Raw genomic sequence first — 114,041 nt, forward strand, 5'->3', positions numbered from 1 at the left:
CCGGTCCGCAGGCCGTGCTGGCGTTCGTGGGAGCCGTCGCAGCAAGTGCTCTCGTGTTCGCTGTCGGATCGGCCAGCCGGCACGGCGTCACGACCGTGACGCTCGTCCTCGCCGGTGCCGCCGTCACGGCGCTCGCCGGCGGGCTGGTCTCCGTCATCGTGCTGAGCAGTGACGCCGCTCTGGACACCTTGCGCTTCTGGCAGCTCGGCTCGATCGCCGTGCGGGGAGGCATGATCCCCGGGGTGCTGCCGTTCCTCGTGGTCGGCCTGCTGCTCGCGGCCCTGAACATCGGTTCGCTCAATGCCCTGGCCCTGGGGGAGGAGACCGCTGCCTCCCTCGGCGTCGATGTCCGGCGCTCCCGGACCGTCGGAGTGGCGGCGATCGCGGTGCTGGCCGCCGTCGCCGTGACTCTGGCGGGGCCCATCGCCTTCGCGGGACTTCTGGTACCGCACCTGGCCCGTCGTCTCGTGGGGCTCGACTACCGCTGGCAGGTCCCCTGCAGCGCCGTGCTCGGCGCCGCGGTGCTGCTTCTCGCCGACACGGCGGGGCGTGTCGTGGCGCGGCCCGGTGAACTCCCCGTGGGCGTCCTCCTCGCCGTGATCGGCGGACCCTTCTTCATTCACCTGGCCCGTCGGCGGAAGGTGGTGTCCCTGTGAGCGCCGCGGTGACCTCGCCCCGCCCTCGCCTGCGTCCCCGGGTGCTCCGGGCAGGCCAGGTCTCCTTCGTCCTCCGGCCGCGTGTGCTTCTGGTGGGGCTGCTCGCCGTGGCCGTGCTGCTCCTCGCGGTGCTCGCCCACCTCATGTTCGCGGGACGGCCGCTGTCGCTGGGCGACGTCCTCCGCGGCCTGACCACCCCGGCCGGGACGCCACCGCGTCTCACTCTGCAGGTGCAGGAGTTCCGTCTGCCGCGGACCGTCGCCGGGGCCCTGGCGGGCGCCTGCCTGGCCGTGTCCGGCGCGCTCACGCAGAATGTCGCGCGCAATCCGCTGGCGACGCCCGAAATCCTCGGCGTGACCTCCGGAGCCTCCCTGGGCGCGGTCTCCGTCCTGGTGCTCGCCGGTGGCGGGGCCGGTGGACTGAGCGGCGTGGCTGCGGCATTGGGTCTGCCGCTCGCGGCCGCCGCCGGGGCCGTGCTCTTCGGGGGGCCGTGTTCCTCCTGGCATTCCGCCGCAGTCAGGACCTTCTGGACAGCAACCGGATGGTGCTGGTCGGTCTGGGCGCCACGGCCGTCGCCACGAGCCTGGTGACCTGGATGCTGACGCTGGGGGACGTGAGCAATGCGGCTCAGGCCCTGACGTGGATGAGTGGCTCGCTCAACGGCCGGGACTGGGACGCGGTGATCCCCGTCCTCGCCGTCGCGCTTCCGTTGCTACTGCTCAGCGCCATGGCGGGCCGCTGGCTCCTGCTGGGGTCCTTCGACGACAACACGGCACGGAGCCTCGGGCTGCCGCTGCGCGTCACCCGCCCCGCTCTCCTGCTGCTGGCCGTGCTGCTGGCGGCCGCGGGCACGGTTCTTGCCGGGCCCGTGGCGTTCGTGGCGCTCGTCTGCCCGCTCGCCGCACGCCACGTGGCCGGCGCCGTGGTGCCCCCGCTGGGAGTGACCGCGCTCCTGGGGGCCGCGTTCGTCGTCGTCGCCGATCTGGTGGCCGGCTTCCTGCTTCCGCATGCCCTCCCGGTGGGCGTGCTCACGACCGTTCTCGGCGCCCCGGTGCTCATCGCCCTGGTGCTCCGCTCACAGAGGAGGACCTCATGACCCACTCCATCCTGGCCGCCGAGCGGCTGAGCCTGGGTTTCGAGGGACGGACCGTGGTGGAGGAGCTGAGCCTGCAGTTCGAGCAGGGGAGCGTCACCACCATCATCGGGCCGAACGGCTGCGGCAAGTCGACGCTGCTCAAAGGCCTTTCCCGGCTGCTGAAGCCCACCGCCGGACGGGTGCTCCTGGAGGGCCGCGACGTCCTGTCGTTCTCGCAGCGGGAGCTCGCCCGGCGCGTGGCGGTCCTGCCGCAGACGCCGCAGGCGCCTTCAGGGCTCACCGTCACCGAGCTCGTCACCCGCGGCCGTCATCCCCGGCAGAAGTGGTACCAGCAGTTCTCGGCGGGGGACGAGGCGGCCGTGGCTGCGGCCCTCGCGGCCACCGACATCACGGATCTGGCGGACATGGCGCTCGACGATCTCTCGGGCGGACAGCGGCAGCGGGCCTGGATCTCCCTGGCGCTGGCCCAGGAGAGCGACATCCTCCTGCTCGACGAACCGACCACCTACCTGGACCTGGCGCATCAGGTGGAGGTGCTGGAACTCGTGCGGCGGCTCAACCGCGAACTGGGCCGGACCGTGGTCATGGTGCTGCACGACATCTCGCTGGCCGCACGGTACTCGGACCGGATCGTCGCCCTCAGGGGCGGCCGCGTCGAGGCGCAGGGCGAGCCGGTGGACGTCGTCACACCGGAACTGCTGTGGTCCGTCTTCGGATTGCGGGCGCAGGTGGTGCCGGAGCCATCCGAAGGCCGGCCGCATGTCATCCCACTCGGCGCCGGCGCGGACGACGCCTCGCGTCTCGGGGCGGCCTGACACTCCCGGTCTGAGACCGCCGGCTCAGGACTCCGTCGTGGAGAGTGCGCTCTGCAGGACCTCGCGGTGGATCTTCGCGGCGTCCTCATGCATGCGGACCCCTGCGTCGGTGAGCCCGACCACGAGCGAGCGCCGGTCCTCGCTGCAAGCCGAGCGGTGGACGTAGCCGGCCTTCTCGAGCCGGTCGACGATCTTGCTCAGGGCGCTCTGCGTCATGGGGGAGACCTGGGTGAGGTCCTTCATGCGGCACTCGGCATCGCCGTATTCGGCGAGGAGGTCCAGGGTCTCGAAGTCGTTGAGCCCGATCCCGAAGTGCGAGGCCAGCTCGCGGTCCAGGGTGTTGGAGGTCTTGAGGTAGCAGCTCTGCACGGAGCGCCATTGCTCCACCAGTGCCGCGGCGTCTGTAGTTGACATGCCGCCATTTTAGTCCATGACGGAATATTTTTCCATGGAAACATTTTCCTTGTCATTCGATGATGCGTCATATAAGTTGTTGCCATGGATTCAGGAAGCACACTGACCGCAGCCCCCGTGACAGGGGCCGGCCCCCGGACCTCCCCGGCGCCCGGCCTGGCCGTCTCCGACCTTCTCTGGAGCCGCCGCACCTGGCTGCTCCTCGTGACCCTTTGCATCGTCCTGGCTCTCGACGGCCTGGATGTCTCCATGGTGGGCGTCGCCCTTCCGTCCATCGGCCAGGAACTCGGCCTCGGCACGGGCGCCCTCCAGTGGATCGTCTCGGCATACGTCCTCGGCTATGGAGCCCTGCTGCTGCTCGGCGGTCGCATGGCCGATCTGCTCGGCCGGCGCCGGGTGTTCCTGGTGGCCCTGAGCGTCTTCGCCCTGGCTTCCTTGCTGGGCGGACTGGTCAGCGATCCCACGCTGCTGATCGCCACCCGGTTCATCAAGGGACTGGCCGCCGCGTTCACCGCCCCGGCCGGGTTCTCCATCATCACCACCAACTTCGTGGAAGGTCCCGCCCGCAACAAGGCGATCTCCATCTACGCCACCTTCGGCGCGAGCGGTTACTCGCTGGGCCTCGTGGTGGGCGGCTTCATGACCGAACTGAGCTGGCGCTGGACTTTCCTGGTCTCTGTCCCGGTCGCAGCGGTGGTTCTGCTCATGGCCCTGCGGTTCATCCCGCGTGACCGTCCTGCGGCCGAAGGCGGACACGACATCTGGGGCGCCCTCACGCTGGCCGTCGGCATGCTCGGCCTCGTGTTCACCGTGGTCCAGGCGCCCGATTCCGGCTGGACCTCGCCGTTCACCATCGGTGGTTTCGTCCTCTCCGCCGTGATCCTGGCGCTGTTCGGACTCATCGAGACCCGCACGCGGCACCCCCTCATCCGCTTCGGCATCCTCAGGGAGGGCTGGGTGGCACGTGCCAACCTCGCCGCCGTCGCGCTCTTCGGCTCCTACCTGAGCTTCCAGTTCATCGTCACGCTGTTCCTGCAGTCAGTTCTCGGCTGGGCACCGCTGTCGATGGCACTGGCCTTGCTGCCCGCCGGGCTGCTGGTGGTCAGCAGCGCGCCGTTCGCGGACAAGCTGATCGACCGCTTCGGAGCCACGCGGCTGATCGTGGTGGGTTTGACGGCGCTGACAGCCGGGTACGCCTGGTTCCTGCGCATCGGCCCGGACATCAACTACGTGGTGGACGTCCTGCCCTCGGTCCTGCTGCTGGGCATCGGTTTCGCGCTCGGCTTCCCGGCCATCAACGTGCAGGCGACGTCGGGCATCCACGACGACGAGCAGGGCCTCGCCGCCGGTCTCATCCAGTCGAGCACCCAGGTGGGTGCGGCACTCGTGCTCGCCGTGACGACGGCGATCGTCACCTCGGGCTCGCACGGCGGGTCTCCCACCCACGACGCCGCAGCCATGCTCGCCCAGTTCCGCCCGGGACTCGTGCTCAGCATGGTGATCGCGGTGGTGGGTCTCGCCATCGCCTTGGCCCCGCAGCGCCGGCGGTCACGCGTCTGATCCACCCGCGAGCCACGCGAAGTCACAGTTGGTGCCCCCAAATCCGAGGTTTGGGGGCACCAACTGTGACTTCGCGTCGGGGGTGGCCCGGGGAGGTGCCGCTCAGAGGGGGCCGTAGCTCGCGTTGCCCACTGGGTCACGCCACGTGATCAGGTCCTGTTCCAGCAGGGAGCGGAGTTCCGGGTTGGCGGTGGCCCGCTTCCGGAAGGATTCCCGTGCACGGCCCATGACCGTCGAGGGGACCACGATGCCGGCGACGAGGAGCAGCACGAACAGGACGTAGGCGCCTGCCAGTCCCGCCGCGGTGGTGGCGCCACGTGACGCGATCCCCGGTGCCATCGCGACGAGGATCCCGCCCAGAACAAGGGCCAGGAATCCAGCCATCAGGAGGCCTCCGCGGGCGGATCCCGGGCCCCGGGAGATCAGGGTTCGCGACGTGTCAGGCAGCGTCGAACGGACCCGCCGGCCGAAGGCGAGCCCCAGGCCCAGCAGGACGAAGCCCAGGAGGCCGAGCACCAGCACGGCGGCCGCGGCGCCCGTCATGACCGTGATGAACGCGCCGGCGAGGACGAGGACGGGCCCCATGCCGATCGCACTGCTCCAGGCCGCGGCCAGAGTTCCCTGGGTGTCGGCCAGCTGCCGGAGACGGGACGGGGCGTTCGGCGGGCTGACCCGGGCGAGCTCCGGATCCAGCCAGTGGTCCAGTGGATGGGAGGGCTGCGGAAGCGGGGCGGGGTGAACGGCGGCCATCAGGCGCCGGATCCCGGAACGTTCGCGGCGCAGGTCCGAGCGGACACGGCCAAGGGCTGGTGTCCGGCGACGGGTTCGTCCCCGGAAGCGGGGTGTGGGCGGGTCACTTCGGTCTGCATGGTCATCTTCACCTTGTCCTGAGTGCGTCTCCGTTCAGTCTAGGAATGAGCCGCCCATCCGTGGGGTCGGGTCCACAGCGCCGGGCGCCGTTCGCTCCCGACGCCCGCCTGCGCCCGGGTGTGCGGCGATGGCTTCGAACGTGACATGAATCGTTCGACGCCGACGAGAACAGTGCCGTCCCGACCAGGCACGCTGTTAGTGTGAGGGCATGTCACTCACGGTGTGGATCACGGCTGCCGAACCCCTCTCCGCAACGACTGACCGGACGGGCATCCGGCGGGGCGAGGCACGCCGGTGACGGCGCACAGCCTGCCCCCGGGAGGCGGCTACACCGCCGGGTCCATCACCCAGAACGTGTCCGGCCCCCTGACCCGCTCCGCCATCTTCCTGGTGCTGTCCGTCGCGGACGAGCCCGGAGCGCTCGACACCGTCCGGGATGTCCTCTCGGATCTGGACGGGCTGGTCAAGACCGTGGGATTCCGTGATCTGAACGGACGCCTGTCCTGCACGGTAGGAGTCGGGGACCGTATCTGGGAACCGCTGTCCGGACTGGGCAAGCCCGCGGAGCTCCAGCCGTTCCGGGAGATCGTGGGCAGCACCCACACCGCAGTCTCCACGCCGGGTGATCTGCTCTTCCATATCCGGTCCGACCGCCAGGATCTCTGCTTCGAGCTGGAGCGGCTGCTGCTCGCCGCCCTCGGAACCTCGGTCAGCACGGTGGACGAGGTGTCGGGGTTCCGGTACTTCGACGCCCGTGACCTGCTCGGTTTCATCGACGGCACCGCCAACCCCGTAGGGCCGGACCTTCCCGAGTCCGCGCTCGTGGGGGAGGAGGACCCGGATTTCGCCGGCGGCAGCTATGTGGTGGTCCAGAAGTATCTCCACCCGATCAGCGCCTGGCAGCGACTCACTACGGAACAGCAGGAAGCGATCATCGGCCGGACCAAGGCCGACAACGTCGAACTGGACGACGCCGTGCACGGCCAGAAGTCCCATAAGACCCTCGCCACCATCACCGATGAGAACGGCGAGCATGACATCGTCCGGGACAACATGCCGTTCGGCACCCCCGGCTCCGGCGCGTTCGGCACCTACTTCATCGGGTACTCCCGGCACCTCTGGGTGATCGAGAGGATGCTCGAGCGCATGTTCATCGGCGACCCGCCCGGTCTGCATGACCGGCTGCTGGACTTTTCGACGGCGGAGACCGGCACCACCTTCTTCGTCCCCACCGGTGACATGCTGGCTGCCCTCGATGACACCGCGGCTGCTGCGGCGTCCGCGGCTCCGCCCGCCGAGGAGAACGTCCCCACGGAGGCTGAACCCGCCGTCGTCGGGCACCCGGCGAGTGTGCAGGACGCCGCACCCGTGCAGGCCGCCGGTTCCCTGGGGATCGGATCGCTGAAGAACGTCCCCACACCCTGACCGTCCTGCCCTGAACCTCTTGCCTGAGCACGCCCGTCGAAAGGACCAGCCATGAACCACCTGCTGCGCGAACACGCTCCGATCACCCGCGACACCTGGGCGATGATCGATGACGAGGCGAAGACGCGGCTGTCCGCGGCCCTGGGCGCCCGGCGTCTGGTCGACTTCGCCGGTCCGCTGGGCTGGCAGCACTCCGCGACCTCGACCGGTCGAGTGGGTCCCGTGGTGTCGGCTCCGGCCGAGGGAGTGATCGCCCGTCCGCGGAAGGTCCTGCCGCTGGCCGAGGTCCGCGCCTCGTTCTCGATGTCCCGGGAAGAGCTCGACGCCGCCACCCGCGGAGCAGTCGACGTGGACTTCGCGACCCTGGACGCCGCGGCCCGCAAGATCGCCGAAGTGGAGAACTCCGCTGTCTTCGACGGCTGGGACGAACTCGGCATGACGGGCATCGCGGCGGCTTCGCCGCACACCCCGATCCAGACCGGCGATGACCCCCGCCGCCTGGCGGTCCATGTCGCCGCGGCGGTGGCCGCGCTCAAGAACTCCGGGATCGGAGGCCCCTACGGCCTCGCCCTCGGCTACGACGCCTGGGTGAATGCGACCGGCGGCAACGACATGGGCGGTTCGCCGCTCCTCACCCACCTGCAGCGCATCCTGGAAGGCCCCGTCCAGTGGACCCCGGGCATCAACTCCTCCGTGGTGCTGAGCCTGCGGGGCGGGGACTTCATCCTGGAGAGCGGCGAGGATCTGGCGGTCGGCTATGCGGACCACTCCGCCGGGAGCGTGGAGCTGTACCTCCAGGAGACCTTCAGCTTCCGTGTCGCGACTCCTGAGGCCGCGATCGTCCTCGCCTGAGCGACGCAATCCGTCAGGAACCCGCTTCACGATAGAGTTGAACCCGTGACTTACGAGATTGAGATTGGCCGTGGGAAGCGCGGACGCCGTGCGTATGGACTCGATGACATCGCGATCATCCCCAACCGCCGGACCCGTGACCCGCAGGACGTGAGCGTGTCCTGGCAGATCGACGCCTACAAGTTCGACATGCCGGTGATCGCCGCCCCCATGGACTCGGTCATGTCCCCGACCACGGCCATCCGTCTCGGTGAGCTCGGTGGCCTCGGCGTGCTGGACCTGGAGGGCCTCTGGACCCGCTTCGAGGATCCGCAGGCTCAGTTGGACCGCATCGCCGAGCTGCAACAGGAGTCCCCGAGTGAGCTGGTGACCCGGACTCTTCAGGAGATCTACCAGGCGCCCATCCAGGCCGAACTCATCACCCAGCGTCTTGCGGAGATCCGCGCCGCCGGCGTCACGGTGGCGGGTTCCCTCACGCCGCAGCGCACGCAGGAGTTCTACAAGACGGTCGTGGCCGCCGGCGTCGACATCTTCGTGATCCGCGGCACCACCGTCTCCGCCGAGCACGTCTCCAAGACCACGGAGCCGCTCAACCTCAAGCAGTTCATCTATGAACTCGACGTCCCCGTGATCGTGGGCGGCGCCGCCGGGTACACCCCGGCGCTGCACCTCATGCGCACCGGTGCGGCCGGCGTCCTCGTGGGCTTCGGTGGCGGCGCCACCACCACGACGCGCCGCGCCCTCGGCATCCACTCCCCGCTGGCCTCGGCCATCTCGGACGTCGCCGCCGCGCGCCGCGACTACCTGGACGAGTCCGGCGGGCGCTACGTGCACGTGATCGCCGACGGCGGCATGGGCACCTCGGGGGACATCGTGAAGGCCATCGCCATGGGCGCCGACGCCGTGATGCTGGGTTCCGCTCTGGCACGCGCCGAGGAAGCCCCGGGCAAGGGCTGGCACTGGGGCGCCGAGGCGCACCACCCGGAGATCCCGCGCGGCGACCGCGTCCAGATGGGCACCGTCGGACCGATGGAGGAGGTCCTCTTCGGGCCGGGCCACCACACCGACGGCACGTCCAACCTGATCGGCGCGCTGCGCCGGTCGATGGCGACCACGGGCTACTCGGACCTCAAGGAGTTCCAGCGCGTGGACGTCGTGGTGCGCCCGCGGCACTGAGCCGTCCCGCACCCGCTGACACGCACGACGACGGCGCGGCCTCCCGAGTGGGGGCCGCGCCGTCGTCGTTTCGGCAGCGCCGCTTCAGCCGGCGTGCGCTGAGTCCGCTATCGAGGTGGTGCTCCAGCCGGAGTTCGGAGCGCTCCTCGGGTCCGCTCTGCCCCCAGCTGCGCGCCACCAGTCTGCGGACCGGGATCTCTTCGAGGATTTCGCACGCGGCGCGGATCTCCTTCCCCGCCTGCACGACCATCACATGATGGATCTCGCCGACACCGTCCTGGGGCGGAACCGAATACCCGCTGACGGCGCCGGGGACGAGCGACGGAGCCAAACCGGTTCACCGTCGTTCATGACGGAATCGTGACCGCGAGGATTTCCACATGGTTACTTTGGGGGAGTACTTTCCTCAGATATCGCACGTTCCTTGGGGGATCGAGTCATGACGTTTTTTCACGCACGGAATCACCGGGCATTCCGTAGTTCCGCGGGGTCGACCCGTGTCGCCGCTCTCATCATCGGAGCAGCGGTGTTCCTGACGGGGTGTTCCAGTGTGGTCGTCAAGACGGGCGGAGCATCGCCGACCACGACGGCGCCCACGGTCGCCTGCCCTAGTCCCGAGCCCACGGTCACGGTGACCGAGACCGCGGGCGTCGAGCCGTCGGCGTCGAGCACCGGATCGGCCCCGGCCGTGGCTTGCCCGACGGCGACGGAGACCGTCACGGTCGCGCTGTACCGCTCCGGCGAGGGCTGCAAGAAGGCCGGCGAGAAGTACCTCGCCGTGGAACCCGCGCTGCTGTGTTTCAAGGACAAAGCCGGCAAGGCCCTGTGGATGACCGCGGCCCAGGTCCGTCAAACGCAGGCCGAGATCGCGAAGGCGAAGGCCGTGGCCGAGGTGGCGCGCAAGAAGGCTCAGGAAGCGGCACGTCAGAAGGCTGCCGCCGCAGAGCTGGAGAAGGCCGCTGCGGAGGCGGCCCGGCAGGCCGCAGCGGAAGCACAGAAGGCTCAGGCCCCGGCGGAGCAGACGCCCCGCCGTTTCGTACCGGAGGTCCCGCAGAACAATCCGGCCCCGGCGGACCCGGGCTCCGTCTACTACGCGAACTGCGCGGCGGTCAGGGCTGCGGGAGCGGCCCCGATTCGCATCGGCCAGCCGGGCTACAGCCCGAAGCTGGACCGGGACGGCGACGGCGTCGGCTGCGAATAGCGCACTTTCCCGGCCGACGACGGCGCGGCCTCTCTCCGGAGGGCCGCGCCGTCGTCGTCAGGTCGGTTCCCGGTGCTTCCGTTGAGTTCGCTGCGGAGGGCGTGAGTTCGCTATCGGACGTAGCGAACTCAGCACCCGAACGACGGTTTGCAGCGACGGAATCACGAGCTGAGGAGCGGTGGTGACCACCGTCGTCCACAAACCTGATTCGCCCCTGCCCAAGGAGCCGCCGAAAGACTAGGGTGGAACCAAGTCTTAGCCACGCATATCGGGAGGCTTCCATGAGCCAGAATGCCAGCAGCAAGGTCCTCGGTCCGGAACAGCGCGAGCTGTCCATCGAGGCGCTCAAGAAGACCACGGAGCCGGGTCAGGAACTCGACATCCTGATCGTGGGCGGTGGTGTGGTCGGCGCCGGAGCCGCCCTCGACGCCGTGACGCGAGGGCTCAAGGTGGGCATCGTGGAGCAGCGCGACTGGGCCTCGGGCACCAGCTCCCGCTCCTCCAAGCTCATCCACGGTGGTCTCCGCTACCTCGAAATGCTGGACTTCGCGCTGGTCACCGAGGCGCTGCAGGAGCGTGGTCTGCTCATCCAGCGGATCGCCCCGCACTTGGTCCGTCCCGTGCCGTTCCTGTACCCGCTGTCGAAGAGGTTCGTCGAGCGTCCGTACGTCGGCGCAGGCATCCTCCTGTATGACACGCTCGGCATGACCAGTGGCAACGCCCGTGGTGTCCCCATGCACAAGCACCTCACGCGGCGTGGCACGCTCAAGGCGGCTCCGAGCCTCAAGGACGACGCCATGGTCGGCTCCATCCGCTACTACGACGCTCAGGTCGATGACGCCCGCCTGGTGGTGAACATCGTCCGCACGGCCGCGAGCTACGGTGCCCACGCGGTGAACCGCATGAAGGTGGTGGAGTTCCTCCGCGAAGGCGAACGCGTGGTGGGCGCACGCCTGGAGAACATGGAGGACGGCAGCACGTTCGACGTCGCCGCGCGCCAGGTGGTGAACGCCACCGGCGTCTGGACGGACGAGACGCAGGCCCTGGTCACCGACCGCGGACAGCTCAAGGTGCGGGCCTCCAAGGGCATCCACCTGGTGGTCCCGCGCGATCGCTTCCAGTCGACGGTAGGTCTGATCCTCCGCACCGAGAAGAGCGTCCTGTTCGTCATCCCCTGGGGCCGGCACTGGATCATCGGCACCACGGACACGGACTGGAAACTGGACAAGGCCCACCCGGCGGCGTCCAGCAAGGACATCGATTACGTGCTGGAACACGTCAACAAGGTGCTCAAGCGGCCGCTGACCCGGGAGGACGTGGAGGGGGTCTACGCAGGTCTCCGTCCGCTGCTGGCCGGTGAGAACGACTCGACGGCGAAGCTCTCCCGTGAGCACGTGGTGGCGCATCCGGTCCCCGGCCTCGTGGTGGTGGCCGGCGGCAAGCTGACCACCTATCGCGTCATGGCCAAGGACGCCGTGGACGAGGCCGTGCGTGGTCTCGATGACCGGGTGGCCCCCAGCTGCACGGAAGGCATCCCGCTGCTCGGCGCCGAGGGCTACAAGGCCGCCTGGAACCGCAGGCACCGGAGCGCGGACGAAGCCGGCGTGCACGTGGCACGGGTGGAGCATCTGCTGAACCGCTACGGCTCCGAGACCCAGGAGCTCCTGGATCTGATCCGTGAGCGCCCCGAGTTGGCGGAACCGTTGCCGGGAGCGGATGATTATCTGGGCGCGGAAGTGGTCTTTGCGACTACCCACGAAGGTGCCCGTCATGTGCATGATGTCCTCACCCGCCGGACCCGGATCTCCATCGAATCCTGGGACCGCGGAGTCTCCGCGGTGCCGGTCGTGGCGCGTCTCATGGGCGAGGTGCTCGGCTGGAGCCCCGTCCAGGAGGAGAGCGAGATCAAGCACTATCTGGCCCGGGTGGAGGCCGAACGACTGTCGCAGGAGCAGCCGGACGACGAGTCGGCCGATGCGGCACGGATCGGGGTGGATGACATCATCCCGCTCCGCTGAGGACGGCGCCTGGGGCGTCGTCCAGTGGTGACCCGCAGCGATGCGGGCGCACCACGATTGAACGTTGACTGAAAGGACGCCCTGTGGCCGAGGATCTGAACCGCTATGACGCTGAGCTCACCCTGCCCAGCATGGTCATCCTGGAAATGGAAGCCACGGACCGGGAGGACGCCGCAGCCCAGCTTGCTCAGCGGCTCTTCGCCTCCGGCCGGGTTTCCAATCTGGAAGGGTTCCTGGCCAGCGTCAATGCCCGCGAGCACCAGCTGGCGACCGGCCTGCCGGGCGGCATCGGGCTGCCTCACGCCCGCAGCGAGTACGTCACGCAGCCGTCGATCGCCGTCGGCGTGACCAAGTACGGTCACTCGCTCGATTTCGGTGCGGCCGATGGACCTGCCAATCTCATTCTGCTCATCGCCACCCCGGCCCAATCATTCTCGGAACACCTGGAAGTGCTCGCGACCCTGGCACGCTCGCTCTCCAAGGAGAGCTATCGGGAGTCGCTGCGCCGGGCACATGATCCCGAGGTCATCGCCGAACTGATCAACACCTCGCTCGTGTTCTTCGACCACTGACCGGCTTCTTCAACCACTGACCAGCGCCGGCAGAGCAGTGGCCACTGACCCTTGGGCTGCACCAGCCGAGCTGCTGGCGCCGCAATCTCCCCGGTTAAACGGTCATTCCCCGACGCTCCAGCGTCGGGGAATGACCGTTTAACCGGGGAGATCTGTCATTCGCTGCGCCAGGACCGCCACAGGGCCGCATAGGACCCGTCAAGCGCGAGCAGCTCGTCATGGCTGCCCAGCTCGGTGATCCGTCCGTCCTCCACCACGGCCACGCGGTCCGCGTCGTGGGCCGTGTGCAGGCGGTGGGCGATCGCCACCACGGTCCGGCCACTCAGCACCGCGCCCAGCGAGCGCTCCACGCTGCGGGCGGCCTGGGGATCGATGAGGCTGGTCGCCTCATCGAGCACGAGCGTGTGGGGATCGGCGAGGACCAGACGTGCCAGGGCCAGTTCTTGTGCCTGCGAAGGCGTCAGCGCGTGGCCGCCGGAGCCCAGCTCGGTCTCCAGGCCGTCCTTCAGCGCTGTGAACCAAGAGGCCGCGCCCACGTCGTCCAGAGCGGCCAGCAGTTCCTCATCGCTCGCCTCCTCCTTGCCCAGACGCAGATTGTCCGCGAGGGTTCCCACGAACACGTGATGCTCCTGGGTCACCAATGCCACTTCACGGCGCAGCTCTTCCACGGGCAGATCCACCAACGGCACCCCGCCGACCGTCACGGCGCCGGACGACGGCGGGTTGATCCCCGCGATCAGGCGGCCCAGTGTCGACTTGCCGGCCCCGGAAGGACCCACCATGGCGAGCCGCTCACCCGGCACGAGTTCCAGGTCCACACCGTGCAGGACGTTGCGCCCGGCCCGGTAGGCGAAGGTGGCGCCGCGCACGGAGATCCGGCTGCCGTCAGGCGTCTCACCACTCACCTCACGGTCCGCTGGGACCTCCTTGACACCCACGATCCTCGCCAGGGACGCCGCGCCGAACTGCAATTCGTCCAGCCACATGATCAGGGTGTTCACCGGCTCCACGAGAGCCACGGCGTACAGGGCGACGGCGGCCACGGACCCGGCGGACACGGCGCCCACGGAGACCAGCCAGCCGCCCCAAAGGACCACTAGCACGGCCGGGAGCCACAGCGCGAGCTCAGTCACCGGGAACAGCATCGAGCGGAGCCACAACGTGTACTTCTCCGCCTCGAACGCCTCCCGGATGGCGGTGCGGGTGCGGTGGATGCGCTGTGGGCCGAGGCTGAGGGCGTCCACCGTGAGAGCGCCGTCGGCAGCCTCGGAGATGGTCCCGTCGATGGTTCCGTACGCCGCGTGCTCGCGCTGGTAACCGGGGCCGGAACGCTTGAGGTACCAGCGGGTGACCGGGATGATGAACGGTGCACTGACCAGCAGGCCGAGCCCCAGCAGCGGGGACACCACGAGCGCCGCGGCGAGCGTGAGCGTCACGGTGACCACGGCAACCAGGAGTCGCGGCACACCGAAACGCACCGCATGGGAGAGCGCTTCGACGTCGTTGGTGGTGCGGGAGAGCAGATCACCGGTGCCGGCACGTTCGACCGTGGACAGGGGGAGTGAGGTGACGTCCCCCATGAACTCCTCCCGGAGGTCGGCGAACACCTTCTCACCCAGCACCATCGAACGGTAGGACGCCAGGCGTTGCAGGAGCGCCTGAGCCACCACCGAGCCGAGGAGCGCCAGGCTCAGGGCCGTCACCGTGGACATGGTGGTCCCCGTCGTGACGGTGTCGACCAGCCGGCCGATGATGAACGGCCCCACCAGGCCCATGATGGCGGCCGCCGCGTAGAAGACCATCACGCCGACCAGGCCCCGCTGATTCCGGCGGAGCAGACGCCACGCCTCCGCCCGCACCTGCGCGGAGGCCGCGATGGGCAGGCGGTTGCCGGGGTTGGGGAGGGCGGCGGCGGCCTCGGGCAGGCTCTGGCGCGCTTCGTTCTCCTCCAGCAGAGGTTCCTCGAACGACTCCGCCGTGTTACTCACTGCGAATCACGACCATTCGGTACTCGGGACAGCTCTCCAGCAGTTCGGCATGCGTGCCGGTGAGCGGTTCGCCTGTTTCGGGAAGGAAGATGACGCGGTCCATCGCGTGCAGCAGCAGCGGACTCGCGGTGGTGACCAGGGTGGCGGCGCCGCCGTGCCCGCTCTGCGAACTCCGGGCCTCGGCGAGCCCCTCTGCGACCCGGGCCTCGGTGTGGGCGTCCACCGCGCTGGTGGGCTCGACCAGCAGGAGGAATTCAGGATCGCTCAGCAGTGCCCGGGCGAGGGAGAGACGCTGTCGCTGGCCACCGGAGAAGCTGCGGCCCTTCTCATCCACCTCGTGGTCCAGCCCCTCCTCCAGGGCCTCCAGGATGTCCAGTCCGGCGGCCTGCTCCAGAGCGTCCAGGATGCGCTGGTCACTGTGCCGCCCCTGGGGATCGAGGGAACTGCGCAGGCTGCCGGTGAACAACTGAGCCTCGGCCTGACTGAACACGATCGTCCGGCGGATGTCATCCAGGGGATAGGCCTCCAGAGGGAGGCCTCCCCACAGGACATCGCGCGAGGCGGCGTCCTCGAACCGGCCGAGCCGCTTGGCCACGGCCGCCGAACGGCCCGGATCCGAACAGACCAGCGCCGTGAGCCCCTGCGGCGGGACCGTCACGCCGCTCTCGCCGTCCTGCAACGCTGCCGACGACGGCGGCGCGGCCTTGCCGCCGTCGCTTACGAGAGGCTTCGCTCCGAGAAGCTTGCTGACCTTGCGCGCGCCCACCACGCCGCGGATGCCGACGTTGAGGGCCTCCGAGCCGGTCCGGATCGGGGCGACCAGGAACACCGAGAAGCCGTACAGGGACATGAGCTGTCCCGGGGTGATCGTGCCGTCCAGCGCGAGTGCCGCACCCGTGAACGTGAAGAACACACTGAAGGCGCCACCGATGAGCAGCTGCGAGGCTTCCAGGGTCGCCACCGACTTCGCCACCTCGATGCCCTGCTGGCGCGCGTGCTGGGAGCGCTCGCGGTACCGGTTGACGAAGATGCGCTCTCCGCCGATGCCGCGGAGCACCCGCAGACCGGCCACCGTGTCCGCTCCCACGGAGGTCATCTTGCCGGTCGCCTCGCGCTGGGCCTGCTGCCGCTTCTGGAACGGCTTCACCACGAAGACCAGGAGCGCGCCGAGTGCGGGCACGCCGATGAGCACCGCGATGCCCAGAGGCAGGTGGATGCCCGCCACGAGGGCGGAGACCACCAGATAGGAGATGATCGAGCCGGACAAGCGGGCTGTCACGTCGAAGAGCTGGCCGATGCGCGGCGCGTCATTGGACGCGACCGTCACGATTTCGCCGGTCGGAACGGCGCGCCCCACCGACTCACCGCCCCGGGAGACCTTCACCCCGATGAGTTCCTTGGTGGTCAGGGCGGCCTGGAGCCAATTGCTCACCGCAAGGCGGTGACGGATGGTGGTGGTGGCCGCCTGGATGGCCGCGAGGCCCAGGAAGATCGCGGTCCAGAACAGCAGAGCCCCGAAATCCTGGGCGACCACGCCGAGGTCGAGGGCCTTGCCGATAACAAAGGGCGCGAAGGCCTGTGACAACATCCAGACGATGCCGAAGCAGAATCCGCCGATCAAAGTGGGCAGCTGAAGGCGGCCCAGCCAGAGCAGGAATCGGCTGGGAGAGAGACCGAAAGGCTCGTCAGGACGGGGATAGGGGTACTCTCGCACAGCGCCAGCCTAAATGAGGCCTGAGTCACAGGGAAGTTCATATGAAAGATTTCTTTCGGGAAATTCTGGAATAAGGCGTTCTGGCTGGTGGAAGGCGATTCTGTTACGGGGGCCGGGCGGGTGCAGGGCGCTCAGGAGGCCCTTGGCGGGCCGGGTGGACGGGCGGCCGTTTTTGGGGAATTCCGAGGTTCAGCCAGTACGGTGGAATGGTGCTGAAAACTGCCCTTAAGCCGCGTTGGATCGCCGGATTGCTCTTTGCGCTGCTGGTGTCCACGGTCTTCGTGCTTCTCAGCCAGTGGCAGTTCGGACGCTCGACCGAGCAGGAGAAGGCCCCGGACAGCGCTCTGGAGTCGCCCCGGCCCCTGAGTGAGGTGCTCAAGCCGGGGAGTTTCTTCCCTTCGTCGGTCGCAGACCAGATGGTCACTCTGAACGGGCACTACGATCCCTCGCGACAGGTCCTGGTCAAGGACAGACTCCTGGACGGCCGGAGCGGCTACTGGGTGGTCACGGCTTTCGCCGTCGACGGCGCTCCGCGACTGGCCGGGGCGAAGGCCACCGAGACCACCTGGATCCCGGTGGCCCGGGGCTGGATCTCCTCGGCCGATCAGGCTCCCCGGGCGCCGCAGGGGCAGGTCTCCCTGACCGGCCGCCTCGTCCCTTCCGAGGCCCCCACGGTCACGCAGGACCTCCCGCAGAGCAGCTATGCCAATCTTTCCGTCGCCGAACTCATCAATGTGTGGGACGTCTCCAGCTACCAGGGCTTCGTCGGCGCCGGCCAGGAGAAGAGCGGCGGCCAGGACGTCGGCGCCCGGGACGACTCGGATCTCAAGCCGCTGCGACTCAAGGCGGCGCCGCCCGAGCAGGGCGTGAACTGGCTCAACATCTTCTACGCCGTGGAGTGGGTGGTCTTCGCGGGATTCGCCCTCTTCATCTGGTGGCGCCTGGTCAAGGACGACTACCAGCGGCAGCTCGAAGCGGAGGAGGACGCGGCCCTTTACGCCCGCGGGCAGTCCTTCCCCCAGAACACCCCCGATGATCACAGGAGCAGCGAATGATCGACCCCAAGCCTGCCGGCACTCCCGCACCCCGCCCCCGGCGTTTCGGAGGGACGGAGCAGCAGATCCGTTCCGCCCTGAAGTTCTACAAGGTCCTGGCTTACGCGACGGGTTCGTTCCTGCTGCTGCTCTGCGTCGAGCTCATCCTGCGTTACGGTTTCGGCCAGTTCCTGTTCGCGGGCGGCACGAACGCCGTCACCGGGCAGCCGCATGTCTTCGGCCTGGCGAGCGCGGACCCGTCCGGCGTGGTGGGCGGGGCCAACCTGTCCATCATCGTGCTGATCGTGCACGGCTGGATGTACGTGCTGTACCTGATCTCCAACTTCCGTCTGTGGAGCCTCCTGCGCTGGCCGTTCGGCAAGCTCGTGGTGCTCGCCCTGGGCGGTGTGGTGCCGTTCCTGTCCTTCATCGTCGAGAAGAAGACGCATGCCGAGGTGGAGGCGGAGCTCGCGGCCAATCCTCAGGCGGCCAGCCGCTACTGAACGCTCGCGCCCGGGTCGCCACGGCTGCGTGGCGGCCCCCTCGGTGACTTCGGCCGCGGGGCCTGTGCGGCGTCGTCGCGCGCCGGTTCATGACCCACGACGTCGGGCCGGCCGCCGTCGTTGTGACGGCTGCGGCTGTGAGCCGCGCTACTCGGAGGCCGCCCGGTGTGCGGGGGAGTGCCGCGGGACCGTATCCTTGAGGGGTGACCAATTCCCCCGCAGCTCAGACTTCTCAGCGCCCGGTGCTGGTTGTTGACTACGGTGCACAGTACGCGCAGCTGATCGCCCGCCGCGTGCGTGAGGCGAAGGTGTATTCGGAGATCGTTCCGCACACCCTCAGCACCGAGCAACTCCTGGCCAAGAACCCCGCCGCCATCATCCTGTCCGGAGGCCCGTCCAGCGTTTACGCGGAGGGTGCCCCGAACGTCGGCGCGGACCTTTTCGAGGCCGGCGTCCCCGTCCTCGGCATCTGCTACGGCTTCCAGGCCATGGCCCGCGCCCTCGGCGGCGAGGTCGCCCAGACCGGCCTGCGCGAGTACGGCTCCACCGAGACCACCTTGGTCGGTGAGCCTCATTCGCTCCTGGAGGGCGTGACGGACCACCGTTCGTGGATGAGCCACGGCGACTCGGTGCACCGCGCCCCGGACGGCTTCGAGGTCCTCGCCACCACGGCGGGCGCCCCGGTGGCGGCCTTCGCCAATGAGGAGAAGTGCCTTTACGGCGTGCAGTGGCACCCGGAGGTCAAGCACTCCGAGAGCGGCCAGAAGATCCTGGAGAACTTCCTGTACAAGGGCGCCGGTCTGGAGGCGAACTGGACCACGGGGAACATCGTCGAGGACCAGGTGGAGCGGATCCGCGAGCAGGTGGGCGAGGCCCGTGTGATCTGCGGTCTCTCCGGCGGCGTCGATTCGGCTGTGGCGGCTGCTCTCGTGCAGCGCGCCGTGGGCGACCAGCTGACCTGTGTGTTCGTGAACCACGGTCTGCTGCGTGAGGGCGAGGCTGAGCAGGTGGAGCGCGACTTCGTCGCCGCCACCGGCGCCAAGCTGTATGTGGCCAATGAGCAGGAACGCTTCCTGAACGCCCTGGCCGGGGTCAGTGACCCCGAGACCAAGCGCAAGATCATCGGCCGCGAATTCATCCGCGCCTTCGAAGAGGCCGAGCGTGCGATCATCGCTGAGGCGGCAGCCGACGGCGAAAGCATCAAGTTCCTGGTTCAGGGCACCCTGTACCCGGACGTCGTCGAGTCCGGCGGCGGCGAGGGCACGGCCAACATCAAGAGCCACCACAATGTGGGCGGCCTGCCGGAGGACCTCCAGTTCGAGCTGGTGGAGCCGCTGCGCACGCTGTTCAAGGACGAGGTCCGTGCCGTCGGCGCGCAGCTCGGCCTGCCCGCCGAGATCGTCGGGCGCCAGCCGTTCCCCGGCCCCGGTCTGGGAATCCGCATCGTCGGTGAGATCACTGCCGAGCGCCTGGACCTCCTGCGGAAGGCCGACGCGATCGCTCGCGCCGAGCTGACCGCCGCGGGTCTGGACAACGAGGTGTGGCAGATGCCGGTCGTGCTGCTGGCCGATGTGCGCAGCGTGGGCGTCCAGGGCGACGGCCGCAGCTACGGCCACCCGATCGTGCTCCGTCCGGTGTCCAGCGAGGACGCCATGACGGCCGACTGGTCGCGTCTGCCGTACGATCTGCTCGCCCGGATCTCGAACCGCATCACCAACGAGGTGGACGGCGTCAACCGCGTGGTGCTGGATGTGACCAGCAAGCCGCCGGGAACCATCGAGTGGGAGTGATCCCCCCGAGCCGTTGAACCGTGACCGGTCCGCTTCCGCGGGCCGGTCACGGCTTTTTCCCCGGAATTCCGCTGGACTTTGGCAAGTCGTGGGCGTTGCAAGCCCCGGTGGCGCTCCGGGGCGGATACCCTCGAAGGTATGCCTATCTGGTCCAAAGCCTCACGCGCCAGTGCAGCCAGTGCAGAGAAGAAGGAACCCGTGCCGGAGAACCCACAACACGTCGAACGCTCCGAGGAGCTGAGCCGCTGGCTCGGTGCGTTCGCGCCGGTGTCAGGCCCGGACACGCTGCTGCGCTTCTCCCGCACTCCGGATGGCTTCATCGACCTGGCGCACGCTCACCCGTCCGGCCTCGCTCAACTGATGGCCGGGCGGAAGACCCGTCTGTCCACCCTGATCCGTGAGCCGCAGGATTACACCCGCGCTGCCCGGGCGGCCCGCAGCATCCGCGCCAAGATCTACGAGATGGGCAACGAGCGGGGGATCGACGTCGGGTATCTCTCCGCAGGCACCGCCGTTTGGACTTCCGCAGTCGGTGGCAAGCCGCAGCGCGTGACGGCTCCGGTCCTGCTCGCCTCCATCAGCTTGAGCCTGCGCCCCAGCGGGGACGACTACGAACTCCAGGTCATGGAGCAGGCGCGGATCAACCCCGCCCTTGTCCGTCATCTGAAAACAGTGCACGGCATCATCTTCGACGTCAACGCCCTGGCGCGCCTGGCGTACAGCACCGCCCGTTTCGATCCCCAGCCCGTGTTGGAGCGCATGGAGACGGTCATCGCGCCGATCCACGGCTCCGAGATCCTTTCGGAGCTGCTCGTCTCCAGTTTCGCCGACCTTCCGCAGGATCTGGACGACCCTTGGATCCATGACCGGCATGAGCTGATCTCCGCCCTCGCGGATCCGGACAGTGTGGAACCACGGGTGCCCATCACGGCCGAGGAGTTCGTGCCGCTGGACGAGCGCGATCCGGCGGACGAGTTCCTGCTGCTCGACGCCGACGCCTCGCAGCAGCTGGCCCTGGACGTGATCCGTGCCGGCGACTCCGTGGTCATCTCCGCGCCTCCCGGCACCGGCCAGACCCAGACGGTGGTCAACGCCCTGGGCGAGCTCGTGATGGCGGGGAAGTCGGTCCTGGTGATCGGCGAACGGCGCACCTCCCTGACCGAACTCAACCAGCGGCTCGGGTCCCTGGGTCTGGAGTCCCTGGTGCTGCCCCTGAGCGCGAGTGCCAGTCCCGCCCAGCTCAAGGCCCAGCTGATTCAGGCGATCGTGCGCAATGAGAAGGCCGAGGAGCCCCAGCTGGAGCAGCTGCACAGCACCCTGCGGGCCCGTCGGCACTCCCTGGCCGAGCATGTGGCCTCGCTGCACAATGTGCGGTCGCGCTGGGGCTGCTCTCCCTATCAGGCGATGCAGGCGCTCGCCCGCGCGGTCGCCACAGACACGACGCCTGGCACCACCGTGCGCCTGAAGCGCAGCGTGCTGGACAGCATCAAGGACCGCGAAGCCACGGCGACGCAGCTGGTCCGGGCGGCCGAACTCGGCAGCTTCACCCGGTCCACGGTCACGAGCGAATGGCACGGCGCGCGCCTCCTGACACGCAAGGAGGCCCAGGAGGCTCACGAGACGGCCAGCCGCCTGAACACGTCGGTCCCGGAACTGCGCCGCCGCATGGAGGAGTTCGCCGAGCAGGCGCAGCTCCACCTGGGTGCGAACTTCCATGAGTGGGGTGAGCAGCTGGGGCTGTTCCTCGGGATGCGCGACAGCCTGAGCCGGTTCTCCGTGGAGATCTTCGACCGGGACGTCCATGACTTCATCGCGGCCACGGCGCCCACCGCCTGGCGCCGGGACCGCGGCATCGAGATGACCAGCCTGGGGCGTGCCAAGCTGCGCAAGTACGCCAAGGAGTTCGTCCGTCCGGGCGTGCACATCCTGGATCTCCACGAAAGCCTCAAAGAGGTCCAGGTCCAGCGCGAACAGTGGTCCAAGTACGCGGCCTCGCAGCGGCACCCCGTGGTGCCCTCCGGCCTCGCCGACCTGGACACCCGCTACTCGGAGGTCAAGAAGGACCTGCTGTCCCTGAGCCAGGCGCTCAAGGGCACCCGGGGCGGCACCGATCTGCAGGAGATGCCGCTGGCGGCCCTAGAGGCCCGTCTTGCGTCGTTGAGCGGTGACACCGAAGCGCTGGAAACCCTTCCCGAGCGCACTCTGATCCTGGACAGCCTGCGTGGCCAGGGCCTCGACGAGCTGCTGGATGATCTGGCGGCCCGCGAAGTCCCCGCCGAGGCGGTCGGCGCGGAACTGGACCTCGCCTGGTGGCAGTCCGTCCTCGAAGCCATGATCAGCGGAGACGATTACCTGGCCATGTCCGACGGCGACAGCCTCCGCACCATGGAGGGCGAGTTCCGCCTGGCTGATAGCGCGCACATCGCCAGCGGCGCCGGGCGTCTGCGCTGGTCGCTGGCGCAGCGCTGGCGGGACCTGGTGGAACGGGAGACCCGTCAGGCCGAGCTGCTGCGCAGCCTCCTCAAGGACGGCCGGGTCAGCATGGCCGCGCTCTGGGCTCAGGCGCCTCAGCTGCTGTCCAGCCTGGTCCCGATCTGGACCGTCAGTCCGCACTCCCTGTCCCGGGCCCTGCCCGCCGGGGTCCACTTCGATGCCGTGGTCCTGGTCGACGCCGAGTCGACCGCGTTGCGCAGTGCCCTGCCGGCGCTGGCCCGCGGCACGCAGGTGGTGGCCTTCGGCGACGCGAGCATCGGCGCGCCCCGTGCCTTCTCGGTCGCCGTGGAACGCCCCGACGACCGCGAGCAGGCCGCACAGACGGTCACCAGTGCTCTGGACGCCCTGAGTGAGGTGCTGCCCAGCGTCGAGCTGCGCAACGCCTACCGTTCGGTGGACGAGGACCTGAGCCTTCAGCTGAGCCGTTCCTTCTACGGCGAGCGTCTGAACCGCCTGCCCGACGGCAATGCGGTGACCGGTCTGGACCGTTCGATCGTGGTGGAGTACCTGCCGGACGGCACGGGCCTTCCGGTCCAGGGCAAAGAAGCCGTGGAATCCGTGATGGCCGAGGTCAACCGCGTGGTGGAGTTGGTCTTCGAGCACGCGAGGACCCGGCCGCGGCGTTCCCTCGCGGTGGTCACCAGCACCCTGAACCACGCGGCGCGGATCGGCGAAGCCATCAGGCTCCAGCTGCCGAACCACCCGTTGCTGGCTGACTTCTTCCACGGCACCGGCCCGGAGTCCTTCCGGGTGGTGGATCTGGAACGTGCCCGTGGGCTGGTACGTGACCACATCATCTTCTCCCTCGGCTTCGGCAGGACGCCCCATGGCCGCGCGCTGCACAGCTTCGGTCCGTTGTCGGCTCGTGACGGCAGAGCCAAGTTCGCTCTGGCGATGTCCCGTGCACGTCAGCACCTCCATGTCCTCAGCTGCTTCAAGCCCGAAGATCTGGACCGCAGCCGCCTGAGTCACGGCGCCGCGGACTTCTACGATCTGCTGGACCGTGAACTGGGCGGCAACTACTCCCTGGGAAGCCACGCCTCCCGTGCCGCGTCGAGCGACCCGAGCCTGGGGGAGGACGCCCTGGTGGTGGACCTCGCCGAGCGGCTCCGGGTCCGGGGCGCGCGGGTCTGGCACCAGTACGACGGCGCGATCGATGTGGTGGCCGCGGCCGATCCCCTGCACACCATGGGCAAGGACGACTCCGAGATCCCCACCCCGGTGGCCATCGAGTCCGACGGCACTGCCGCATACCAGAAGCGGTCCATCCGTGAGCGGAGCCGGCTGCGTCCGGAACTGCTGGAACGGATGGGGTGGCGTCACGTCTCCCTCTGGACCATCGAGGTCTTCACCGACCCGTCGTTCTGCGCCGATCGGATCGCCTCCTACCTCCACCTGGACGGTGAGGAACAGGGCGGCGCCGAGAACACCGCCACGGGCTTCATGCAGCAGGTGCCCCTGGGCGACGACGGACCGGCGTGAGCGATACCCCTGGCGGTTCCGCTCGGGGACCGCAGCCTGACCTTCCCGGCTCTTCCGATGACGCGGCGGCAAACCCGTCCGGTCCCGGGCGGAAGCGGTGGGTTTCACGCCGTGCCACCGTTCAGATGACGCGGCTCGAGGTGGCCGACGGACAGTCGATGGTGATGGAGGCGCCGGCGTCGCCGTCCGGCGGGGTGACCACGGCCAAGGGCAAGCGCCCGGCGGAGGGCACGCCTCCGGAGGCCTCTGCGGCCGGAGACCAAGCGCTGTCTGCTGAGGACCGCGGCGCACGGCGGCCGGGACCCGCGCAGGGGGTCCTGCCGGACAAGGCCGCCGAGGACCTGGACGTCGCCTGGGGCGGCACGCCGGGCAACCCGGAACGGGATGAATGGCTCAAGGAGCAGCGGCCCCCGCACTGGGACTGACCGGGCACGCAACACCATGGTGCTCATGACCGGTCAGCGGACCAGGACGAAGGAGAGCCGTCCCTGGCGCTGTACTCCGGCGAGCGATCTGGACTGTGCCGGGCCGGCGGCCACCACGATGAGACCGGGCGAGTCATCGCTCCCCAGCCACGACCCGGTGCTCTCTCCTCGGCTGATCCAGAGCACGGCCACCCGCGACGCCAGGACATGAGACGGCTGCCCGGCCGGGTCGCGCGGTATGTCCGGACCAGGGTCGGGGGTGAGCACCACGTCGATGAGCTGACCAGGACTCAGAATTCTCAGGGACGACGGGTCGGACATCCGCAGCGGCACGGCGGTGGTTCCCTCGGGCGTCCCCGTCAGCAGGCCGGGACCGGTGAGCGCGGTTTCATTGAGGACTTGACCCCGCCGGAGGGGAGTGGCCAGCCGTCGTCCGAGCACGGGCGCCGGGTCACGATAGCTGCCGGCCGGCACGGCCTGAGGAGGCAGCTGCACCATGGTGAGCTGGTCACGGCTCAGGGTGGCCCCGGCGGGAAGATCACCGGAGGCGGAGACCACAGGGACACGTTCAGCGGGCTCGGGAGTGAGCTGATAGACCGTGAGGCTCACGGCGGCCGAGAGGAAGACGGCCGCCAGGAAACGGCGGTGCCGGATGAGCCAGGCATGGAGACGATGTAGAGCGGAACGGCGGCGTGAGCCGAGCGGAGGATTCCTCATACTCCGAGGCTAGGGACCGCTGTCCGGCCCGGAGGGGATGACTTCGCTTATGTGGACAGCGCCGGCCCGGTGGACGGGGCTCGCTCCGTGGTGGTGGCGGCCTCATGCTCTGAGGCGGGCGCTGGGCCGATCAGTTTCCGCTGGCTGGGCTCGCCGCTGGAGCGGGGGAGCTTGAAGCGGTGGAAGACGAGGAGGCCGCCGGCACCGTGCTCTGTGACGAGGAACCGCGGGAATCCGTCCGGTAAAAACCGGAGCCCTTGAAGACCACGCCGACGCTGTTGAACTTCTTGCGCAGGGTGCCGCCGCACTCGGGGCATGTGGTCAGGGAGTTGTCGCTGAACGACTGGACGACCTCGAAATCGTGGCCGCAGTCCTTGCAGGCATACGCATAAGTCGGCACGGATTCTCCTCAGTTCTCTGGGTCCTGAACGGATACGGATTAGCACTGTCAGGTTCCGAGTGCCAATTCTATCAAAGAGGACAACGCCGGAACCCGGGATTCACTTCCCGAAGAGGCGCCACCGGTGCTCCGTCACCACGGCGTCCACGGGCCGGTCGAACGGGTCCACGGTGAAGGACCCCTGTGGGACGTACTCCGACTCGAAGACCAGGGCGGCCAGGGGGACCGTGCGACCGGACTCCGCTTGGGCCGTCTCAGTTGCCGGAGCCGCCTCAGTCGTCTGTGCCTCCGCCAGTTCCGCCAGGAACCGGTCGTAGTACCCACCGCCCTGACCCAGACGGTTCCCTGTCGAGTCCACGGCGGTGGCCGGCAGGAACATCGCGTCCAGGCCGGGGCCACCCTCGCCGAGCAGTTCCGCCAGACCGGCACCCGGTCCCACAGGCTCATCGACCGGAGCGAGCGTGCTGCGGCGGACCTCGATTCCCGGATGCCAGCGCACCCATTCCATGAGATGCCCGGGACGGCAGACCGGAACCAGGACGGTGCAGCCACGGTCATGCAGGGAGTGGAGCAATGCTCCGGTGGGCGGTTCGAGGCGGGCGCTCAGATAGCAGGCCACGCTCGGAGCCGCCGCTGACCCCCCCGGCAGCACCGTGGAGAGCCAGCCCATCGCCTGCGCCGAGAACGCGGCACCCAGCCGGGCGGCGTCGTCGCCGGTGCGAAGGGCGGCCTCTGCGCGCCGTCGTGTGCGCTGCGCGGAGCGGAATTCCGCTTTTTCTGCTGGCATGGGTGAAACCGTCATTCTGTCGTCGGAAAAAATCCGGAGAAGGGGCTGGTGACTGTATCGGCTAGATTAGTCCTGTGACCGAACAGAAGCAGATCCGCAAAGCCGTCATCCCGGCCGCCGGCCTGGGAACCCGATTCCTGCCGGCCACGAAGGCCATGCCCAAGGAAATGCTGCCGGTGGTGGATAAGCCGGCCATTCAATATGTGGTGGAGGAGGCATCCAGCGTCGGACTGGATGACATTCTGATGATCACCGGGCGCAGCAAGCGCGCCCTGGAAGACCACTTCGACCGGGTCCCGTCGCTGGAAGCCACCCTGGAGGCCAAGGGTGATGCCCGCAAGCTTTCCGCCATCCAGGAATCCACGAATCTGGCGGACATCCACTATCTCCGCCAGGGCGATCCCCTCGGGCTGGGTCACGCGGTGCTGCGTGCCCAGCAGCATGTGGGCCAGGAGCCTTTCGCGGTGCTGCTCGGTGACGATCTGATCGACCCCCGGGACGAACTGCTGTCCATCATGATGAAGGTCCAGCAGAAGACCGGCGGATCGGTCATCGCCCTGATCGAGGTGGAGCCGGACCAGATCAGTGCTTACGGCTGCGCGGACATCTCGCCGGTGGACGGCGAGGACTTCGTCCGCGTGAGCCAGCTGGTCGAGAAGCCGTCCGTCGAGGAGGCTCCGTCCAACCTCGCCGTGATCGGCCGCTACGTGCTGCACCCCGCCGTGTTCGAGGTGCTCGCCCACACCGCCCCCGGGCGCGGTGGCGAGATCCAGCTGACGGATGCCCTGCAGACGCTCGCCGCAGGCGAGGGTGAAGGGTACGGGGTCTACGGCGTGGTGTTCCGCGGCCGCCGCTACGACACCGGCGACAAGCTGAGTTACCTCAAGGCCGTCATCCAGCTGGCGTCGGAGAGCGAGGACCTCGGTCCTGACCTCCGCACCTGGCTCGGCGAGTTCACGTCCACTCTCTGACGCTGCCACCGGTGCGTCAGGTTCCGTACTGGCCCGTCACCCTGGAACACGGTGACATCGTCCTGAGGCCCATCCGGCAGCGGGACCGTGTCGAGTGGACGACGGTCCGTCAGCGCAACAAGGACTGGCTGCAGCCCTGGGAGGCGAGCAACCCGAATCCGGGCGGACGCCTGCCCAGTTACCGTGAGATGGTCACCTCTCTCAGGACTCAGGCGCGCCAGGGCAACGCCCTGCCGTTCCTGATCACCGAGCGCCGGCCCGGCCTTGCCGTGCCGGCGATCGTCGGGCAGCTGACGGTCTCCAACATCATGTGGGGATCGGCCATGATGGCGAGCATCGGGTACTGGGTGGACCAGGAACGCGCAGGACGGGGCATCACGCCGACGGCGGTCGCCCTCGCCACGGACTTCTGTTTCGGGGAACTCGGACTGCATCGGATGGAGATCAACATCCGTCCGGAGAACACGCCGAGCCTGCGGGTAGTCGAGAAGCTCGGCTTCCGCCCGGAAGGTCTGCGTCCGGCGTTTCTCCACATCAACGGCGAATGGGCGGATCATCTGAGCTTCGCGCTGACGGCCGATGAGGTCCCGGAGGGCGTCCTGACGCGCTGGCTCAACAGCCGGTGACACCTCGCCGTCGTCATTTCCTGCCGAGTTGGGCGACACACTAGGGCAAATGGTCAGGCGTGTGGTGAGCACCCCCTAACGTGAAGACTGTGGATTTCCCCATGAGCAGCTCAGTGGTCCTGGTGGCTGCTGTCGCGTTCTGGCTTCTGGGGATCGCTCCTTCACTTCTGAAGCGCCGCGTCCGGGTCCGGACCGTGGAGGCGGAGAACGAGGAACATCCCGGCCACCTGCCGACGGTGAGTGCCGGACCCACGATGACAGTGCAGGACGGCAGCAAGGAGGAAGAGACCGTGCCCATGGAGAATCCAGGCCAGCAGGATCTCTCGGAGAACCCTGTCCGCCGTCCCAGAATCAAGACCGGCCGCGCCTCGCTCGCACTGCTCGGTGCGCTGAGTCTGGCCGCCGTGCCGGTTCTCGCCGTGCTCTCCCTGTTCTCGGTGGTTGCCCCCGGCGCTTCGGTGCTCTGCCTCCTGGTGACCGTGGCGTGCGTCGCGGCCCTTCGTCAGCTGGCCAAGCGGGACCGCTTGCGCCGGCTGGACCAGGCCTTCCGTGATGCCATGGCTTCTTCTGCCGCTCCGGTGCGCGACGTCGCCGTGGAGCGTCCGCTGTCATCGCCCAGTGAACCTTTCGACGGTTCGCCCGCGGAGCCGGTGAAGGAGGCGGAGGAACCGCCGCTCACGGCGGCTGAGCTGCGTCTCGCAGCCCTCGCCGTGGCTCGGGAGATCGGTGATTCCGAGGCGGGCGCCGAGGAGACCTGGGAGCCGGTGGATGTTCCGAAGCCGCTGTACGTCGACGCGCCGCGGGCCGAGCGTCCGGCGCCGGAACCGCTCGACCTGCCGGCGGCCCCCAAGCCCGAGGGCAAGCCGATCATCAAGGACGCCTTGAAGCCGGACCTCGCCCAGGCCGTGCAGGCCGGCGGAGTGAACGTCGCCGTGGTCGGTCAGGGCCAGTCCGCGCTGCGGAATCTGGATGCGATTCTGCAGCGCCGGAGGGCCTGAGCCCCGCGTTTTTGAACTTGCGGCGGTTTCTTTGTAGTCTGTTTCAGTTGGTTCCCGCGAGAGCGGGTCCGGGGCTATAGCTCAGTTGGTAGAGCGCTTCGTTCGCATCGAAGAGGTCAGGAGTTCGAATCTCCTTAGCTCCACAGTTTCACCGAAGGCCCCTCCGGATCCGGAGGGGCCTTCGGTGTCCCCGGGGGAGGGTGGGCCGTTCCCGGCGATGCCGCAGGCCACCCCCTCACCGCTGCCGCCTGGCCTCTTTCCGTGCAAGCTTGAGCAGGCCGGCTGCCTCGCGGAGCTCCTGAGCGCTGAAGCCGAGGTGGTGCGCCGTGCCGATCCACATATACGTGTCGGCGGCGGAACGATGGTCGCCGAGCCGGGCGAAGCAGGTGGCCAGGGCGAAGGCGGAAGGCCGTGCGCGTTGCAGGACGGCGGGTTCCGGCGCGGTGCCGGCGATGTCCAGGACCTGCCGGTGCGCGGCGGCGGAGTCCGCGAACAAGGCGAGCTGGTCCAGCAGAAGACTCTTGTTGCGGAGAGCCTTGACCGCCCGGAGCCGACGTTCGGGCGATGGCACCGAGGCCTGCTGAATCCAGAGGAGCCGGTCGTAGGCCGCTAGCGCGGCGTGGACGTCTCCCAGATCGTCCAGCAGCACCGCGCGGTTGTAGAGCGCCGTCTCGCGGGCACTGACGATGTCCCCGTCCTGTGAGCCTTCCGCGAAGCGGTCGAGCGCGTCGTAGACGTTCAGTGCCGAGGACGGGTCGCCGAGCCGGGCCTGTGCCCGGGCCAGGCGGAGATGCGCCCGGGCGTTGATCCGTGCGGCGCGGGTGTCCAGGTCCGGGCGTGGCGGCGCGGCCCGTCCCGCCACAAGGGACAGCTCCTCCCAGCGCCCCGCCTCCTCGAGCAGCCCGCCCAGGCCGTCGAGCGCGGCCAGCACCAGCAGGACGGTCGCCTGGTCCGCGTCCCCGGCGCCGGCGTCGTCGATGATCGAACGCAGCACCGCCTCCGCCTGCGCGGTGCTGCCGCTTCCGATCGCGCGGTCCGCTTCATCGAGGCGTGCCCGCAGATCGCGATACCGGGCGCCGGAAGCGCTGTCCGCCTGAGCGATCGTCGGGACGCGCAGGATGCCCAGATTCTCGCGCGCCAGCCGCACGGTGTCCTGGATGCCGGCTTCGGTGCTGTCGCCGTGACGCGCGAGCAGGGAACTCAGGAGTGCGACGGCGGCGTCCTTCCGCCCGCGCTCAGCCTCCACCGAAGCCTGGGTCAGAAGCCGCCGGGCATCGAGACCGCGGATGTGCGGATCGTCGTCATCACCGAAGTGGGCGGCGAATCGGGTCCGCGCGTCGTCCCGCTCCTCGGCCGAGGCGTCTGGGGACTGCCAGAGGGAGAACAAGGCGTTCGCGGCCTGTGCTCTCTGGCCGGACTCCTGGGCGTCGGCGAACCGCCCGATCAGCGCCTCGATGACCGTCCTGGACTCTGCTGCACGACCGGACTCCCGGAGCAGCCGGCCCTGCCAGTACATGGCCTGAGCGACGGCGCCGGACGCGTCCGGCAGGTCCTCGAGCGGTGGGAAGCGTTCCGGGAGTGAGGCCAGCAGCGCCAAGGCGTCTTCGCGCCGTCCCAGGTCGTCGAGGCGGAGCGCCCGTTCCAGCTCGGCGAGGGCGAACGGCACCCGCAGCTCGGGATCGCTTTCGGCGCCGGGGAAGCGCCTGACCAGGTCTTCGGAGAGCGCGACGGCGCGCGCCGGGTCTCCGAGCGCGGCCGTCGCTTCCGCCACCCGGGCCGCCAGGCGCAGCCGTGCGGCGACGGTCACCGGGCTGTGGTCCCCGGCGAACGCGGCGTCCGCGTGCCCCAGAACCCTGAGGGACGTGGCCGTCCGGGAGGATTGCTCGCCCTGCAAGCCGTAGCGGAGCACCAGGGCCCACAGAAGGCCATCCCTCAGTTCGTCGTCCGGATGCGCGGCGAAGCGTTCGGTGAGGGCCAGGTAGCTTGTTTCAGCCTCGTCTTCCCGGTGCTCCTCGGGGACGCGGAGGAGCACCTCCTCCAGGAAGGCGCGGTGCTGTGCGAATCCGCGCCGTGTTTCCTCTGTCAGAGGCAGGGCGAGCACGGCGTCGGCCCTGGAGCGTGCGGATGCCGGATCGTCGTCCTCGGCGTCCAGAAGCAGCAGCGCGGCACGGTGAAGGAGGGGTCGTGCGTCGGGGAGGCCTTGTGCCTCTTCGATCACGCGCTGCAGCAGCTCGAGGCTCTCGGCCCGGCCGTCGTCGAGGCTCAGCCGGGTTTTCGACGCCTCGTACAGAGCGTGGAGGCGGACGGTCCGGAGGCGCGGATCGTCCTCGCCGGTCAGGGACAGGGCCAGGTGTTCGAAGGCGCGTGCCACGTCATTCCCCGGCCGGCCGAGGTGCCGCACGAGCAGGCCGGCGGTCAGCAGGGCCTCGGCACGGGCGCGCCGGATGACCAGCGGTTCCGTGGGATCGGAGTACCGCGCGGCGTACGCCTCTGCGGCGCGCAGCACGTCCACGAGCAGGATCGCGTCCGCCTCCGCATCGGAGCCGTGGATCCATTCGATGGCGTCCAGCTCCGCGAGGGCGCAGGCCTCCCGGACGGCGGGGGTGGGCACGCCGGCCGTCAGCTCGCCGAGCAGCCGGAGACGTTCAGCCACCAGCGGATACGTCTCAGGCGTGGTCTCCATCCGGAGCAGAAGGCCCACGGCTTCGGCGCAGGCGACGGCCTCCGCCTCGTTCCGGGCCGGGACGGCGTCGGCCAGGGCGTCGGTGAGCAGCTGGACGGCCTGATCCTCGTCACCGCCGTCGGACAGGACACGGATGAAGGCGAGGAATCCGGCGTCGATACTCATGGTGCCCCTACATCCAGCCTTTCTTCTTGAAGATCAGGTACAGGAGCGCGGCCAAGGCGACCATCATGCACACCGCGAGGGGGTAGCCGAGGGGCCACGCCAGTTCCGGCATCTCCTGGAAGTTCATGCCGTAGATGCCGGCCACGATGGACGGGGCGAAGAAGATGGCGGCCCAGCCGGAGATCTTCTTGACCTGCTCGTTCTGAGCGAGGGTCACTTCGTTCATGCGGTTGGCCGTGAGGGTGCCGTCCAGGGTGAGGGCGTTCTGGAGGATTTCCCGGAAGGAGTTGACGCGGGCGATCACGGAGTCCACGTGGTCCCGCACGTCGCGGAGATTGCGCTGCAATTCGACGTTGACCTGGTACTTGGTGAATCCGCGTTCCAGGATCTCCATCATGTCCGGCAGCGGCTGGATGGCCCGCTGGAACTGGATCACCTCTCGGGTGAGCTCGTAGATGCGACGGGACACCGTGGAGTCCCCGGAGAACAGCTGGTCCTCGATCTCATCGATGTCGTTCTCCAGACCGGACACCACGGGGGAGTAATCGTCCACCACTTTGTCCACCAGGGCGTAGAGGACGGCTTCGGGCCCCATGCTGAGAAGCTCCGGGTTGTCCTCCAGCCGCTTACGCACCGCGGCGACGCCCTGGGTCTCGGCATGGCGGATGGTGACGACGAAGTCCGGCCCGGTGAAGATGTGGAGCTCGCCGAACTCCACGGTCTCGGTGGAGTCGATGTAGCGGGCGGGCCGGAGCACCGTGAACAGCGTGGAGTCGTACCGTTCCAGCTTGGGGCGCTGATGCGCGGTGACGGCGTCCTCGACGGCCAGCGGGTGGAGCCCGAACTCCACCGCGATGTCCTTCATGTCCTCCTCGCTCGGCCGGTACAGGCCGAGCCAGGCCATTCCGCCGGTCTCCTCCATGGCTTCGCTGGTCTGCAGCACGGAGCGCGGTTCGAGAATCCGGCGGCCGTCCACGTAGACGGCGTTGTCGATGATCGTCACGGCTTCATTATGGACGAGGGCAGGCCTATGTGCGCGAGGCGCGGGCATTCTCCTGCACGTCGAGGGCGCGGCTGAGCAACGGCTCCGCACGGAACGCGATGTGGGTGTGCAGGGCCAGCACCGTCTCCGTCCTGATGACGCCCTTGATCCGCACCACCTGACGGAGGACGGATTGCAACTGGTGGGTGTCCGTGGCGGTGAGCCGCACCCAGAGGTCGCCCCGGCCGGAGATCTCGTGGACTTCGAGCACCTGCGGGATGAGACGGAGTGCGGAGATGACGGTGTCCAGTTCGCGGTGGGTCACCTCGATCGTGACGAACGCGACGACGTCGTACCCCACCGCTTCGAGGTCGACCTCCCGGCCGCCTCCCTGGAGGGCCCCGGAGCGCTGCAGGCGGCGCAGCCGCGCCTGTGCGGTGTTGCGCGCGATGCCCAGCACTTCGCTGAGCTCGCTGACCTGGATCCGGGGCTCCCTGACGAGCTCCAGCAGGATCTTCAGATCGGTGGCATCGAGATTGTTCAATTGCGCACTCCAGCTCAAGAGAAGGCATATCTGTTGGATGTTTTGCGCAATTTTCCTTGCGCTCACTGATCGATAGTACGGGAATGCCTCATGATCTGAACAGGCCCAGACCCGGGCCGAAGAGCTTCGTGACGGCACATCCACCGTCCACAGCCGCGAGGAAGATCCCGATGACCGTCATCAGTGAACTGCGTATGCGCCCGGCCGCCCGTGAGTGGGGCTGGGAAGCGTCCACCACGGCCCGTCTGGTGCTGTCCGGCGTGGTCATCTTCGTGCTCCTGGTGGGAGCCAATCTGGCCACGCCGCTCTATCCTTCCCTGCAGGCGGAGCTCGCCCTGGGGCCGTTCGGCACCACCGTGGCCTTCTCCAGTTATGTGATCGCCCTCGTGGCCACGTTGGTTCTCGCGGGCCACTGGTCCGATCACATCGGCCGGCGCGCGGCCCTGGTGGTCTCGGTGCTGGTGGGCCTGGCGGGCACCGCCGTGTTCGGCCTGGCCCAGAACCTTGTGATGCTGTGCGGTGGACGGGTGCTCCAGGGCATCTCGATCGCGCTCGCCACCGGCGCGAGCGCCGCGGCCCTGCGCGAACTCCTGCCGGCCCGCCCGGAGTGGGCCTCCCGCTTCACCCTGCTCTCGTCCTCCGGCGGAGTCGCGGCCGGGCCCGCCATCGGCGGTCTGCTCGCGCTGCTGCCGGGCGGCCGGACCGCGCCTTTCATCGTGCAGATGGTCGTCCTGGCGCTCCTGCTCGTGCCGCTCTGGCTCATCAAGGCCCGTCCTGCCATCATGCGTGCCGAGCACGGCTTCAACCACCGGGCTCTGGCGCCGCGCCGCCTCGGTGTGCCCTCCCAGGCCCGCGGTGCGTTCTGGCTCGCGGCCCTGGTCGGGTTCCTCAGCTTCGCCATCTTCGGCTTCCAGCTCTCCCTGGCGCCCGGGTTCTTCGCTCAGGGGATGCACCTCAGTTCGCTGCCCCTGGTAGGCGTCCTGGCAGGTCTCTCCCTCGGCGCTTCGGCCCTGAGCCAGCTCACCGGTTTCTCCGGCAAGGCGACCGTTCCCGTAGGCCTTGTGGTGCTGGGCCTCTCGATGCTCCTCACCGCCTGGGCCAGCAACACCTCCGCGCTGTGGCTCCTGGTGGTGGCGTCCGTGGCGGCAGGCTTCGGCCAGGGCCTGTCCTTCCGGACCGTGTTCAACCGCGCGGCGATGGCGGTTTCCCCCGGCCAGCACGCTCAGATGGTGTCCACGGTGTACGTGGTGACGTATCTCGGCAGTGCGGTGCCGGTGCTGGGACTCGGACTGGCGGCCGCGGTCTGGGGGATGACGACGGCGGTCACCGCCTTCGCGATCCTGACGGGCGTGGCGGCGTTCGTCCTGGCCATCGCCTCCTTGCGGGGGCAGCGCCGGGCCTGAGTCCGGCTGAGTCCGGCTCAGCCGGGTCACCCCCGGCCGTTCAGTCGAGCAGGCCGGAGTTCCCGTCCATGTGCTCGAAGACCAGCGTGGTCTCCGTGTGGCCCACCACCGGATCCGTGGCGAGATTGTCCAGGACCCAATCGCGGAGTTCTTCGGTGGTGCCCACGGCGATGTGCAGCAGGTAGTCCACCGAGCCGGAGGTGTGGAACGTGGACAGCACCGCGGGAAGCCGGGGCACACGGGCCGTGAACTGATCGATCTGATCCCGGTCATGAGCCCGCAGACGCACGGCGATGAGCGCTTGGACACTGCGGCCGATCGAAGCGAGATTGAGTTCGGCCGTGAAGGACTTGATGATCCCGCGCTCCTGAAGGGTGCGGGTCCTCATCAGTGCGGTGGAGGGGGCGATGCCCACGTCCTCGGCCAGCTGCTTGTTGGAGATCCGGGCGTCCTCCGAAAGAATCCGGATGATTTTCCGGTCCACGTCGTCCAGGGTTTCGCCGTTGGTCCCCGGAATGCGAAGATTCTTCGCTGAATCGGCCATTGTTCCTCCGCTTCGAATGTCACTACATGATACGGCGGGGCGGCGATTCGCGAAACGTCGGCTCAGCGCTCGGATGCGGCGTCGAGGAACGGTGCCAGGACCTCCCGCAGCGGGGCGGTCGATGCCTGCCGCCATCCCGTCCCGGCCCACAGGTTGAGCCCGTCCGCCAGACCCTGCTGGGCCGCCTCCGCGCGCAGCGGCGCCGTCAGGTGATGGACGGCGGGGTAGGCATCGGGGGCCAGGGCGTCATACTCCCGCAGGAAGGCGTTCTCCAGGCCGCGGGCACGGCGCCCCGTGAAGGCCCTCGTCATCCGGGTCGCCACGAAGCGTGGATCGCCCAGGGCGTCCTTGTGGAGCGGGCGCGCTCCGGACTCCGGAGTCCGCAGCAGCGCGGTGCCCAATTGCACGGCGGCGGCTCCGGCGTCGTACGCCGCACGGGCTCGAGAAGCTGTCATGATGCCGCCCGCGGCGATGAGGGGGACCGGACAGCCCGGGGACAGCTCGGCGATCAGCGCGGCCGCGTCCTGCGCCACGGGCGGCTCGCCGGGAAGGAAACGCCCCGAGTGGCCGCCCGCGCATTCGTGCTGCACCACGAACGCGTCGACGCCGATCGCCAGGGCGGCCTCCACCTCCGCCCGGTGCGTCACCGTGGCCCAGAGCCGGGTGCCGCGTTCCCGCAGGGCCAGGGCGTCCTCGCGGGAGGGGAGACCGAACGTGAAGCTGACCACCGGCGCCGGCCGGTCCAGCAGGAGGCGGATCTTGGCGGGGTAGTCGTCATCGTCGTCGAGGACCGGTTCCGGGACGGCGACGCCGAGCCGGCCGGCCCAGGGCCGCAGCGCGTCGGCGTAGGCGCGGACGGCCTGGGTATCGACAGGCGAGGTGTCCGGGACGAACAGGTTCACCCCGAAGGGCGCCCCGCCGAGCGCGGTGGCGCGGGCGGCGACGTCGTGCAACTGCGCGCCCAGTGCTTCGGCGCTCCGGTAGCCCGCGGCGACGAACCCCATGGCGCCGGCCTCCAGGGCGGCGGTCACGAATCCGGTGCTGCTGGTTCCTCCCGCCATGGGTGCTGCGATCACCCGGGACGGCAGCGGCGTGCCGCTCATGGTTCCTGACATGGGGTTCCCTCCTGCGTACCCTTGAACTCGTGACTACTCCAAGCCATCCTGCCACTGAGCTCCCCGACTCCGCCGGTCGCGAATCCGTGGCCATCGACATCGGCGGCACCAAGACCCGCGGAGTGCTGCTGCGCGGCGGCCGGATCGCGGCCGATCTGACCGTGGGCAGCGCCAATGTGCAGAACGTCAGTGTGGAGGCTGCCCAGCAAGCGTTCGCCGAACTGTTCGCCGGTCTCGGCCCCACTGCGGTGGACCGTGTGGTGGTCGGCGCGGGAGGCGTGGACACCGAGCAGGACAAGTTCGCGCTCGCTGCGCTCATCCAGCCTCACGTCCCCGGAGCGGACATCACCGTGGTCCATGACTCCGCTCTCCTGTTGGCCGCAGCGGGCGCGACGGCGGGCGCCGCGGTGATCGCCGGAACGGGCACTGCAGCCTGGGGCCGGGACATCGACGGCCGGGAAGCGCGCTACGGCGGCTGGGGTTACCTGCTGGGCGACGAGGGCAGCGGGTACTGGCTGAGCCGTGAGGCCGTGCGTCATTCGCTGCGCCGGTTCAACTCGGGGCAGGAAGCGGACTCCCTGGCGCTGGCTCTCTGTGAGTCGGTCGGGGCTCCGGATGTCGCCGGGCTGATCGCGGCCTTCCACCACCCGGACAAGGGCCGCCGGTACTGGGCCGAGAGGAGCCGCGTGGTGGTGGATGCCGCGCGCAACGGCAACGACGGCGCGAAGGACATCCTGAGCCGGGCAGCGGACGAACTCACGACCCTGGCCCTCGGAGTGCTGGACAACCTCGGCATCGCCGGACCGGTGGTGCTGGGCGGCGGCCTGGGGCAGCACGTCCCCGAGATCTCGGTCCCGTTCCGTGAGAGCCTGGCCGCTCGCGGTCACCACGATGTGCGCGTGCTGGACCAGGAACCGGTGTTCGGCGCGGTCGCGCTGCTCACCGCGGGCTGACCAGGCTCACGGACCTGCAAACAATTGCCTGCCAGGTCGTGCTTTCCTTCGAACGAATCTCCCCATTCCAAGACTGATCCAGCGATCATGGCGGTCTTTCGCCAGTTTGAGGTGAAGGGCGCCGCCCTCTTCAGGAGCAGAATTCAGCCGAGCCGGAAACCTGCGCCACCCGTGAGAGGTGCCGAAAGGCAACGGGTTGAAAACCGCCCGAAGCGGCTTCTTTCCGATTGCCGGCCGCGTCCATGCGAACTGACTGGGTGGGATCAGGTCAGGGTTCACGGGCGCGATCCTCTGCGTCCCGCGCGTTCAACGGTGTGAGCCCCGGCCGAGTGGCGAAGTTTTAGACTTTCAGAGTCCCGTCAGGCAGTTCTGAAGAGAAGATTCGGCAGTCCTGAAAATCCAGTGGAGTAGGAGCCGATGCCGCGTCGCGCTCGAATGCCGGCTAGGAACGCTTGCCGACACGATGGACTCCGATACGCGTTTGATCGCGTGGACCACCCCCGGGCCAGCCTACGGTGTGTCTCCTTTAGTCGCTGCCAGATGAGGATTGCGTAGAGCGTGATACCGGCGTGGCAGGTGATGGCGAGTTTGTCGTAGCGTGTTGCGATGCCGCGCCATTGCTTGGCGAGGGCGAAGAACCGCTCGACGACGTTGCGGCCCTTGGAGGCACCGGTGCCGGACCTGGATGGCCTGCCGCCTTCGCTACCGACGTTTCCGGGCGGTGGCCTGGTCTCGCTTGAGCGGGTGACCCCAGTGCCCCTCATTCGAACGAAGCGCCGGCCCGATCCGCTCCCACTGCTCATCCGTGAACACCCGATACCGCGAACCTGTTGACCTCACCCGACCAGCACCACGATCTATATGGGAGACACACACTAGCCAGGACTGATTAGTGCGTTCAGTGATTCCCTAAGGGGTTTGCCCAATCGCAAGACTCTCCGATGCTCGGCAAAGGCAGTCCCGTCGTCCAGGAAGAGGGTCCACGTTGATCATGGGCGCCGTGGTCGTGGTCGTGATCCTGAGCGCTCGAATCTCGATCGGCACAGATGTTCACGGAATCGTCCTGCGTTTCGCCCCGATCTGGACCAAGCGCATCCCGTGGGCAGAGCTCGACAGCATGAGCCCAGTCGCCAAGGTTACAGTCCAGCAGTTTGGGGTATCGGGCTGTGAAAATGCATCAACGGGGACACCGGAATTCTGTGGAACTCAGGTCCAGCCGTGACCTTGAGGACAACGACGAAGCACACCTATGTTGTTCAGTGCGAAGATCCTGAACGGGTCATTGCGGACCTGACACGCCGCCGTCGGTAGAAGGAAACGCGCTCCGGACTTCATTGTTCTTGCCGGTGTGTTCCGCGCCGATCAGTTCAATGCCCTTAGCAAGCGCCTCGTGAACCCGTGAAGGTGCCATCCCTCGAAACCCAACCCGGACAATAGAACACCCCATAGCCGCAGCAAACGCTCGAGTAGGTCACATCCGCCAGACATGGTCCACGAAAGGCAGAGTACGCCCGAAGGTGCACTGACAATGACCTCGGAGATCACCGCGACGTTGAAGTCAGGGTCCGCATGTCCCGCTTTGACAACCTCATCCAAGGCTTGTTCGGTGTAAAGGAGCCGTTCTCGGTAGAGGGCATGATCAAGGGCTTCGCAGAGGCCCTCATCAGACTCGATAGCGAGGGCGATCGCTCCTCTGACGATGGAGTTATCGCAGAGGAGTCGCGACGCGGCAGGCCGGGTTGCCGGCGTGCCCGGGGCGGCGACATCGGAGTGGTTAGGCTTCGCCAGTTGGAGGACCGCATGACGCTCGGCCCGGCGGAGCATGGTGGGGCCCGGGCTTCGGCGGAGTTGTGGCTGCTGGACTGAGCAGCGGACGTCCTCCCTCCGGCAGCGGGGCCCTTCCGAGCGGATCCTTCGTCAGAGGGACGTTCAGACCTCGTACCGGGTGCTGAGGTCAGTCCTCGCCTGGATCCATTCGGAGGTGCGTTCCAGGCCTTCCCTCAGCGTGACGGACGGTTCCCATCCGGTCAGGGCCGTCGCCAGTGAATGGTCCGAGACCAGCCGGTGGACCTCGCTGCCGGACGGCCGATCGCGCTCGGTGTCGTGTTCCAGGCGTGCCGAGGAACCCGTGATCTCCAGCAGGAGTGCCACGAGGTCGCCGATGGAGATCTCCCGGCCCGTGCCGAGATTGAGCGCCTGCCCGATGGTTTCGTCGGACTGGGCGATGGCCAGGAAGCCGGCGGCGGTGTCCGTGACGAAGGTGAAGTCCCGCGTGGGGGAGGTCGCACCGAGGCGGATCGTCTCAGCGCCCGCATGCAATTGCTCCAGTACCGCCGGGATGATGGCCCGTGCGCTCTGCCGGGGACCGTAGGTGTTGAACGGCCGGCAGACGGAGACCGGCGTGCCGAAGCTGTGGAAGTAGGACAGCGCCATCATGTCTGCCCCGATCTTGGAGGCCGAGTATGGTGACTGGGGCTGCAGCGGGTGGCTTTCGGAGATCGGCACCGTCTGCGCGGTGCCGTATACCTCGCTGGTGGAGGTGTGGATGAGGCGGCGGACGCCGTGCTGCCGGGCCGCCTCGGCGATGTTGCGGGTGCCGGCCACGTTGGTCTGCACATAGGAGTCCGGTGCGACATAGCTGTAGGGGATCCCGATGAGGGCGGCGAGGTGGAACACCGTGTCGGCGCCCCGCACGGTGTGGGAGACCAGGTCCGCGTCGCGGACATCGCCGCCCACCAGCTTGATCTGATCCATGACCTCTGCGAGATGTCCGTGCCGCCCGTAGGGCTTGTAATGCGCCAGCACGGTGACATCGGCTCCGGCGCGGACCAGGGCTTCGACAAGCGTGCTGCCGATGAACCCTTCGCCGCCTGTGACGACGACGGGGCGTGATTCCCAGAACGAAGTGGTCATAGGGATTCGTCTCCTTTTTCAGCAGTGGCTGGTGGATTTGGATGTGGAACGGGGGTGCGGAGCGGTGTCGATGAGTTCCAGAGCCCAGTCGGCGAGGTCACGCGCGGCGGCATGGTGCGAACGGCGCTCACCCGGCCCGGCGGTTCCCGCGAGCAGGGTGACGATGCCCTCCTCCAGGGCAGTGGCCGTCAGGTGCCTCTCTTCGAGCACCACCGCGGCGCGGTGCCGGGCGAACTCTGTGGCGTTGGCGAGCTGGTGGCCACCTGCGGAGTGCGGCAACGGAACGACGACGGCGGGCAGGCCCAGATGTTCCAGTTCGGCCAGGGTGGCAGCACCGGCGCGGGTGACGAAGACGTCAGCGGCGGCGTAGGCGAGGTCCATCCGGTCCAGATAGGCCACCTCTGACACCGTGTCGGAGACGGCGTTCATGACCAGCTGCCCGCCGGTCTTGATGAGGAGATGCCGGTCCGTCCTGCCGTTCCACCGAGCTCCAAGTTCCGCCGCGGCCTGGTTGATCGCCCGGGAGCCCAGGCTTCCTCCGATCACGGCGATCACCACCGCAGACTCGGGCAGGCCGAAATGCCGTCGGGCCTCGGAACGCAGGGCCGCCCGGTCCAGCGTGGTGATCCCGGGCATGAGCGGCAGGCCCGTCACGCGGGCCCGGCGCAGGGGGCGCTTGCCCGGGTCCGGTGCGTTCCTCAGCGCCAGATGCGCACCGAGGACCCGGGCGAAGCGGTTGGTGAGTCCGAAGACCGCGTTGGATTCGTGGACCAGCAGGGGCAGCCGCAGGAGTGCTCCGCCGAGCAGGGCCGGTGCGCTGGGGTAACCTCCCATCCCCAGGACCAGATCCGCCCCCACGTCTTTCAGAGTCCGGGCGGCCCGGACCCCGGCCGTCACGAGCCGTCCCGGCAGACCCAGGGCGGCCCGGCCTCCGACGGCTCCATGGATCCGGGAGGTGTGGAGCGGGTAGCCGTGGGCCGGGATGATCCTGGTCTCCATGCGGTCGTCGCTGCCGAAGAAGACCACCCGGTGCCCCCGTGCACTGAGTTCGTCGGCGACGGCCAGGGCGGGGTAGATGTGCCCGCCGGTGCCGCCCGCGGCGACCGCGATGACCTTGCGGTCCAGGGACCGTGCGCCGGGAGTGGAAGCCGGGGACTGTCGAATGGTGCTCATGGACCTCCATGGTTCCCAGCCGATGTGAGAGAGATGTGAGGAGGGCGCCGGACCGGGACTATAGGCTGAAAACCATGAGAATCCTGATCGTCGACGACGAGCCGCGCGTGCGCGAGGTGATCGCGGACGCCCTGGAATCCGAGGACCACGAGACTTTCGCGGTGGGGTCCGGTGAGGACGCGCTGGCGTCCCTGGAGCAGGCCGATCCGGACGCCATCGTGCTGGACGTCTCTTTGCCGGGGGTGTCCGGGCTGACGGTGGCATCGAGCCTGCGGGCGGTGGGAGACCGGACCCCCATCCTCATGCTCACCGCCCGCGCAGCGGTCTCGGAGCGGGTGGACGGACTGGACGCGGGCGCGGACGACTATCTCACCAAACCGTTCGACGTGGCCGAACTCAAAGCGAGGGTGCGTGCTCTGCTCCGCCGCATGGAGCCGCCGGCAGAAGCGATGTTCAGCCACGATGACTTCGAGTTCGACCCTGTCGGACGCACGGGCGCCCGCGGGGGAAGACCACTGGCCTTCACCGCGACGGAGGCGGCGCTCCTGGAGCTGTTCATGAGCAACCCGGGCCAGGTGCTGCCGAGGTCCACCATCAATGAGCACGTCTGGGGTACCGACTACGGTGCGCGGTCCAATTCGCTGACCGTGTACATCGGATACCTCCGCCAGAAACTGGAGGCCCAGGGCGGGGAGCGTCTCATCCATACCGCACAGGGGCTGGGCTATCGCTTCGGGTCCGCATCGTGACGGCCAGGGTCCCTTTGCGCAGACGATGGGGGCTCACCCGGTCCCTCACCGTGTCGATCACGGCCTGCCTGAGCGCTTTCCTGATCCTCGCCTTCCTGGGCGCCTACTGGCTCGTGGAGAACCAGAGCTACCGGACCCTGGACCTCACCCTCATCCGCGCCTCGAACGTCCTGGTGCTGCAAGACCAGCGCGGGGACCCCATCGACCGGAATCTCGACTGCCAATGGCTCAGCGCCGCGGCCTGCGCTCAGGCGGTGGGGACGGGGTATCCCGGGCCACCGGTACTGCCGCTGCCGGAGGACTCCGAGCCGGTCCGCTCAGGTGCCGGTGCGCCCGTCTTCAGCACCGCCACCGTGCAAGGCCATCCGATGCGTCTCTACACGGCGCCACTCTCCGGTGGGAAGGGTGTGGTGACCGTCGGATACCGGGCTGATGGCATCGAGCTCTCCCTGGAACGCACGCGCTGGCTGCTTCTGGCCGTGGGTGTGGTCGGAGTGGGCCTCAGCGCACTGAGCGGATATCTCCTGGCCCGGGCGAACCTCCGTGATCTCAACCGGGTCCGGCGCGTGGCGGAGGAGCTCACCCGGAAGCAGATGTCCACCGGGCGGATCGGGATGCCCGGCGATGACGAGCTGGCGCGGCTGTCCGCGACCTTCGACCAGATGGTGGATACGCTTCAGGACGCCGTGCGGGCCCAGAAGCAGCTCGTGGCCGACGCCTCGCATGAACTCCGAACGCCGTTGACGGCCATCCGGGCGAATGCGGAGCTGGCATTGGACGGTGCGCTGGCACCGGAGCGGCGTCTCCGGGCGGGCCGCAACCTCCGGGGCGCCGTGGATGACATGACGGGCCTGGTCTCGGACATCGTGGATCTGGCGCGCGGGGATGAGCCGTTGTCCTTTCCGGAGGAACTGCGGCTGGATGAGGTCCTGGCCGAGGCGACCCGCTCCGTTCAAGGCGCTTGGCCGGAGCGCACGTTCGGGTTCAGCGCGGATCCCGCCATTATCACGGGCGATCACGAACGGCTCTTCAAGCTCTTCGCCAATCTGATCTCCAACGCGGCCAAGTACTCACCCCGGGAGGAGCCCGTGGACGTCTCCTTGCGGGTAAAGGGCCGCTCGGCCACGGCGTCGGTCCGGGATCATGGGCCCGGCGTCGACGAAGCCGAGCGGGAGCGGATCTTCGACCGCTTCTACCGGACGCCCTCGGCCCGGGCGGTGCCCGGATCCGGCCTGGGGCTGGCCGTGGCCCAGCAGATCGCCGTCGAGCATGGGACCGCGGTGCGGGGGAGCTGGCCGGCGACCGGCGGCACCCTGATGTACGTCAGCTTCCCCGCAGAAGGGCCAGGGACCGAAGGCTCGTCCACCTCAGGATAGGGCCCGAGACCGTCAGCGGGTACGGTGATCCAGGGCCGAGTCGCTCTGCACCGGCTTACCGGATGGCGCGGGCGCGCCCGCCCCGTGCGCGGTCAGGGGCTGGTCCCGTGCCATGGCGCCGAAGACCGCTGCGGCTTCGGGGGAGGGCACCACGCGATTGGGGTCCTGAGGCGCGGGCTGCCAGGGCATGATCAGGACGCTGACGTCCTTCCCGGACACGTGGGAGATGCGGGTCCCCAAGGAAGCCAGTGCCGTGACGGAACCGAGGTCCCGGTCCACCGTCAACGACTTCGTCGCGGCGTCCAGGAAGCCGTAGAGCCGATCGGGCCGCGTGAGGAGGTTCTCGCCCCGCACCCTGTCAGAAATCGCCCGGATCACCTCCTGCTGGTGGCCGAGCCGTGCGATGTCCGAACCGTCTCCGATGATGTGTCGCACGCGGGCCCAGGCCAGGGCCTGACGGCCGTTGAGCAGCTGTTCACCGGCGGGCAGGTCGAGCTGGGCGAAGGAGTCGCGCAGGGGCGCGGGAAGGCGGACGGGGACACCGCCCAGGGCGTCGATCACGTCGGAGAACCCGTCGAAATCCACCAGCAGGAAGTGATCGATGCTCACGCCGGTGAGTGCCTCGACCGCGGAGACGGAACAGTCCGGTCCGTGGTTCAGCGCAGCATTGATCATGCCTTCTCCGCCGGGGAAGGAATTCTCCGCCGCCGCGCAGGAGGGCAGCCGCATCAGGGTGTCCCGTGGTATCTGCACGGCATCGATGCGGGCATCATGCTCGGCCAGGTGGACCAGCATCATGGAATCGCTGCGCCGGGTCCCATCGTCCTCACCATAGCCGGGCTCCCGGAGCTTGCGCGCATCCGAACCCAGCACGAGGATGTTCAGTCCTTCGGAACTCGTGATGACCGCTTCACCCCCGGGGTGCAGCGAGGTGGTGGTGATGTTGCCTTGCATTCGCATCAGCACTGCGGCCGCCGTGGCCGCCAACGCGAGGGTGAGGACGCCCGTGAGCAGCGCGATCGCCCGCACCAGGCGCCGACGGCGTCGTGGACCGGGTCCCTTGCCGTGACGCGGCACCGTGTTTGTGGCCGGTGTTCCCAGCCCGGCCCTGCTGACGTTCCCAGCGAGTTCGTTCATAGCCAGCCATGGTGGCCGAGGGATGTGAAAGAGATGTAAGAGCAGTGCCTCAGTGCCGGGAATCATCGGCCATGCGGGCCAGGTGCAGGGTGAGGTAGGCGACCTCGTCGTCCGTGAGTTCCTGATTTAGCCGGAATTCCAGCACGGCCTGGAGTTTCACTGCGGTGTCGTAGTCCGCCGGGTAGGCCTCGCGGATCGCGGTGAACAACTTGTCGTTGAGTCGCTGCGCGGAATGCCCATAATTCAAACTCGTTGACGTATGAGTAAAGAAAATTATAGTGTTCCTGTGTGAGAGTTGAATCACAGCAAGAGAACACGCTTGGACTGCGGCTGCGGAAGCGGCGCCTGGCCCTGCAGATGACGTTGAGTGAGGTCGCCGAAGCGGCAGGTATCACGACCGGTTACCTCTCGCAGCTCGAGCGGGGTATCGCGATGGGAAGCGTGGCCACGCTTCAGCGCGTGTGCACGGTGATCCGGCTGAACGTCGGCGACCTCTTCAATGAGCCGAACACCGACAGTAGTCCTGTTCTGAGGTTCGTTGATGCCGCGCGGAAGCGATTCGGGAACGGGGCGTCGAAGGTCAAGATCTCCCCGGCGCATTTCGATCACCTCGAAGTTCTCCTGGGACAGTTCGAACCCGGCGGGAATACCGGTGTCGAACCGTACACGCACGGAGCTTCGGAGGAGATCCTCCTGGTCATCGAGGGCGAAGTTGAGGTCACCGTCGATGGAGTCACGAGCCGCCTGGGAGCACTGGATTCTCTGCATTACCGCAGTGACCAGCCCCATCGCGTCACCGAAGCCACTGGAACCATGCCCGCCACGCTCGTGTGGATGATGGCTCCCCCCACGTACTAACCCTGCCACTTGGGCACCAGCGAAGACGCACCTGAGGAGAAGGAAGATGACCACTTCGACCGACAACGACGTCGTTCAGGCCGATGCCCGGGCCCGTGCGCGGGGCGTGGGAGGGATGGCGTTCACTGAGCTGTGGGAACGCTTCTCGTTCTACGGCCTGCAGAGCATCCTGGCCTTCTACCTGCTCTACACACTGGAGAAGGGCGGCCTCGGGCTGAGCCCTGGCGCCGCGGCGGGAATCGTCGGCGCCTACGGAGGAGCTGTCTACATTGCACAGCTGGTCGGGGCGTGGCTGGGCGAACGAGTCCTCAGCCCCAAACGGTTGGTCCTGATCGGCGGGATCGTCATCACCCTCGGCCACCTTACCCTGGCCTTCGTCCCCGGCCTGCCTGGCTTGTCCGTGGGCCTGGTGCTGATCATCCTCGGGACCGGAGCGCTCAAAACGAACGTCACCTCCATCGTCGGATTCGTCCTCGAGCACGAGACCGACGCTCGACGGGACGCCGGATTCTCCTACTTCTACATGGCGATCAACACCGGGGCCGTCCTCGGACCCCTCGCGACCGGCTTCGTGCAGGAGCAGAGCTCGGGATTTCATCCAGGGTTTGCCCTCGCCGCAGTGGGGATGATCGTGGCGCTGGTCCAATACGTGTTCTCCTCCCGCAATCTTCCCGAGCGCGCCAACCAGGTCACCCGTCCCCTCTCACGGAAAGGTGCCCGCCTGGCACTAGCTTTCACCGGGGGAGCCGTCGTGGTCATCGCGCTTGCCGTGGCCACGGGCCTGATGGTCGCGGAGAACCTCTCCACCGTCGCTACCGTCGTCGCGCTGGTCGCGGCCGCAGCCTATTTCGCCGCGATGCTCGCCTCCCGGAACGTCACTCGCGATGAGAAGCGGCGAGTGGGCGCCTACATTCCCCTGTTCCTGGCCACTGGACTCTACTTCGGCTTCCTTTTCCAGAAGTTCACGGCCGTTTCGATCCTGGTACAGCAACGAGTGGACAGGGACCTCGGGGGCTGGTCGTTCCCGGTCGGCTGGGTAGCCATGGTCAGCCCGCTCGCCGGCGTCCTGGCAGCCCCGCTCATCGCCTCGCTGTGGAAGAAGCTCGGAGACCGGCAGCCCCGCGCGGGAGCGAAGTTCGCGTTCGGCATGATCCAGATCGGGCTGGGCTTCGTCTTCATCCTGATCATCTCAGTCCTGGTGTTCCAGGAAACGATTCCCGTGCTGCTGGTTCTGCTGTTCATGGTGATCGTTGGCAGTTCGGAGAACTTCGTCGGACCCATCGGACTCGCCTTGGCGACTCGGATCGCTCCTGAGGCGTTCACCGCTCAGATGGTGGCAGTGAATTTCTTGACACTGGCCTTGGGCTCATCGCTCTCGGGCCTGTTAGGGCAGATCTACGCAGCCATCCCGAACAACACCTATTTCGCCGGGATCGGAGGGACAGCTGTTGCCATCGGCATTGTGCTGCTGGTGGTGCGCGAGCCCTTGCAGCGCAATCTCTATGCCGGTCTGCGCTGATCACACGAACTCAAAGCTTCAGGAGGATGGAATGAGAAAGCCTCGCGTCGCCGTCGTCGGTACCGGAACCATCGGCTCTCAAGTCTTGTGGCAATTGGCCGAGCACGGCGTACCCGTTACGGGCTACGAGCTCTACAGCCCCGGACACCCACGAGGGGCAGCCGGCGGGGAGTCCCGGCTGTTCCGATTCATCGAACTCGAAGACCTGCGCTACCTGCCCGTGGTTCAACGGGCCCACACGCTCTGGAACCAGCTACAGGAAAAGGCGGGCACCCGGCTGCGCTCCTTGAACGGAGCCCTGACCATCGTCCAGGACGACACCACCGCATCAACGACAGCACGTGAAACAGCGGAACTGCTCGGCCGCAGAGCCCAAGTGCTGGACCGGGACGAGGCCACGCGGAAATTCCCGAAGTTCGACCTCGCCGAGAACGAGTTCGCAGTGCTGGATAAGGGCGCCGGAACGATCTACCCAGAACGCGCGATCCGGGCGGCCACCGCAACTGCCATGGCACTCGGAGCGACGATCCGCACGGAATCCTGCGTCACCGAGATCACCCAACATGGGCGCCAAGTCATCGTGCGAACCCAGGACGACGAAACAGCCTACGACCGGGTCGTGATCGCCGCCGGAGCCTGGACCTCCACACTGGTTCCGGAGCTCGCCCCGTACCTTGCACCCCGCCGCCTGCTCTCGACATGGTTCCCTCCCAAACCAGGCCAATCACTGGCCGGAATCGTGCCCTACATCAGGGCCGCCCCCAACTACTCCTACGGCCTTCCCACCACGGACGGATCCGCAATGAAACTCGGACTCGGCTTCGAGCACCACAAGATCATCGAATCCCCGGATACCGCAGACCTCCGAGTCACCGAAGAAGATCTGACCGCAGTCCGAAACCTGGCCAGGGACCTCCTGCCATCCCTCGATGACTACCCCGTCAGAATCAACCCCTACTTCGAGGCCTACACCCGCTCCCGGATCGAATACGTCGGCCAGCACCCCTCAATCGACGGCGCGATCGTCATGGCCGGATTCTCCGGAAAAGGATTCAAAACCTCACCCGCACTCGGCGAACTCGGAGCTCACCTCGCACTCGGAGCAGACCCCCGAGAAGAAACCAAGTTCATCACCGCCGCCGAACACCTGCCCTTCTGAACCACGCTGAGCCACGAACGCAGATGCTCAAGGGGCGGCGCGTCCATCGCCCTGATTGATAGCTTGAAAACCATGAAGGAATCGACAGGTAACTACCTCAGCGCAGCACTGTTCTTCCTCGCAGGGGCATCCGTGCTGTCGGTCAGCCATGCTGTCTCGTGGGGGCTGGTCCCGGTCGTGCTGTGTTTCGTAGTGGCAGCGGCCTTTGTGGTGACGGCAATCCGGGCCCAGCGGAAGGGCCGCAAGACCTCAGCCGGAGACAACGCCTAATCCACCCAGCGAGGGCTTCGAGTCGGCAACCCGGCGGCAGGCAGGCCAGTATCGGAAACGTGCTCGGGCCCGGCGCCCCGACCATGCCGCACTGATTGGCGGTACCGTGGGCGTCCTTCGCAACCCCAGTACCTGTACGCGGAGGACGGTGATCGGGCAGACGCCTGCGGTTGCGTGGCGCGTGTCTCGGGGTGGCAGCCTTCCTGCCTGGCACGTTCAGCGCGCGGTTCACCTGCGCATCAGACCTCAGCGAGCGGAGCATGCAGGGGACTTCTCGCAGGTCCTGACATGAGGCCTTCCTTCGTCCGCGCAGACCCATGAAGCCGACCAGGTGGTGCGACGTGTATGTGAATTGGCGCTTAACAGGTCGATCGGTATGCTTTGGCCCGTTTGATCTATCCAACATTTGATCATTTGGGCGATGGTTGGCTCTCTGAGGCTTCCAGTCCATTCGTCCCGAATTTCGCACCGGAATAGGCAGGGAATCATGGAAGAAGAGACAACCTCGCGGCAGGAGGGTGGCAATCAGAGCGCTTCGGTACCACCGCCACCCGCTAGTGCTCCAGGGCTCGGCGCTGCCGGGCCGGCGGATGGGGCCAAAGAGACCCCTGTGAGGGCTCCAGGTGTTATGCCCGGACCTGGTTTGTGGCGGAGGGAAGTGGCCCTTGCCCTGTCTGGAGCGCGCGTTCGGCAGTGGGGCGTCCTTGCTGTTTCTGCACCGGTGCTGGCGTGGCTCTCCGGGCTCCTGCTGACCATTTCGGTCTCTGAGCTCTTCGATGCGGGGATTCCTGGGGTCAGCAGTTGGGGGTCCGAGATCCGGGATTCTGTGCTGACGCCAGGTCTGTTCTTCGTGCTGGCGGGCGCGGCCTTCGGGGGTGGTTTCGATGTCACGGCCGACTCTGTCGGCAGTGGTTGGGTCGGTTTCACCGCTCAGGGCACGCTGGGCCTGGTGGCGTGGGGTGCGGTCCTTGCTCTGGCTCTGTTGGCATGGTGGATTGTCCGTCGTGGGGAACTCTCTCAGGTCCGGTCTCTGCCGTGGCGCCAGGCGGCAGTCCGGTCTGTCCTGGATGCTGTGCCAGCCAGCGTGCTGATGGTACTGCTGTTCGGTTTCTCCCAGGCTTCTTTCGGTGACTCGCGGTCGCTGGTGATAACGCTCTCCAGTCGCGGGTGGGTAATTTTCTTCACCGTTGTGTTGGCCGTTGCCCTGCCTACCTTCCTGGCACGTTGGGGTGGGCCTGAGGCCGCCGTATTCTCTCGGGTGCGAACGGCCGCCGGTGAAGCGCTCAGGGTTTGCGATTGGTTCGGGGGAGTGCTCGGGGTCGTTGCCATGATTGGCGCGGTGGTGGCTGTCGTGACCGGCTCGATCCCCGGTTCTGTACCACTGTCCATGCTGCCCTATCTGGGGAACGTAGTCTTCAGCTTGCTCACCTGGGGCGTCGGCGCGGGTCTTCACTACGTCCTGGGAGGCCCCCTGGTGAACCTTGCGGGCAGTTTCGGTGGCCAGAGCAACAAGCTTGGCCGGGACAACCTGTACTTCGCCTGGGACTTTTCCGGTGCCTTCTTCTGGGTGCTGCTGATCCTCATGATCGTGACAATGCTCGTGGTTGCGGCCCGGGTCGGAACCCACCGCTCCCGCACCGCAGGGCCGGATTGGCGGCGTACCTGGCAGATGCCTGCGATCGTCTTCGTCATTGCGCTTCTAGGTACGTGGTCAACCGGCATGTCCGTGTCCGGGACTGCTGGGATCAGCATCATGAGCGGCAATCAAGGCGGCGGGGTCACCGCAGGCATCGGTCCTGCCTGGTACGCACCGGTATTCGTGCTGGTTCTTGCCGCACTCATTTCGTGCGGTGCAGAGGTGTTGCCGCTGTTCCTGTTCCAGCTGGCCCCTCGGCTGCTGGTCCTGGTCGCGGGCCGCAACGCCGTGGAGCGCTGGCTGCATGGCCAACCTTCTCCGCAGAAGTCATCGGGCACACAGCTTCCCTCTGATTCTGCAGTAGTGCCGGTACCGGTTACCGTGTTTCCGGAAGCGAAGACCCCGGAGAAGTCCTCCCAGCCGCACACCGGTGTTCAACCGGGGGAACTGGTTCCCTCACCACCGGTTGGGGAGATCACACCAATGTCGCCACGGACTAAGAAGAGGATCCGCGCCGGCGCGTTCATTGTTCTGGGACTGGCCGTCGTGGCCGGAGTCGCCGCAGGGGCGGTGGCCTTCCTGAACAGTGCTCGGAACCCTGACGCGGTGGTGCGTAGCTATGCTGAGCTGCTCCAGAACGGTAAGGCGGCCGAAGCCTCCAAGTTGGTTGACCCCGGCATTTCCTTTGACAAACGTGCTCTCTTGACCGATAAGGCCATGGAAAAGGCTGTCCGCATCCAGGTGGTGTCCGTGGAGGTGAAGGACAAGCGGGACAAGGACGCGACCGTCACACTGACGTACTCCCTGGACGGGCAGCGTTCCACGAAAGACTTCACGGTGGTGAAGGGAGATCCTGAGTTCGGCTTCCTGGATACCTGGCAGCTTCGCGATCCGTTCCTGACATCGACCAGCATCGCGACCGTAGGACTGGACGCAGTCACGGTGGGGGAGCAGCCTGTGACGGTGCCGGAAGGATCCGGTTTCGGGGGCATCGGGATGACGGATACCCCCGACCATGTCCTCAGCCTGCCCGTCTACCCCGGTATCTACACCGTCGGTGCGGCATCGACGAAGTTCATGGCGGTTCAGAGTGAGCGGCTGACCGTGCAGGGTGACAGCTCAACAAGTGAAGGCGGTCCGGGGGTGACGCTGAAGAGGAGCATCACTCCGGCAGCGGAGTCCGCAGTCCTGGACCAGGTCAAAGCCTTCGCGCAGGCTTGTGTGACCGTCCCGACCAATACCAACGACGGGTGTCCCTATCCGTTGCAGAACAAGAAGCTGCACAGCATGAAAATGCTCTCGGCACCCTCGAGCGTGAAGATCGAGGATGATGGGTCCTTCACCAGTGATGCGGCGAAGTTCGAATACACGCCAGATCCCTTCTTTGAGGGCGACAAGCCCGAGGCTGAAACCTCGGAATTCGCCTTCAAGGGCAAGTTCGTCATCACCTCAGAGGGCGTGAAAGCCACGGACATCGCCTACACGTACGGCTAAGAAATCGGCTAGGAGCCGGCCCCGTCGGCGGTGTTCTCGGCCGCCCAGTCATGCCGGCCAACGACAGGTGGACCCCTCTTGCGCGAGGGTCCACCTGTCGTTTCAGGGGCGGCAACCGTGGACGAAAGATGCCTGGCACCCGGTGATTTAGTACCGGACCGGCCCCGGGTACAGGGCGAGCCAAGGCCTTGCTTCACGCATCATGCAGCACCGGCTATCCGCCCGTTGAGACCGCAGCCCGGAGACCGCGCAGGGTTTATCAATGCAGGGTTATCAGCGCACGTCTCAAATCTCATGGGAGACGGCATCTCGTTCGGGATTTTTGACATGGTGTGAGCTGGCTGACACTATATTCACCGACCTACCAACTGGTTGGTCGGTGAGGTTTTTGAGAGACGATGAGGTGCTCGTGCGACAGGACTTTGTGAAGATGGAGCGGCCGGGATCCGGGATTCCAGTACTGGACCCGGCGGCGTCAGCGAAGGGCCTGGCGCAGGGGAAGCTGGGGCTGATGGCCTCGACGGTGATCGGTCTGGGTTCGACGGCGCCTCTGTACTCACTGGCCGCCACGCTGGGCTTCATCGTGATGGCTGCCGGCGCTCAGGCACCCGTGGCCTTGATCGCCGCTTTCGTCCCCATGTGCTTGACGGCCTTCGCGTACCGGGAGCTGAACACAGCGGTGCCTGATGCGGGGACGGCATTCACCTGGGCCTCCAAAGCCTTCGGGCCCCGCACGGGCTGGTTCGCGGGGTGGGGTGTCTTCGTGGCCGGCGTCATCGTGATGGCGAGCCAGTCGGAGGTGGCCTCACGATACTTCTTCCTACTCCTGGGCGATGGCTCCCTGGCCACCTCGAAAGTGGTCGTGACGACGGTCGGGGCGATCATCATCGCCCTGATGACTTGGGTTTCCTACCGGGCTGTTGAAGCGGGAGCATTCGCCCAGTACGCCCTGATGATCCTGCAGTATCTGGCCATCATCGCCTTCTGCATCGGTCTGGGCCTGGCGCTGCTCCATGGCGGGGGAACGTTGCCATTCTCCTGGGAGTGGTTCAACCCCTTCGCTACCGGCAACCCCGCCGGGTTCATGCAGGCGGTCCTGATCGCGATCTTCATCTACTGGGGGTGGGACACCTGTCTGTCCTTGGCGGAAGAGACGAAGAACCCGCGGACCACCCCAGGCCTGGCTGCGCTGCTGTCGACCGTCACCCTGCTCATCACCTACATCGGCATGACCGTGCTGGCGATGATGTATGCCGGAACCGGCGCCTCGGGCAAGGGCCTGAGCAACCCGGCGGGCGCCGAGGACGTCTTCTACGGCCTGCGCAGTGATGCTCTGGGTCCGTACGGCTGGGTGCTGGTCTTCGCGATCTTCGTCTCAGCCCTCTCAACTTGCCAGACAACGATCCTCCCGACCGCCCGGGGCACCTTCTCGATGGGCGTGTACAAGGCCTTGCCGCGGCGGTTCGCGGGCATCACCCCGAAGTACCAGACCCCGGGATTCTCCACGATGTTCATGGGCGTGGTCTCGATTCTCTTCTACGTCGGCATGACGATCATCAGCGGCGACATCCTCTCGGACACCATCGAATCGACGTCCCTGGCCGTGGCCCTCTACTACGCGATCACGTCCTTCGCCTGCATCGTGTACTTCCGGAAAAACCTCTTCGACAGTGCACGCAACACCCTGTTCCGCTTCGTCCTCCCACTGCTCGGCGGGCTCATGATGACCGCGGTCTTCATCTTCTCCGCCGTGAGCATGTTCAACCCCGATTACGGCACGACGACGCTGCTGGGCACCTCGGGGACCTTCGTCATGGGTGTGGGCTCGCTCCTTCTGGGCCTGATCGTGATGGCTGTCTGGTCCCGGTTCCCAGGGGCACGTGAATTCTTCGCCGGACGATCCCTGAACCGTGACACCGAAGTCAAAGTCCCCGAGACCTACTGACAGCTGCCTGACAGCAGCTCCGCGAACACGGCCACGCGCCGTCGTCGGCCATCGCCGTGCCGCGGCCGTCCGGCCGCCCCCGACCACCTCGCGCCTTCAACGCGAGGAAGCACACAAGAAAGAAAGGGACATCATGTCCATGCATATCCTGATCCTCGGCGCCGGCGGCGTCGGTTCCGCCGCGGCCCACATCGCCTCACGCCGCAGCTTCTTCGAGAAGCTGACGATCGCAGACTACGACCCTGCCCGACCCTCCGCCCTCATCGAGGCGATCAATGACCCCCGGTACTCCGCAGCGCAGGTGGACGCCTCCAACGAGACCGCGATCATTGAACTGATCCAGCAGACGAGCGCCACCCACGTGCTCAACGCGGTGGACCCGCGATTCGTGATGCCGATCTTCAACGCCTGCCGTGCGGCCGGAGTGACCTATCTGGACATGGCCATGAGCCTGTCCGTGCGGGACACCGAACGGCCCTTCGAAAAGACGAACATCATGCTCGGCGATGAGCAGTTCGCTGAATCCACCGAATGGGAAGACGCCGGGCAGCTGGCCCTGGTGGGCATCGGCGTCGAGCCCGGTCTCTCCGATGTGATGGCCCGCTACGCCGCCGATGAATTGTTCGACGAGATCGACACGCTCTCCGTGCGCGACGGCGCGAACCTGACCGTCGACGGATACGACTTCGCACCCTCCTTCTCCATCTGGACCACCCTGGAGGAATGCCTCAACCCGCCCATCCTTTTCGATGAAGACAAGGGCGGCTGGTACGCCGTCGAACCGTTCTCGGACCCCATCGTGTTCGATTTCCCCGAAGGCATCGGCGAAGTGGAATGCGTCAACGTGGAGCACGAGGAAGTCTCGCTGATGCCGCGCTGGATCGACGCGAAGAAGGTCGAGTTCAAGTACGGGCTCGGCAACGAGTTCATCGAGGTCCTCAAGACCATCGAAAAGCTGGGCCTGGCATCGACCGAACCAGTCAACGTGAAGGGCCAGCTGGTCTCGCCGCGGGACGTCGTGGCGGCCTGCCTGCCGGACCCGGCCACGCTCGGTCCACTCATGAAGGGCAAGACCTGTGCAGGCGTTCACGTGACCGGCAAGCGCAAGGACGGCAAGGAAGGCGGACTGTACCTGTACCACGTCGCCGACAACGAGGACACCATGGCCCGTGATAATTCCCAGGCCGTGGTGTGGCAGACGGCCATCAACCCCGTCGTCGCCCTGGAACTACTGGCCAACGGAACCTGGTCCGGCGCCGGCGTACTCGGCCCGGAAGCATTCGTAGCCAAGCCCTTCCTGGACCTGCTGGCCGCAGCCGAGCCCGAAGGCTACGGTTCTGCTTGGGGCATCGTCGAGCGATAGACCATAGGATGTTCAGGCGGCACACTCGGGGGATGTGCCGCCTGAACATGACCAGCCCCGGCAAGGCCCTAGAGGACGGCGGACCGATGGATCAGAGCAAGCCCGAACAGATCATCGACACCTACGTCACCGTACTGGCCGAAGCCGGGGTGAAACAGGCGACCATCGACGCCGTCGCCAAACGCTCAGGACTCTCCAAACCCGGTCTCCTGCACCACTACCGATCACGGGCCGATCTGGACGCAGCGCTCCTGAACAGGCTGGAAAAACTGGTCGAAGACGACCTCCAGCAGATGCAGCACGCGCCCCAAGGAGCGGTGCACTACTACCTGTCCTCCTCCTTTGACGCAGGATCCCCGCTGGAACAGGCCGTGGTCGCCGCCACACGGCTGGCCCAAGCCGGGAACCAGAGCGCCGGTGAGATCCTCCGCCGGGCCCGAGACCACTGGTACCGGATCCTCACCGACTACCTTGCCGACCCCCTCCTGGCCCGCCTAGTCCTCATGGCAGGAGACGGCGTCAGCTACCACACCGCCATCGCCGCCCCCGATGACGACTCCTTCACCCAACACACCGACATTGGCGCCCTCACGCACCTCATCCAACAGCTCAACGACCACCCGAAGTAGGGAGGCGGGCCGCCGCCCGCGTTTCTTGTGAGAAATCGCTGCTTTCGCCCTCGTCCCAGCCGCTGTCGAGCGGTTACCGCTTGGAGAGCTTCTCCTGGTCCGGTCGGCTGGGTGCCTCTGCGCAGTGTTGCTCCTCCGGGATCTTGGGCTGGTTGTGGGAGCGGTGGTTGCGGGTTATCAGGTGTCCGAGGATGCCGCCGAGGATCAGGGCTGCGGCGATGAGGAGGAGGCCGTCGTTGTAGTTTCCGGTGGTGTCCTTGATTGTGCCTAGGACGGGCGGCAGGCCTAGGCCGGCGAGCTGTGCCACGGTGTTGATGATGGCGATGGATGCTGCGGCTGCCACTCCGATGATCTTCTCGGTGGTGACTGCCCAGAATACTGGCGTCAGGGCGAAGGTCAGGCCCACGGCAAGGATCAGCAGGACGTACGCGATGACGGGTGGGCTGTAGGGGGCCAGGGCAAGGCAGATGCCGGCGGTGATGAGGGGAAGGGCGAGGTGCTTGGATCGTTCCCCGGTTCGGTCGGAGCTGCGGCCGTTGAAGTGCATGAAGAAGATGGCGGCCAAAAACGGCACCGCGGAGAGGAACCCGACCAGGACGCTGTCGGAATGGGGGACCAGTTCCTTCAGGATCATCGGCATGAACAAGGTGACGCCGATCGTGCAGAAGGCCTGGAACAGCCATACTGCGGAAAGCCCGAGAACCGTGCGGTTAGCGATCGCTTTGTACCAGGGCACGTGGGCGCCGATGGTGGCGGTGGCGCGTTCCGCATCGAGGACGGTGAGCAGGTCATCTGCTTCGGCACGGGAAAGCCATGGTGCCTTGTGTGGGGTATCGCGCATGACACGCAGGATCACGATTCCCAGGGCGATGGCGGGAAGTCCCTCGAGGAGGAATAGCCAACGCCACCCGCTCACTCCCAGGAGGCCGTGCAGGTTCAGAAGCGCACCGCCCAATGGCAGGCCGATCACGGAGGCTCCTACCGAGCCCATGTAGAAGAAGGACATGGCGCGGGCGCGGTGGGCTTGCGGGAACCATTGCGAGAGGTAGTAGATGATGCCTGGGGCGAAGCCTGCTTCGGCCGCGCCCAGGAGCAGCCTGAGGGTGTAGAGCTGCCAGGGTGCCTGGACTAGGCCTACCAGCGAGCTGACCAGTCCCCAGGAGATCATGATGCGGGCGATCCAGATGCGGGGTCCGACTTTGGTCATCAGCAGGTTGGAGGGGACTTCGAAGATCAGGTAGGTGATGTAGAAGACGGAGACCCCGATCCCGTACATGGTGGCCGTCAGGCCCAGGTCGGCGTTCATGTCCAGCGCCGCGATGGAGATGTTCGTCTTGTCCAGGTTCGCGATGAAATAGCAGATGATCACCAGAGGGATGATCTTCACGTTCAGTTTGCGCAGTGTGGACGGCGCCAGGGTTGCGTTCATGGGGTCACCTCGTTGTGATGTGGGGAAATGTTGCTGTCCGGGGCGGGGGAGAGGTTCACCATTCGGCGAAGGAGCCATCGGTGTGGCGCCAGACCGGGTTGCGCCAGCGGTGGCCTTCCTTGGCCCGCTCGATGACGTAGTCCTCATTGATCTCTACGCCCAGCCCCGGGCCGGAGGGGATCTTGACCATGCCGTCTGCGTAGTCGAAGATGCTGGGATCGGTGAGGTAGTCCAGGAGATCGTTGGACTGGTTGTAGTGGATACCCAGGCTTTGTTCCTGGATTACCGCGTTGTAGCTGACGGCGTCCACGGCAAGGCAGGCCGCCAGGGCTACGGGGCCCAGGGGGCAGTGGGGTGCCAGGGCGATGTCGTAGGTTTCGGCCATGGCGGCGATCTTGCGCACTTCCGTGATGCCGCCGGCATGGGAGAGGTCGGGCTGGATGATGTCCACCACTCCGGATTCCAGGACGTGGCGGAAGTCCCAGCGCGAATACAGCCGCTCTCCGAGTGCGATGGGTGTGGAGGACTCACGCAGCACGTCCGCGATGCCGTCCACGTGCTCGGAAAGCACCGGTTCTTCGACAAACATCAGGTGGTAGGGTTCCAACTCGCGGAGCAGCACGCGGGCCATGGGTCGGTGAACCCTGCCGTGGAAGTCGACACCGATGCCGATGTTCGGGCCTACCGCGTCGCGGATCTCGGACACATTGCGCACCACCCGCTCGACCTTGTCCCAGGTATCGATGTACTGCAGTTCCTCGGGCCCGTTCATCTTCACGGCACTGAACCCGCGCGCCACGGCATCGCGGGCCTGGCCGGCGGTCTCACCCGGCCGGTCACCGCCGATCCATGAGTACACCTTGATGGCCTCGCGCAGTCGCCCGCCCAGCAACTCGTGCACGGGGACACCGAGTGCTTTGCCCTTGATGTCCCACAAGGCCTGGTCGAGTCCGGCAAGCGCGGACATGTGGATGCCGCCGCCCCGATAGAAGCCCGAGCGGTACATGACCGTCCAGTGGTCCTCGATGAGGCGCGGATCCTTGCCGATCAGATAGTCACTGAGCTCCTCCACAGCCGCCGCGACGGTAGCCGCGCGGCCCTCAAGGACGGGCTCGCCCCAGCCCACCAGACCAGTGTCGGTCTCGATCTTGACGAAGAGCCACCGTGGCGGGACGGGATAGGTGGTGATGGATTCGATCCTCATCGATACGTCGCCTTTCCAGCGCTGGATTGCGGATTCATGACCCGGTGTGGGCGCGCCACACCGACATCAGGGAGGCCGCTCGGGCAGCGATCTCCTCCACAGTGCGGCCCGGCTTGTACAGCCAGGAACCGATGCCTGCCCCCGCGGCTCCGGCCTCCAACCAGGCGGTGAGCGTCTGGTCGTCGACACCGCCCACCGGTAGTAGTTCCGTCCCGGCTGGCAGGACTGAAGACCAGGCCCTCATTCCTGCGATTCCCACGGTCTCGGACGGGAAAATCTTCAAGGCGGTGGCTCCGGCGTCGAGCGCGGCGAATGCTTCGCTGGGTATGGCCACGCCGGGATAACTGGCCAGGCCCCGGGAGACCGTGGCCATGATGACCTCGGTGTTGGTGTTGGGGGAGACGATCAGCTGACCGCCTGCCTCTGCCACCTCCGCCACCTGGGCGGCCGTCAGCACTGTGCCGGCTCCCACCCGGGCGTCGTCGGGCAGATCTGCCCGCAGCCGGCTGATCGACTCCAGTGGCTCGGGAGAATTGAGCGGGACCTCCAGGGTGCGGATCCCGGCACGGTAGAGCGCGCGGCCGACGGCGGGCGCTTCCTGGGGGTAGATGCCGCGCAGAATCGCAATGAGTCCGGTGGTGTGGGAAGGCATGAGAGTCCTTAGGCAGAGGGGAATGAGGTAACGGGGGCGACGACGTCCGGTAGAAGGCCCCAAGCGCGGGCCACGACCCGCAAACCTTCCAGAGCGGTGTCCTGCAGTACCGGCATGTCCGCGCCTTGAGCTGCGAGAGCCCGCTGGTACAGGCCCCCCAGGGGACCGTCGGCGCACAAAGCCATCGGGGCGCCGACGTCCAGGGCTGCGGGAAGCATCGTGGCCGTCTCATCGGCGATCAGCAGCCCGGAGAGGTAGGACGCGACCGCAACAGGTGCCAATTCCCCGGCAAGGTGACGTGTGCGGGCGCTGAAGAGGCCAGCTGCCAGCGGTTGGCCCGGGTGGGAAAGCGAGTGCCGCAGGCCCGCGTCGAACGCCTCGCTATCGATCTGCGCTGGCCCGGTCGAGGCCGCCCCGGCGTGCCGGGCGGGGTCGCCCAGAATGGTGGCCGTCAGCAGCGCCGCGTGTAACTCACCGGTCATGACCGTGGTGAAATCAACGATGTGGCCCTCGGCCACGCGAAGCCACTTGGTGTGCGTACCGGGCAGGACGAGGATTGCCTCGGCCGGATGGCCCAGGCGGGCCACGGCCCCCAGGACCTGGGTCTCTTCGCCACGGATCACATCGCAGGCACCCGTGGCATCCGAATCCGTCCTGAGCCCGGGAACGATACTGACCGCGGGGCAGGTCCCGGGAACGTCTGCGGGGCGGAAGGCTCCCGCCTCGGCGGGGACCGGGAGGGTGAGGCGGCCGGCCCTGGACCAGCCATCATCGGCGCCGATCATGCCGCAGGCCAGCGCTGGCGTCTCCGTCGCGCCCAGCCGCTCACGCAGTCCGGCCAGAGTGCCGGCGAACGCCTCGCCAAGGTTCATCCTTTCCACCGTGGCGCGTTCTCTCACAGTGCGAAGCCCGTCGCCCGAGGTGGTCCAAGACAGGATGGCGCCATTGAGGTCAAGGGACCAGGCGCGCAGGGAAGACGTGCCCCAGTCCAGCGCCAGCAAGGCAGGCTCTTCGGGCAGGTGAGGGTGTGGCATAGGACGAAAGTAGGCAGTATGTCTCACACTGTTCAATTGCAACCCATATAGTGGGAGGTGTGGATTTGATGCGACAGGCGGACTCTCCGCCGAAGGGTGCCCAGACACTACTCACCGGGCTCTCCCTGGTGCGGCTCGTTGCGGACGGCGCCAGGAAGGCCTCGGAACTGCAGCGCGTCACTGGCCTCCCGCGTAGCACCGTGCATCGGCTCCTGCAAGCACTCAAAAGCGAGGGATACCTCCGCGACACGCCCGCGGGCCTCCGCCTGGGACCGACCCTGATCGAGCTCGGGTTCAGCGCCCTCTCGTCCAACCCCTTAGCAGCCGTGGCACGGCCCTTTCTGGAGGACCTAGCGGCCGAGGTGCTGGATACCGTGCACTTAGCCGTCCGTGACCATGAATCCGTTCTCTACCTCGTCAAGATCCCAGGCCAGCGAGGAGCTGAAATGCGTTCCCGAGTCGGATCACGCATGCCACTGACCCGCACGGGAATCGGCAAAGCGATACTGCTGGATGACGAGCCCGCCATCTGGGCGGAATGCTGGCGCGCGGAGGCGCCGGCCGATGAAACTGCCGCAGCCCCCGCGGCCAACACAGCCGGAGCGAAGGCCGAGGAAGACTTCCTCGGTCGTATGCACCACTACCGCAAGGGTGGCTACGCCTACGACATGGAAGAAAACGAACCAGGCATCCGCTGTGTCGCAGCCCCCGTCAGGGACGGCTCAAGAGCCATCGTCGGAGCCATCAGCGTCTCAGCTACTGCCCCCTACATGCCACCCAACCGCATGCGCGAACTCCTCACCCCGGTACAGGACGTCGCCGACGCCATCTCAAAGGAGATGGGCCACAAGGTGGCAGGCTAGGGACGCATCTCATGGCTGGCAACCAACACAATGGCAGCCGGCTCCCGAAGTGCAGCAATGTCTGCAAGCCTCGTACTAGTCTCTTTCGAGACGGCACCGCCTTGTCCGGTTCTTTCCTGCCAGCCGGTAGACGCGCCGGCCAGATGCTCTCCGAGAGGCTGGCCGGTCGTCGGAACATCCTGGCGGTGTGGAATACCCTCATGCCGCGGAAATTTGCGGATTTAAGAAACGGCCCCGACGGCACAAGATGCTGGCGCTCGTCTGCTTCCTCACTCCGCGTCCTTGATGATCCACCTCGCCTTTAAAGGCGGCAAATGGCAGCCGATGCCTGCAACTCCAAGTAGGGGTATAGGCGGGGTGGGAGGCTCGCTTGCCTACTGCGAAAGATCCACTGACCTAATTTTCATAAATATCAGGATCGCAAATGCACTTAATCCCGCGAAGTTCCCGGTGATTCGCAAGATTGGTCCTGCATCTCGGCTCCACAGTAGCGTCGCGACGGAGATTCCAATTAGAACTATTGCCGCCGAGAGAAAGAAGCTTATCGTCAGCAAATACTTCTGGCGTGATTCAGGTATCTTGCGCATCGAGCCTCTGATAAAAAATGCAAGAACGCAGATTAGACTCGTCGCCGTGCCGGCAGCCCATGTAATGGTTGGGGCTTTCACAGATACGATAGAAGTCGATCCATTTGGGTCGACAAACAGAGCTTCCCAAGCGGTTACGCAGAAGATCATGGCAATGAAACTGAGCGTGGCAGACAAAATCAGATGCGACGTCCGGATGCGAGAGGACATCGGCTCTGCTGTAGGTTCATCTTCAGGGCCACCTTCCGGCAGCTCTTGTCGTTCCATCAAGTTCTCACTTCCACGCTGGCGGCCGGCCGCCAGTGTCATTTAAAAATAGCGAAGGCGGGACGGGCTGGGAACCTGAGCGGGTATCGCGGTTCCAGGTACTCTCGGATACTGAGGGGACTGCCCCGGCTTTTGTTGACTCGGGGTCTTAGGCCGCTGTGAGCGCGGTCCGGTTGATTGTTTCATATTCGATTGGCGTGAGTTTTCCCAGCCGTCTTTGCCGTCGCCGGCGGTGGTAGGTCCGCTCGATCCAGGTCGTGATGGCAAGTCGGAGTTCCTGCCTGGTGAGCCACCGCTGCCGAGGTAAATCTTTCCCTCGGCAGTGGGGTGCTCCATGATGTCGGTCAGCCACAGCTCGTTCGGCGCGTCGGCGGTGAAGTCCCGCTCCACCAGGTCATCGTGGACCGGTGGACCCGGCTTCCGGTTCAGGCCACGCTTCTTGGAGAACACGGACCAAATGCCGTGGTCCCGGCACAAGCGCTGGACCCTGTTCTCGCCCGCCATGATGCGCTTCTCGGGGAGTTCGTCGGCGATGAAACGGTATCCGAAGGCCGGATCGTCGTCGTGGATGTCCCGAGCGGCGTTGACCAGGTGCGCGTCCTCCCAGTCCCGGTCCGTCACCGGGCAGGACCTCCACCGGTAGTAGCCTTGCTTGCTGAATCCCAACACCCTGCAGATCACCGCCACGGGAATACCGTCGGCGGCAAGATCCGTGACCAGCGGGTACATCATTTTGGGTTGATGTCCCTCGCCAGATAGGCAGCAGCCCGGCGCGGAATCTCGTTCTCCTGCTCCAACAGGCGGTTGCGCTTCTTCAACTCCCGCATCTCGGTCGACCCGGCCGCTGCCGGGCCGGCTCCGGATTCCTTCCGTTCGGCGATGGCAATCCACCGTTTCAGCGTCGTGACCGAGAGCCCGAAATCCTTCGCAATCTGCGCCAGCGGCGCTTCGCCCTTGCGGGCCACATCAATGACATCCTGGCGGAACTCCGCCCCATAAGCCGTGGGCATGGTCAACATCCTTCCACGAGCACCAGCTCGCTAGATCAAGGAGTCGACAAAACCGGGGCAGTCCCCGGAGACAGAGTCAGAATGCTGACTCGTGAATGAGGACGGTCTTGCCGATCGTCGTTCCGGAACGCAGGTCCTCGAGCACGGATGCGCCGTTCCGGATGGGTTCGGCAGCGGTCACCTCAACACGGATCGTTCCGTCCGCCACCAGATGCAACGCCCGGTCGAGATACTCGCCGACGAGCTCTGGATGAGCTGCAGCGAGCGCGCCGAGGTTGAATCCGAGAATGCTTTTGCCGCCAAACCACAAGCTGTTGCTGCTGATGTACTGGTCTCCGGCTTGCGCGGCGTCGCCGACGACCAGAAGGCGACCCTCGAAGGCGAGCAGATCGATGCTGAGCGCACGGGTCGGGCCGCTGACCGGGTCGGCGATGACATCAAACCGTTCGTCCAGGTGCTGCTCGAGCTCCGAGCGCAGCCAGACCTCGTCATATCCGAGGTCGAGCGCATGCTGACGCTTCTCCTCACGTCCGACGACGCCCACCACCCGCCCTGCGCCACAGTGTTTGGCTACCTGTCCGATTTGCGAACCGAGGCCGCCGGCAGCGGCGTGGACCAGGACGCTCTCCCCCGGGTGGAGCTTCGCAAGGCGTTCGATCACGAGCAGCGCCGTGGTGGTGTTGGACGGCACTGCGGCAGCCACGACGGGAGACAGCCCCGCCGGGACCGGCTTGACCAGATGCTCGTTGGTCACGGCGATCTGACCGTATGCACCTCCACCGTTGATGGTCAGTGCCGCGACGGGCACTCCTCCTTCCGCCGCACCGTCCCGGGGTTCGTTCCCGACCAGATAGCCGACCGCTTCGATCCCCGGCGTCCAGGGCAGCGGCAGTTCAGGGACGAAGCCACCCGCGAAAAGGGCCTCGACGTAATTCGCGCCGGCATGGGTGACCTCGATCGCGACCTGCCCTTCCTCGGGCACGGGCGGTTCCGCATCTCGGTAGCTCAGGGTCCCGGCACCGGTGTAGTCAGTGATCTGAAGCGCTTTCATCGTCATACTCCTTCGCTCGTCATGTACGCTGGCCACACTAGCAGACAGCTGATACATGACAGGGTACGATGACAATGATGATGCGGGAACTCGGAACAACCGGACGGACGGTCTCCCCCCTGGGGCTGGGGTGCATGGGAATGAGCTGGGGTTACGCGGAAAGCAGCCGCGACGACGCCGAGTCCACGGCGGTGATCCACGCGGCGGTTGATCAGGGGGTCGACTTCTTCGACACGGCGCGCGTGTACGGCGACGGCCACAACGAGCGGCTGGTCGGCAGGGCGCTGAAAGAGCGATCAGATGTCGTGGTGGCCACGAAGGGCGGGCTCGTCGTCGATGACCTCGCGACACACACGATGCGGCGGGAGGCCACTCCGGATTCGCTGCGGCGCCAGGTCGAGGAAAGCCTGTCGCATCTGGGACGCGAGGTCATCGACCTGTACTACTTGCATCGAATCGACCCTGCCGTCCCCCTGGAGGACAGCTGGGGTGCTCTGGCAGACCTGGTCTCGCAGGGAAAGATCCGCTGGCTGGGCCTGTCGGAGGTCAGCACGTCTGAAGCCGCACGCGCCCATGCGATCCACCCCGTCACAGCGATCCAGTCCGAACTGTCGCTGTGGACCCGCGACGCCCAAGGGATCCCTTCGGCAGGCCATGACGTACGACCCGGGACCGCGGGATCTGCGGGCGCGCCTGGGGGAGACGTGGTGGGCTGGACCGCGGCGCACGGCGCAAGCTTCGTGCCCTTCGCCCCTCTCGGCCGAGGTTTCCTGACTGACAGCATCGAGGTCGGCAAGCTCGATGACGACGACTTCCGCAAAACCAATCCTCGATTTCAGCCCGAGGCGCTGGAACACAACCGGTTCATCACCACGGCCGTGCGCCGGATCGCCACGACACACGACGCGTCACCTGCACAGGTTTCCCTGGCCTGGGTTCTGGGTCAAGGACCCCAAGTACTGCCGATTCCAGGAACCCGCACACGACGCCACCTCATGGACAACCTCGGAGCCATCGATGTCCGCCTCAGCGCGACCGAAACCGCTGAGCTCGACGACCTCGGGCCTGCTCGCGGAAGCCGCTACTAGCCGACGTCAGGAGGAACTGGGCGGTCGACGGGATGACCCGCTCGCAGGATTCGACGTCCAGGCCGATGCTTCTTCGAAAGGAAAAAACGACCCCTACGGGCGACGAGTCGTGAGCGATCGACACGGTGAGAGGTGAGATCTGCGCGGCGCTCGTCACTCAGGACGAGAACAGGCTTGCCGTGCTGCCCTCGTGCGAGTGATTGGGATATCGGTTGATGTCAGCGACGCCCACATCTCAGTCACGACGGCGACCATCTCGGCGGCCACCAAAGACTCCACGCGAGCGGAACGGCCATTCGGCGCCCAGGGTTCCACACGGCGCGCCCAGCCTTCACCCTGCTTCCGTCCGATCACCCACAGAAGAGCATCGATTCGGCGATGAACCAGATCCTCCAACGCCTCGCCGATCGCCGTTCGACAGCTCCGGGCCGAGGGATGCAGTGCTCTATTCGCCGTCCCGATCACGCACCGCTGACGCCGCGCGCAGAAGCAGCTCCTTCCAGACAGCCACTTCGCTCTCGGTGAAGGCATCCCGCAGGCGCTGTTCGACAGCCCGCGCGCTGGCATCAGCTCTCAGCACCAGCGCTTCACCGCTCGGCGTCAACGACACCAGGAGGACCTTGGAATGAATCTCCGAATGAACACGGTCCACGAGCCTCTTGGCCTCAAGCTTCGACAAGACCGTGGCCATCGTCTGAGGCGTCACAGCAGCCGTGCGGGCCAGCATCGCCGCCGACTGCTCGGGAACGTAATACAGCGCCATCAAGGTCGCGTACTGCGCCACGCTCAGATCGAAATCACGGAGAGCTCGCGCCTTCTCGGCCATGAGCGTCTGCTCAGCGAGTTTCAGATAGGTGCCGAGCCTGGAGTCCAGATCCTCCTCGAACGCGGCCTGGCCACGTCGCGGAGCCGACAGCCGCGGTTGACCGGAAGCACTCTTCGCGTTCTTAGCAGGCATCTTATTATGCTACCGCATCTGCTTCTTCACAGGCCTATGGCACAACTGAAAATTTGATTTCGCTAGTTTAGACCGAAGGGCGCCAAGGCGAGGGCGTGACCACCACGGCAGGGACCGGACCTACGACGTCGTCCGTGTCTCCGGCCCGGAGCGCGACAGGCTGTGGGCCGACCTGGCTCACGGCGTGCAGACCCGGGAGCAGTGACACGTCGAGCAAACGACGACGGGCGCCGCTCAGCGCCGCCGCACGCGTGGTCTAAGCGTCACGCCCGGCAGCGGGGGAGCTGGGATATGCCCCACCTCCGCCTGTGCCTCGGGGGTGTCGCCTCCCTGGTGACCGGCGACCCAGCCGAAGCGTGATCCGGCGATCTCCGCGGCCGTCGGCTCGACGCCGTCGTCCGTGTACAGCGTGCCGCTGGCCTCCCAGTCGTCCCGGGCCTGCACGATCTCCTGGTGATCCCGGCCCACGAAGTTCCACCACATGAGGAGGTTCTCGCCGAGCGGTGCGCCGCCGAGGAGGAAGAAGCGTGCGCCCGGACCGGCCTCCACGGGGATGCTGCTCCGCTTGCCGCCGAGGTAGAGGAGCGGACCCGGCTCCAGGGCTTGCCCTTCGACGCTCAGGGCGCCGTCGATGACCAGCAGCGCGTGTTCGAAGCCGGGCTCCAGCGGGATGGTGGCCAAACCTTCGGCGTTCACCTGTGCCCCGACGATCGGGCTGAAAGCGCTCGCGGGTGAACTGACGCCGGCCAGCGAGCCCATCACCACGGTCGCCTCCCAGCCGTCGCCGGAGGTGCGGGGCAGATCCTGGTGCTGTTCGAACGCGGGCTCGCGGTGCCGATGCTCGTCCGGCAGCGCCACCCAGAACTGGAGGCCCTCCTGGACCGGGATCTCCTCGCCGTCCACACAGGTGAATTCCGAGTGGGCGATCCCGCGGCCGGCGGTCATCAGATTGAGCTCGCCGGGACGGACGGTCACGTCGCTGCCGAGGCTGTCCCGATGACGGATCTCGCCCTTCAACGGCCACGTGACGGTCTGGAGCCCGATGTGGGGGTGCGGCAGAACGGTCATGGCAACACGCTCAGGCCCGAACCGGTCCAGGAAGCACCACGCTCCGATGGTGGGAAGGTCCTTGAGGGGGAGGGTCCGTTGGACGGTGATGGCACGGATTCCGCCGAGCGGCACGGCTCGCTCCGGCCAGAGTTCCAGGCACGGTTCCGGCACGGTGGTGCGGGCCGGGCAGGCCTGCTGATCCGGGGACGGGTCGAGGTTGGTCACAGCGCCACTCTACGCCGCCGGGGCGGTCCGGCCAGGTGGTCAGTGCACCGTCCACCTTGTGCGTAATTGTTTATTTTGTATCGATTAAGTGTGCGTCCGCTTCTAGACTTGAGCAATGCCCACACCGATCCTCAGCTACCGCGATGCCCGCCTCTTCAAGGGGGACCGCGAGCACCGTATTCTGGCCGGCGCCATCCACTACTTCCGCGTCCACCCCGATCTGTGGGAGGACCGGCTGACCCGTCTGAAAGCCATGGGCGCGAACACCGTGGACACCTATGTCGCGTGGAATTTCCACCAGGAGCGGCGCGAGGACGCGCCGGACTTCAGCGGCTGGCGGGATCTGGGCCGTTTCATCGATCTGGCGGGGGAGCTGGGCCTGGACGTGATCGTCCGTCCCGGGCCCTACATCTGCGCCGAATGGGACAATGGCGGCTTCCCGTCCTGGCTGACCGGGACACCCGACATCATGCTCCGCTCCACCGACCCGCGCTTCACCGGACCTGTGGGCGAATGGCTGGACCACCTGGTCCCCGCCATCACCGGACGGCAGGCAGCGCAGGGCGGACCCGTCGTCGCGGTCCAGGTGGAGAACGAATACGGCAGCTACGGCGACTCCGCCGAGTACATCCGCTGGAGTGCCGAAGCCCTCCGCGAGCGGGGCATCACCGAGCTGCTGTTCACCGCCGACGGCGGCAGCGACTACTACCTGGACGGCGGCGCCGTTCCGGAGATCTGGGCCACCGCCACCCTGGGTTCGCGCGGCGACGAGGCGATCGAGGTCTGGAAGCGCCGCCGGCCCAGCGAGCCTTTCTTCAATGTGGAGTTCTGGGGCGGCTGGTTCGACCACTGGGGCGAGGCCCACCACGTGCGCCCGGGCAGCGAGGCCGCGGCGGAGATCCGCAAGATGCTCGACGCCGGCGGCTCCGTCTGCGTCTACATGGCACACGGCGGAACGAACTTCGGGCTCGGCGCGGGGGCGAACGAGGACGGTGGCATCCAGCCGACGGTCACCAGCTACGACTCCGATGCGCCGATCGCGGAGAACGGCACCCTCACCGAGAAGTTCCACGCCATCCGCGCCGAATTCCTGCGGGCCGAGGGTTTCCTCGAGGACGAATGGCCCGCCATCCCGGCGGCGTTGCTGGAAGCGGCGCCGGTGTTGCCGGCGAGCACCCTTGAACTGGCCCCCGCCCGTCTCCCGCTCCTGGACTCGCTGCGCGCCGGACTCGATGCCGCCGTCGCTGCCGGCGAGCATCACCCGAGCGAGCGGCCGCTGAGTTTCGAAGAGGTGGGCCAGCATCACGGCCTGCTCTTCCACCGCGCGACGGCGGTCCTTCCGGGCCGCGAGGACGCTCCGCAGGAGTGCCTCATCAAGCTGCCGGACCTCCACGACCGTGCGCAGCTGTGGGTGGACGGCGAGCCGGTGGGGATCCTGGACGACAAGACCGGCGCCGCAGGCCTGGCCGTTCAGGGGCATGGCCGCGAAGTCGTGCTGGAGATCCTGGTCGAGAATCTGGGCCGCATCAATTACGGCCCGCACACCGGCCAGCGCAAGGGCCTGCTGGGCGGTGTGCTCGTGAATCAGCGGTTCACCCTCGGCTGGGAGCACCTCGTGGTGGATCCCTCCCGGTTCGGTGAGGATGAGCTGGCGGACCTCGCCCTGGCCACCTTCGACGTGGAGACGCCGGCGGACACCTACCTGGCACTGCCGGGCTCCACCAAGGGCTTCGTGTGGGTGAACGGTTTCCTGCTGGGACGCTATTGGGAGATCGGACCGCAGGAGACCCTGTACGTGCCCGCACCCCTGGTGAAGTCCGGGCGGAACACGGTGCGGGTGCTGGAACTGGGAGTCAGCGGTGGCGCCGTGGAACTGCGCGAGGAGCCTCAGCTGGGCGCCGTGAGCGTCGATGTCATCACAGAGGCCGACCTCGCCTGAGCCGGCTCTCCAGCGGACGCTCCTGAGCTGAGCGCCCAGGAACGGTGCAGGGCCGCGGGATATGCTGGACAGGCTCTCGCACCGTCCTGAACGCCCCTCGAAGGAGTGCCCCATGGCCCCGCTGCGCCGGTCCGTCGTTTTCCGGACCGTGATGGCCGCCGCCGTTCTGGCGTGCCTGCCGGCTTTCACCGCCTGCACCCCCGGGCGGCCTGCCCCGAGCCCGGCCGTGACGAGCGGCGCGCCCCAGCGGCCCGTCGTCGTCGGCGCACTGGACACGGCGGAAGGCGCGCTCATCGCGGAACTGTACTCCGGCGCGATCCGGTCGGCCGGGGTGCCGAGCAGCGTGAAGCTCAACGTCGGCGGGCGGGCCGCCACTCTGGAAGCCTTGCGCTCCGGCAAGGTGCAGCTGGTCCCGGCGTACACCGGCAGTCTGCTGGAGGCGCTGGGTGGCTCCGCCAAGGACACCGGCGACGACGCGGTCAAGGCCGGTATCACCACGGCCCTGCGCAAGCCGCTGGCGATCCTGGACGCGTCAGGCGCGCAGGACCGCGAGGTCGTGGTGGTGACCAAGGTGACGGCGGAGAAGTACCAGCTCAAGACCTTGGAGGACCTGGGGAAGGTCTGCTCGCAGACGGTGTTCGCCGCCGCCGCGGACTTCAGCGGCGGCGCCTACGGCTCCCAGGCGCTGAAGAGCGGTTACTCCTGCACGCCCAAACGCATTCTGACCTACGGCATGACGAGCGGTCCGGATGGTGGGCCGTCGCTGCCCAGTGGCCAGACGCAGCCCAGCTCGGCCCTCCCGCAGCCTCTCCGGTCCCTCCTGGAGGATGAGGCCCAGGTGGCGGTCATGCTCAGCACCGATCCCGCGATCGGTGACAACGACCTGGTGGTCCTGGAGGACAATCGCAGGGCCCTCCTGCCCGAGCAGGTGGTGCCCGTGGTGGACGAAGTCGCCCTGCCTGACAAGGCCCGGGACGCCGTCAACAACGTCTCCAGAACCCTGACGGCGGACGACCTGGTGACCATGAACCGTGCCATTCGGGGTGACCAGGCCCGCACACCCCACGAAGTCGCCGTCTCCTGGCTCAAAGAGAGGGGGATCACAGGGTAGAGGCCGCCTCATATGGCATATTTGGTGAATGGCAGAATTCAAGCAGTCCACCAAGCTTCACAACGTCCTCTACGACATCCGGGGACCGATTCTTGAGGCTGCCCAGCAGATGGAGGCCGAAGGGCACAAGATCCTGAAGCTGAACATCGGCAATCCCGCGCCTTTCGGCTTCGAAGCGCCGGACGCCATCCTGGTGGACATGATCCGCCACCTGCCGCACGCGCAGGGTTACAGCGACTCGCGGGGCATCTTCTCCGCCCGCACCGCCGTGTCGCAGTACTACCAGACGCGCGGCATCCAGAACATCGGCGTGGATGACATCTACCTCGGCAACGGTGTCAGCGAGCTCATCACGCTGTCCCTCATGGCGCTGCTCAACGACGGCGACGAGATCCTCATCCCCACCCCGGACTACCCGCTGTGGACAGCTTCCGTGAGTCTGGCCGGCGGCCGCCCCGTCCACTACCTCTGCGTGGAGGAGGAGGGCTGGGCCCCGGACATCTCGGACCTGGAATCCAAGATCACCGAGCGCACCAAGGGCATCGTCCTCATCAACCCGAACAACCCCACGGGCGCCGTCTACCCGGAGAGCACCGTCCGGGCGATCGTGGAGCTGGCGGACAAGCACGGCCTGGTGGTCTTCTCCGACGAGATCTACGAGAAGATCCTCTACGACGACGCCGTGCACGTGAACACGGCCAAGATCGCCGGCGACGACGTTCTCTGTCTCACCTTCAACGGCCTCTCCAAGGCGTACCGCATCTGTGGTTACCGCGCGGGCTGGATGGCCATCTCCGGACCCAAGGCCGCGGCCAAGGACTTCCTGGAGGGCATCAACCTCCTCGCCAACATGCGGCTGTGCGCCAATGTCCCCGGCCAGCACGCCATCCAGACGGCACTCGGCGGATACCAGAGCATCAATGACCTGATCCTCCCGGGAGGCCGGCTCCTGGAGCAGCGGAACAAAGCGTACGAACTGCTCAACGCCATTCCCGGTGTGAGCACCGAGCAGGCCCACGGCGCGCTGTACCTGTTCCCGAAGCTGGACCCCGAGGTCTATCACATCCGTGATGACGAGAAATTCGTCCTGGACCTGCTGCGCGAGCAGAAGATCCTGGTGTCCCACGGGCGCGCGTTCAACTGGGTCCGACCGGATCACTTCCGGATGGTCACCCTGCCCGCCGTGCCGGACATCGAAGAGGCCATCGGCCGCATGGCCGAATTCCTGAGCCGGTACCCCGGCAACTGATTGGCATCCGGTCGCTGAGCGGCCACACACCCCTGGGGAAGGACCTGAGCATGGCATCGACGAAGAGCCTGGTGGATTTCACGCGAGATCCCGCGAAGACCCTGAAGGTAGGGGAGGGGTTCAGGCTGGCGGACGTCGATCCTGAGTCCTCCCCGGGGTTCCCGGGCCGCAAGAGCGACGGCGCCGCGCACCTCGTGCGGCAGGACGATCTGCTCGCGGGGCTGCAGGAGCGTCTGTTCGCCGCCTCGAAGGGCGGCTCCCCGGACCGTGTGCTCCTGGTCCTCCAGGCCATGGACACCGCGGGCAAGGGCGGCATCGTCAGCCATGTGGTCGGGGCGATGGACCCCCAGGGCGTGCGCCTGAAGGCGTTCAAGGCCCCCACCGAGGAGGAGAAGGCTCATGACTTCCTCTGGCGCATCGAGAACGAAGTGCCCGGGGCGGGCATGGTGGGCGTCTTCGACCGCTCCCACTACGAGGACGTCCTCATCCACCGCGTGCACGGCTGGGCCGATGAAGCCGAGCTGGAGCGCCGCTACGCCGCCATCAACGAGTTCGAGGAACGCCTGATCGCCCAGGGCACCCGGATCGTCAAGGTCATGCTGCACATCTCCAAGGACGAGCAGAAGGAACGTCTGCTGGCCCGCCTGGAGGACCCCGCGAAGCACTGGAAGTACAGCACCGGAGACCTCAAGGAACGCGGTTTCTGGGACGACTACCAGGCGGCGTTCCAGGCCATGTTCGAAAAGACGTCCACCGAGGCCGCACCGTGGTTCGTGGTCCCGGCGAACAAGAAGTGGTATGCCCGGATCGCGGTGCAGCAGTTGCTGCTCGACGCGCTGGAGGACATCGATCCGCAGTGGCCGTCCGCCGACTTCGATGTCGCCGAGCAGATCGCGGCGGTCGAGGCTTCCTGAATCGGATGGAAGGGCCGGGCTGAGCAGAGGCTCAGCCCGGCCCTTCCTGGTTTTTCACGGGCCCGTTCCGGTCCAGGTCATCGGGCCCGTTCCGGTCCAGGTCATCGGGCCCGGAGGCAGGGCCGGCTCAGTCCTCGGTGTCCGGCTGAGCGGCCTTGAGGCGGGCGCGGGCCCCTTCCAGCCACTCCTCGCAGCGGGCGGCAAGTGCTTCGCCCCGCTCCCAGAGCGCCAGAGAGTCTTCCAGGGTGCTCCCTCCGGCCTCGAGGCGCTGGACCACGAGGAGGAGTTCCTCACGGGCCTCCTCGTAGCTGAGGTCGGCGACATCCGGTGCGGTGGTGGTCTTCTCGGCCATGGGTCAGTTCCTCTCGTCCTGTGGAGCGGTGCCGCTCCCGGTGCTCTGCTGCTGGGTGTTCGGCTGCTGGGTGGTTTTGCGGGTGCGCGGTGTCGCCCGGGACGTGGTCTTCTTCCCGGCGGCCGGAGCCGCCCCGGGCATCGTGGCCTGAGCCGTGAATTTCCCCCGGGCGACGCGGATGAGCAGGTCCCGACCCTCCGTCACCTGGGCCGAGTCCCGCACGATCGCGCCCGAGTCCTCACCGCCGTCGAGGTGGACGACCGCGTACCCGCGGTCAAGGGTCTTCTGCGGGGAAAGCGCCAGGAGCTGTGCCCGGAGGTGGGTGATCTGATCCTGGCCGCGTGCCAGGGCGGACGTGAGCGACGTCGTCGCGCTCTGACGGAGCCGCCGCAGCTCCTCCGCCCGCGCGTCGACCATGGTGAGGGGCTGAGCCAGGACGGGCCGCGAGCGGAGCTGTTCGAGGCGTTCCGCCTCGCGTTCCACCCGCTGGTGGATGACGCGACGCATCTGATCCCGGGCGTAGGCGAGCCCCGCCAGCTCTTCCGCAACGTCCGGGACGATCCGTTTGGCGGCGTCCGTGGGCGTCGAGGCACGCAGATCCGCGACATAGTCCAGCAGCGGATGGTCCGCCTCGTGGCCGATCGCGCTGACCACCGGGGTGGTGGCCAGGCTCACGGCGCGGATGAGGTCCTCATTGCTGAACGGCAGCAGATCCTCGAGCGAACCGCCGCCGCGGGCGATCACGATCACGTCCACCTCGGGGTCGGCGTCCAGTTGGGCGAGGGCCGCAGTCACCTGACCGACGGCCGTGACACCCTGGACCGCCACCTCCCGGACATCGAATTCGACGGCGGGCCAGCGCAGTGCGGCATTGCGCAGCACGTCCTTCTTGGCGTCCGAGTCGCGGCCGGTGATGAGGCCGATCCGGTGCGGCAGATAGGGGAGGGGCCGTTTCAGCTCGTCGTCGAACAGGCCTTCGGCCGCCAGCGCCTGCCGGAGCCGTTCGATCCGGGCGAGCAGATCACCCAGACCGACCGGGCGGATGTCCCGCACCGACATGTTCAGGCGCCCTGTCTTGAGCCAGAATTCGGGCTTGAGCTGGGCCACCACCCGGGAACCGCGCTCCAGCGTGGTGTCCAGCCGGTTGAGGTTGTTCGCCCAGATGGAGGCCGGGAGCGACACCTCGGCGTCGACGTCCCGGAGTGTCAGATACGAGGCGCTGCCGCGGTGGTTCAGTTCGATGATCTGGCCTTCCACCCAGGCCATGGGTGTCCGGTCGATGTGAGCCTTGAGCTTCTCCGAGAGGAGACGCAGAGGCCAGGGATTGTCCGGGGAGGTCTCGCCCGCGGTGGCAGGCAGGGCCGCAAGGCTGTCCTGCGGTTCGCTCATGTGCATTCCTCACTCTTGCCGTTCCTTCCCTCACCCTATCGAGGAGCGGGGACATTTTCGTGCCGACTAGACTGACTGGTGACCCCGGTGACCACCCGTATGTCCCGCCGACCCGCCTCCCGCCAATAGAAAGGCCACGGTGCGTACCACCATCGCCGTCCTCGCGGCCATCCTGTCCTTCGTCCTGACCTTGATCGCGGGCCCCGTGCTGTGGCTGGACAAGAACGTCGTGGACCGGGCGGGATTCGTGCAGACCATGAGCCCACTCGGCCAGGACGACTCTTTCAAGAGGGATCTCGCCACCGCCATCGGCCGGCGAGTGGCTTCCGAAGCGCCGGTCCCCGAAGCGCTCGACTCCGCGGTGGGCAGGGCTGTGACAGCCGCGGCGAATGACATGTTCGACCTCCCCGGTTACCCGGAGGCCTGGAACTCCACCCTCGAGCGGAGCCATGCGCTGACCATCGGAGCGGAGTCGAAGACGTCCACCACGGCCTTCACGCTGGACGTCGCCCCGCTGGTGGACCTGGTGGTCAAAGAGGTCAACAAGAAGCTCCCCGTCAAGGTGTCCGGGCCCAAGGTGGCGCTCATCAGCATGGGCGATCTCAGCCAGCGGCAGATGATCGAACCGGTGCTCAGAGTCGCCCCGTACGGGACGCCGCTGGCCGTCGGCGCCGCGATCGCCTTCCTCCTGGCGCTCGTCAGCGCACGACGGCGGGGTGCATTCCTCATGGTCGCAGGCGTCGGCGTCGTGGTCATCGCCGTGATCTGGAAGGTGGCCACGTTCGCGGGCGTCACCGTGCTGGGCCAACGGATGGGCGGCGAGCTCGAAGGAGTGGTCCTGACCCGGATGGGTGACGTGGTCACGGCTCAGGTCGACCAGGCGTTCTGGTTCTTCATGATCGCGGGCCTGGCGGGGTTCCTGGCCGGTGTCGTGATCGAATCGGTCCGGCGGCGCAAGGAGATCCGGACAGCGTCCGCTTCCGCCCCTCAGGACGAGGACTTCTACGACGACGGATTCCTGCCCGGCCGCTGACCGCGCCCGCGTGGGATCACTCCGGCGCGGCGACGTCCCAGATGTCCGGTGACGGCGTGATTTCCCGCGCCATCTCCTGCAGGAAACGGATGACCACTTCCCGTTCCGCGGGCGACAGCTCCGCCGCGACGCCGAATCTGCGGGCCTGCTGACGGCCCACCGTGTTCATGGCCGCTGCCCGGGTCTCCTCCGTGACCGTGATGGCCAGTGCCCGACGGTCGCTGGGGTGTGGCTGGCGCAGAACGTGCCCCGCCCGTTCCAGCCGGTCCAGGAGTTTGGTGGTGGAGGCGGTCGAGATGCCCAGGTGCGTCGCGATCCCGCCCGGTGTGGCGACGATCCCCTGATTGCGCGCCACGATCAGATAATGCAGCGCTCGCATGTCCGACTCGTTCAGTTTCATGTAGCGGCGCGAGGCGTCGGAGAGTAGATTCTCCGCCTCGCGCAGACCCGCCATCGCTTCCATGAGCCGGTTGATCTGCTGGAGATCCTCGGCGGCGAGGCCCGTCCGGTCCACCAGTTCCTGCTGCGGGTCGCTGGCCTCGACGTGATAGACGGAAGCGGGCCCGATGCCTTCGCCCTCAACCGGAAATGTCATGCCTCAAGATTACTCCTCGGCTTCCTTTCAACCTGGCTAATTGCTAGCCTGGCTAGAAACAAGGTGATGGAGGTAAGCGGGCGGCGGTCACGTCGTCGCTTCCACTCGGGATGGTGAGGGCGAGACATGGGAACACTCCGTACCGCGCAGGCGACTCTCGACGGAGACGCACCGCCGGAGACCACGGTGAGACGACCGGCACGGTGGATCAGGATCCTGCTCCCCGCTCTGCTGATCGTCGGCTGGCTCGTGGCCGGAAGCGTCGGGGGACCGTATTTCGGCAAGGTGGACGAGGTCTCCTCCAACGACCAGACGACGTATCTGCCGTCCTCCGCCGAGGCCACCCAGGTCCAGCAGCTGCTGCCGGGATTCAATGAGCCCGGCCGGATTCCGGCGATCATGGTCTTCACCTCGGAGACGGCACTCACCCCGGATCAGACGAAGGACATCACGGCTGCCCTTCAGAGCCTGAAGGGGCGGGAGGGCGTCGCCGGTGACATCTCGCCGGCGATCCCCTCGGAGGACGGGAGGGCGGTCCAGGCCTTCGTCAGCGTCGACTCCTCGTCCGAAGTGGGCGCCGTCGTGGAGGACCTGCGGAAGGCGCTGGGGGAGAAGACGCCGGCCGGGGTGACCGCGCAGGTGACCGGTCCCGCCGGATTCACCGCGGATCTCCTGGAAGGCTTCACCGGGATCGACGGTCTGCTGCTGGGTGTCTCGCTGCTCGCCGTGCTGATCATCCTGGTGGTGGTCTACCGTTCCTTCCTGCTGCCGCTGGCGGTGCTGCTGAGCAGTGTCTTCGCCTTGTGCGTGGCCCTGCTGACCGTCTGGTGGCTCGCGAAGGCCGGCGTGCTGCTGCTCAATGGCCAGACGCAGGGCATCCTGTTCATCCTGGTCATCGGCGCGGCCACCGACTACTCCTTGCTCTACGTGTCCCGCTACCGGGACGAACTGGCCCAGGGCCACGAGCGCTGGGCGGCCTCCCGCACGGCACTGCGCCGGTCCATCGAGCCGATCGCAGCCTCCGGCGGCACCGTGATCGCGGGCCTACTGTGCCTGCTGCTGAGCGATCTGAAGTCCAACAGCGCGCTCGGTCCCGTGGCGGCCATCGGGATCGTCTTCGCTATGCTGTCCGCTCTGACCTTCCTCCCCGCGCTGCTGTACGTCATGGGCAAGGCCGCCTTCTGGCCGCGCCGCCCGCGTCCTCTGGACGACGACGGCGACCCCGGCTCCCCGTCCGCGCGCCGGACCGTGTGGGACCGGCTCGCCGCGGCCATCCGCCGTCGTCCGCGCCTGATCTGGACCAGCACCGTGGTGCTCCTGGTGGCGGCCTGTTTCGGACTGGGTGGATTGCAGGCCTCCGGGGTCCCGCAGTCGGACCTGGTCCTGGGCCACTCGGAGGCGCGGGACGGGCAGAAGGCGCTCGGAGAGCACTTCCCGGGCGGTTCGGGCAGCCCGGCGCTGCTGGTGGTGCCGGAGGGCCACTGGTCGGATGCCGCCGCCGTCGCGGCCCGGCAGCCAGGCGTTCAATCGGTGAGTGTCAGCTCCAAGGAGGCCCCGGGCGGGTCGATTCCGTGGACGCCTCCGGGGGAGAAGCCTGCCGGTGGGGCGCCGACCGGGACGGCTCAGGGTGGACCGTCGGCGGCGAAGGCGACGCCGACGGTGGCGGACGGCAGGGTCCTCCTCCAGGCGACGCTGGCGGACGCTCCGGATTCGCCGGCTGCCGAGAACACGGTGGTCCAGCTGCGCGAGGCACTGAGCCGGGACGTGCCGGGGAGCCTGGTGGGTGGCGTCACCGCGACGGCCCTGGACACCAACACGGCGTCCGTGCATGACCGGAATCTCATCATCCCGGTGGTGCTCGGCGTGATCTTCGTGATCCTGGGACTCCTGCTGCGGTCGATCATCGCCCCGGTGATCCTGATTCTGAGTACGGTGCTCTCCTTCGGGGCGGCCCTGGGGGTCTCGGCGCTGGTGTTCAACCACGTGCTGCACTTCCCGGGGGCGGATGCCTCGGTCCCGCTGTACGGGTTCGTGTTCCTGGTGGCGCTGGGTATCGACTACAACATCTTCCTCATGAGCAGGGTGCGGGAGGAGATGAAGAAGCACGGTTCGCGGGACGGTCTGCTCCGCGGCCTGAAGGCGACGGGCGGCGTGATCACGTCCGCGGGTCTGGTGCTGGCGGCCACGTTCGCGGCGCTGGGAGTGATCCCGATCCTGTTCCTGGCTCAGATCGCGTTCATCGTGGCGTTCGGCGTGCTGTTGGACACGTTCGTGGTGCGCTCCCTCCTGGTTCCGGCGCTCAGCTACGAGCTGGGGCGGTGGATCTGGTGGCCTTCGCGCTGGTCACGGAGGCGCTGACGCGGAAGGCGGGCCTGGCGCAGGGATGGTGGTCGCTGCCGGGGGGAGCGCTGGGACGCAGCTCACCCGCGGGGGTCCTGCCCGGTTCAGTAGAATGGGTTTCATGACCTCGGCCGCAATCTCAGTGCCCATGCCCTCCATCCCGCGCAAGCGCCGGACCCGCGAGGATGTGGAAGCCGCTGCGCCGGTGACTGCCCCGAAGAGGGTCCTGCTCGCCGCACCACGCGGTTACTGCGCCGGTGTGGACCGCGCGGTCATCGCCGTGGAGAAGGCGCTGGAGCACTACGGGCCGCCCGTGTATGTCCGCAAGCAGATCGTCCACAACGTGCACGTCGTGACCTCCCTGGAGGAGAAGGGCGCCATCTTCGTGGAAGAGAACGACGAGGTGCCCGAGGGTGCTCTCGTCATCTTCTCGGCTCACGGAGTGTCCCCGGCCGTCGTGCAGTCGGCGGAGGACCGGGGGCTGCGCACCATCGATGCCACCTGCCCCCTGGTCACCAAGGTTCACCGGGAGGCCGTGCGCTTCGCGAAGGACGACTACGACATCCTCCTGATCGGCCACGAAGGCCATGAAGAGGTCGAGGGAACCGCGGGCGAGGCTCCGGAGCACATTCAGATCGTCAACGGACCGCACGAGGTGGATCAGGTCACGGTGCGTGATCCGGACAAGGTCATCTGGCTCTCGCAGACCACGCTGAGCGTGGACGAGACCATGGAGACGGTGCGCCTGCTGCGTCAGAAGTTCCCCACACTGCAGGATCCGCCCAGCGACGACATCTGCTATGCCACCACCAACCGTCAGGTGGCCATCAAGAAGGTGGCTCCGCAGGCGGATCTGGTGATCGTGGTCGGCTCGGCCAACTCGTCCAATTCGGTGCGCCTCGTGGAAGTGGCCCTGGAGTACGGGGCGAAGCGTTCGGAGCGCGTCGACTATGCGAACCAGGTGGACGAGGCCTGGTTCGAGGGTGTTGCCACCGTCGGTGTGACGTCCGGCGCCTCCGTGCCCGAGGTTCTGGTGCAGGACGTCCTGCGCCTGCTGGCCGACTACGGCTACGCGGACGTGCAGGAAGTCGTGACCGCTGAGGAAGATCTGCTGTTCTCTCTGCCCAAGGAACTCCGGGCCACGTTGAAGGCCGCCGGCGATTCCAGCCGGGCCCTGGGTGGCCGCGGCAACCGGCCTCTGAGCTGAGGCTCCTTCCTGGATGATCGTGATGTCCCCCTGTGCTGCGGATTCTGCGGCGCAGGGGGATTTCGCGTTGCCGGGTGTTGTGGTGCGTGGCTTGGGGCGGTGCTGAGCTGGGCTGATGCCCGCGGGCGGCTGATAGCCTCGAATCGTGAGCAGACGATTCAAGCAGGTGGATGTTTTCGGGACGTCGGCGCTGGGCGGTAACCCGGTGGCCGTGGTGCTCGACGGCGAGGGGCTGAGCACTGAGGACATGGTCCGGTTCACTGCCTGGACGAATCTGTCCGAGTGCACCTTCGTGCTTCCTCCCACCACTGACGAAGCGGATTACCGGGTCAGGATCTTCGCGCCCGGGACCGAGTGCCCTTTCGCCGGCCACCCGACGCTCGGCACCGCACGGGCCTGGCTGGATGCCGGTGGGGTGCCGAAGACCCCGGGCGTGATCGTGCAGGAGTGTGGCGCCGGCCTGGTCCAGGTCCGGGAAGAGGACGGGAAGCTCTCCTTCGCCGCCCCGGATCTGATCCGTGGCGGCGAGGTGGAGGAATCGTATCTGGCGGACGTCGTGGAGATTCTGGGCATTGAGCGTGACGACGTGGTCGAGGCCCGGTGGATCGACAATGGTCCGGGCTGGGTCGGGGTGCTCCTGGCAGACGACCAAGCCGTGGTCAACCTGCAGCCGAACGCGAGCCGACACCCGGGCCGCTGGGACATCGGTGTGCTTGGACCGTGCGCCGACGGTGACCAGGATGCGTTCGAAGTGCGAGGCTTCTTCTCCGATGGCGTAGGCCCGCTCGTGGAAGACCCGGTGACCGGGAGCCTCAATGCGTCGGCATCCCAGTGGATGATCGAGACCGGCCGGGCGACCGCGCCGTTCACCAACCGTCAGGGTGGCTGCATGGACCGTGACGGCCGTCTGTTCATCAAGGCCGCCGATGGCGAGCTGTGGGTCGGCGGCACCGCGACCGTGGTGTTCAGCGGGGAATTCCGCGGCTGAGGCGGTCCCTGTGATTCAGCTGGTCCCTGTGATCCTGGCGTGTCCTGCCGGGGCGCGCGTCAGGACGCGGCCCGGTCGCCTTCGTCAAGAAGCTCCGCCGCGGTGAGGACTCGCGGGGTGGATTCGATGGTGGCCGGAGTGCTGAACTGCTCGGCATCGCCGAGGTTCAGGCTGGTCATCTTGCGAGCGGTGCTGAGAACCCTGGTTTCCAGGGTGCCGACGAAGCGGTTGTAATTCTCCACGCTCGACTTCAACGAGGACCCCATCTTCGAGATGTGCCCGCCCATCGTCCCCATCCGGGTGTACAGCTCCTGCGAGAGGTCGTAGAGGTCCTTGGCGTTCTCGGTCAGGAGTTCCTGTCGCCAGGTGACGGCGACGGCCTTCAGCAGTGCCATCAGCGTGGCGGGGGAGGCGAGGGCGACGTTCCGGCTGAAGCCGTAGTCCAGCAGGCTGCCATCGGCTTCCAGGGCGGCGGCCAGGAAGGATTCCGCCGGCAGGAAGCAGATCACGAGTTCCGGACTGGCGGGCACGGCGTCCCAGTACCGCTTACCCGCGAGGGCGTCGATGTGGGCCCGGACCGCCTTGGCGTGAGACTTCATGAGGTCGGACTTCCGCTCCGGCGCTGACGGCGAGCCGTTCTCCTGGGCTTCCAGGAAGGAGCTGAGGGGCACCTTGGAGTCCACCACGAGGTATTTGCCCTGGGGCAGCTGCACCACGAGATCAGGCCGGACCGCAGAGTCCCCGGACAACGAGCTGAACTGCTCGTGGAAGTCCACGTGATCCAGCAGGCCCGCGGCTTCCACCACCCGGCGAAGCTGGACCTCGCCCCAGCGTCCGCGACTGGCGTTGTTCCGCAACGCCGCTTCCAGGGAGCGTGTGCTTTCCAGGAGAGTGGCATCGGTGGTGCTCGCGGCCTTCAGCTGCTCGGAGAGCTGGCCGAATTGGTGCTGGCGGTCCCGTTCCAGAACGGCGACATGCTGCTGCACGGCCGCGAGTTTCTCGGCCACCGGCGCCAGCGCGTGCAGGACTGTGTTCTCCTGCTCGTCGAAGCTGCTGAGCGCCCTGTTCTGGCGTTCGAGCAGCTCAGCACGCGCACGAGCGTCGGCCAGCGATTCGCGGCTGAGGCCGAGCTGCTGTTCCGCGTCCCGCAGCTGCGCGCGCAGGAGGGGATCGCCGTCGTCGTTCCGGGAGCGTCCCCAGAGGAAACCGGCGACGAGCCCGAGCAGCAGTGCGAGAAGAACCAGCAGGATGTTTTCCATGGTTTTCACTGTGCCATGGGGGACTGACATTAATTGCGCCGGCGGGCCGGAGGACGGATCCCGGTATGATGGTGGACCGTGGCTCTTACTATCGGCATCGTCGGACTTCCCAATGTTGGCAAGTCAACGCTCTTCAACGCACTGACCCGCAACCAGGTCCTGGCAGCGAACTACCCGTTCGCGACGATCGAGCCGAACGTCGGCGTCGTCAACCTCCAGGATCCACGTCTCACCAAGCTGGCCGAGATCTTCGGCAGCCAGCGGATCCTGCCCGCCGTGGTCTCCTTCGTGGACATCGCCGGCATCGTGAAGGGCGCGTCGGAGGGTGAAGGCCTGGGCAACCAGTTCCTCGCCAACATCCGCGAGGCTGAGGCCATCGCCCAGGTGGTGCGCGTGTTCGACGACCCGGACGTCATCCACGTGGACGGCAAGGTGGACCCGCGCTCCGACATGGAGACCATCAACACCGAGCTGATCCTCGCCGATCTGCAGACCATCGAGAAGGCCATCCCGCGCCTGGAGAAGGACATCCGCGCCCGCAAGCGCGAGCAGTCCGAGCTGGACGCCATCAAGGCCGCCCAGGCCGTGCTCGAACGCGGCGACACCATCTTCTCCTCGATCGCCTCGGACAAGCTGGACCTGGACAAGCTCAAGGAACTGAGCCTGCTCACGGCCAAGCCGTTCATCTACGTTTTCAATGCCGACGAAGGCATTCTGGGCAGCGAGGAGAAGCAGGCCGAACTGCGCGCCCTCGTGGCTCCGGCCGACTGTATCTTCCTCGATGCCAAGCTGGAATCCGACCTCGTGGAACTCTCCGAGGAGGAGGCCCGCGAGATGCTGGAGATGAACGGCCAGGAGGAGTCCGGCCTGGACCAGCTGGCCCGCGTCGGTTTCCACACCCTCGGCCTGCAGACCTACCTGACGGCCGGGCCCAAGGAGGCCCGTGCCTGGACCATCCGCCAGGGCGACACCGCCCCGCAGGCCGCCGGCGTGATCCACACCGACTTCCAGCGCGGCTTCATCAAGGCCGAGGTCGTGTCGTTCAACGACCTGGTCGATGCCGGTTCCATGTCCGAGGCGAAGTCCCGCGGCAAGGTCCGCATCGAAGGCAAGGAATACATCATGTCCGACGGCGACGTGGTGGAGTTCCGCTTCAACGTGTGAGTGCGCCTCTTCGTTTCCTCGTCTAAAGTTGGTTTTTACTATGCATGATGAGCCAATAATGTTGCCTGCGGATTCAAATTTCCTTACTGGAGACGAGGGGGATGATCATCCCGAACTGGAGCTGAAATTTGCGCCTAAGGTGCTGACATCGGATCTCTATCATTACACCTCTTCTGAAGCGGCAATTCTGGGCATTCTCGCGACTCGCACCATTAGAATGTCTCCATTTCAGGGCACTAATGACCTGTGGGAATCGCGTCCTCTAATTCCAAATCTTGAGGGGGGCTTCGAAGGCTTGCCTTCGGACGCGTACGACTATTCGAAAGTCTGGACTGACATTGATCAGTTTATTCGAGGCTACTCGAAGGTGGCGTGTTTCACACAAGACTGGGAGATCGCTCAGCGCGTAATTCATCCGGATGCGCTCCGAGGATGGGGGCATCTATCGTTGTGGGCCCACTACGGCGCCGGGCATGCAGGCGTGTGTCTGAAATTTGATCGTGCGCGCCTCATTGAGTCTTTTGAGAAATCTCGTGGCGGCGCGATCCATCAATTTTATGGGCCAGTGCGTTATCGACGCGCGGAGACGGGAAGCGGCCCGTACGGTATTAGTCTTGCCCAGGCTGAGGAGTTCGGGATCGACGCCGTTGCACTTCGTTATGCGCAAGTCCATCGTGACCGCGTGTTCTTCCGCAAACATGCTGATTGGGCGAGTGAGTCCGAATTCAGGTTAGTTAGAACAGACCTGTCCACTGAGCCGTTCTACTTCGATATCACCACTGCCCTTCGCGGCGTCGTGCTGGGAGATGCGTTCCCGCGTGACCGAGTTCCAGCCTTGCGCGCGATGTTGGCTGGCTTTGACGATGTTGAAGTGCATCAAATCAGGTTCCATAACCGTAATCTTTATCTGTGTCCGGTCGACATACTCGAAGAGGCGGGCCGTAGGACCATTCCCGTTCCTGCGACCATTTCGAATATCTCGCCTCGACGTTCGGGTGATCTCACTCAAAGACTAAGCTCACTCGACGAGGTCGAGCGAGCTGCGGCTATCGCTCGGGAAGTCGCGACGCAGCTTGCTGCGCCCGTGTTGCGGATGTGGCATGACCACCTTATGAATCAGTCCCGGCTACTTGAGAACTGGACGAATATGCTAACCGGTGACTGGGGGTCCTCGACGTCTGAAATCCCCAGTGGGCAACGTCAAACCCGACCTGGCGTTCGTGGAGACGAAATTGTTTACGAAGGTGGAGTGGGAACTATCGCGGAGCAGGATCCGGCGTACAGTTTCACTTGGGTTGCACAGATTGCGCTTCAGCTCAGATCGGATGGCAGTGGAGTCGTCCATGCGTGCATTAGTTCTGAAGAGTGGATCGATTCCGGCAACAAACGGCAGGACCTGTATCGAGGGCAACGCGATTTTTCTGAGCAGGATTTTTCAGTTGTCGCTCGTAAGGCGTTGGAGGAATTCATCGATGAAATACCCAAGGCTCGTTTGAAGTTTGATATTCTCCGCGGTTTGATTTGCCGCGATATTCGCGCCGTCGATTAGGGCATGGTGGTTGTATTTTTCGGCGAATTTGTTTCCTTTCCGGCTAAAGCATAGTCTGGTCTTCTTCCGGCGGTGTTGCAATGTCCATTCGTGGCCCGCGACGCGAGATCCTGTAGATCTACTTCCACTGACCGGGACCAGGCATCCCTTTAAGGGGAAGCCGTCAAGTTGCACGGTCAATTTGGGCCTTGGTGTTGTGCACGAGTGCATCCGGCACTTCGTGATCGACAGAGTGACATCCAGACGACTGTGAGCTGATTGCGTGGACGTCGTTCGTGCTTCCTGCGATGAGTCCGGACTGGGTGATACCTCAACGGGAATCCCCTCGAGTGCTTGGCGAAGCCGGGATCCGCTTGATTCGCTGGCTCCTTAGTATCAGAGATGCAATCAAGCGTGCGAACTCTGGGCGAGCTTGTCGTCGATTCTGCTGTGAGTGCTAGGGGTACTGTTGAGTAGGTGCTTTTCAGATTTAGAATTGGTGGTGTGCCCAAAATCGAAACATCCCGATACGCGGTTTTCTTGGGACATGCATGCGGCGACGTGGTGGAGTTCTGCTTCAACGTGTAGTTCTCCGCACGGAAAGGCCCCGGCAGCTTCGGCTGCCGGGGCCTTTCCTGTTGTTCAGATGTCTTCGGTCAGCGGTACGTGACCGTGACCCCGTAGCGCGGATGCCAGGTGAGGTATCCGCGCTGGAAGAACTGCCGGGAGCCCCAGACGTTGTTCGGGTAGGTCCGGCCCATGAGCAGGGGCTGTTCCTCCGTGGTCGGATATCCGAGCCGGCCCCACGCCCAGTTGAGGGACTGATAGACCCGGGCGTCTCCACCCATCACGCGCTGGGCGCCGGTGGTTTTGGACCACCAGATCATGCCGTTCTGGAACAGCTGGTAGCAGCCGCCGCCGGGGCCTGAGCAGTTCTCATCGCTGGTGGGGTAGCCGAGGGACTTGCCGAAGTACGCGGAAGAGTTGTAGTCACCCCAGACGAAGTTGGAGCGCTGGTACGTGCCCATGATCGAACCCCAGACGGCACGGGCTCCGGTGGTTTTCGACCACCAGATCATGCCGTATTGAAAGCGCTGATAGCACCCCGACTTGTCGACGTTGTTGAAGATCAAGCCGAAACACTGCTCATGTGCCGTGGGGTAGCCAAGATGAGCGGATTCCGCGCCGAGCGCCTTCCACCTGCTGCGGATTCCTCCAGCGACCGGCTGTGCGCCCGTCTTGGGAGTCCACATCACCGTTCCTCGGGCGAATTCCTGACGGCAGCCGCCTTGGGACAGGCCGCAGCGTTCGTCTGTGAGGGGAGCACCGTACTCGCCGAGATTCAGGCCTTCGCCATCCCAGCGAAGCATCGCCCCCTTGACCACTGCGGTTGATTTCTCCGCCGAGTAAATGTTCACTCGCTGGAATGTGGTCTTGCACTTTCCCGGTGTGTCGGGGAGTTGGCACGTGGACCGCAGCGGATATCCGGGCAGGCCGGATTCACCGCCCAGCGTGCGCCAGCGGGCCCATTCCGGGCTGCCGGTGGCGATGGTCCCCAGAACCGTGGAGCCGACGGAATAGGTCTGGACGAGGGCATTCGGCCAGACGCTGTTCATATATCCCACGTGCTGCACGGTGCACGCGCCCTGTGCCAGCCCGCATTTGACGGGGGACAGCCACTGGACACCCCAGTAGCTGTTCCCCAGAGGCTGAAGCGCCCGGACGATCGGCTGAGTGCGGCTGAGGGTGAACCCCGCAGTTCCATTCGGAACGACGATGATGGCTTTCTCAAAACCTTGCTGATTCGACAAAGGCGTTTTGGGGTCGGAGTCGATCCACTGGTACTCCGCCATCTCCCAGTCGGGCATGCCGTATTTCGCGTAACCTCCGTCGGCGAAGTACTTCGTACCCACCGTCGTCTTCCTGGACACGCCGTGAGCGCCGAGATTCGCCTTCCAGTACACCGTGCCGTACTCGAACTCCTGGGTGCACAGGCCGGACGAACAGGCCTCGGGGGCGGTGGCCTGCCCGTAGTTGGCCGCCGACCAGAACATGGAGCGCCAAGCAGTGAAATGGCTGCCCACCGGGATCGGCGACGGTGTGGCAGTCGGTTGCGGGCTGGACGTCGCGGTGGCCGTGGCGCTGGGAGTCGGAGCGGGTTCCGATGTCGGCGGTGCCGTCGGAGACTCGGTGCTCACCGGGGCCGTGGAGGGCGCGGGCGCTGTCTCCGTCGGCGTCGCGGTGGCGCTGACCGTCGGAGTGGGAGGTGCCTCCGCCAGAGCGGGGGACAGTGGCGTCACCAGCCCGCCGCACAAGGCGACCGTCGCGGTCACTGTGTAGAGGGCTTTGAGCCCTCGCTGTCGAATGCTGGGCAAGCTTGCCATGGTCCCCCGAAAATACCGAACGGCTGGATTGCTGAACGGATTCTATCGGTCAGGCAGCTCGACGGGAAGACTGGGCGCGGAAAATCCCGACCCAGGCAGCACCCCCGGGACTGCCAGAGGCTCGAGACGCGCCGTCATCGGCACCCGCAGTCTCGGTCCCGCAGACCGCCCCTGTCCCGCATTCACTTGTGCCGTTGCTGCGCGATCCAGGTGTGATTGACGATCGCGGCGCTCACATCCTTGCGCAGCTGCGAACCGTCCGGCCGCCGGTACAGGTCCCGGGCGTAGTACGGCGATCCGTCCTGGTAGGGAGCACTCTCATGGATCTGCCCGGTGAGCCGGGAGAGGTAGGCGGGACCGTGGGTCCGGTACTCTGCGAGCTCCGATTCGTCGAGGCGGATGAGCGCGGAGGAGTCGATCAGGGCGCCGGCACTGTACCGGGCATCGAGGTAGAGTTCCTCGCCTTTGCGGACCAGGAACCAGCTTCCCGGCTCGTGGTTCACGTACTGCATTCCCTGCTCCGCTTCAGCGATGCGCGCAGGGTCTCCCCATTCCTGGACGGGTGGGATCGACTCAAGTGGCCGTCGTCGCGCCTGGTCGAAGCTGCAGTACCGGAATTCCGGTTCGCCGTCCCGGAACAGGGTGAAGCAGACGGTACGGCCGCAGCTCGTGCAGCGAAGCTGGCTCTCGACCCGTTCCATGAGCCCGGAAGCATGCAACGCCAGAAGATCCCCCACGCGCACCCAGTAGGCATCTTCTTTCAGCTGCCCGTCCGCTGTGGCGGTCGTCAGCGCGGTGACCGTCGCGTCGACGTCGACCACTCCTGACGTGCCGCGCTGCAGCAATCCCGAGCAGCCGGGGCAGCCATCGTCGTCCGGTTCGGGCACCAGGCCAGGCTGTTCTGCCATGAGTGTGAGCCGGAGCAGGCCGCCAGGCTCCTTCCAGCCGTTCGCGCCGAATACGGCCTTCACGAAACCGCTGTCGAACCTGAAATAGGGCGTCCTGAACCCGGCGAAGCTCGGCCTCTTGGCGAAGGCCGTCTCCAGTTCGTCCAGCGTCGCGCGGTTCCCCTCTCCGATCCAGTCGGTCAGACGCACGTGCCGCTCGCTCTCCTCCACGTGGAGCACGACGGCGGCCACCACGCCGTCGTGAAGGATGATCTCGCCACCGGACGCGAAGAGCAGGCGCCGCACGTGTCGCGCGGGCTCCCCGACCGCGCGTTGGTGAACCGTTTCCGGCTCGCCGCCGAAGGCTTCGGCTACGTCGACCACGGCGGGGTCATCGGCGGAATTCCGCAGGGCGCGAAAAAGCTGGGACAGGCGGTCGGACGGGCGCGGAGTGTTCACGGTGCCATTCTCACCGAGAACCGGGTCTGGTTCCATGGGTGACCAGGCCGGGTGGGCTGTGCGGCCTTGCGCAGCGGCTTCGACGTGTGACCACGGTACGAAGGGGATTGAGGCCGACTGCGGCCAAACCGTCGCCGCTCAGAAGGTGTTGTCGGCGGACAGCTCCGTCTTCGGCGGTCGCCCGAACTTCGCCCGGTAGGCGTCGATGAGTTCGCGTCCAGTGACCTCTTCGCCGGAGGCGATCCGTGCAAGGTATGGCACGAGCCAGCGGGCGCCACAGGCGTCGAACTCCTCGGCAAAGCTCTCGTTCAGCACGCCGTCGAGGATCACCCGCGTGACCGGCACTTGCCCGCCGACGTTGGCGATGTGAGGTCCCATCGAAAAGTTGAGCAAGGTCGTCTCACCGCGTGGGTAGACGCTGATCGACACCGGGTGCGGCCAGCCGGTGGCGCCCTCGGGCGAGTGGCCGAGCACCAGGAAGTTCAGCCGCCCGTGTGATGTGCCGGCCATGCGGTCTCCTTAGTCATCCAGGGACCGTGTGCCGGTCCTGCGAATCGGGCCATCAGACTAGTCCGCTGAACCTGCTGGCGGATCCGTCGCCGCTGCATCCGCGAGACTCTTGCGGTGCTTCGCCGCCGCACGCCTGATCGAGGCCACTTTGGGATTGGCCACCCTCCAGGCGGGCAGGCTGTCCAGAATCGTGACGTCCGCGCGGGCCGCGAGCGTCAGCAGGCCCCACATGCCGATCGAATCCAGTTCCAGGTCGACTTCCTGGGGAGTGGCCGCAGCGAAGGCCGCGTGAGCGGCTGCTTCGATCTCGGGGTCGCTCGGCTTTTTCGCAGCGCCCTTGACGGCATTCGGCTGATTCGAATAGTTGTCGAGTGCGGTGAGGAGCCGTTCGGCACGCTCGGCCCCGAGGGCGGCTTCGACCCTCTCCTGAATCGGGTACGTCTCCGTCATGTCCGCCTCCGACCTCTCGTCGTCCCGGTGGTGCTGCCCGCCGAAGCCCCAAGCGGGTGCTTATCGCTGATGGTAGCCGAGACGACGCCGGGCGGGGGCGTCAGGCGCTCGGCGCCAGGAGCCCGTCGGCCAGGACGTCGAGCATGGCGGTGACCGCTTCCGGCGGCAGGCCGCTGTTGTCGGCGACGGCGGCCACCCCGCCCACCAGCTGGCACATCTGCATCGCTTCGGCGCCGGGCCGGAGTTCCGGGCCCAGCGCGTCGATGACCCGCTGGTTGGCCTGGAGATACGTCTGGCACTTGGCCTCATACGGCGATCCGACCACGCCGAGGGAGGCGGTGATCCGGGCAGCGGCGCCCTGGTGGGCCGTCAGCATCGAGGTGTAATCGCGGAGCCACAGCGCGAGGCGTTCCCGCGGAGTCCCCGGTGCTTCCATCGCGGCGTCCACGGCGGCATTGACCTTGTCCGCCCAGGCTTCGATGACGGCGTCGTGCAGGGCGTCCTTGGTGGGGAAGTGCCGGTAGAGGGTGCCCGCGCCGATGCCGGCGGTCCGGGCGACCTCATCCATGGTCAGCGCATCGTAGCCTTTGGCTCGGGCGAGCTCCCGGGCCACTTCGACGATCCGGTCACGGTTCCGACGGGCGTCAGCGCGCACCTGAACACTTCCTTCATGAAAAGTCTTGCGAAAACGGAGAGTGTCTCCGTATAGTTCTAAACGGAGCAACTCTCCGATTAGTGTACGCCAGTCCCCGTCTTCAGAACAGGACTCCCCATGGCTCCCCTCACAGACACCCTTCTGCCCTCCCGGAGCCGGGCCACAGCCCGGACCACGTCCCTCGGACTGGGCCTCGTCATGCTCGCCCAGCTCATGCTCGTCCTCGACGCCACCGTGGTGAACGTGGCGCTGCCTCGCATCGCCACGGACCTCCACTTCTCCCCGGCCCAGCTCAGCTGGGTCCTGAACGCCTACGCCCTCGCCTTCGGCGGTCTGCTGCTGCTCGGCGGCCGCGTCGGCGACGTTCTCGGCCGCCGCCGCACCTTCCTGGCCGGCGTCGCCGTCTTCACTCTCTTCTCACTCCTCGGCGGGCTCGCGACGGATCCGCTGTTCCTGGTGGTGGCCCGTGCCTTCCAGGGAGTCGGTGCCGCCTTCGCCGCCCCCAGTGTTCTGGCGCTCATCACCACGAGCGCCCGGGACGACCGTGCCCGGAACCGTGCCCTGGCCATGTTCTCCGCCATCTCCTCGATGGGCGGAGCGCTCGGCCTGATCCTCGGCGGCATCCTCACCTCCACCGCCGACTGGCGCTGGACCCTGTTCATCAACGTCCCCATCGGCATCGTCATCCTCGTGACCGTGCCGAGACTGGTGGGGGAGACCCCGCGGCAGACCGGGCACTTCGACATCCTCGGAGCCGTGACCGCCACGGGCGGCGCCGTCGCCATCGTCTGGGCACTGATCCAGGCCGCCGACGACGGCTGGTCCAGCCCACTGACCCTGACCGGTCTCGCCGTCGGCGCCGTCCTCCTGGTCGCGCTCGCCGTGACGGAGCGTCGTGTGGCGCACCCGCTGCTCCGGCCCCAGCTGTTGCGCAGCCCCAGCCGGGTGGCGGCGCTTGCCGCGATGGCGGCGACCTACGCCGGGATGCTCGCGATGTTCTTCCTCATGGTGCAGTACCTGGAGGATTCGCAGGGCTACTCGCCGCTCGTGACGGGCCTGATGTTCCTGCCGATGCCGGTAGGGGTGTTCACGATGTCACGCGTCGTCCCGCGTCTCGTCGAGCGATTCGGCGCGGAGCGGCTCGTGAATGTCGGCGCCGCGCTGCGGGTGGCCGCGTTCATCCCACTGGCGCTCATCGGCCCGCAGACTCCGCTCGCCGTGGTGATCGCCGCACTCGCCTTCACGGGCATCTCGGCCGGTCTCACGTTCATGCCGCTGACCACGCTCGCCCTGAGGAATGTGAGTCCGGAAGAAGCCGGCGCGGCATCCGGGCTCTTCCAGACCATGCAGCAGCTCGGCGGCGCGGTGGGGCTCGCGATTGTGGCATCCGTCTTCGCGGCCTTCGCCGTCCCGGGTGACTTCTACGTCGGTGGCCGGGCCGGATTCATCGCAGCCACCGTGCTCTCCATAGTCGCGCTGCTGTCCGTGCTCGGCCTGGCGTTCCGTGGCCGGTCCGCTCGCCCATTGATGGCCGACGTCGACGCCGTCTGAGCGGGCCGCCCGCCTGTCGCGCTGCGGCGCTGGGACCCTGACACCGCTCGGTGTCAGGGTCCCAGCGCGTCCGGCGTCGAGTACGGCGGTCGCCGCAGACCCGGCCGTCGTATGGCAGGCTCGTGCTGTGGCGCCGACGCCGGACGCCACGACGACGGCGGGCCGCCGCCTCAGGAGGCGCGGCAGGGAAAGGACGTGACGCAGTGTCAGAGGTTCCTCGCGAGTCCGGATTCCTTGAGACCACCGACGGGCAACGGATCTACTGGGAGGAATGGGGCAACCCCCAGGGAACGCCCGTCCTCTACCTGCACGGGGGTCCTGGCGGCGGGCTCGGATCAAGCGGCTACCGGCACCGGACGGATCTGGAACACTGTCGCGTTCTGGGCTTTGAGCAGCGTGGCTGCGGCCGCTCCGTGCCGCACGCCTCCGATTCAGAAGTGGACCTCACCCTGAACACCACGGCCCACCTCCTCGGGGACATCGAAGCCCTCCGGGTTGCCCGTGGAATCGACCGCTGGATCGTCAACGGCGTCTCCTGGGGTTCCACGCTTGCGCTCGCCTACGCGCAAGCCCATCCGGAACGGGTGCTGGGCCTTGTGCTCGTGGCCGTCACCACCACGAGCCGCCGTGAAGTCGAATGGATCACGGAGGGGGTGGGCATGATGTTCCCGGAGGCGTGGGACAGGTTCGCCACCTTCGCCGAGGACTCGGGCATCGGTTACCGACGTGGACAAGCACGTCTTGTCGACGCTTACGCCCGGCTGCTGCGCTCGCCGGACAGAGCGCTCCGGGAAGCGGCGTCGAAGGAGTGGGCTCTCTGGGAGGACACACACGTGTCGATCGGCGCGGGCGGATTTTCGCGGGATCCCCGCTGGGAGGATACGGCCTACCGCCTCGCTTTCGCGACCCTGACGACGCACTACTGGTCGAACGCGGCCTTCAGCGAGGCGGGCCTGCTGGCCGGGATGGACAGGATCAGCGACATACCTGGGTGGCTCATCCACGGCAGGAACGACATCTCGGGCCCCGTGGTCACGGCTTGGAACGTGCACCGTCTCTGGCCGGCCTCGAACCTCATCATCGACGAAGGCGAAGGCCATGGCGGCGCCTCGATGATCGAGGCCTGGTCCCGGGCCAACGACGAACTGCTGGCGGCGGTCCGGGCCGAGGGGATCGCGTGAGCGGGGTGACGCGCCGAGACTCGCGGGTGGTGCGCAAGGTCGTCGCCTACGTCGTGCACCGAGGGCGGCTTCTGGTCTTCACCCACGATGACATCCCGCTTGAGATCACCGGCGTGCAGGTTCCGGCGGGGACCCTGGAAGAGGGTGAATCCGCCGCCGAAGCCGCGGTCCGCGAGGTCTTGGAAGAGACGGGACTGAAGGTGCGCGTCGTCCGCGACCTCGGCGTCGAGCTCTACGATGCGCGGCCGGCCAAGGATGAAGTGCACCAGCGTCATTTCTTTCAGCTCGCACTGGTCGAAGAGCCGGTCCCTGAGCGGTGGCAGGCGGGCGAAGAGCACCCCTCCGACGGCGCCGCGCAACGTTGGACCTGCTGGTGGACTCCGCTGGAGAACGGCCACGCGCTCAGTGCGGGATTCGGCGCACGCCTGGGGCTCGTGCAAATGGAAACCGGGATCGGCGCTGCTCCGGGGACAGCTGCGGACCTCCCCGTCGGCGCCTTCCTCCGGCCTCTGACCGCGGAGGACGCTCCGGAGGTGCTGGCCGCCTTCCGGTCGAATCCGGATATGAACCGCCAAGGCCGAGTGTGCACGCTCGAAGAAGCGGAGCGTTACGTCTCGAACCTCGTCTCGGCGGAATCGCCTCATCGACCCTGGGCGATCGTAGACCGCGGCCAACTTGTCGGGCTGGTCTGTGTGAGTGTGGACGCCGCCAACCGCTCCGGCTGGTTCTGGTACTGGATGAATGAGCGAGGCCGCGGGCGTGGACTGATGCGCCGTGCCGCAGCGACCGTCGCCGAACGAGCTCTGTCCCATGAGGGTCTGGAACGGCTCGAGCTCGGTCACCGCGTCAACAATCCGGCGTCGGGCGCCGTGGCGAAGGCGGCAGGCTTCATCCGGGAAGGAACCGAACGCGGTAAGTTCCTGGTCGCCGGCCGGAGGATCGACGTCGACACCTACGGCAGGCTGCGGTCCGATCCTTGCCCTTCGTTCAACCCCCTCGACGTACGTGAGGAGTGACCGTCGCCCTGTGGTGGGCTGATCGAACCTGACCGGAACTATCGGGTCCCGCCCCACACCCGGCCCGGAGAATCATTGGTGTCAGGAGGACCACATGATCGCCACGCTCAACGCCCTGGTCGACCACATCGAGAAGAACCTCGGTGAGCCGATCGACGTCGCCGGATTCGCCCGGTGGCACGGCACCACGGAGTATCACCTGCGGAGGATGTTCGCATCTCTGGCGCAGGTGCCGCTCTCGGAATACATCCGCAACCGCCGGATGACCCTCGCCGGCGCCGAACTGGCCGCAGGCGCGCCGCATCTCCTCGATGTGGCCGTGCGGCACGGCTACGGGTCGGTCGAGGCGTTCGGCCGGGCGTTCCGTTCCGTGCACGGCGCCAGCCCGTCCGAGGTGCGACGCCATGGTGGTCCGCTCAGCACTCACACCATGCTCAGGTTCCGCCTGAGTGTAGAAGGGGGCACGTCCATGGACGTCACCATCACCGAACTGCCCGGCCTCATGCTCGTCGGGCATGCCGTTCGGGTCCCACTCATCCATCGAGGGGTGAACCCTCACATCCAGGCGCACATCGCCGCGATCCCGGTCGAGGAACACATGCGCCTCAAGGCCCTGAGCAGCGCCGAGCCGTCGGGAATCCTCGCCGTCACCGACGGCGTCGACCCGGACGCTCCGGAAGGATCCCTGCTCACGTATCTGCACGGCGTCGCGGTGAAGTCCGGCACGGACGTCCCTGAGGATCTCGACGCTCTCCCGCTCGACGCCGGCACCTGGGCGGTCTTCGCCGCGCGGGGCCCGTTCCCGGAAACGCTGCAGAACCTGTGGGCCGCGACGGCGACCGAATGGTTCCCGTCGAACCCGTGGCGGTTGCGGCCCGGGCCGTCGATCGTGCGGTACCTGGAATTCACGGAGAGCTTCGCCTCCTGTGAACTTTGGTTGCCGATCGAGAAGGCGTAAGCGAGCGGCTGTGCGGCCGACGTCGGTCATGGCAGGATCAATGTCCATGACCGACGTCGAGAACATCACGGATGGCATTGCGCTTCTCCGCACTCTGGAGACGATCCCCACGTGGAGGAAGCCCCGGTGGGGAGATCTTGGCCTGCCCGTTGTCGACCGAGGTGACCATGCGATCTTCCCCCTTGCGGTGGTGCCGCTGAGTGATTCCGGTGACGCTGGGGCTCTCCTTGAGACCGAGACCACGCTGAGGCGTCACTGCATCCACTTTTACGGCGGCGACTCCTTTCACGCCGAGTCGGTCCTCAGTCCGGACGACGGCTACGGGCGGAAGGTGCTCGAGACCGGGGCCATTCCCCACGGAAGCGCCTTGCTGTGGTGGGTGATCCAGAACCTTGCCGTCGTGCTCGTCCGCGCCGTCGATGAACGAGAGCGGTTGGAGACCCTTGCTCTCCACGTCCTCCCGAAGGACTGGGTCTGGGAACCAGCGTTGCCATCGACCACCAAGCGCGCCGCGTCTCATGCGCGCCGCATGGCCCGGGAGTGTGCCGCCGCCGACGCGAGCTGGTCCTGGCCTCTGGGGTGAAGCTGCGGAAACGTGGTGCCGACCCATTGCCGACCTCCGTTGGGGCACCTACGATCAGTCTGTGCTGCTCGCCGCCCTGCCTCCACGCCGTCTCGGTTCCGCCAAGGACCCCGCCCCGCTGCGCTTCGGGCAGGTGGACCCGGAGTCCCCGACGTCGTCGCGCTGTCTTTTCATGGCGGGTGAGCCGGCCTTCGAACTCTCGTTCTGGTGCGGAACCTGCCAGTTCCTGTTCAAACGGAAGGCCGGCGCGAACGGGACATTGTCGTCGGACGTGACTCCGCTGGCGGCGCTGGAACAGACAATCAGCTCGGTCGACGACGGCCTGATCGACGCCTTCGCCGAGCTGCTGCCCGAAGGGGACTATCTGCCGCTCCTGCTGGAGGTTCAAGCGGAACTGGTCGCGCCCTGCGGCGAGCGTGACTACTTCTCACACGAGCAGGTGAAGACCTGGGGTGTCGACGGCTTCTGGGGCTTGCCGGAGAATCCACGCAGTTACTACTACCGGACGTTTGAAACGTCGGTGTCTGACGACGCGCATCTTTACGAGTTCGTCGTCCCGATGGTGCCTCCGGCGTGGAACGATCGCGCCCGGGTGTCGCACTACGAGCAGCTCCTGGGCCAGGGCACGACGCCGACCGCCGTCGCGCTTTCCACCTTGGACGTGTGCCAGCCGGCGATCGCGGAGGACGGGCAGGATTACTACGCCCACTGGGGGCTCACTCATTTCCTGCTCGACGGCCACCACAAGCTGGAAGCCGCGGCCCGGCAGGGAGGGAGCGTGCGGATCCTGGCCTTCGTCAGCCTGAGCGACAGCCTCGCCGGACCTGCGGAGCTGGAGAAGCTTCCGGAACTGCTGCGCCGCCCGGCCAGAGGGCGCACGACCCCTGGCGAAGGTTCCTGAGAAGCGCCGTTCACGCCGCCAGGGTCAGGGTCCCGACCCGTTCGTATGAGGGCGCCGGGTCCATCCCGTCATGGATGACCCGTTTACGGTCCCAGATGTTCGGTGCAGTTGATGCGGTCGATGACCCAGCCGCCAGATGCTCCGAAGTGCAGCTCCGTGATGCCGGTGTTCCGGATGTGGAGCTTCATCCACGCGTCGGGAGCGGCACCGAGCACGGTGCTCACGAAGGATCCCACCACGAAGGCGTGAGTCACCGCGATCACTGTCCCGGGATGCTCAGAAGCGGTCAGTCTTCGCCAGGCCTCGGCCATCATTGCGCCGTTGATGTCGCGTTCTTCCGGAGGTACCGAACGGAGGTAATCCCACTGGCGCGGAGAGTAGTCATCGGCGCGGTCGTCCGACGGGTAGGGGGTGCGGTCCTCCAAGAGTTCCGAGAGCGTCGGGAGGAGGCCGAGTCTCTGTCCGAGGAGTTCGGCGGTCTCCCGGGCCCTCTGGCGAGGTCCGTGCAGGAGAGTATTCGCCTGAGAGGTCGCGAGGAGTTCTCCCAGGCGCTCGGCTTGCTCCCTGCCCGCCGGGCTGAGGCCCGGGTCGGATGCGTCGGATGCCGTGGCTTCGGCATGTCTGATCAGGAGCAAACGGTCCATGGCAACACTGTATCCAGGCCGGTCAATCCCGTCCCTAACCCCCGAGCCCTCGTGCGATCAGCGCGTCGAAGGCGCGGTCCGGGAGTACGGCGCGCAGGAACACCAGGGGTTTCGCCCCGAACCCGGGGAGGTAACGGGTCCGCGGATGCCTGGCAGTGACGGCTTTCACGATCGCCTTGGCGACCACCTCCGGCCGGGAGGCCAGACGGGCCGCCGGACCCGAGCTGCCGCCGATCGTCAGGGCCATGGCCGCGGCCTGGCGTGCGTACGGCCCGTCTCCCGAAACGTCCTGAAGGTTCCCCGCGGCGATGCCGCCCCATTCGGTCCGGATCGACCCGGGCTCGATGAGGACGACCTCGATCCCGAAGGGCGCGAGCTCCATCCGCAGGGCGTCGCTGAGTCCCTCGACCGCGTACTTGCTGGCGTGATACCAGGCGCCCAGCGGCATGGCGAAGCGCCCGCCCATCGAGCTGACGTTGAGGATCCGACCGCTGCGCTGCGCCCGCATCTGAGGAATGACGAGCTGCGCCATCCGCGCGAGCCCCAGGACGTTGACGTCCAGTTGAGCCTGAGCGGTCGTCAGCGGGACTTCCTCCACCGAACCGTAGGATCCATAGCCGGCGTTGTTGACCAGCACGTCGATCCGGCCTTCCGCCTCCAGGATCGCGGCGACGGCACGCTCCGAGGACTCCGCGTCCGTGACGTCGAGCGAGACCGTGCGGATGCCGACGTCGGCGAGGGCGGCCATGCGGTCTACGCGGCGGGCCGCCGCATAGACGGTGAAGCCGGCCGCAAGCAGCCCGCGAGCGGCGGCCTCGCCGATCCCCGACGACGCCCCCGTGACCAGTGCGACCTTGTGCGTCATGTCTTCATCCTTTGCTGGCGTGTGGAGTGCCGGGTGGGCCGGCCCGGGCTGAGGGGTGAAGCGGCCGTTCATTCCATTCTCACGGAGTTTCCAGGGACATCCCTGACCGTCGCCGGATCTCCTGGATGACGGCGCGAAGATTGGGGCCGTCCGCGGCAGCCGTCCGGACCACGAGCGACACCTCGCGGAAGGACGCCTCGCCCGTGAGAGGCACCGCCGTGACGCCGGGAGGAAGAGGCCCGCGCCCGAGCCGGGGGACGGCGCCCACGGCCAGCCCCACCGAGATGTACTGGATGATGGACTGGAATTCCGCGGCTTCGTAGGCGGGGCCTGTGGGGCTGCCGAGGCCGCCCTGGGCTGCGATCCACTGACGGTACGGCCCGTCGTCGGGGGTCACCGCCCACGGTTCGTGACGCAGCTGCTCCATGGACAGACCCGGCTCTCCGGCGAGGGGATGGTCGCTGGGCAGGATCGCGTCGATGCGGTCCACGCCCAGCGGGATGCGCCGGAGCTCGGGGTCCGGAGCATCCTCGGCGAGCCGCCCCCAGGTCTTCACGAGGGCCATGTCGGTCAGGCCGGTCCGGACGAAGAGCAGGGATTCCTCGGGTTCCAGTTCGAGCGGCTGCACCACCAGGTCCGGATGCTCCCGGGTGAGCGCGGCGACGGCGGGGATCACAAGGCCCCTCAGCGCCGTCGGGAAGACCGCGATCCGCACCCGGCCCGACGGCTCGCCGTCGTGCGCAGCCGCCAAGTCGTCCAGGGCCAGAAGAATGGGACGGCCGCGCTCCACCAGTGATCTCGCGTACTCGGTGAGGACCACCCCGCGGCCCACCCGCTCGAGCAGCGTGCAGTGCACGGCGCGCTCGAGCCGCCGGATGTGCTGGGTGATGTTCGACGGCGTGTAGCTGAGGAGCGTCGCGGCTGAGGTCACTGAGCCTGTGTCAGCCACGGCGATCAGGGCGCGGAGCGAGAGAACGTCGATCATTCAGAAATTCTACGGTTAATGTCCAAGGAACTGTTACTGGTGCTAAAAGAATTTCGCGCCCATGATCGATACATGACTTCCTCTACGGATCTCCCGGCCACCCGCAAGCCGGCTCAGCCCGCCCCGGCCTCTCGGTCCACCGTGCGGCGCGCCAAAATCTGGCTCGCGCTCGCGATGGCGGGCTGGGGCACCATCGGGGTCTTCAGCATCCAGGCCGGGACGGACCCGATCACCACCGTCGCCTGGCGTTGCGTGTTCGCGGCCGGTGCGCTGCTCATCCTCGCACTGGCGACGGGCGCCTTCCGTCAGAGCGTCTGGTCGCGGAAAGCCGTTCTGCTCACGCTCGGCGGCGGGGTGGCTCTGGTGGCGAACTGGGTGCTCCTCTTCGAGTCCTTCGCCACGACCACCATCACCGTCGCCACCGTCTCCTACCACATGGAGCCCTTCCTGCTGGTGGCCCTGGGCGCGGTCATCAGCCGCGAGATGCCCCGGATGCGGGACCTGGTCTGGCTGGCGGTGGCCTTCGGTGGGCTGCTGCTCGCGACGAAGTTCATCGGTGTGAACGGAGTCGAGCGGCTGTCGGGGACCGAGCTCGTCGGCGTCGTCTCGGCGCTGCTCGCGGGCCTCCTGTACGCACTCGCCACCCTGGCCGCGAAACACACCACCGGTATCCGTCCATATGTGATGACCCTCCTCCAGTGCGTCACGGGAGCGGTGCTGCTTCTGCCCTTCGCCTCGCCTGTGCAGTGGAACGGCTCCGGATGGTGGTGGATCGCCGCGATGGGCGTGATCCACACGGGCCTGCTCTATTCCGCGCTGTACAGCTCGGCCCGTGTGCTGTCGACCGTCGCGCTCGCCGCACTCTCCTTCGTGAACCCTGCGGTCGCGATCTTCGCGGACATCGCCGTCTACGGCCACATCCCGGACCTGGTGCAGCTGGCGGGCATCGTCCTGATCGCAGTCGCCACCCTCACCATCACCGCGCCACGGAGAGAAAAACCCCTCGACTAGGCTGGTGACCGCCCGTGTTCCTGCGCTCAACCGGCCATGCCGAAGGAGTTCCAGTCCATGTCTTCCGTTCTCATCCGTGATTGCCGAGGCCCCGAGGAGTACCCGCGACTGGTCGCCATCTGGCGCACCGCCGTGGACGCCACCCACGATTTCCTCACCGTCACCGATCGCGAGGAGATCGAGGCGCAGCTCGCGGCCGCCTACTTCCCCCAGGTGCGGTTGAGCATCGCGGAGCTGGACGGGCAGGTGGCCGGTTTCGCGGGGACCGCCGGCGAGGGTCTGGAGATGCTGTTCGTCGACGCCCCCGCTCATGGCCGTGGAGTCGGCAGCGCGCTGCTGGAGCACGTCGTCTCGACGCAAGGTGTGCGCACCGTGGACGTCAACGAGCAGAACCCAGGGGCCACGAAGTTCTACACGCGCCGCGGATTCGCCGTGATGGGACGCAGCGAGACGGACGACGCCGGCCGGCCCTATCCGCTCCTGCACCTGGCCCTCTCCGGGTTGCGCCCGGCCCCCCGCGTGGTCCGCCGGGGAGAAGGCATACCGCTCCTGTTCGTCCACGGCAACGGCATCGACCACCGCCTGCTGCTGGATCTGGACGACGTCTTCGACGACGGCGGCTGGGAACGTCTGTACCTCGACCTCCCCGGGTTCGGCGGCACTCCCGCGCTGGCCGGCGACGGCGACCTGCCGGCCCTCGCGGACTGGCTCGACGCCGCGGCGGGGGAGCTGACGGGCGGGCGGCCGTTCGCCGTCGTCGGCAACTCCCTGGGTGGCCTGCTGGCCCGTGAACTGGCGGCCCGGCGCCCCGAACAGGTGCTCGGCCTGGCGCTGCTGGCGCCCGTGGTGGACCCGGACCACTCGCGTCGCACGGTTCCGGAGCAGACCGTGCTGCGGCGCGACGAGGAGCTGCTCCGCTCGCTCAGGCCCGGTGAGGCGCTGAAGTACCAGGAGATGGCGGTGGTGCAGTCGCGGGAGAACTGGGAGCGTTTCCGGACTGCGGCGTTGCCAGGGCTGAAGACCGCGGACTCGCGCGCGATAGATCGCCTGGCGGAACGGTACTTCCTGGATCCGGCGCCGGACGCGCGCCTGGGCGGGTACGCGAAGCCCGTGCTGATCGTGGCCGGACGGCAGGATCACGTGGTCGGCTTCGAGGACCAGCAATCGCTGGCCGGGAGGTTCCCGGATGCGCGGTACGCGGCACTCGACGAGGCCGGGCACAACGTTCACCTGGATCAGCCGGAGGCGGTCCGCGACCTCCTCCGGGAGTGGGTGGCGCGGATCCGGCCGTGACTGACCGGCTTCGCCGGGACGGCCCCGGCGCCAAGCCACCTCAGTACGAGCCCCGCACCTGGCCGTCGCCGTCGGGCTGCGGGATGAATCGCGCTGCCAGGGCCTCGGACGCCCGGGCCGCCAGCGCGACGTCGGCCCCCACCAGCAGGAAGCGCGCACCGGCCTCCGCATAGCCGGACGCGGCTTGCGGGTCGAAGGCGTTGACACCCACGGGCTTCCCCGCGGCCGTCACGTCGGCGAAGGCCCGCCGCACGGCGGCGACCACGTCCGGATGCCCCTGCTGCCCCAGGAATCCCAGGGAGGCGGCCAGATCGCTGGGACCCACGAACACGCCGTCGATCCCGTCCACCGCCGCGATGGCGCGCGCGTTCTCCACGCCCTCGCCGGTCTCGACTTGAACGAAGACCGACACGTGCTCGGCAGCGTTCTCCAGGTACCCCGGGACGCGGTTCCAGCGCGCCGACCGTGCCAGCGCGCTGCCCACGCCGCGGATCCCCTGCGGCGGGTACTGGGCCGCGGCCGCCACGGCTCGCGCCTGCTTCTCCGTGGAGACCATCGGCACCAGGATGTTCTGCGCTCCCAGGTCCAGGACCTGCTTGATGATGACCGGGTCCGCGGACGGCACCCGGACCACGGCCGTGACCGGATAGCCGGACACGGCATGCAGCTGGGACAGCACGGACTCAAGCCCGTTCGGCGCGTGCTCCATGTCGAGGAGAACCCAGTCCAGACCCGAACCGGCCATGACCTCGGCCATCACCGGTGAGCCGGAGCAGACCCAGCCGCCGAACAGCGGCCGCCCGGATTCCTGCAGACGGCGGCGCAGGGTGGGATTCAGAGGAAGCGGCATGAGATGGTTCCCAACGGTCCGTAGTCGCAGAGCACGCTGTCGCCTCGGGAGATCCAGACGGGCCGGGTGAAGGACCCGGCCAGGATGATCTCCCCGGCCTCCAGCCGGTCTCCATGGTGGTGGAGCTTGTTCGCCAGCCAGGCCACTCCACTGGCCGGATGGTTGAGGACTCCCGCGGAGACGCCGGTCTCCTCGATCGTCTCGTTGCGGTACAGCAGCGCGGACACCCAGCGCAGATCGACCGCGTCCGGCTGGGTGGGATTGCCGCCCAGGACCATGCCGCCGTAGGCCGCATTGTCGCTGATGGTGTCCACGATCGTGCGGCCCTCCAGCTCGATGTGGGAGTTCAGCACCTCCAGCGCCGGGGTCACGTACTCCGTGGCCCGCAGCACGTCCATGACCGTGCAGTGCGGCCCCTCCAGCGGTGCGTTGAGCACGAAGGCCAGTTCCACCTCGATCCGGACGTTCGAGTAGGCGTCGAATGGCAGCGTGGACCCGTTCTCCCAGACGGTGTCATCGAACATCACTCCGTAGTCCGGTTCCGTGATGCCGGTGGCCTGCTGCATGGCCTTGGAGGTGAGGCCGATTTTGCGGCCCACCAGCCGGCGGCCCGCCGCCAGGTTCTTCTCCCGCCAGACGCGCTGGATGGCGTATGAATCGTCGATCGTCGCCTCGGGGTGGCGTGCGGTGATCCGGGGGATCACCGCACGGTCGCGTTCGGCGTCGGCGAGTTCCTGTGCGAGCCGGCTGATCGTCTTGTCGTCGAGCATGCCCTGCCTCCCTCTTCCGGTTCCGTCAGAGCTGGTTGCCCAGCTTGTACTCGCCCTGCTTCCACTCCGGCATGGCCTCTTCGTCATCCGGACGGGTGTAGGAGAAACCGTCCGCGCCGATGGTCACGGCCATCTCACTCGCATCCGTGCGCGCGACGACGGGCTGCGGCTTCCCGTCCAGGTCCAGGACGAGCGACGCCTCGGTGTACCAGCTGGGCACCACGGGGTTGCCCCACCAGTCGCGCCGCTGGTTGTCGTGCACATCCCAGGTGATGACCGGGTTGTCCGGATCGCCCGTGTAGTAGTCCTGAGTGTAGATCTCCACGCGGTGCCCGTCGGGGTCACGCAGGTACAGGTAGAAGGCGTTGGACACCCCGTGGCGGCCCGGTCCGCGCTCGATCGCGTCACTGCGGCGCAGGGCCCCGAGCTTGTCGCAGATGGCCAGGATGTTGTGTTTCTCGTGCGTGGCGAAGGCGACGTGGTGCATCCGGGGTCCGTCGCCACCCGTGGCCGCCGTGTCGTGCACGGTCGGCTTGCGGCGCATCCACGCGGCGTACACCACGCCGTCCTCGTCCTGGATGTCCTCGGTGACCCGGAATCCCAGATCCTGGTAGTGCCGCACGGCACGGGGCACGTCCGGCGTGACCTGGTTGAAGTGGTCCAGCCGGACCAGCTCGCCCGGCGTCTGGAGGTCGTAGCGCCAGGACAGCCGCTCCACGTGGTCGGTCTGGTGGAAGAACTCATACGGGAAACCCAGCGGATCCTCCACCCGCACCGAGTCGCCGATGCCCTTGACGAAGCCCTCCGGGCGGCGCTCCACCCGGCAGCCGAGCTCCGTGTAGAACGCGACGGCCCGGTCCAGGTCCTCCGGGGTCCGCACCCGGTAGGAGAAAGCGGCGACGGCGGCCACGGGTCCCTTGCGCAGCACCAGATTGTGGTGGATGAACTCCTCCGTGGAGCGCAGGTAGATCGCGTCCTCGTCCTCCTCGGTCACATGCAGACCGAGGACGTCCACGTAGAAGACCCGTGACGCGGCCAGGTCCGTCACCACGAGGTCCATGTACGCGCAGCGGAGGATGTCCGGTGCGGGGGAGGTGGGCGTGGCCACCGGATCCGTGGCGTGGATCGGGGCCTCTTGGCTCACATAGAAGCCGGAGGAGGTGAGGGTGCGGTCTTCCAGATGCGTCATGTCATGCGTCCTTGCGTGAGATGGGGCGGCTTGCTCGGGCTCGTCAGGCTTTGCCGAAGGTCGGGTTGTGGACCTTGCCGAGCGTGATGTGAACCGCCTGCTGGTCGGTGTAGAAGTCGATCGAGCGGTAGCCGCCCTCGTGGCCCAGCCCGGAGGCCTTGACGCCGCCGAACGGGGTGCGCAGATCCCGCACGTTGTTCGAGTTCAGCCAGACCATGCCGGCTTCGACGGCCTGGGAGAAGTTGTGGGCGCGCTTCAGGTCATTGGTCCACACATAGGCGGCCAGGCCGTACTTGGTGTCGTTGGCCAGTGCGAGAGCCTCTTCCTCCGTGTCGAAGGGGGTGATGGCCACGACCGGGCCGAAGATCTCCTCCTGGAAGATCCGGGCGTCCGGCGCGACGTCGGCGAACACCGTGGGCGCCACGAAGTTGCCGAAAGCGAAGCCTTTGGGCTGCCCGCCGCCGGCCACCAGGCGTCCCTCGCCCTTGCCGATCTCGATGTAACCCATGACCTTTTCGAAATGCTCGGGGTGCACCAGCGCACCGACCTCGGTGGCCGGATCGTGCGGGTAGCCGACCTTGACCCGCTGGGCCTGGGCGGCGTAGCGCTCCACGAATTCGTCGTAGATCCCACGCTGGACCAGGATGCGGGAGCCGGCCGTGCAGCGCTCGCCGTTGAGGGAGAAGACCCCGAAGATCGTGGCGTCGATCGCGGCGTCCAGGTCGGCGTCGTCGAACACCACGGCCGGGCTCTTGCCGCCCAGTTCCATGGAGAGGCCCTTCAGGAAGGGGGCTGCGTTGCCGAAGATGATCTGGCCGGTGCGGCTCTCGCCGGTGAAGGAGATCAGGGGCACGTCCGGGTGCTTGACCAGCGCATCCCCGGCGTCTTCGCCGAGGCCGTTGACGAGGTTGAAGACGCCCTTCGGCAGACCGGCCTCCTCGAAGATCCCGGCCCAGAGCGAGGCGGAGAGCGGGGTGAACTCGGCCGGCTTGAGCACCACGGTGTTGCCGGTGGCCAGGGCGGGGCCCAGCTTCCAGCTCTCCAGCATGAACGGGGTGTTCCACGGCGTGATGAGCCCGGCGACGCCGATCGGCTTGCGGTTCACGTAGTTGATCTGGCGTCCCGGGACCTTGAAGGTGTCGTCCGCCTGGGCCACGATCAGGTCCGCGAAGAAACGGAAGTTCTCTGCCGCCCGCCGGGCCTGGCCCAGCGCCTGCGTGATGGGGAGCCCGGAGTCGAAGGACTCCAGCTCGGCCAGCCGCTGGTCCCGGGACTCGACGATGTCCGCGATGCGGTGCAGGATCCGGGAGCGCTCGCGGGGGAGCATGCGGGGCCAGGGGCCCTCGGTGAAGGCGCGGCGGGCCGCCTCGACGGCGCGCTCGATGTCCGCCTTCTTCCCCGCGGCGGCCTTGACGTAGACCTCGTTGGAGACGGGTTCGAGGACGTCGAACGTGTCCCCGTCGAGGGAGTCGACGAACTCGCCGTCGATGTAGTGCCGGATGCGATCGGGGAGATCCGCGGGGACGTGCCGCTGATCGAGGGCGGGTGAAGTCATGCTCTCCTCCAAGGATGTGATCGTGGCACCCGGATGGGTGCTCAGGCGGTGGGCCCGTCGCCGGGGTGGCGCTGGGCGAGGTAGGCGTTCATCGTGGCCCAGCGGTGGTTGCGGGCGGCCATCTCGATGTCGAGCGGGTCGGCGCCGCTCCGGATGAGTTCGATGATGCGGTCATGCTCCTCCACCGATTCGCGGGCACGGCCGGGGATGAAGGAGAAGGTGGAGTCGCGGACTCCGGCCATGCGGGCCCAGCCCCGGTGGACCAGGTCCAGGATGTGAGGGTTCGGGCACGGTTCGAACAGCACGGTGTGGAACTGCTGGTTCACCACCGTGAAGAGGTGCGGGTCGAAGTCGTCCAGGAGCCGGCGCAGGCGTTCGTTCATCTCGGCGGCGCGGTCCAGGTCCGCCGGGGCGAGACGCGGTGCGGACAGCGAGGTGGCGACGCCCTCCACGACCCCCAGGGTCTGCATGGTGTGGACGTACTCCTGCTCGTCCACCAGGGTCACCCGGGCGCCGACGTTGCGTTCGAACTCCACGAGCCCCTCGGCCTCCAGCCGCCGGACGGCCTCACGGACGGGGACCACGCTCATGTCCAGGGAGGAGGCGATGGAACCGAGCACCAGCCGGTAACCGGGCCCGAACTCGTGGCGCGCGATGCGCTCGCGGATCCACTCGTAGGCGATCTGGGACTTGCTGAGGGAGGTGACGGTGCTGCTCATGACCTCATTCTCCCGTTCCGCGGTCGGCCTCGAAGCGTGCCCGCCACTCGGCATTCAGCGGGAACAGGCCGTCCACGGGATGTCCGGCGGCCACCTGCCGCGCGATCCAGGCGTCCTCGGCCTCCTGGGCCAGGGCGGCGTCAGCCACCTCTTCGGCGAGCGACGGCGGCAGGACGATCACGCCGTCGTCGTCGCCGACGATGATGTCCCCGGGCTGCACGGTGGCGCCGCCGCAGGAGATGGTGAGGTCGCTGTCCCAGGGCACGTGCTTGCGCCCGAGCACCGCGGGGTGGGGGCCCTGGCTGAAGACCGGAAGGCCGGTCTCCGCCACGGTGACGTAATCCCGCACGCCGCCGTCGGTCACGACGCCGGCCGCTCCGCGGACCTGGGCCCGGAGCGCGAGCACATCCCCGAGAGTGCCGGAGCCACGCTCGCCGCGGGCCTCGATGACGATCACCTCACCTTCGGCGACGGTGTCGAAAACGCGCTTCTGGGCGTTGAAGCCGCCGCCGTGGCTGCGGAAGAGGTCCTCGCGGTTCGGGACGAAGCGCAGCGTCTTCGCCGTGCCCACCATCTTGGTGCCGGGCACCGAGGGCCGCACGCCGTCGATCGCGACATTGTCGAGGCCGCGCTTGCGCAGCTGCTGAGACAGGCCCGCCACCGGGGTCTCCAGCAGTTTGGCTCGCAGCTCGGGGGAGAGCGCGGGGCCTGGCTCGCCGAGACCGGCGGCCTCGCGGGACCCCCAGGCCTCCTCGCGCTGGTGGTCGTCCACGGAGGGGAGTGAGCCGAGTGCGGGGTCGAAGGCGCCGGGGCCTTCGACGACGTGGGAGACGAGGCGTCCGCTGGACGGCGCGCCGTCGACAGTGGGCGCGTCCACCTCGATCTCCACGACATCGCCGGGCACGGCCACGGATGACCCGGCCGGGGTGCCGGTGAGGATCAGATCCCCGGTTTCGAGCGTGAGGTGCTGCGAGAGATCGGCGATGAGCTGCGCGAACGGGAAGATCATGGCGCCCGAGCCGTCGTCCTGGACCAGCTCGCCATTGCGCCAGGCCCTGACCCGGAGGGCGGCGGGCTCCACGGCGCGGGCGTCGATGAGCCCGGGGCCCACGGGCGTGTAGCCGTCCCGGCTCTTGTTGCGGAGGTTGGAGCCCTTGTCATTGGCCCGGAGGTCGTACAGGCCCCAGTCGTTGGAGGCGGTGACCCAGGCGACGTGACCCCACGCCTGCTCCACGGGGACGTTGCGCGCCGCCTCGCCGATCACCAGGGCGATCTCGCCTTCGAAGGCCAGCAGCTCGGTGCCGGCGGGGCGCTCCACACTGCTGCCGGAGGCCGCCAGGGAACTGGAGGGCTTGAGGAAGTAGGAGGGGGCGGCGGGCGTCCGGCCACGCTGCGCGGCGCGCGAGGCATAGCTCAGGTGGACGGCGATGATCTTGCCGGGGGTCACCTGAAGTGGCGTGGAATCCTTGGTCGGCACGGGGGTCCCTTCGCTCGCTGACTGGGGTCGTACACCAGATCATATACGATCTGAGCGCCGAAACAAGGGGGTTGTCAGGTCATATCTGAAATCGTATATTTTCTGGAGCAATGCGATGGTGCATCGCCCCGACTCGCACCCTGGAGCGCCAGATGAACGAGAAACCCCCTGTCCTCACCCGCCCGGAAGCGTCCATGACGGACCGCCGGAGGGTCCTCTTCGCCACCGTCGTCGGGACCACCGTCGAGTGGTACGACTACTTCATTTACGCCTCCGCCGCGGGGCTCGTCTTCGGGCAGCTGTTCTTCGAACCCGCCGGCAAGGGGATCGGGACCATCCTGGCCTTCCTCACGGTGGGCATCAGCTTCCTCTTCCGCCCGCTCGGCGCGTTCCTGGCCGGTCACTTCGGTGACAAGTACGGACGGCGGATCGTCCTGGTGGTGACCCTGATCCTCATGGGCGCCTCGACCGTGCTCATCGGCCTGCTCCCGGGGTACGCGCAGGCCGGGATGCTGGCGCCGGTGCTCCTGATCGTCCTGCGGATCCTGCAAGGGATCTCGGCCGGTGGCGAGTGGGGCGGCGCGGTGCTCATGGCCGTGGAGCACGCCCCGCGCGATCGCCGGGGGCTCTACGGGGCCATGCCGCAGATCGGCGTGCCGATCGGGCTCCTCCTGGCGAGCGCCATGCTCGCGATCATGAACGCGCTCTTCCCGGGCGAGGCCTTCCTCACCTGGGGCTGGCGCATTCCGTTCCTCTTCTCCGTGGTCCTGATCCTGGTGGGGTACTGGGTGCGGCGCCGGGTGGAGGAGAGTCCGGTCTTCACCGAGATCGCCGCGCGCAAGGAACAGACCGGGATGCCGGTGGTGCGGCTGTTCGCCCGGTACACCCCGCTGGTCCTCCTGGCCGCCCTGGTGTTCGCCGGGAACAACGCCGCGGGCTACATGACCACCGGTGGCTATGTGCAGAACTACGCCACCAATCCGGACGGGCCTGTCGGCCTGGACCGCGGCTCGGTGCTCTGGGCCGTCACGGCGTCCTCGGTGAGCTGGCTCGTGTCCACTTTCGTGGCGGGCTGGCTGAGCGACCGGATCGGGCGGAGGAACACCTACCTGATCGGCTGGGTCCTGCAGGGCTCCGCCGTGCTGGCCCTGTTCCCGCTGGTCAACACCGGGGAACCCGGCCTGCTCGCGCTGGGGCTCATCCTGCTCACGCTCGGCCTCGGGTTCACGTACGGGCCGCAGTCCGCCTGGTATTCGGAGATGTTCCCCGCCTCGGTGCGTTTCTCGGGCGTCTCCATCTCCTATGCCATCGGCGCGATCGTGGGCGGCGCTTTCGCCCCGACCATCGCCGCGTGGCTCCAGCAGACCACCGGAACCTCGCAGTCCGTCACCTGGTATCTCCTGGCGATGACGGTGGTGGGACTGCTCGCCACCCTCCTGCTGCGGGACCGGCGGGGCTTCGACCTCAGCCCGGCAGCGGAGGACGAGCAGTCGCGCGGTGTCTACGCCTGGCAGCGGTGAGGCGAGCGCCGTCGTTCAGTCTGCGAATTCTCCGGTGAGAACCCTGAGGATTCCCGAGAAACCGCAGACTGAACGACGACGGCGGCCGGGCGCCTCAGCTGTTCACCCGGATGACCTCGTGCTGATACGGCGCGATCACCGAGCGTGAGATCCGCAGGTCGAGCAGCAGGAAGGGCCGCTCTCCCGCCGGACGGGAAGCCCACTCGACCAGCCGGTCCAGATCCTCGAGCCGCCGCACGATCACGCCCTCGGCGCCCACGGACCGGCCCAGAGCGGCGAAGTCCACATCCGGGATGAGCATGGGGTCCTCAGCCAGGCCCTTGAGCCCGTAGAGGTTGACTTCGGCGCCGTACGCGCCGTCGTTCCACACCACGCAGAGTCCTCGTCCGCCGGCGGTCCGGACCGCCGTCTCCAGATCGGACAGCGCCATGAGCCCGCCGCCGTCGCCCGTGGTCAGAACGATCGTGGCGTCCGGGTCCGCCTGGGCTGCGCCCGCGACGCTCGGGAAGCCCAGCCCGATCGACTGATAGGCGGTCCCGATCATGATCATGCGGGACGGAGAGGCCACCGGCCAGAACATGTTGGCCCAGGCGATGAAGTGCCCGCCGTCGCTGACCACGATCCGGTCCTCCGGCAGCAGTTCGGCGATCCGGGCCGCCACCAGGCGGGGATCCAGCCGTCCGTCGGCCAGGTCCGGCTCTCCCGGTTCCTGCTCGCGGAGTGCGGCGACGTCCAGGGTCTCCCGCCATCCGGAAGGCCGGGATCCGTCCAGCGCCGTGGTGAGCGCTTCGGCGATCAGCCGGGCGTCGCCCTGCAGGTAGTCGCCCACCCGGGGATGCGTGGCGGCGGGGGCGATGTCCACCTGCACCACGCGGGTCCCGGGGGAGAAGAGCTCGCCGAACCGCATGGTGAAGGGATTCAGCGACGCCCCGAACACGATCGCGACGTCGGCCTCCCGGATGAGCTCCATGGCCCCGGGTGCTCCGAAGCCGCCGGTCACGCCGAGGTCGTAGCGCTCGTCCGGGAAGAGCCCGCGGCCGAGCGCGCTGGAGGCGGTGACGGCTCCGGTGGCCTCCGCGAGTGCCCCGAGCGCGGGGCCGGCGCCCGCCAGGTGCGCTCCGCGTCCGGCGAGCAGGAATGGCCGTTCCGCGTGGGCGAGCGTCTCGGCCACGCGGGCGATGGCGGCCTGGGTGAAGGGTGCGGGTTCGACGGCCTGCGGAAGGCGGAGTGGGGGAGTCGCCGGGACCTCGCCGGCTTCCAGCGTGGGCACGTCGTAGGGGATGGCGAGCACCACCGGCACCCGGTAGGCGAGGGCGTGTTCGATCGCGATGATGGTGCTCGCGGCGGCGTCGAGGCGTCCGGCGGTGTAGGTGCGGACTCCCACGGCGGAGGCGAGGGCGATCTGGTCCACGCCCCAGGGGCGCGGCCCGGAGGTCGGCTCGTCCCCGACGATCAGCACCAGCGGGATACGGGCCTGGGCCGATTCCGCCAGCGCGGTGAGGGTGTTGGTGAAGCCGGCGCCGTAGGTCGTGGTGGCTGCGGCGATGCGGCCGGACGCCCGGTAGTGGGCATCCGCGGCCACCACCGCGCCGGCCTCGTGACGCACGGCGGTGAAGGCGGCGTCGGTATCGCGCAGGATCGCGTCCAGGAAGTAGGCGTTCCCGTTGCCCATCAGGCCGAAGACCTGGTCGATGTGCCGGGAGAGTGCGATGGCGACGTGCTGGGAGACAGTGGGCATGATCGTGCCTTTCGAGACATGACGGAGACATGGATTCCGTATGTGTCTCGCGCGTGCTGTCCGCACGGCTTCGTGCCCCTTTTTCGGGCACCGGGCACGGTAGCCCCGTGGGGCGGGCTGTGCCGGACGTCACATATCATACCGAAGATTCAGGATCGTATACGTTCTCTTGTCGAGCCTCCGCGGGACGGCTATGCTCACATCATTCGATAAAGGAATTTGGAATTCGATTATCGAACTTTGACGATCGGCGACGCCCGTCACCACACAGCGACGTGAGGAGATCCACCGTGCAGTTCCACCATCATGGGTACGTTTCCGGCGATCCGCGGGTCCAGCCTGCCGACGGCGTCGGGCTGGACCGTCCGGACGAACTGCCGGACGAGATGGACGTCCTCATCGTCGGCACGGGCCCGGCGGGGATCACGCTCGCGGCGCAGCTGTCCCAGTTCGCGGACGTCACCACCCGCATCATCGAGCGCCGCCCGGGCCGCCTGGAGGTGGGCCAGGCAGACGGGATCCAGGCTCGCAGCGTCGAGACGTTCCAGGCCTTCGGTTTCGCCAACCGGATCACGGAAGAGGCGTACCGCATCACCGAGATGGCCTTCTGGAAGCCGGACCCCGAGAAGCCGGGCGACATCATCCGCACCGCGGTGGCTCCGGACGACCCCAGCGGAGTCAGCGAATTCCCGCACCTGATCGTCAACCAGGCCCGGGTACAGGACTACTTCCTCGAATTCATGAAGAACTCGCCCACGCGCAACCGGCCGGACTACGGCTGGGAGTTCGTCGGTCTTGAGATCGACCACGACGGCGGCGAGCACCCGGTCGCCGTCTCCCTGCGGCGCACGGCCGGTGAAGACGAAGGGACCGAGCGGGTGGTCCGGGCCAAGTTCGTGGTGGGCGGCGACGGCGCCCGGAGCAAGGTGCGGGAGGCCATCGGGCGCAAGCCCGTGGGAGACCAGGCATTCCATGCCTGGGGCGTCATGGACGTGCTGGCCGACACCGACTTCCCGGACATCCGCCGCAAATGCGCCATCCAGTCGCACGACGGCGGCAGCATCCTTCACATTCCGCGCGAAGGGAATCATCTCTTCCGCATGTACGTGGACCTCGGCGAAGTGCCGCACGACGACTCGGGCAAGGTCCGTCTGACCAGCCAGGAGGAGGTCGAACGCCGCGCCAACCAGATCCTGCACCCCTACACCCTGTCCGTCCGGCACGTCGCCTGGCGGAGTGTGTACGAGGTGGGGCACCGCGTGACGGACCGCTTCGACGACGTCCCCGCCGAGGAGGCCGGCGTCCGCACGCCGCGGGTGTTCATCATGGGGGATGCGTGCCACACGCACAGCGCCAAGGCCGGGCAGGGAATGAATGTCTCCATCCAGGACGGCTTCAACCTGGGCTGGAAGCTCGGTCACGTCCTGGAGGGCCGGGCTCCGCTCTCCCTGCTCGACACCTACTCCGCCGAGCGCCAGGTGGTGGCGCAGAACCTCATCGACTTCGACAAGGAATGGTCCAGCCTCATGGCGGCCCGGCCGGACGAGATGGCCGACCCCGCTGAACTCGAGCGCTTCTACGTCCAGACCGCCGAGTTCCCGGCCGGGTTCATGACCGAGTACGCCCCGTCCCTGATCGTCGGCTCACGGGAGCACCAGGATCTGGCCGAGGGCTTCCCGCTCGGCAAACGGTTCAAGTCCCATGCGGTCACCCGGGTGTGCGACGGCAATCCGGTGCATCTGGGCCACCACGCCCGGGCCGATGGCCGATGGCGTGTCTACGTCTTCGCCGGGCGTGACGGCCTGGACCCGGCGTCCGGGACGGCCGCGCTGGGAGCTTGGCTCGCGGAGTCCCCGGACTCGCCTCTGGCCACCACTCCGGCGGGCCTCGACCGGGATGCCTGGTTCGACGCCAAGGTGATCTACCAGCAGCCGCACCTGGACATCGACATCACCTCCGTGCCGGAGGTCTTCCTGCCCCGCACGGGACCGTTCCAGGTCGTCGATTATGAGAAGGTCTACGCGGCGGACCCCGGGGATGACATCTTCGACGCCAGGGGCATCGATCGGGACGGCGTCGTCGTGGTGGTGCGGCCGGACCAGTACGTCGCCCAGGTGCTGCCGCTCGCGGCCCGGGAGGAGCTGGCCGGGTTCTTCGCGGAGGCGACCCTGAGGGCGCCCCGCGCCTGACGGCGTCGGCGGTCGTCAGGCCCCGTAGGCGCGCGTGATCTTCCCGCCGGCTGCCGTGAGCCGTTCGGCGATCCGTTCCTCGTCGTGGGGGAGCGAGACGTGGATGACCGCGATCGAGGCGGGCGGCTGGCCCGGGAGCGTGAGCGGGACCGCCACGGACCAGAGGGAGGGGACCACCTCGTCGTGACTGAGCGCATAGCCGCGACGGCGGCTGAGGGCGATCTCGTCCCGGAGCGGCTCGTCGACGTCGTCCGGCCATGCCTCCGCCGGGAGGGACAGGAGGATGGCCTTCCCGGGGCCGCCGCGCGTGATCGGGTGGCGGTGGCCCGGCCGGTAGGAGACCACGGCCACCGTCTGCCGCGGAGAGGCGCTGATCAGGGTGACCGCCTCCTCGTGGTCCAGCTGGACGGCCAGAAGGCACGTCATCCCGAGTTCATTGGCGACGGCGTTGAGCTCCGGCAACGCCGCCTGTTGCAGATCCCGTGACACCCCGGCGGCCAGGGCCGCCAGGCCGGCGCCGAGGAGGAGCCGTCCGGAGGCGTCCCGGGAGACCAGACCGTGGCTCTCCAGGGTGACGAGGAGCCGGTACGCGACGGACCGGTGGACCCCCAGTGATTCGGCGAGCTCCGCGATGGTCGGAGGCTGTTCCGACGCGGCGATGATCTCCAGCAGGCGGATACCGCGGCTGAGGGTCTGAGATCCCGGCGTACTCGTAGCGCTCACATGTTCGATAGTAGAACAGCGGTCGCCTGAGAGCGGTCAGCGGATGATGGTGTGGGCCTGGGTGCGGGCCAGGTCGATGTCCCGGCGGACCGCCTCGGCCTCCTTCCGGGCCCGGTGCTCCAGCTCCAGCCGGTCGCGGAGGCGATCCAGTTCGCACGGGGAGAGCGGCCGCGGCACAGGGCGCCGGGGGAGGAGGCGGGCGAGGGACGGGAGCAGGCGGCGGCGGAGGGACGGGCTGACGGGGAGGGGTGAGGTGAACATGTCCCCAGTGTTCGCCGGTCGTTCCGTGCGGTCCTCGATTCGGCCCACGCCGAATCATCGATGCCGACGGACCTCCGGTATTAGTCTCAAGCCATGTTGCTGCAGCTGACCCCGGCGGACCTGACCCGGATCCGATTCTGCGTCTCGCCCTGGTGGGAGGCGGTCACCTCGGTGCTGACACTCGCCAAGGGCGTTCCCATGCACCGCCGGTGGATCACGGAGTCCAAGGAGGTCCTGACCGCGAGTCCCGGGGCGGCGAGGAAATGGGAGGTGCTCCGGGCATTCATCACGGCCAACGGGCACATCCTGGACGGACTGACTCCCACCCCGTCCCGGGATGAGAGCTTCCAGGACAGCAAGGACCGGGTGCTGAATCAGGACGCGGACCTGTTGCTCCACGACATGCGGATCATCCGATCAGTGGCGGACCACCAGGCCGCTCCGGCCATTCTGGATGCCTTCGAAGCCGATCCTCACCGGGTGACGGAGGAACTGTGTGACGCCGTCGAATGGATCTGGAAGCTCGCCGTCGAGCCGCATTGGGAACGCATCCACGCACTTCAGGTGGCCGACATCGACTACAGGCTCCGCTTGCTCTCCCGCGGTGGACTGGACGAGGTGCTCAAGACCCTCCACCCCCAGGTGCTGCGTGTGGACGAAGGGCTCGATTTCGTGGGCAAGAGCTGCGACGTCTTCTCCGGCACAGGCTGTGAAACCACTTTCGACGCGGCAGGACCGGGCCTGATCCTGATCCCGTGCGTCTTCGCCTGGCCGGGCACAGTGCTCCTCAACGCGCGTCCCTATACACCGACCGTGAGTTACGCCCCGCGTGGTGTGGGTTCGCTCTGGGAAGCGTGCGACGGCGGCCGTGACGACTGCGCACTGTCCGATCTCATGGGCGGCACCCGGGCCGCCGTGCTGGCTCAGCTGGACATCCCCATGACCACCAAACATCTTTCACGGCACCTGGACATCTCGCCCGCCACGGTCAGCGAACATCTCAAGGTGCTTGCGGGCGCGCGCTTGCTGGAGGCGTAC

General features: G+C 67.2%; 101 protein-coding genes, 1 tRNA gene and 1 pseudogene (2 of these 103 cut by a window edge). 57 read left to right on the forward strand and 46 right to left on the reverse strand.

Annotated features, from left to right (window positions below; translation table 11 throughout):
* The 4 genes in view from AB4Y75_RS02425 to AB4Y75_RS02440 are tightly spaced (each overlapping or abutting the next) and all read left to right on the forward strand, a layout consistent with a single transcriptional unit that may run on beyond the window.
* A protein-coding gene (locus tag AB4Y75_RS02425) for a FecCD family ABC transporter permease (RefSeq protein WP_441434296.1) crosses the window boundary here: on the forward strand, positions 1 to 656 show its 3' portion. 385 nt of this gene lie to the left of the window's left edge; the window shows 656 of its 1,041 coding nt (coding positions 386–1,041); its start codon lies off the left edge, out of view; the stop codon is at positions 654 to 656.
* Positions 653 to 1,246 (forward strand): iron chelate uptake ABC transporter family permease subunit, encoded by a 594-nt coding sequence (locus AB4Y75_RS02430; RefSeq protein WP_441434297.1) that lies wholly within the window; start codon positions 653 to 655, stop codon positions 1,244 to 1,246. Before AB4Y75_RS02425 ends, AB4Y75_RS02430 begins: the two co-directional genes overlap by 4 nt.
* On the forward strand, positions 1,147 to 1,752 hold the full coding sequence (locus AB4Y75_RS02435) for an iron chelate uptake ABC transporter family permease subunit (protein ID WP_441434298.1): 606 nt from the start codon (positions 1,147 to 1,149) through the stop codon (positions 1,750 to 1,752). The genes AB4Y75_RS02430 and AB4Y75_RS02435 overlap by 100 nt, the downstream gene beginning before the upstream one ends.
* Positions 1,749 to 2,567, forward strand: coding sequence for an ABC transporter ATP-binding protein (locus AB4Y75_RS02440; protein ID WP_441434299.1), 819 nt, complete (start codon positions 1,749 to 1,751; stop codon positions 2,565 to 2,567). Before AB4Y75_RS02435 ends, AB4Y75_RS02440 begins: the two co-directional genes overlap by 4 nt.
* 24 nt (positions 2,568 to 2,591) lie before the next feature.
* On the opposite strand, the gene AB4Y75_RS02445 is transcribed toward AB4Y75_RS02440, so the two are convergent.
* A complete protein-coding gene (locus tag AB4Y75_RS02445; RefSeq protein ID WP_441434300.1) occupies positions 2,592 to 2,981 on the reverse strand; it encodes a MarR family winged helix-turn-helix transcriptional regulator in 390 nt (129 codons plus the stop codon).
* An 84-nt stretch (positions 2,982 to 3,065) separates the two neighbouring features.
* Between AB4Y75_RS02445 and AB4Y75_RS02450 the strand changes: the two genes are divergently transcribed.
* Positions 3,066 to 4,541 carry an MFS transporter gene (locus AB4Y75_RS02450; RefSeq protein WP_441434301.1) on the forward strand — a complete coding sequence of 492 codons (1,476 nt, stop codon included), beginning with the start codon at positions 3,066 to 3,068 and terminating at the stop codon, positions 4,539 to 4,541.
* 102 nt (positions 4,542 to 4,643) lie between these two features.
* Here the strand turns inward: AB4Y75_RS02450 and AB4Y75_RS02455 are convergent, their stop codons facing one another.
* Positions 4,644 to 5,291, reverse strand: a complete 648-nt coding sequence (locus tag AB4Y75_RS02455) for a hypothetical protein (protein ID WP_441434302.1) — start codon at positions 5,289 to 5,291, stop codon at positions 4,644 to 4,646.
* A gap of 414 nt (positions 5,292 to 5,705) precedes the next feature.
* On the opposite strand from AB4Y75_RS02455, the gene AB4Y75_RS02460 reads away from it, so the two are divergent.
* From AB4Y75_RS02460 to AB4Y75_RS02485, 6 genes are all read left to right on the forward strand, one after another.
* Complete coding sequence (locus AB4Y75_RS02460; protein ID WP_441434303.1) at positions 5,706 to 6,836, forward strand: Dyp-type peroxidase; 1,131 nt, start codon at positions 5,706 to 5,708, stop codon at positions 6,834 to 6,836.
* Positions 6,837 to 6,887: 51 nt separating this feature from the next.
* The gene (locus AB4Y75_RS02465; protein ID WP_441434304.1) at positions 6,888 to 7,688 is read left to right on the forward strand and encodes a family 1 encapsulin nanocompartment shell protein; all 801 of its coding nucleotides are present in this window, start codon (positions 6,888 to 6,890) and stop codon (positions 7,686 to 7,688) included.
* Positions 7,689 to 7,733: 45 nt separating this feature from the next.
* Complete coding sequence (locus AB4Y75_RS02470) at positions 7,734 to 8,864, forward strand: GuaB3 family IMP dehydrogenase-related protein (protein WP_066211386.1); 1,131 nt, start codon at positions 7,734 to 7,736, stop codon at positions 8,862 to 8,864.
* Positions 8,865 to 9,303: 439 nt separating this feature from the next.
* Complete coding sequence (locus tag AB4Y75_RS02475) at positions 9,304 to 10,065, forward strand: excalibur calcium-binding domain-containing protein (protein WP_441434305.1); 762 nt, start codon at positions 9,304 to 9,306, stop codon at positions 10,063 to 10,065.
* Positions 10,066 to 10,346: 281 nt separating this feature from the next.
* Entirely contained in the window at positions 10,347 to 12,083 is a 1,737-nt protein-coding gene (locus tag AB4Y75_RS02480; protein ID WP_441434306.1) for a glycerol-3-phosphate dehydrogenase/oxidase, read from the forward strand.
* Positions 12,084 to 12,166: 83 nt separating this feature from the next.
* A complete protein-coding gene (locus AB4Y75_RS02485) occupies positions 12,167 to 12,655 on the forward strand; it encodes a PTS sugar transporter subunit IIA (RefSeq protein WP_441434307.1) in 489 nt (162 codons plus the stop codon).
* A 155-nt stretch (positions 12,656 to 12,810) separates the two neighbouring features.
* Here AB4Y75_RS02485 and AB4Y75_RS02490 read toward each other — a convergent pair whose 3' ends face one another.
* Positions 12,811 to 14,580, reverse strand: coding sequence for an ABC transporter ATP-binding protein (locus tag AB4Y75_RS02490; RefSeq protein WP_441435243.1), 1,770 nt, complete (start codon positions 14,578 to 14,580; stop codon positions 12,811 to 12,813).
* A 55-nt stretch (positions 14,581 to 14,635) separates the two neighbouring features.
* Positions 14,636 to 16,357, reverse strand: a complete 1,722-nt coding sequence (locus tag AB4Y75_RS02495) for an ABC transporter ATP-binding protein (protein WP_441434308.1) — start codon at positions 16,355 to 16,357, stop codon at positions 14,636 to 14,638.
* A gap of 206 nt (positions 16,358 to 16,563) precedes the next feature.
* Between AB4Y75_RS02495 and AB4Y75_RS02500 the strand changes: the two genes are divergently transcribed.
* From AB4Y75_RS02500 to AB4Y75_RS02520, 5 genes are all read left to right on the forward strand, one after another.
* On the forward strand, positions 16,564 to 17,412 hold the full coding sequence (locus AB4Y75_RS02500; protein WP_441434309.1) for an SURF1 family protein: 849 nt from the start codon (positions 16,564 to 16,566) through the stop codon (positions 17,410 to 17,412).
* Positions 17,409 to 17,894: a DUF3817 domain-containing protein gene (locus AB4Y75_RS02505; RefSeq protein WP_441434310.1), complete on the forward strand. Its 486-nt coding sequence runs from the start codon at positions 17,409 to 17,411 to the stop codon at positions 17,892 to 17,894. The genes AB4Y75_RS02500 and AB4Y75_RS02505 overlap by 4 nt, the downstream gene beginning before the upstream one ends.
* 242 nt (positions 17,895 to 18,136) lie before the next feature.
* Positions 18,137 to 19,684, forward strand: a complete 1,548-nt coding sequence (guaA, locus tag AB4Y75_RS02510) for a glutamine-hydrolyzing GMP synthase (protein WP_441435244.1) — start codon at positions 18,137 to 18,139, stop codon at positions 19,682 to 19,684.
* Positions 19,685 to 19,882: 198 nt separating this feature from the next.
* The gene (locus tag AB4Y75_RS02515; protein WP_441434311.1) at positions 19,883 to 23,659 is read left to right on the forward strand and encodes an AAA family ATPase; all 3,777 of its coding nucleotides are present in this window, start codon (positions 19,883 to 19,885) and stop codon (positions 23,657 to 23,659) included.
* Positions 23,660 to 23,784: 125 nt separating this feature from the next.
* Positions 23,785 to 24,084: a hypothetical protein gene (locus tag AB4Y75_RS02520; protein ID WP_441434312.1), complete on the forward strand. Its 300-nt coding sequence runs from the start codon at positions 23,785 to 23,787 to the stop codon at positions 24,082 to 24,084.
* Between the two features lie 33 nt (positions 24,085 to 24,117).
* On the opposite strand, the gene cpaB is transcribed toward AB4Y75_RS02520, so the two are convergent.
* The 3 genes from cpaB to AB4Y75_RS02535 all read right to left on the reverse strand — a co-directional run bounded on the left by cpaB (position 24,118) and on the right by AB4Y75_RS02535 (position 25,988).
* On the reverse strand, positions 24,118 to 24,801 hold the full coding sequence (cpaB, locus tag AB4Y75_RS02525) for a Flp pilus assembly protein CpaB (RefSeq protein ID WP_441434313.1): 684 nt from the start codon (positions 24,799 to 24,801) through the stop codon (positions 24,118 to 24,120).
* Between the two features lie 130 nt (positions 24,802 to 24,931).
* The gene (locus tag AB4Y75_RS02530) at positions 24,932 to 25,201 is read right to left on the reverse strand and encodes an FmdB family zinc ribbon protein (RefSeq protein WP_441434314.1); all 270 of its coding nucleotides are present in this window, start codon (positions 25,199 to 25,201) and stop codon (positions 24,932 to 24,934) included.
* A 100-nt stretch (positions 25,202 to 25,301) separates the two neighbouring features.
* Entirely contained in the window at positions 25,302 to 25,988 is a 687-nt protein-coding gene (locus tag AB4Y75_RS02535; protein WP_441434315.1) for a 5-formyltetrahydrofolate cyclo-ligase, read from the reverse strand.
* A 74-nt stretch (positions 25,989 to 26,062) separates the two neighbouring features.
* Here AB4Y75_RS02535 and galU point away from each other — a divergent pair, with 74 nt between their 5' ends.
* From galU to AB4Y75_RS02555, 4 genes are all read left to right on the forward strand, one after another.
* On the forward strand, positions 26,063 to 26,959 hold the full coding sequence (gene galU / locus AB4Y75_RS02540; protein ID WP_441434316.1) for a UTP--glucose-1-phosphate uridylyltransferase GalU: 897 nt from the start codon (positions 26,063 to 26,065) through the stop codon (positions 26,957 to 26,959).
* Between the two features lie 11 nt (positions 26,960 to 26,970).
* Entirely contained in the window at positions 26,971 to 27,585 is a 615-nt protein-coding gene (locus tag AB4Y75_RS02545) for a GNAT family N-acetyltransferase (protein ID WP_441434317.1), read from the forward strand.
* Between the two features lie 101 nt (positions 27,586 to 27,686).
* Positions 27,687 to 28,583, forward strand: coding sequence for a hypothetical protein (locus tag AB4Y75_RS02550; RefSeq protein ID WP_441434318.1), 897 nt, complete (start codon positions 27,687 to 27,689; stop codon positions 28,581 to 28,583).
* Positions 28,584 to 28,653: 70 nt separating this feature from the next.
* Positions 28,654 to 28,726, forward strand: a tRNA-Ala gene (locus AB4Y75_RS02555).
* A gap of 92 nt (positions 28,727 to 28,818) precedes the next feature.
* Here the strand turns inward: AB4Y75_RS02555 and AB4Y75_RS02560 are convergent.
* Genes AB4Y75_RS02560 through AB4Y75_RS02570 form a run of 3 tightly spaced genes read right to left on the reverse strand, consistent with a single transcriptional unit; the run spans position 28,819 to position 32,957 of the window.
* Positions 28,819 to 31,431, reverse strand: coding sequence for a tetratricopeptide repeat protein (locus tag AB4Y75_RS02560; RefSeq protein ID WP_441434319.1), 2,613 nt, complete (start codon positions 31,429 to 31,431; stop codon positions 28,819 to 28,821).
* A gap of 7 nt (positions 31,432 to 31,438) precedes the next feature.
* Positions 31,439 to 32,434, reverse strand: coding sequence for a magnesium/cobalt transporter CorA (corA, locus tag AB4Y75_RS02565; protein ID WP_441434320.1), 996 nt, complete (start codon positions 32,432 to 32,434; stop codon positions 31,439 to 31,441).
* 25 nt (positions 32,435 to 32,459) lie between these two features.
* Positions 32,460 to 32,957: an Lrp/AsnC family transcriptional regulator gene (locus tag AB4Y75_RS02570; protein WP_441434321.1), complete on the reverse strand. Its 498-nt coding sequence runs from the start codon at positions 32,955 to 32,957 to the stop codon at positions 32,460 to 32,462.
* Between the two features lie 170 nt (positions 32,958 to 33,127).
* Between AB4Y75_RS02570 and AB4Y75_RS02575 the strand changes: the two genes are divergently transcribed.
* On the forward strand, positions 33,128 to 34,360 hold the full coding sequence (locus tag AB4Y75_RS02575) for an MFS transporter (RefSeq protein WP_441434322.1): 1,233 nt from the start codon (positions 33,128 to 33,130) through the stop codon (positions 34,358 to 34,360).
* Positions 34,361 to 34,400: 40 nt separating this feature from the next.
* Here the strand turns inward: AB4Y75_RS02575 and AB4Y75_RS02580 are convergent, their stop codons facing one another.
* Both AB4Y75_RS02580 and AB4Y75_RS02585 read right to left on the reverse strand, forming a co-directional pair.
* Entirely contained in the window at positions 34,401 to 34,904 is a 504-nt protein-coding gene (locus AB4Y75_RS02580) for an Lrp/AsnC family transcriptional regulator (RefSeq protein WP_441434323.1), read from the reverse strand.
* Between the two features lie 62 nt (positions 34,905 to 34,966).
* Positions 34,967 to 36,019: a nitronate monooxygenase gene (locus AB4Y75_RS02585; protein ID WP_441434324.1), complete on the reverse strand. Its 1,053-nt coding sequence runs from the start codon at positions 36,017 to 36,019 to the stop codon at positions 34,967 to 34,969.
* Positions 36,020 to 36,048: 29 nt separating this feature from the next.
* Between AB4Y75_RS02585 and AB4Y75_RS02590 the strand changes: the two genes are divergently transcribed.
* On the forward strand, positions 36,049 to 36,972 hold the full coding sequence (locus tag AB4Y75_RS02590) for an N-acetylglucosamine kinase (protein WP_441434325.1): 924 nt from the start codon (positions 36,049 to 36,051) through the stop codon (positions 36,970 to 36,972).
* Positions 36,973 to 37,963: 991 nt separating this feature from the next.
* Entirely contained in the window at positions 37,964 to 38,194 is a 231-nt protein-coding gene (locus AB4Y75_RS02595) for a hypothetical protein (RefSeq protein ID WP_441434326.1), read from the forward strand.
* Between the two features lie 707 nt (positions 38,195 to 38,901).
* On the opposite strand, the gene AB4Y75_RS02600 is transcribed toward AB4Y75_RS02595, so the two are convergent.
* Positions 38,902 to 39,885 (reverse strand): GDP-mannose 4,6-dehydratase, encoded by a 984-nt coding sequence (locus AB4Y75_RS02600; protein ID WP_441434327.1) that lies wholly within the window; start codon positions 39,883 to 39,885, stop codon positions 38,902 to 38,904.
* A gap of 18 nt (positions 39,886 to 39,903) precedes the next feature.
* Positions 39,904 to 41,058, reverse strand: a complete 1,155-nt coding sequence (locus AB4Y75_RS02605) for a UDP-N-acetylglucosamine--N-acetylmuramyl-(pentapeptide) pyrophosphoryl-undecaprenol N-acetylglucosamine transferase (protein WP_441434328.1) — start codon at positions 41,056 to 41,058, stop codon at positions 39,904 to 39,906.
* 74 nt (positions 41,059 to 41,132) lie between these two features.
* Between AB4Y75_RS02605 and AB4Y75_RS02610 the strand changes: the two genes are divergently transcribed.
* Together AB4Y75_RS02610 and AB4Y75_RS02615 are read left to right on the forward strand one after the other, a co-directional pair.
* A complete protein-coding gene (locus AB4Y75_RS02610) occupies positions 41,133 to 41,807 on the forward strand; it encodes a response regulator transcription factor (RefSeq protein WP_441434329.1) in 675 nt (224 codons plus the stop codon).
* Positions 41,808 to 41,821: 14 nt separating this feature from the next.
* Positions 41,822 to 43,183, forward strand: a complete 1,362-nt coding sequence (locus AB4Y75_RS02615) for a sensor histidine kinase (protein WP_441434330.1) — start codon at positions 41,822 to 41,824, stop codon at positions 43,181 to 43,183.
* A 12-nt stretch (positions 43,184 to 43,195) separates the two neighbouring features.
* On the opposite strand, the gene AB4Y75_RS02620 is transcribed toward AB4Y75_RS02615, so the two are convergent.
* Complete coding sequence (locus tag AB4Y75_RS02620) at positions 43,196 to 44,320, reverse strand: LCP family protein (RefSeq protein ID WP_441434331.1); 1,125 nt, start codon at positions 44,318 to 44,320, stop codon at positions 43,196 to 43,198.
* Positions 44,321 to 44,369: 49 nt separating this feature from the next.
* Positions 44,370 to 44,624, reverse strand: coding sequence for a PRD domain-containing protein (locus AB4Y75_RS02625; protein WP_441434332.1), 255 nt, complete (start codon positions 44,622 to 44,624; stop codon positions 44,370 to 44,372).
* Here AB4Y75_RS02625 and AB4Y75_RS02630 point away from each other — a divergent pair.
* From AB4Y75_RS02630 to AB4Y75_RS02665, 8 genes are all read left to right on the forward strand, one after another.
* Positions 44,609 to 45,178 carry a cupin domain-containing protein gene (locus AB4Y75_RS02630; RefSeq protein WP_441434333.1) on the forward strand — a complete coding sequence of 190 codons (570 nt, stop codon included), beginning with the start codon at positions 44,609 to 44,611 and terminating at the stop codon, positions 45,176 to 45,178. The two genes, AB4Y75_RS02625 and AB4Y75_RS02630, sit on opposite strands and share 16 nt — an antisense overlap.
* A gap of 46 nt (positions 45,179 to 45,224) precedes the next feature.
* Positions 45,225 to 46,697 (forward strand): peptide MFS transporter, encoded by a 1,473-nt coding sequence (locus AB4Y75_RS02635; RefSeq protein ID WP_441434334.1) that lies wholly within the window; start codon positions 45,225 to 45,227, stop codon positions 46,695 to 46,697.
* Between the two features lie 31 nt (positions 46,698 to 46,728).
* Positions 46,729 to 47,856, forward strand: coding sequence for an FAD-dependent oxidoreductase (locus AB4Y75_RS02640; RefSeq protein WP_441435245.1), 1,128 nt, complete (start codon positions 46,729 to 46,731; stop codon positions 47,854 to 47,856).
* 72 nt (positions 47,857 to 47,928) lie between these two features.
* Entirely contained in the window at positions 47,929 to 48,126 is a 198-nt protein-coding gene (locus tag AB4Y75_RS02645) for a hypothetical protein (RefSeq protein WP_441434335.1), read from the forward strand.
* Positions 48,127 to 48,784: 658 nt separating this feature from the next.
* Complete coding sequence (locus AB4Y75_RS02650) at positions 48,785 to 51,256, forward strand: hypothetical protein (RefSeq protein ID WP_441434336.1); 2,472 nt, start codon at positions 48,785 to 48,787, stop codon at positions 51,254 to 51,256.
* Between the two features lie 430 nt (positions 51,257 to 51,686).
* Complete coding sequence (locus AB4Y75_RS02655; protein WP_441435246.1) at positions 51,687 to 53,201, forward strand: APC family permease; 1,515 nt, start codon at positions 51,687 to 51,689, stop codon at positions 53,199 to 53,201.
* A gap of 139 nt (positions 53,202 to 53,340) precedes the next feature.
* Positions 53,341 to 54,564 (forward strand): saccharopine dehydrogenase family protein, encoded by a 1,224-nt coding sequence (locus AB4Y75_RS02660; RefSeq protein ID WP_441435247.1) that lies wholly within the window; start codon positions 53,341 to 53,343, stop codon positions 54,562 to 54,564.
* Between the two features lie 32 nt (positions 54,565 to 54,596).
* Complete coding sequence (locus tag AB4Y75_RS02665; RefSeq protein ID WP_441434337.1) at positions 54,597 to 55,193, forward strand: TetR/AcrR family transcriptional regulator; 597 nt, start codon at positions 54,597 to 54,599, stop codon at positions 55,191 to 55,193.
* Between the two features lie 73 nt (positions 55,194 to 55,266).
* Here the strand turns inward: AB4Y75_RS02665 and AB4Y75_RS02670 are convergent, their stop codons facing one another.
* From AB4Y75_RS02670 to AB4Y75_RS02685, 4 genes are read right to left on the reverse strand one after another with little or no spacing between them, the layout of a single operon-like run.
* On the reverse strand, positions 55,267 to 56,622 hold the full coding sequence (locus tag AB4Y75_RS02670; RefSeq protein ID WP_441434338.1) for an MFS transporter: 1,356 nt from the start codon (positions 56,620 to 56,622) through the stop codon (positions 55,267 to 55,269).
* Between the two features lie 55 nt (positions 56,623 to 56,677).
* Positions 56,678 to 57,826 carry a galactonate dehydratase gene (gene dgoD / locus AB4Y75_RS02675; RefSeq protein ID WP_441434339.1) on the reverse strand — a complete coding sequence of 383 codons (1,149 nt, stop codon included), beginning with the start codon at positions 57,824 to 57,826 and terminating at the stop codon, positions 56,678 to 56,680.
* A 34-nt stretch (positions 57,827 to 57,860) separates the two neighbouring features.
* Complete coding sequence (locus AB4Y75_RS02680; protein WP_441434340.1) at positions 57,861 to 58,478, reverse strand: 2-dehydro-3-deoxy-6-phosphogalactonate aldolase; 618 nt, start codon at positions 58,476 to 58,478, stop codon at positions 57,861 to 57,863.
* Between the two features lie 8 nt (positions 58,479 to 58,486).
* Complete coding sequence (locus AB4Y75_RS02685) at positions 58,487 to 59,512, reverse strand: 2-dehydro-3-deoxygalactonokinase (protein WP_441434341.1); 1,026 nt, start codon at positions 59,510 to 59,512, stop codon at positions 58,487 to 58,489.
* Positions 59,513 to 59,580: 68 nt separating this feature from the next.
* On the opposite strand from AB4Y75_RS02685, the gene AB4Y75_RS02690 reads away from it, so the two are divergent.
* Positions 59,581 to 60,375 (forward strand): IclR family transcriptional regulator, encoded by a 795-nt coding sequence (locus AB4Y75_RS02690; RefSeq protein WP_441435248.1) that lies wholly within the window; start codon positions 59,581 to 59,583, stop codon positions 60,373 to 60,375.
* Positions 60,376 to 60,749: 374 nt separating this feature from the next.
* Here the strand turns inward: AB4Y75_RS02690 and AB4Y75_RS02695 are convergent, their stop codons facing one another.
* From AB4Y75_RS02695 to AB4Y75_RS02705, 3 genes and pseudogenes are all read right to left on the reverse strand, one after another.
* Positions 60,750 to 61,271: a hypothetical protein gene (locus tag AB4Y75_RS02695; RefSeq protein WP_441434342.1), complete on the reverse strand. Its 522-nt coding sequence runs from the start codon at positions 61,269 to 61,271 to the stop codon at positions 60,750 to 60,752.
* Between the two features lie 106 nt (positions 61,272 to 61,377).
* Positions 61,378 to 62,239 (reverse strand): annotated as a pseudogene (locus AB4Y75_RS02700) (IS3 family transposase).
* A gap of 76 nt (positions 62,240 to 62,315) precedes the next feature.
* Positions 62,316 to 63,290, reverse strand: a complete 975-nt coding sequence (locus AB4Y75_RS02705) for a quinone oxidoreductase family protein (RefSeq protein WP_441434343.1) — start codon at positions 63,288 to 63,290, stop codon at positions 62,316 to 62,318.
* 80 nt (positions 63,291 to 63,370) lie between these two features.
* On the opposite strand from AB4Y75_RS02705, the gene AB4Y75_RS02710 reads away from it, so the two are divergent.
* Complete coding sequence (locus AB4Y75_RS02710) at positions 63,371 to 64,378, forward strand: aldo/keto reductase (protein ID WP_441435249.1); 1,008 nt, start codon at positions 63,371 to 63,373, stop codon at positions 64,376 to 64,378.
* A gap of 445 nt (positions 64,379 to 64,823) precedes the next feature.
* On the opposite strand, the gene AB4Y75_RS02715 is transcribed toward AB4Y75_RS02710, so the two are convergent.
* Complete coding sequence (locus AB4Y75_RS02715; RefSeq protein WP_441434344.1) at positions 64,824 to 65,336, reverse strand: MarR family winged helix-turn-helix transcriptional regulator; 513 nt, start codon at positions 65,334 to 65,336, stop codon at positions 64,824 to 64,826.
* A 234-nt stretch (positions 65,337 to 65,570) separates the two neighbouring features.
* Positions 65,571 to 66,611 (reverse strand): pirin family protein, encoded by a 1,041-nt coding sequence (locus tag AB4Y75_RS02720; RefSeq protein WP_441434345.1) that lies wholly within the window; start codon positions 66,609 to 66,611, stop codon positions 65,571 to 65,573.
* A gap of 115 nt (positions 66,612 to 66,726) precedes the next feature.
* Here AB4Y75_RS02720 and AB4Y75_RS02725 point away from each other — a divergent pair, with 115 nt between their 5' ends.
* From AB4Y75_RS02725 to AB4Y75_RS02740, 4 genes are all read left to right on the forward strand, one after another.
* Positions 66,727 to 68,550 (forward strand): glycoside hydrolase family 35 protein, encoded by a 1,824-nt coding sequence (locus AB4Y75_RS02725; protein WP_441434346.1) that lies wholly within the window; start codon positions 66,727 to 66,729, stop codon positions 68,548 to 68,550.
* A 112-nt stretch (positions 68,551 to 68,662) separates the two neighbouring features.
* On the forward strand, positions 68,663 to 69,661 hold the full coding sequence (locus AB4Y75_RS02730) for an ABC transporter substrate-binding protein (protein ID WP_441434347.1): 999 nt from the start codon (positions 68,663 to 68,665) through the stop codon (positions 69,659 to 69,661).
* A 28-nt stretch (positions 69,662 to 69,689) separates the two neighbouring features.
* The gene (locus AB4Y75_RS02735) at positions 69,690 to 70,910 is read left to right on the forward strand and encodes a pyridoxal phosphate-dependent aminotransferase (protein WP_441434348.1); all 1,221 of its coding nucleotides are present in this window, start codon (positions 69,690 to 69,692) and stop codon (positions 70,908 to 70,910) included.
* A 50-nt stretch (positions 70,911 to 70,960) separates the two neighbouring features.
* Complete coding sequence (locus tag AB4Y75_RS02740) at positions 70,961 to 71,824, forward strand: polyphosphate kinase 2 family protein (RefSeq protein WP_441434349.1); 864 nt, start codon at positions 70,961 to 70,963, stop codon at positions 71,822 to 71,824.
* Between the two features lie 127 nt (positions 71,825 to 71,951).
* On the opposite strand, the gene AB4Y75_RS02745 is transcribed toward AB4Y75_RS02740, so the two are convergent.
* Positions 71,952 to 72,176, reverse strand: a complete 225-nt coding sequence (locus AB4Y75_RS02745) for an exodeoxyribonuclease VII small subunit (RefSeq protein ID WP_441434350.1) — start codon at positions 72,174 to 72,176, stop codon at positions 71,952 to 71,954.
* A 3-nt stretch (positions 72,177 to 72,179) separates the two neighbouring features.
* Positions 72,180 to 73,565, reverse strand: coding sequence for an exodeoxyribonuclease VII large subunit (xseA, locus tag AB4Y75_RS02750; RefSeq protein WP_441434351.1), 1,386 nt, complete (start codon positions 73,563 to 73,565; stop codon positions 72,180 to 72,182).
* Positions 73,566 to 73,704: 139 nt separating this feature from the next.
* Here xseA and AB4Y75_RS02755 point away from each other — a divergent pair, with 139 nt between their 5' ends.
* Positions 73,705 to 74,598: a hypothetical protein gene (locus AB4Y75_RS02755; RefSeq protein WP_441434352.1), complete on the forward strand. Its 894-nt coding sequence runs from the start codon at positions 73,705 to 73,707 to the stop codon at positions 74,596 to 74,598.
* Between the two features lie 16 nt (positions 74,599 to 74,614).
* On the opposite strand, the gene AB4Y75_RS02760 is transcribed toward AB4Y75_RS02755, so the two are convergent.
* A complete protein-coding gene (locus tag AB4Y75_RS02760; protein ID WP_441434353.1) occupies positions 74,615 to 75,193 on the reverse strand; it encodes a MarR family winged helix-turn-helix transcriptional regulator in 579 nt (192 codons plus the stop codon).
* Between the two features lie 126 nt (positions 75,194 to 75,319).
* Here AB4Y75_RS02760 and AB4Y75_RS02765 point away from each other — a divergent pair, with 126 nt between their 5' ends.
* The 3 genes from AB4Y75_RS02765 (at position 75,320) to AB4Y75_RS02775 (ending at position 79,728) form a co-directional block, all read left to right on the forward strand.
* The gene (locus AB4Y75_RS02765; RefSeq protein WP_441434354.1) at positions 75,320 to 77,551 is read left to right on the forward strand and encodes an MMPL family transporter; all 2,232 of its coding nucleotides are present in this window, start codon (positions 75,320 to 75,322) and stop codon (positions 77,549 to 77,551) included.
* A gap of 103 nt (positions 77,552 to 77,654) precedes the next feature.
* The gene (locus AB4Y75_RS02770; RefSeq protein ID WP_441434355.1) at positions 77,655 to 78,740 is read left to right on the forward strand and encodes a 4-hydroxy-3-methylbut-2-enyl diphosphate reductase; all 1,086 of its coding nucleotides are present in this window, start codon (positions 77,655 to 77,657) and stop codon (positions 78,738 to 78,740) included.
* Between the two features lie 145 nt (positions 78,741 to 78,885).
* Positions 78,886 to 79,728, forward strand: coding sequence for a PhzF family phenazine biosynthesis protein (locus AB4Y75_RS02775; protein ID WP_441434356.1), 843 nt, complete (start codon positions 78,886 to 78,888; stop codon positions 79,726 to 79,728).
* 59 nt (positions 79,729 to 79,787) lie between these two features.
* Here AB4Y75_RS02775 and AB4Y75_RS02780 read toward each other — a convergent pair whose 3' ends face one another.
* Positions 79,788 to 80,987: a DNA recombination protein RmuC gene (locus tag AB4Y75_RS02780; RefSeq protein WP_441434357.1), complete on the reverse strand. Its 1,200-nt coding sequence runs from the start codon at positions 80,985 to 80,987 to the stop codon at positions 79,788 to 79,790.
* Positions 80,988 to 81,065: 78 nt separating this feature from the next.
* Here AB4Y75_RS02780 and ychF point away from each other — a divergent pair, with 78 nt between their 5' ends.
* Both ychF and AB4Y75_RS02790 read left to right on the forward strand, forming a co-directional pair.
* Positions 81,066 to 82,151, forward strand: a complete 1,086-nt coding sequence (gene ychF, locus AB4Y75_RS02785) for a redox-regulated ATPase YchF (RefSeq protein ID WP_441434358.1) — start codon at positions 81,066 to 81,068, stop codon at positions 82,149 to 82,151.
* Positions 82,152 to 82,191: 40 nt separating this feature from the next.
* Positions 82,192 to 83,700, forward strand: coding sequence for a DUF2971 domain-containing protein (locus AB4Y75_RS02790; protein WP_441434359.1), 1,509 nt, complete (start codon positions 82,192 to 82,194; stop codon positions 83,698 to 83,700).
* Between the two features lie 635 nt (positions 83,701 to 84,335).
* On the opposite strand, the gene AB4Y75_RS02795 is transcribed toward AB4Y75_RS02790, so the two are convergent.
* Complete coding sequence (locus tag AB4Y75_RS02795; protein ID WP_441434360.1) at positions 84,336 to 85,733, reverse strand: LGFP repeat-containing protein; 1,398 nt, start codon at positions 85,731 to 85,733, stop codon at positions 84,336 to 84,338.
* Positions 85,734 to 85,746: 13 nt separating this feature from the next.
* On the opposite strand from AB4Y75_RS02795, the gene AB4Y75_RS02800 reads away from it, so the two are divergent.
* Complete coding sequence (locus AB4Y75_RS02800; RefSeq protein ID WP_441434361.1) at positions 85,747 to 86,019, forward strand: hypothetical protein; 273 nt, start codon at positions 85,747 to 85,749, stop codon at positions 86,017 to 86,019.
* Positions 86,020 to 86,245: 226 nt separating this feature from the next.
* Here the strand turns inward: AB4Y75_RS02800 and AB4Y75_RS02805 are convergent, their stop codons facing one another.
* The 4 genes from AB4Y75_RS02805 to AB4Y75_RS02820 form a co-directional block, all read right to left on the reverse strand.
* Complete coding sequence (locus AB4Y75_RS02805) at positions 86,246 to 87,409, reverse strand: hypothetical protein (RefSeq protein WP_441434362.1); 1,164 nt, start codon at positions 87,407 to 87,409, stop codon at positions 86,246 to 86,248.
* A gap of 138 nt (positions 87,410 to 87,547) precedes the next feature.
* Complete coding sequence (locus AB4Y75_RS02810) at positions 87,548 to 87,919, reverse strand: hypothetical protein (protein WP_441434363.1); 372 nt, start codon at positions 87,917 to 87,919, stop codon at positions 87,548 to 87,550.
* Positions 87,920 to 87,976: 57 nt separating this feature from the next.
* Positions 87,977 to 88,369, reverse strand: coding sequence for a hypothetical protein (locus AB4Y75_RS02815; protein WP_441434364.1), 393 nt, complete (start codon positions 88,367 to 88,369; stop codon positions 87,977 to 87,979).
* A gap of 100 nt (positions 88,370 to 88,469) precedes the next feature.
* On the reverse strand, positions 88,470 to 89,024 hold the full coding sequence (locus AB4Y75_RS02820; RefSeq protein WP_441434365.1) for a TetR/AcrR family transcriptional regulator: 555 nt from the start codon (positions 89,022 to 89,024) through the stop codon (positions 88,470 to 88,472).
* A gap of 117 nt (positions 89,025 to 89,141) precedes the next feature.
* Here AB4Y75_RS02820 and AB4Y75_RS02825 point away from each other — a divergent pair, with 117 nt between their 5' ends.
* The 6 genes from AB4Y75_RS02825 to AB4Y75_RS02850 all read left to right on the forward strand — a co-directional run bounded on the left by AB4Y75_RS02825 (position 89,142) and on the right by AB4Y75_RS02850 (position 95,214).
* A complete protein-coding gene (locus AB4Y75_RS02825; RefSeq protein ID WP_441434366.1) occupies positions 89,142 to 90,575 on the forward strand; it encodes an MFS transporter in 1,434 nt (477 codons plus the stop codon).
* Between the two features lie 203 nt (positions 90,576 to 90,778).
* The gene (locus AB4Y75_RS02830) at positions 90,779 to 91,756 is read left to right on the forward strand and encodes an alpha/beta fold hydrolase (RefSeq protein ID WP_441434367.1); all 978 of its coding nucleotides are present in this window, start codon (positions 90,779 to 90,781) and stop codon (positions 91,754 to 91,756) included.
* Positions 91,753 to 92,772, forward strand: coding sequence for a GNAT family N-acetyltransferase (locus AB4Y75_RS02835; RefSeq protein WP_441434368.1), 1,020 nt, complete (start codon positions 91,753 to 91,755; stop codon positions 92,770 to 92,772). Before AB4Y75_RS02830 ends, AB4Y75_RS02835 begins: the two co-directional genes overlap by 4 nt.
* A gap of 94 nt (positions 92,773 to 92,866) precedes the next feature.
* Entirely contained in the window at positions 92,867 to 93,730 is an 864-nt protein-coding gene (locus AB4Y75_RS02840; protein ID WP_441434369.1) for a GyrI-like domain-containing protein, read from the forward strand.
* Between the two features lie 46 nt (positions 93,731 to 93,776).
* Positions 93,777 to 94,313 (forward strand): hypothetical protein, encoded by a 537-nt coding sequence (locus tag AB4Y75_RS02845; protein WP_441434370.1) that lies wholly within the window; start codon positions 93,777 to 93,779, stop codon positions 94,311 to 94,313.
* A gap of 61 nt (positions 94,314 to 94,374) precedes the next feature.
* Entirely contained in the window at positions 94,375 to 95,214 is an 840-nt protein-coding gene (locus AB4Y75_RS02850; protein ID WP_441434371.1) for a hypothetical protein, read from the forward strand.
* A gap of 83 nt (positions 95,215 to 95,297) precedes the next feature.
* Here the strand turns inward: AB4Y75_RS02850 and AB4Y75_RS02855 are convergent, their stop codons facing one another.
* The 3 genes from AB4Y75_RS02855 to AB4Y75_RS02865 all read right to left on the reverse strand — a co-directional run bounded on the left by AB4Y75_RS02855 (position 95,298) and on the right by AB4Y75_RS02865 (position 97,708).
* Positions 95,298 to 95,858 (reverse strand): histidine phosphatase family protein, encoded by a 561-nt coding sequence (locus AB4Y75_RS02855; RefSeq protein WP_441434372.1) that lies wholly within the window; start codon positions 95,856 to 95,858, stop codon positions 95,298 to 95,300.
* Positions 95,859 to 95,892: 34 nt separating this feature from the next.
* Complete coding sequence (locus AB4Y75_RS02860) at positions 95,893 to 96,723, reverse strand: oxidoreductase (protein WP_441434373.1); 831 nt, start codon at positions 96,721 to 96,723, stop codon at positions 95,893 to 95,895.
* A gap of 79 nt (positions 96,724 to 96,802) precedes the next feature.
* Entirely contained in the window at positions 96,803 to 97,708 is a 906-nt protein-coding gene (locus AB4Y75_RS02865; RefSeq protein WP_441434374.1) for a LysR family transcriptional regulator, read from the reverse strand.
* Between the two features lie 72 nt (positions 97,709 to 97,780).
* On the opposite strand from AB4Y75_RS02865, the gene AB4Y75_RS02870 reads away from it, so the two are divergent.
* Together AB4Y75_RS02870 and AB4Y75_RS02875 are read left to right on the forward strand one after the other, a co-directional pair.
* Positions 97,781 to 98,719, forward strand: a complete 939-nt coding sequence (locus AB4Y75_RS02870; RefSeq protein WP_441434375.1) for a DMT family transporter — start codon at positions 97,781 to 97,783, stop codon at positions 98,717 to 98,719.
* 57 nt (positions 98,720 to 98,776) lie between these two features.
* Complete coding sequence (locus tag AB4Y75_RS02875) at positions 98,777 to 100,012, forward strand: acetyltransferase (protein ID WP_441434376.1); 1,236 nt, start codon at positions 98,777 to 98,779, stop codon at positions 100,010 to 100,012.
* Positions 100,013 to 100,052: 40 nt separating this feature from the next.
* On the opposite strand, the gene AB4Y75_RS02880 is transcribed toward AB4Y75_RS02875, so the two are convergent.
* From AB4Y75_RS02880 to AB4Y75_RS02905, 6 genes are read right to left on the reverse strand one after another with little or no spacing between them, the layout of a single operon-like run.
* Entirely contained in the window at positions 100,053 to 100,862 is an 810-nt protein-coding gene (locus tag AB4Y75_RS02880) for an HpcH/HpaI aldolase family protein (protein WP_441434377.1), read from the reverse strand.
* Positions 100,847 to 101,632: a 2-oxo-hept-4-ene-1,7-dioate hydratase gene (gene hpaH, locus AB4Y75_RS02885; RefSeq protein WP_441434378.1), complete on the reverse strand. Its 786-nt coding sequence runs from the start codon at positions 101,630 to 101,632 to the stop codon at positions 100,847 to 100,849. Before hpaH ends, AB4Y75_RS02880 begins: the two co-directional genes overlap by 16 nt.
* Before the next feature lie 25 nt (positions 101,633 to 101,657).
* The gene (hpaD, locus tag AB4Y75_RS02890) at positions 101,658 to 102,821 is read right to left on the reverse strand and encodes a 3,4-dihydroxyphenylacetate 2,3-dioxygenase (RefSeq protein WP_441434379.1); all 1,164 of its coding nucleotides are present in this window, start codon (positions 102,819 to 102,821) and stop codon (positions 101,658 to 101,660) included.
* A gap of 43 nt (positions 102,822 to 102,864) precedes the next feature.
* Complete coding sequence (gene hpaE / locus AB4Y75_RS02895) at positions 102,865 to 104,376, reverse strand: 5-carboxymethyl-2-hydroxymuconate semialdehyde dehydrogenase (RefSeq protein WP_441434380.1); 1,512 nt, start codon at positions 104,374 to 104,376, stop codon at positions 102,865 to 102,867.
* A 41-nt stretch (positions 104,377 to 104,417) separates the two neighbouring features.
* Positions 104,418 to 105,095, reverse strand: coding sequence for a GntR family transcriptional regulator (locus tag AB4Y75_RS02900; protein ID WP_441434381.1), 678 nt, complete (start codon positions 105,093 to 105,095; stop codon positions 104,418 to 104,420).
* Between the two features lie 4 nt (positions 105,096 to 105,099).
* A complete protein-coding gene (locus tag AB4Y75_RS02905; RefSeq protein WP_441434382.1) occupies positions 105,100 to 106,572 on the reverse strand; it encodes a fumarylacetoacetate hydrolase family protein in 1,473 nt (490 codons plus the stop codon).
* Between the two features lie 152 nt (positions 106,573 to 106,724).
* On the opposite strand from AB4Y75_RS02905, the gene AB4Y75_RS02910 reads away from it, so the two are divergent.
* Positions 106,725 to 108,092: an MFS transporter gene (locus tag AB4Y75_RS02910; RefSeq protein ID WP_441434383.1), complete on the forward strand. Its 1,368-nt coding sequence runs from the start codon at positions 106,725 to 106,727 to the stop codon at positions 108,090 to 108,092.
* Positions 108,093 to 108,186: 94 nt separating this feature from the next.
* Here AB4Y75_RS02910 and AB4Y75_RS02915 read toward each other — a convergent pair whose 3' ends face one another.
* Positions 108,187 to 109,830, reverse strand: a complete 1,644-nt coding sequence (locus AB4Y75_RS02915; protein ID WP_441434384.1) for a thiamine pyrophosphate-binding protein — start codon at positions 109,828 to 109,830, stop codon at positions 108,187 to 108,189.
* A gap of 290 nt (positions 109,831 to 110,120) precedes the next feature.
* On the opposite strand from AB4Y75_RS02915, the gene AB4Y75_RS02920 reads away from it, so the two are divergent.
* The gene (locus AB4Y75_RS02920) at positions 110,121 to 112,019 is read left to right on the forward strand and encodes an FAD-binding monooxygenase (protein WP_441434385.1); all 1,899 of its coding nucleotides are present in this window, start codon (positions 110,121 to 110,123) and stop codon (positions 112,017 to 112,019) included.
* A gap of 15 nt (positions 112,020 to 112,034) precedes the next feature.
* On the opposite strand, the gene AB4Y75_RS02925 is transcribed toward AB4Y75_RS02920, so the two are convergent.
* Positions 112,035 to 112,742 carry an IclR family transcriptional regulator gene (locus AB4Y75_RS02925; protein WP_441434386.1) on the reverse strand — a complete coding sequence of 236 codons (708 nt, stop codon included), beginning with the start codon at positions 112,740 to 112,742 and terminating at the stop codon, positions 112,035 to 112,037.
* Positions 112,743 to 112,778: 36 nt separating this feature from the next.
* A complete protein-coding gene (locus AB4Y75_RS02930; protein ID WP_441434387.1) occupies positions 112,779 to 113,003 on the reverse strand; it encodes a hypothetical protein in 225 nt (74 codons plus the stop codon).
* Between the two features lie 93 nt (positions 113,004 to 113,096).
* On the opposite strand from AB4Y75_RS02930, the gene AB4Y75_RS02935 reads away from it, so the two are divergent.
* Positions 113,097 to 114,041 carry the 5' portion of a helix-turn-helix domain-containing protein gene (locus AB4Y75_RS02935; RefSeq protein WP_441434388.1) on the forward strand. It continues 63 nt past the right edge of the window, so only the first 945 of its 1,008 coding nucleotides appear in the window; the start codon lies at positions 113,097 to 113,099; the stop codon falls past the right edge of the window.

This window comes from Arthrobacter sp. RAF14 (assembly GCF_052114185.1).
In the GTDB taxonomy this organism is placed as follows: domain Bacteria; phylum Actinomycetota; class Actinomycetes; order Actinomycetales; family Micrococcaceae; genus Arthrobacter_E.

Excerpts from the sequence above, each read along its gene's own strand:
- AB4Y75_RS02440 (WP_441434299.1), top strand. The coding sequence starts at position 1,749 with ATGACCCACTCCATCCTGGCCGCCGAGCGGCTGAGCCTGGGTTTCGAG.
- AB4Y75_RS02445 (WP_441434300.1), bottom strand. The coding sequence starts at position 2,981 with ATGTCAACTACAGACGCCGCGGCACTGGTGGAGCAATGGCGCTCCGTG.
- AB4Y75_RS02450 (WP_441434301.1), top strand. The coding sequence starts at position 3,066 with ATGGATTCAGGAAGCACACTGACCGCAGCCCCCGTGACAGGGGCCGGC.
- AB4Y75_RS02455 (WP_441434302.1), bottom strand. The coding sequence starts at position 5,291 with ATGGCCGCCGTTCACCCCGCCCCGCTTCCGCAGCCCTCCCATCCACTG.
- AB4Y75_RS02465 (WP_441434304.1), top strand. The coding sequence starts at position 6,888 with ATGAACCACCTGCTGCGCGAACACGCTCCGATCACCCGCGACACCTGG.
- AB4Y75_RS02475 (WP_441434305.1), top strand. The coding sequence starts at position 9,304 with ATGACGTTTTTTCACGCACGGAATCACCGGGCATTCCGTAGTTCCGCG.
- AB4Y75_RS02480 (WP_441434306.1), top strand. The coding sequence starts at position 10,347 with ATGAGCCAGAATGCCAGCAGCAAGGTCCTCGGTCCGGAACAGCGCGAG.
- AB4Y75_RS02500 (WP_441434309.1), top strand. The coding sequence starts at position 16,564 with ATGGTGCTGAAAACTGCCCTTAAGCCGCGTTGGATCGCCGGATTGCTC.
- AB4Y75_RS02505 (WP_441434310.1), top strand. The coding sequence starts at position 17,409 with ATGATCGACCCCAAGCCTGCCGGCACTCCCGCACCCCGCCCCCGGCGT.
- AB4Y75_RS02520 (WP_441434312.1), top strand. The coding sequence starts at position 23,785 with ATGACGCGGCTCGAGGTGGCCGACGGACAGTCGATGGTGATGGAGGCG.
- cpaB (WP_441434313.1), bottom strand. The coding sequence starts at position 24,801 with ATGAGGAATCCTCCGCTCGGCTCACGCCGCCGTTCCGCTCTACATCGT.
- AB4Y75_RS02535 (WP_441434315.1), bottom strand. The coding sequence starts at position 25,988 with ATGCCAGCAGAAAAAGCGGAATTCCGCTCCGCGCAGCGCACACGACGG.
- AB4Y75_RS02550 (WP_441434318.1), top strand. The coding sequence starts at position 27,687 with ATGAGCAGCTCAGTGGTCCTGGTGGCTGCTGTCGCGTTCTGGCTTCTG.
- AB4Y75_RS02560 (WP_441434319.1), bottom strand. The coding sequence starts at position 31,431 with ATGAGTATCGACGCCGGATTCCTCGCCTTCATCCGTGTCCTGTCCGAC.
- AB4Y75_RS02575 (WP_441434322.1), top strand. The coding sequence starts at position 33,128 with ATGACCGTCATCAGTGAACTGCGTATGCGCCCGGCCGCCCGTGAGTGG.
- AB4Y75_RS02580 (WP_441434323.1), bottom strand. The coding sequence starts at position 34,904 with ATGGCCGATTCAGCGAAGAATCTTCGCATTCCGGGGACCAACGGCGAA.
- AB4Y75_RS02585 (WP_441434324.1), bottom strand. The coding sequence starts at position 36,019 with ATGTCAGGAACCATGAGCGGCACGCCGCTGCCGTCCCGGGTGATCGCA.
- AB4Y75_RS02595 (WP_441434326.1), top strand. The coding sequence starts at position 37,964 with ATGGGCGCCGTGGTCGTGGTCGTGATCCTGAGCGCTCGAATCTCGATC.
- AB4Y75_RS02600 (WP_441434327.1), bottom strand. The coding sequence starts at position 39,885 with ATGACCACTTCGTTCTGGGAATCACGCCCCGTCGTCGTCACAGGCGGC.
- AB4Y75_RS02605 (WP_441434328.1), bottom strand. The coding sequence starts at position 41,058 with ATGAGCACCATTCGACAGTCCCCGGCTTCCACTCCCGGCGCACGGTCC.
- AB4Y75_RS02610 (WP_441434329.1), top strand. The coding sequence starts at position 41,133 with ATGAGAATCCTGATCGTCGACGACGAGCCGCGCGTGCGCGAGGTGATC.
- AB4Y75_RS02620 (WP_441434331.1), bottom strand. The coding sequence starts at position 44,320 with ATGAACGAACTCGCTGGGAACGTCAGCAGGGCCGGGCTGGGAACACCG.
- AB4Y75_RS02635 (WP_441434334.1), top strand. The coding sequence starts at position 45,225 with ATGACCACTTCGACCGACAACGACGTCGTTCAGGCCGATGCCCGGGCC.
- AB4Y75_RS02640 (WP_441435245.1), top strand. The coding sequence starts at position 46,729 with ATGAGAAAGCCTCGCGTCGCCGTCGTCGGTACCGGAACCATCGGCTCT.
- AB4Y75_RS02645 (WP_441434335.1), top strand. The coding sequence starts at position 47,929 with ATGAAGGAATCGACAGGTAACTACCTCAGCGCAGCACTGTTCTTCCTC.
- AB4Y75_RS02655 (WP_441435246.1), top strand. The coding sequence starts at position 51,687 with ATGGAGCGGCCGGGATCCGGGATTCCAGTACTGGACCCGGCGGCGTCA.
- AB4Y75_RS02660 (WP_441435247.1), top strand. The coding sequence starts at position 53,341 with ATGCATATCCTGATCCTCGGCGCCGGCGGCGTCGGTTCCGCCGCGGCC.
- AB4Y75_RS02665 (WP_441434337.1), top strand. The coding sequence starts at position 54,597 with ATGTGCCGCCTGAACATGACCAGCCCCGGCAAGGCCCTAGAGGACGGC.
- AB4Y75_RS02670 (WP_441434338.1), bottom strand. The coding sequence starts at position 56,622 with ATGAACGCAACCCTGGCGCCGTCCACACTGCGCAAACTGAACGTGAAG.
- dgoD (WP_441434339.1), bottom strand. The coding sequence starts at position 57,826 with ATGAGGATCGAATCCATCACCACCTATCCCGTCCCGCCACGGTGGCTC.
- AB4Y75_RS02680 (WP_441434340.1), bottom strand. The coding sequence starts at position 58,478 with ATGCCTTCCCACACCACCGGACTCATTGCGATTCTGCGCGGCATCTAC.
- AB4Y75_RS02685 (WP_441434341.1), bottom strand. The coding sequence starts at position 59,512 with ATGCCACACCCTCACCTGCCCGAAGAGCCTGCCTTGCTGGCGCTGGAC.
- AB4Y75_RS02690 (WP_441435248.1), top strand. The coding sequence starts at position 59,581 with ATGCGACAGGCGGACTCTCCGCCGAAGGGTGCCCAGACACTACTCACC.
- AB4Y75_RS02695 (WP_441434342.1), bottom strand. The coding sequence starts at position 61,271 with ATGACACTGGCGGCCGGCCGCCAGCGTGGAAGTGAGAACTTGATGGAA.
- AB4Y75_RS02705 (WP_441434343.1), bottom strand. The coding sequence starts at position 63,290 with ATGAAAGCGCTTCAGATCACTGACTACACCGGTGCCGGGACCCTGAGC.
- AB4Y75_RS02710 (WP_441435249.1), top strand. The coding sequence starts at position 63,371 with ATGCGGGAACTCGGAACAACCGGACGGACGGTCTCCCCCCTGGGGCTG.
- AB4Y75_RS02715 (WP_441434344.1), bottom strand. The coding sequence starts at position 65,336 with ATGCCTGCTAAGAACGCGAAGAGTGCTTCCGGTCAACCGCGGCTGTCG.
- AB4Y75_RS02725 (WP_441434346.1), top strand. The coding sequence starts at position 66,727 with ATGCCCACACCGATCCTCAGCTACCGCGATGCCCGCCTCTTCAAGGGG.
- AB4Y75_RS02730 (WP_441434347.1), top strand. The coding sequence starts at position 68,663 with ATGGCCCCGCTGCGCCGGTCCGTCGTTTTCCGGACCGTGATGGCCGCC.
- AB4Y75_RS02735 (WP_441434348.1), top strand. The coding sequence starts at position 69,690 with ATGGCAGAATTCAAGCAGTCCACCAAGCTTCACAACGTCCTCTACGAC.
- AB4Y75_RS02740 (WP_441434349.1), top strand. The coding sequence starts at position 70,961 with ATGGCATCGACGAAGAGCCTGGTGGATTTCACGCGAGATCCCGCGAAG.
- AB4Y75_RS02745 (WP_441434350.1), bottom strand. The coding sequence starts at position 72,176 with ATGGCCGAGAAGACCACCACCGCACCGGATGTCGCCGACCTCAGCTAC.
- xseA (WP_441434351.1), bottom strand. The coding sequence starts at position 73,565 with ATGAGCGAACCGCAGGACAGCCTTGCGGCCCTGCCTGCCACCGCGGGC.
- AB4Y75_RS02760 (WP_441434353.1), bottom strand. The coding sequence starts at position 75,193 with ATGACATTTCCGGTTGAGGGCGAAGGCATCGGGCCCGCTTCCGTCTAT.
- AB4Y75_RS02765 (WP_441434354.1), top strand. The coding sequence starts at position 75,320 with ATGGGAACACTCCGTACCGCGCAGGCGACTCTCGACGGAGACGCACCG.
- AB4Y75_RS02770 (WP_441434355.1), top strand. The coding sequence starts at position 77,655 with ATGACCTCGGCCGCAATCTCAGTGCCCATGCCCTCCATCCCGCGCAAG.
- AB4Y75_RS02780 (WP_441434357.1), bottom strand. The coding sequence starts at position 80,987 with ATGGAAAACATCCTGCTGGTTCTTCTCGCACTGCTGCTCGGGCTCGTC.
- AB4Y75_RS02790 (WP_441434359.1), top strand. The coding sequence starts at position 82,192 with ATGCATGATGAGCCAATAATGTTGCCTGCGGATTCAAATTTCCTTACT.
- AB4Y75_RS02795 (WP_441434360.1), bottom strand. The coding sequence starts at position 85,733 with ATGTTCTGGTCGGCGGCCAACTACGGGCAGGCCACCGCCCCCGAGGCC.
- AB4Y75_RS02810 (WP_441434363.1), bottom strand. The coding sequence starts at position 87,919 with ATGGCCGGCACATCACACGGGCGGCTGAACTTCCTGGTGCTCGGCCAC.
- AB4Y75_RS02815 (WP_441434364.1), bottom strand. The coding sequence starts at position 88,369 with ATGACGGAGACGTACCCGATTCAGGAGAGGGTCGAAGCCGCCCTCGGG.
- AB4Y75_RS02825 (WP_441434366.1), top strand. The coding sequence starts at position 89,142 with ATGGCTCCCCTCACAGACACCCTTCTGCCCTCCCGGAGCCGGGCCACA.
- AB4Y75_RS02840 (WP_441434369.1), top strand. The coding sequence starts at position 92,867 with ATGATCGCCACGCTCAACGCCCTGGTCGACCACATCGAGAAGAACCTC.
- AB4Y75_RS02845 (WP_441434370.1), top strand. The coding sequence starts at position 93,777 with ATGACCGACGTCGAGAACATCACGGATGGCATTGCGCTTCTCCGCACT.
- AB4Y75_RS02855 (WP_441434372.1), bottom strand. The coding sequence starts at position 95,858 with ATGGACCGTTTGCTCCTGATCAGACATGCCGAAGCCACGGCATCCGAC.
- AB4Y75_RS02860 (WP_441434373.1), bottom strand. The coding sequence starts at position 96,723 with ATGACGCACAAGGTCGCACTGGTCACGGGGGCGTCGTCGGGGATCGGC.
- AB4Y75_RS02865 (WP_441434374.1), bottom strand. The coding sequence starts at position 97,708 with ATGATCGACGTTCTCTCGCTCCGCGCCCTGATCGCCGTGGCTGACACA.
- AB4Y75_RS02870 (WP_441434375.1), top strand. The coding sequence starts at position 97,781 with ATGACTTCCTCTACGGATCTCCCGGCCACCCGCAAGCCGGCTCAGCCC.
- AB4Y75_RS02875 (WP_441434376.1), top strand. The coding sequence starts at position 98,777 with ATGTCTTCCGTTCTCATCCGTGATTGCCGAGGCCCCGAGGAGTACCCG.
- AB4Y75_RS02880 (WP_441434377.1), bottom strand. The coding sequence starts at position 100,862 with ATGCCGCTTCCTCTGAATCCCACCCTGCGCCGCCGTCTGCAGGAATCC.
- hpaH (WP_441434378.1), bottom strand. The coding sequence starts at position 101,632 with ATGCTCGACGACAAGACGATCAGCCGGCTCGCACAGGAACTCGCCGAC.
- hpaD (WP_441434379.1), bottom strand. The coding sequence starts at position 102,821 with ATGACGCATCTGGAAGACCGCACCCTCACCTCCTCCGGCTTCTATGTG.
- hpaE (WP_441434380.1), bottom strand. The coding sequence starts at position 104,376 with ATGACTTCACCCGCCCTCGATCAGCGGCACGTCCCCGCGGATCTCCCC.
- AB4Y75_RS02900 (WP_441434381.1), bottom strand. The coding sequence starts at position 105,095 with ATGAGCAGCACCGTCACCTCCCTCAGCAAGTCCCAGATCGCCTACGAG.
- AB4Y75_RS02910 (WP_441434383.1), top strand. The coding sequence starts at position 106,725 with ATGAACGAGAAACCCCCTGTCCTCACCCGCCCGGAAGCGTCCATGACG.
- AB4Y75_RS02915 (WP_441434384.1), bottom strand. The coding sequence starts at position 109,830 with ATGCCCACTGTCTCCCAGCACGTCGCCATCGCACTCTCCCGGCACATC.
- AB4Y75_RS02930 (WP_441434387.1), bottom strand. The coding sequence starts at position 113,003 with ATGTTCACCTCACCCCTCCCCGTCAGCCCGTCCCTCCGCCGCCGCCTG.